113 protein-coding genes and 3 tRNA genes (1 of these 116 only partly in view) are annotated in these 112,863 nt (G+C 60.1%); 83 read left to right on the top strand and 33 right to left on the bottom strand.

The genetic code is table 11. The annotated features are described in order from the left end of the window. The 46 genes from J3P86_RS23920 to bfr all read left to right on the top strand — a co-directional run. Window positions 1-60, top strand: a tRNA-Gly gene (locus J3P86_RS23920); it begins 14 nt to the left of the window's first position. Window positions 61-86: 26 nt separating this feature from the next. Next, a tRNA-Thr gene (locus J3P86_RS23915) sits at window positions 87-162 on the top strand. Between the two features lie 84 nt (window positions 163-246). After that, window positions 247-1,440 carry an elongation factor Tu gene (gene tuf / locus J3P86_RS23910; protein ID WP_003186103.1) on the top strand — a complete coding sequence of 398 codons (1,194 nt, stop codon included), beginning with the start codon at window positions 247-249 and terminating at the stop codon, window positions 1,438-1,440. A 53-nt stretch (window positions 1,441-1,493) separates the two neighbouring features. Beyond that, window positions 1,494-1,569: transfer RNA gene (locus tag J3P86_RS23905), tRNA-Trp, on the top strand. A gap of 45 nt (window positions 1,570-1,614) precedes the next feature. Next, window positions 1,615-1,983, top strand: coding sequence for a preprotein translocase subunit SecE (gene secE, locus J3P86_RS23900; protein WP_024776457.1), 369 nt, complete (start codon window positions 1,615-1,617; stop codon window positions 1,981-1,983). 9 nt (window positions 1,984-1,992) lie between these two features. Beyond that, the gene (gene nusG / locus J3P86_RS23895) at window positions 1,993-2,526 is read left to right on the top strand and encodes a transcription termination/antitermination protein NusG (RefSeq protein ID WP_010443972.1); all 534 of its coding nucleotides are present in this window, start codon (window positions 1,993-1,995) and stop codon (window positions 2,524-2,526) included. Between the two features lie 117 nt (window positions 2,527-2,643). After that, on the top strand, window positions 2,644-3,075 hold the full coding sequence (gene rplK, locus J3P86_RS23890; RefSeq protein ID WP_003176435.1) for a 50S ribosomal protein L11: 432 nt from the start codon (window positions 2,644-2,646) through the stop codon (window positions 3,073-3,075). Continuing rightward, complete coding sequence (rplA, locus tag J3P86_RS23885; RefSeq protein ID WP_030138521.1) at window positions 3,075-3,770, top strand: 50S ribosomal protein L1; 696 nt, start codon at window positions 3,075-3,077, stop codon at window positions 3,768-3,770. Before rplK ends, rplA begins: the two co-directional genes overlap by 1 nt. 197 nt (window positions 3,771-3,967) lie before the next feature. Further along, the gene (rplJ, locus tag J3P86_RS23880) at window positions 3,968-4,468 is read left to right on the top strand and encodes a 50S ribosomal protein L10 (RefSeq protein WP_047230484.1); all 501 of its coding nucleotides are present in this window, start codon (window positions 3,968-3,970) and stop codon (window positions 4,466-4,468) included. Between the two features lie 78 nt (window positions 4,469-4,546). Beyond that, window positions 4,547-4,912, top strand: coding sequence for a 50S ribosomal protein L7/L12 (gene rplL, locus J3P86_RS23875; protein ID WP_053125869.1), 366 nt, complete (start codon window positions 4,547-4,549; stop codon window positions 4,910-4,912). A 220-nt stretch (window positions 4,913-5,132) separates the two neighbouring features. Then, the gene (gene rpoB / locus J3P86_RS23870; RefSeq protein ID WP_434571472.1) at window positions 5,133-9,206 is read left to right on the top strand and encodes a DNA-directed RNA polymerase subunit beta; all 4,074 of its coding nucleotides are present in this window, start codon (window positions 5,133-5,135) and stop codon (window positions 9,204-9,206) included. Window positions 9,207-9,270: 64 nt separating this feature from the next. Continuing rightward, on the top strand, window positions 9,271-13,470 hold the full coding sequence (gene rpoC, locus J3P86_RS23865) for a DNA-directed RNA polymerase subunit beta' (protein ID WP_305498443.1): 4,200 nt from the start codon (window positions 9,271-9,273) through the stop codon (window positions 13,468-13,470). A gap of 216 nt (window positions 13,471-13,686) precedes the next feature. After that, complete coding sequence (gene rpsL / locus J3P86_RS23860; protein ID WP_003186084.1) at window positions 13,687-14,058, top strand: 30S ribosomal protein S12; 372 nt, start codon at window positions 13,687-13,689, stop codon at window positions 14,056-14,058. Between the two features lie 102 nt (window positions 14,059-14,160). Then, complete coding sequence (gene rpsG / locus J3P86_RS23855; RefSeq protein WP_003186074.1) at window positions 14,161-14,631, top strand: 30S ribosomal protein S7; 471 nt, start codon at window positions 14,161-14,163, stop codon at window positions 14,629-14,631. Between the two features lie 30 nt (window positions 14,632-14,661). After that, window positions 14,662-16,767, top strand: coding sequence for an elongation factor G (gene fusA, locus J3P86_RS23850; RefSeq protein ID WP_053125865.1), 2,106 nt, complete (start codon window positions 14,662-14,664; stop codon window positions 16,765-16,767). A gap of 30 nt (window positions 16,768-16,797) precedes the next feature. Then, entirely contained in the window at window positions 16,798-17,991 is a 1,194-nt protein-coding gene (gene tuf, locus J3P86_RS23845) for an elongation factor Tu (RefSeq protein ID WP_003186071.1), read from the top strand. Between the two features lie 157 nt (window positions 17,992-18,148). After that, window positions 18,149-18,460, top strand: coding sequence for a 30S ribosomal protein S10 (gene rpsJ, locus J3P86_RS23840; protein ID WP_003186070.1), 312 nt, complete (start codon window positions 18,149-18,151; stop codon window positions 18,458-18,460). Window positions 18,461-18,540: 80 nt separating this feature from the next. Next, a complete protein-coding gene (gene rplC, locus J3P86_RS23835) occupies window positions 18,541-19,176 on the top strand; it encodes a 50S ribosomal protein L3 (RefSeq protein ID WP_434698991.1) in 636 nt (211 codons plus the stop codon). A 12-nt stretch (window positions 19,177-19,188) separates the two neighbouring features. Next, complete coding sequence (gene rplD, locus J3P86_RS23830; RefSeq protein ID WP_003186057.1) at window positions 19,189-19,791, top strand: 50S ribosomal protein L4; 603 nt, start codon at window positions 19,189-19,191, stop codon at window positions 19,789-19,791. Then, the gene (gene rplW, locus J3P86_RS23825) at window positions 19,788-20,087 is read left to right on the top strand and encodes a 50S ribosomal protein L23 (protein ID WP_002555488.1); all 300 of its coding nucleotides are present in this window, start codon (window positions 19,788-19,790) and stop codon (window positions 20,085-20,087) included. Before rplD ends, rplW begins: the two co-directional genes overlap by 4 nt. 14 nt (window positions 20,088-20,101) lie before the next feature. After that, entirely contained in the window at window positions 20,102-20,926 is an 825-nt protein-coding gene (gene rplB, locus J3P86_RS23820) for a 50S ribosomal protein L2 (protein ID WP_003186055.1), read from the top strand. A 16-nt stretch (window positions 20,927-20,942) separates the two neighbouring features. Then, window positions 20,943-21,218, top strand: a complete 276-nt coding sequence (gene rpsS, locus J3P86_RS23815) for a 30S ribosomal protein S19 (protein ID WP_002555486.1) — start codon at window positions 20,943-20,945, stop codon at window positions 21,216-21,218. Window positions 21,219-21,229: 11 nt separating this feature from the next. Beyond that, window positions 21,230-21,562 carry a 50S ribosomal protein L22 gene (gene rplV, locus J3P86_RS23810; protein WP_003103908.1) on the top strand — a complete coding sequence of 111 codons (333 nt, stop codon included), beginning with the start codon at window positions 21,230-21,232 and terminating at the stop codon, window positions 21,560-21,562. A 13-nt stretch (window positions 21,563-21,575) separates the two neighbouring features. Beyond that, on the top strand, window positions 21,576-22,262 hold the full coding sequence (gene rpsC / locus J3P86_RS23805) for a 30S ribosomal protein S3 (protein WP_003176422.1): 687 nt from the start codon (window positions 21,576-21,578) through the stop codon (window positions 22,260-22,262). A gap of 12 nt (window positions 22,263-22,274) precedes the next feature. Beyond that, window positions 22,275-22,688 carry a 50S ribosomal protein L16 gene (rplP, locus tag J3P86_RS23800; RefSeq protein ID WP_003186052.1) on the top strand — a complete coding sequence of 138 codons (414 nt, stop codon included), beginning with the start codon at window positions 22,275-22,277 and terminating at the stop codon, window positions 22,686-22,688. Further along, complete coding sequence (rpmC, locus tag J3P86_RS23795) at window positions 22,688-22,879, top strand: 50S ribosomal protein L29 (RefSeq protein WP_002555481.1); 192 nt, start codon at window positions 22,688-22,690, stop codon at window positions 22,877-22,879. Before rplP ends, rpmC begins: the two co-directional genes overlap by 1 nt. Window positions 22,880-22,881: 2 nt before the next feature. Continuing rightward, on the top strand, window positions 22,882-23,148 hold the full coding sequence (gene rpsQ, locus J3P86_RS23790; protein WP_003194644.1) for a 30S ribosomal protein S17: 267 nt from the start codon (window positions 22,882-22,884) through the stop codon (window positions 23,146-23,148). Between the two features lie 23 nt (window positions 23,149-23,171). Beyond that, window positions 23,172-23,540 (top strand): 50S ribosomal protein L14, encoded by a 369-nt coding sequence (gene rplN / locus J3P86_RS23785; protein ID WP_002555479.1) that lies wholly within the window; start codon window positions 23,172-23,174, stop codon window positions 23,538-23,540. 11 nt (window positions 23,541-23,551) lie between these two features. Beyond that, window positions 23,552-23,866: a 50S ribosomal protein L24 gene (gene rplX, locus J3P86_RS23780; RefSeq protein WP_003176416.1), complete on the top strand. Its 315-nt coding sequence runs from the start codon at window positions 23,552-23,554 to the stop codon at window positions 23,864-23,866. A gap of 22 nt (window positions 23,867-23,888) precedes the next feature. Further along, window positions 23,889-24,428, top strand: a complete 540-nt coding sequence (gene rplE / locus J3P86_RS23775; RefSeq protein WP_030140492.1) for a 50S ribosomal protein L5 — start codon at window positions 23,889-23,891, stop codon at window positions 24,426-24,428. A gap of 13 nt (window positions 24,429-24,441) precedes the next feature. Next, window positions 24,442-24,747, top strand: coding sequence for a 30S ribosomal protein S14 (rpsN, locus tag J3P86_RS23770; RefSeq protein ID WP_003186042.1), 306 nt, complete (start codon window positions 24,442-24,444; stop codon window positions 24,745-24,747). A gap of 210 nt (window positions 24,748-24,957) precedes the next feature. Then, window positions 24,958-25,350 carry a 30S ribosomal protein S8 gene (rpsH, locus tag J3P86_RS23765; protein WP_003186040.1) on the top strand — a complete coding sequence of 131 codons (393 nt, stop codon included), beginning with the start codon at window positions 24,958-24,960 and terminating at the stop codon, window positions 25,348-25,350. A gap of 12 nt (window positions 25,351-25,362) precedes the next feature. Next, entirely contained in the window at window positions 25,363-25,896 is a 534-nt protein-coding gene (gene rplF, locus J3P86_RS23760) for a 50S ribosomal protein L6 (RefSeq protein ID WP_003186039.1), read from the top strand. A 10-nt stretch (window positions 25,897-25,906) separates the two neighbouring features. Then, the gene (rplR, locus tag J3P86_RS23755; RefSeq protein ID WP_003186037.1) at window positions 25,907-26,257 is read left to right on the top strand and encodes a 50S ribosomal protein L18; all 351 of its coding nucleotides are present in this window, start codon (window positions 25,907-25,909) and stop codon (window positions 26,255-26,257) included. Window positions 26,258-26,260: 3 nt separating this feature from the next. Continuing rightward, window positions 26,261-26,761 (top strand): 30S ribosomal protein S5, encoded by a 501-nt coding sequence (gene rpsE / locus J3P86_RS23750; protein ID WP_003186035.1) that lies wholly within the window; start codon window positions 26,261-26,263, stop codon window positions 26,759-26,761. Between the two features lie 2 nt (window positions 26,762-26,763). Further along, window positions 26,764-26,940: a 50S ribosomal protein L30 gene (rpmD, locus tag J3P86_RS23745; protein ID WP_003176408.1), complete on the top strand. Its 177-nt coding sequence runs from the start codon at window positions 26,764-26,766 to the stop codon at window positions 26,938-26,940. Between the two features lie 3 nt (window positions 26,941-26,943). Further along, window positions 26,944-27,381, top strand: coding sequence for a 50S ribosomal protein L15 (gene rplO, locus J3P86_RS23740; RefSeq protein WP_003186032.1), 438 nt, complete (start codon window positions 26,944-26,946; stop codon window positions 27,379-27,381). Next, on the top strand, window positions 27,382-28,710 hold the full coding sequence (secY, locus tag J3P86_RS23735; RefSeq protein WP_018612224.1) for a preprotein translocase subunit SecY: 1,329 nt from the start codon (window positions 27,382-27,384) through the stop codon (window positions 28,708-28,710). Window positions 28,711-28,740: 30 nt separating this feature from the next. Continuing rightward, on the top strand, window positions 28,741-28,857 hold the full coding sequence (rpmJ, locus tag J3P86_RS23730) for a 50S ribosomal protein L36 (RefSeq protein ID WP_002555468.1): 117 nt from the start codon (window positions 28,741-28,743) through the stop codon (window positions 28,855-28,857). A gap of 130 nt (window positions 28,858-28,987) precedes the next feature. Continuing rightward, window positions 28,988-29,344 (top strand): 30S ribosomal protein S13, encoded by a 357-nt coding sequence (rpsM, locus tag J3P86_RS23725; protein ID WP_009045849.1) that lies wholly within the window; start codon window positions 28,988-28,990, stop codon window positions 29,342-29,344. Window positions 29,345-29,374: 30 nt separating this feature from the next. After that, a complete protein-coding gene (gene rpsK, locus J3P86_RS23720; protein WP_002555466.1) occupies window positions 29,375-29,764 on the top strand; it encodes a 30S ribosomal protein S11 in 390 nt (129 codons plus the stop codon). 18 nt (window positions 29,765-29,782) lie between these two features. Beyond that, window positions 29,783-30,403 (top strand): 30S ribosomal protein S4, encoded by a 621-nt coding sequence (gene rpsD / locus J3P86_RS23715; protein ID WP_003176404.1) that lies wholly within the window; start codon window positions 29,783-29,785, stop codon window positions 30,401-30,403. A gap of 22 nt (window positions 30,404-30,425) precedes the next feature. Continuing rightward, window positions 30,426-31,427 (top strand): DNA-directed RNA polymerase subunit alpha, encoded by a 1,002-nt coding sequence (locus tag J3P86_RS23710; protein ID WP_003176403.1) that lies wholly within the window; start codon window positions 30,426-30,428, stop codon window positions 31,425-31,427. Window positions 31,428-31,469: 42 nt separating this feature from the next. After that, window positions 31,470-31,856, top strand: coding sequence for a 50S ribosomal protein L17 (gene rplQ, locus J3P86_RS23705; RefSeq protein ID WP_003176402.1), 387 nt, complete (start codon window positions 31,470-31,472; stop codon window positions 31,854-31,856). A 224-nt stretch (window positions 31,857-32,080) separates the two neighbouring features. Beyond that, window positions 32,081-33,529, top strand: a complete 1,449-nt coding sequence (locus J3P86_RS23700; RefSeq protein ID WP_434698990.1) for a catalase — start codon at window positions 32,081-32,083, stop codon at window positions 33,527-33,529. Window positions 33,530-33,687: 158 nt separating this feature from the next. Further along, window positions 33,688-34,152, top strand: coding sequence for a bacterioferritin (bfr, locus tag J3P86_RS23695; protein ID WP_024778335.1), 465 nt, complete (start codon window positions 33,688-33,690; stop codon window positions 34,150-34,152). A 115-nt stretch (window positions 34,153-34,267) separates the two neighbouring features. On the opposite strand, the gene uvrA is transcribed toward bfr, so the two are convergent. Continuing rightward, entirely contained in the window at window positions 34,268-37,102 is a 2,835-nt protein-coding gene (gene uvrA / locus J3P86_RS23690) for an excinuclease ABC subunit UvrA (RefSeq protein WP_434571478.1), read from the bottom strand. Between the two features lie 168 nt (window positions 37,103-37,270). Here uvrA and J3P86_RS23685 point away from each other — a divergent pair, with 168 nt between their 5' ends. Both J3P86_RS23685 and J3P86_RS23680 read left to right on the top strand, forming a co-directional pair. Further along, window positions 37,271-38,668, top strand: a complete 1,398-nt coding sequence (locus tag J3P86_RS23685) for an MFS transporter (RefSeq protein ID WP_305498449.1) — start codon at window positions 37,271-37,273, stop codon at window positions 38,666-38,668. A gap of 9 nt (window positions 38,669-38,677) precedes the next feature. Continuing rightward, window positions 38,678-39,193: a single-stranded DNA-binding protein gene (locus tag J3P86_RS23680; RefSeq protein ID WP_434698989.1), complete on the top strand. Its 516-nt coding sequence runs from the start codon at window positions 38,678-38,680 to the stop codon at window positions 39,191-39,193. 170 nt (window positions 39,194-39,363) lie between these two features. On the opposite strand, the gene J3P86_RS23675 is transcribed toward J3P86_RS23680, so the two are convergent. Next, a complete protein-coding gene (locus J3P86_RS23675; protein WP_434698988.1) occupies window positions 39,364-40,431 on the bottom strand; it encodes a LacI family DNA-binding transcriptional regulator in 1,068 nt (355 codons plus the stop codon). A gap of 212 nt (window positions 40,432-40,643) precedes the next feature. Here J3P86_RS23675 and J3P86_RS23670 point away from each other — a divergent pair, with 212 nt between their 5' ends. Continuing rightward, window positions 40,644-41,960, top strand: coding sequence for an MFS transporter (locus J3P86_RS23670; RefSeq protein WP_434601986.1), 1,317 nt, complete (start codon window positions 40,644-40,646; stop codon window positions 41,958-41,960). Continuing rightward, window positions 41,957-44,344, top strand: coding sequence for a TIM-barrel domain-containing protein (locus tag J3P86_RS23665; RefSeq protein ID WP_434698987.1), 2,388 nt, complete (start codon window positions 41,957-41,959; stop codon window positions 44,342-44,344). The genes J3P86_RS23670 and J3P86_RS23665 overlap by 4 nt, the downstream gene beginning before the upstream one ends. Before the next feature lie 49 nt (window positions 44,345-44,393). Here J3P86_RS23665 and J3P86_RS23660 read toward each other — a convergent pair whose 3' ends face one another. From J3P86_RS23660 to J3P86_RS23640, 5 genes are all read right to left on the bottom strand, one after another. After that, window positions 44,394-45,011 (bottom strand): hypothetical protein, encoded by a 618-nt coding sequence (locus J3P86_RS23660; protein WP_434627791.1) that lies wholly within the window; start codon window positions 45,009-45,011, stop codon window positions 44,394-44,396. Window positions 45,012-45,100: 89 nt separating this feature from the next. Beyond that, a complete protein-coding gene (locus tag J3P86_RS23655; RefSeq protein ID WP_434698986.1) occupies window positions 45,101-45,658 on the bottom strand; it encodes a cysteine hydrolase family protein in 558 nt (185 codons plus the stop codon). Between the two features lie 132 nt (window positions 45,659-45,790). Next, window positions 45,791-48,184, bottom strand: a complete 2,394-nt coding sequence (locus J3P86_RS23650) for a TonB-dependent siderophore receptor (protein ID WP_434700680.1) — start codon at window positions 48,182-48,184, stop codon at window positions 45,791-45,793. Between the two features lie 154 nt (window positions 48,185-48,338). Then, window positions 48,339-49,304 (bottom strand): FecR domain-containing protein, encoded by a 966-nt coding sequence (locus J3P86_RS23645; RefSeq protein WP_434698985.1) that lies wholly within the window; start codon window positions 49,302-49,304, stop codon window positions 48,339-48,341. After that, window positions 49,301-49,810, bottom strand: a complete 510-nt coding sequence (locus J3P86_RS23640; RefSeq protein WP_305498455.1) for a sigma-70 family RNA polymerase sigma factor — start codon at window positions 49,808-49,810, stop codon at window positions 49,301-49,303. The genes J3P86_RS23645 and J3P86_RS23640 overlap by 4 nt, the downstream gene beginning before the upstream one ends. Before the next feature lie 137 nt (window positions 49,811-49,947). Here J3P86_RS23640 and J3P86_RS23635 point away from each other — a divergent pair, with 137 nt between their 5' ends. The 3 genes from J3P86_RS23635 to J3P86_RS23625 all read left to right on the top strand — a co-directional run bounded on the left by J3P86_RS23635 (window position 49,948) and on the right by J3P86_RS23625 (window position 52,988). Continuing rightward, window positions 49,948-50,940: a GlxA family transcriptional regulator gene (locus tag J3P86_RS23635; protein WP_434698984.1), complete on the top strand. Its 993-nt coding sequence runs from the start codon at window positions 49,948-49,950 to the stop codon at window positions 50,938-50,940. Between the two features lie 190 nt (window positions 50,941-51,130). Next, on the top strand, window positions 51,131-52,240 hold the full coding sequence (locus J3P86_RS23630) for a DUF3182 family protein (RefSeq protein ID WP_434672929.1): 1,110 nt from the start codon (window positions 51,131-51,133) through the stop codon (window positions 52,238-52,240). Further along, the gene (locus J3P86_RS23625; protein ID WP_434571500.1) at window positions 52,230-52,988 is read left to right on the top strand and encodes an alpha/beta hydrolase family protein; all 759 of its coding nucleotides are present in this window, start codon (window positions 52,230-52,232) and stop codon (window positions 52,986-52,988) included. The genes J3P86_RS23630 and J3P86_RS23625 overlap by 11 nt, the downstream gene beginning before the upstream one ends. A 149-nt stretch (window positions 52,989-53,137) precedes the next feature. On the opposite strand, the gene J3P86_RS23620 is transcribed toward J3P86_RS23625, so the two are convergent. From J3P86_RS23620 to J3P86_RS23605, 4 genes are read right to left on the bottom strand one after another with little or no spacing between them, the layout of a single operon-like run. Continuing rightward, window positions 53,138-54,139, bottom strand: a complete 1,002-nt coding sequence (locus tag J3P86_RS23620) for a lysylphosphatidylglycerol synthase domain-containing protein (protein WP_434698983.1) — start codon at window positions 54,137-54,139, stop codon at window positions 53,138-53,140. Continuing rightward, on the bottom strand, window positions 54,126-55,424 hold the full coding sequence (clsB, locus tag J3P86_RS23615) for a cardiolipin synthase ClsB (RefSeq protein ID WP_434698982.1): 1,299 nt from the start codon (window positions 55,422-55,424) through the stop codon (window positions 54,126-54,128). The genes J3P86_RS23620 and clsB overlap by 14 nt, the downstream gene beginning before the upstream one ends. Then, on the bottom strand, window positions 55,421-56,233 hold the full coding sequence (locus J3P86_RS23610; protein ID WP_305498461.1) for an endonuclease/exonuclease/phosphatase family protein: 813 nt from the start codon (window positions 56,231-56,233) through the stop codon (window positions 55,421-55,423). The genes clsB and J3P86_RS23610 overlap by 4 nt, the downstream gene beginning before the upstream one ends. Beyond that, window positions 56,230-57,156 carry a DUF72 domain-containing protein gene (locus J3P86_RS23605; protein WP_434655285.1) on the bottom strand — a complete coding sequence of 309 codons (927 nt, stop codon included), beginning with the start codon at window positions 57,154-57,156 and terminating at the stop codon, window positions 56,230-56,232. The genes J3P86_RS23610 and J3P86_RS23605 overlap by 4 nt, the downstream gene beginning before the upstream one ends. Window positions 57,157-57,480: 324 nt before the next feature. Between J3P86_RS23605 and J3P86_RS23600 the strand changes: the two genes are divergently transcribed. Then, window positions 57,481-59,568 carry a mechanosensitive ion channel family protein gene (locus J3P86_RS23600; protein WP_434698981.1) on the top strand — a complete coding sequence of 696 codons (2,088 nt, stop codon included), beginning with the start codon at window positions 57,481-57,483 and terminating at the stop codon, window positions 59,566-59,568. A gap of 112 nt (window positions 59,569-59,680) precedes the next feature. Here the strand turns inward: J3P86_RS23600 and J3P86_RS23595 are convergent, their stop codons facing one another. Beyond that, window positions 59,681-63,994 (bottom strand): DEAD/DEAH box helicase, encoded by a 4,314-nt coding sequence (locus tag J3P86_RS23595; RefSeq protein ID WP_434698980.1) that lies wholly within the window; start codon window positions 63,992-63,994, stop codon window positions 59,681-59,683. A 281-nt stretch (window positions 63,995-64,275) separates the two neighbouring features. Here J3P86_RS23595 and J3P86_RS23590 point away from each other — a divergent pair, with 281 nt between their 5' ends. After that, window positions 64,276-65,160 (top strand): sugar nucleotide-binding protein, encoded by an 885-nt coding sequence (locus tag J3P86_RS23590; RefSeq protein WP_434571510.1) that lies wholly within the window; start codon window positions 64,276-64,278, stop codon window positions 65,158-65,160. Next, on the top strand, window positions 65,153-66,082 hold the full coding sequence (locus J3P86_RS23585; protein ID WP_434698979.1) for an NAD-dependent epimerase/dehydratase family protein: 930 nt from the start codon (window positions 65,153-65,155) through the stop codon (window positions 66,080-66,082). The genes J3P86_RS23590 and J3P86_RS23585 overlap by 8 nt, the downstream gene beginning before the upstream one ends. A gap of 135 nt (window positions 66,083-66,217) precedes the next feature. On the opposite strand, the gene J3P86_RS23580 is transcribed toward J3P86_RS23585, so the two are convergent. From J3P86_RS23580 to J3P86_RS23560, 5 genes are all read right to left on the bottom strand, one after another. Then, a complete protein-coding gene (locus tag J3P86_RS23580) occupies window positions 66,218-66,916 on the bottom strand; it encodes an OmpW/AlkL family protein (protein WP_434571514.1) in 699 nt (232 codons plus the stop codon). A 229-nt stretch (window positions 66,917-67,145) separates the two neighbouring features. Continuing rightward, window positions 67,146-67,664, bottom strand: coding sequence for a DUF3299 domain-containing protein (locus J3P86_RS23575; RefSeq protein WP_434571515.1), 519 nt, complete (start codon window positions 67,662-67,664; stop codon window positions 67,146-67,148). An 11-nt stretch (window positions 67,665-67,675) separates the two neighbouring features. Next, entirely contained in the window at window positions 67,676-68,941 is a 1,266-nt protein-coding gene (locus J3P86_RS23570) for an ABC transporter permease (protein WP_434698978.1), read from the bottom strand. A 1-nt stretch (window position 68,942) separates the two neighbouring features. Beyond that, on the bottom strand, window positions 68,943-69,653 hold the full coding sequence (locus J3P86_RS23565; RefSeq protein WP_434571519.1) for an ABC transporter ATP-binding protein: 711 nt from the start codon (window positions 69,651-69,653) through the stop codon (window positions 68,943-68,945). A gap of 138 nt (window positions 69,654-69,791) precedes the next feature. Beyond that, window positions 69,792-70,376, bottom strand: coding sequence for a DUF2796 domain-containing protein (locus J3P86_RS23560; RefSeq protein ID WP_434627829.1), 585 nt, complete (start codon window positions 70,374-70,376; stop codon window positions 69,792-69,794). Window positions 70,377-70,496: 120 nt separating this feature from the next. Here J3P86_RS23560 and J3P86_RS23555 point away from each other — a divergent pair, with 120 nt between their 5' ends. Next, on the top strand, window positions 70,497-70,844 hold the full coding sequence (locus J3P86_RS23555; RefSeq protein WP_434627832.1) for a hypothetical protein: 348 nt from the start codon (window positions 70,497-70,499) through the stop codon (window positions 70,842-70,844). Here J3P86_RS23555 and trxA read toward each other — a convergent pair. The 3 genes from trxA to J3P86_RS23540 form a co-directional block, all read right to left on the bottom strand. Further along, window positions 70,838-71,710, bottom strand: coding sequence for a thioredoxin (gene trxA, locus J3P86_RS23550; RefSeq protein WP_434601972.1), 873 nt, complete (start codon window positions 71,708-71,710; stop codon window positions 70,838-70,840). The two genes, J3P86_RS23555 and trxA, sit on opposite strands and share 7 nt — an antisense overlap. Before the next feature lie 188 nt (window positions 71,711-71,898). Next, window positions 71,899-72,555 (bottom strand): class I SAM-dependent methyltransferase, encoded by a 657-nt coding sequence (locus tag J3P86_RS23545; RefSeq protein WP_434698977.1) that lies wholly within the window; start codon window positions 72,553-72,555, stop codon window positions 71,899-71,901. Continuing rightward, window positions 72,552-73,022 (bottom strand): YbaY family lipoprotein, encoded by a 471-nt coding sequence (locus J3P86_RS23540; protein WP_434698976.1) that lies wholly within the window; start codon window positions 73,020-73,022, stop codon window positions 72,552-72,554. The genes J3P86_RS23545 and J3P86_RS23540 overlap by 4 nt, the downstream gene beginning before the upstream one ends. A gap of 127 nt (window positions 73,023-73,149) precedes the next feature. On the opposite strand from J3P86_RS23540, the gene nrdR reads away from it, so the two are divergent. The 12 genes from nrdR (at window position 73,150) to J3P86_RS23480 (ending at window position 81,957) form a co-directional block, all read left to right on the top strand. Further along, window positions 73,150-73,614 carry a transcriptional regulator NrdR gene (nrdR, locus tag J3P86_RS23535; RefSeq protein WP_013694316.1) on the top strand — a complete coding sequence of 155 codons (465 nt, stop codon included), beginning with the start codon at window positions 73,150-73,152 and terminating at the stop codon, window positions 73,612-73,614. After that, window positions 73,611-74,744 carry a bifunctional diaminohydroxyphosphoribosylaminopyrimidine deaminase/5-amino-6-(5-phosphoribosylamino)uracil reductase RibD gene (gene ribD, locus J3P86_RS23530; RefSeq protein ID WP_434601969.1) on the top strand — a complete coding sequence of 378 codons (1,134 nt, stop codon included), beginning with the start codon at window positions 73,611-73,613 and terminating at the stop codon, window positions 74,742-74,744. Before nrdR ends, ribD begins: the two co-directional genes overlap by 4 nt. A 46-nt stretch (window positions 74,745-74,790) precedes the next feature. After that, the gene (locus tag J3P86_RS23525) at window positions 74,791-75,453 is read left to right on the top strand and encodes a riboflavin synthase (protein WP_092204487.1); all 663 of its coding nucleotides are present in this window, start codon (window positions 74,791-74,793) and stop codon (window positions 75,451-75,453) included. Window positions 75,454-75,469: 16 nt separating this feature from the next. Beyond that, window positions 75,470-76,561, top strand: coding sequence for a bifunctional 3,4-dihydroxy-2-butanone-4-phosphate synthase/GTP cyclohydrolase II (gene ribBA / locus J3P86_RS23520; RefSeq protein WP_305498480.1), 1,092 nt, complete (start codon window positions 75,470-75,472; stop codon window positions 76,559-76,561). 243 nt (window positions 76,562-76,804) lie between these two features. Next, the gene (gene ribH / locus J3P86_RS23515) at window positions 76,805-77,281 is read left to right on the top strand and encodes a 6,7-dimethyl-8-ribityllumazine synthase (RefSeq protein ID WP_039594266.1); all 477 of its coding nucleotides are present in this window, start codon (window positions 76,805-76,807) and stop codon (window positions 77,279-77,281) included. Next, the gene (gene nusB / locus J3P86_RS23510; protein ID WP_305498485.1) at window positions 77,278-77,778 is read left to right on the top strand and encodes a transcription antitermination factor NusB; all 501 of its coding nucleotides are present in this window, start codon (window positions 77,278-77,280) and stop codon (window positions 77,776-77,778) included. Before ribH ends, nusB begins: the two co-directional genes overlap by 4 nt. Window positions 77,779-77,796: 18 nt before the next feature. After that, entirely contained in the window at window positions 77,797-78,759 is a 963-nt protein-coding gene (thiL, locus tag J3P86_RS23505) for a thiamine-phosphate kinase (protein ID WP_434698975.1), read from the top strand. Beyond that, window positions 78,756-79,259: a phosphatidylglycerophosphatase A family protein gene (locus J3P86_RS23500; protein WP_030140455.1), complete on the top strand. Its 504-nt coding sequence runs from the start codon at window positions 78,756-78,758 to the stop codon at window positions 79,257-79,259. Before thiL ends, J3P86_RS23500 begins: the two co-directional genes overlap by 4 nt. Before the next feature lie 11 nt (window positions 79,260-79,270). Continuing rightward, entirely contained in the window at window positions 79,271-80,029 is a 759-nt protein-coding gene (locus tag J3P86_RS23495; protein ID WP_434601967.1) for a substrate-binding periplasmic protein, read from the top strand. 109 nt (window positions 80,030-80,138) lie between these two features. Further along, complete coding sequence (ribA, locus tag J3P86_RS23490; RefSeq protein WP_305498489.1) at window positions 80,139-80,756, top strand: GTP cyclohydrolase II; 618 nt, start codon at window positions 80,139-80,141, stop codon at window positions 80,754-80,756. After that, window positions 80,753-81,172, top strand: a complete 420-nt coding sequence (locus J3P86_RS23485) for an MFS transporter (protein WP_434698974.1) — start codon at window positions 80,753-80,755, stop codon at window positions 81,170-81,172. Before ribA ends, J3P86_RS23485 begins: the two co-directional genes overlap by 4 nt. Continuing rightward, window positions 81,172-81,957, top strand: coding sequence for a cobalamin-binding protein (locus J3P86_RS23480; protein WP_434698973.1), 786 nt, complete (start codon window positions 81,172-81,174; stop codon window positions 81,955-81,957). Before J3P86_RS23485 ends, J3P86_RS23480 begins: the two co-directional genes overlap by 1 nt. 137 nt (window positions 81,958-82,094) lie before the next feature. Here J3P86_RS23480 and J3P86_RS23475 read toward each other — a convergent pair whose 3' ends face one another. The 5 genes from J3P86_RS23475 to J3P86_RS23455 form a co-directional block, all read right to left on the bottom strand. Then, window positions 82,095-83,975: a TonB-dependent receptor domain-containing protein gene (locus tag J3P86_RS23475; RefSeq protein WP_434698972.1), complete on the bottom strand. Its 1,881-nt coding sequence runs from the start codon at window positions 83,973-83,975 to the stop codon at window positions 82,095-82,097. Between the two features lie 145 nt (window positions 83,976-84,120). Then, the gene (gene dxs / locus J3P86_RS23470) at window positions 84,121-86,019 is read right to left on the bottom strand and encodes a 1-deoxy-D-xylulose-5-phosphate synthase (RefSeq protein ID WP_434698971.1); all 1,899 of its coding nucleotides are present in this window, start codon (window positions 86,017-86,019) and stop codon (window positions 84,121-84,123) included. Between the two features lie 114 nt (window positions 86,020-86,133). Beyond that, entirely contained in the window at window positions 86,134-87,021 is an 888-nt protein-coding gene (ispA, locus tag J3P86_RS23465; RefSeq protein WP_434698970.1) for a (2E,6E)-farnesyl diphosphate synthase, read from the bottom strand. Next, window positions 87,018-87,260: an exodeoxyribonuclease VII small subunit gene (locus tag J3P86_RS23460; RefSeq protein ID WP_305498501.1), complete on the bottom strand. Its 243-nt coding sequence runs from the start codon at window positions 87,258-87,260 to the stop codon at window positions 87,018-87,020. The genes ispA and J3P86_RS23460 overlap by 4 nt, the downstream gene beginning before the upstream one ends. A gap of 247 nt (window positions 87,261-87,507) precedes the next feature. Then, complete coding sequence (locus J3P86_RS23455) at window positions 87,508-88,644, bottom strand: Fic family protein (protein WP_434698969.1); 1,137 nt, start codon at window positions 88,642-88,644, stop codon at window positions 87,508-87,510. A gap of 269 nt (window positions 88,645-88,913) precedes the next feature. On the opposite strand from J3P86_RS23455, the gene J3P86_RS23450 reads away from it, so the two are divergent. The 13 genes from J3P86_RS23450 (at window position 88,914) to J3P86_RS23390 (ending at window position 105,164) form a co-directional block, all read left to right on the top strand. Then, on the top strand, window positions 88,914-89,702 hold the full coding sequence (locus J3P86_RS23450; protein WP_434571543.1) for a YfaP family protein: 789 nt from the start codon (window positions 88,914-88,916) through the stop codon (window positions 89,700-89,702). Between the two features lie 35 nt (window positions 89,703-89,737). Beyond that, a complete protein-coding gene (locus J3P86_RS23445; protein WP_434698968.1) occupies window positions 89,738-91,447 on the top strand; it encodes a DUF2138 domain-containing protein in 1,710 nt (569 codons plus the stop codon). Further along, a complete protein-coding gene (locus J3P86_RS23440) occupies window positions 91,432-92,091 on the top strand; it encodes a DUF1175 domain-containing protein (protein ID WP_434698967.1) in 660 nt (219 codons plus the stop codon). Before J3P86_RS23445 ends, J3P86_RS23440 begins: the two co-directional genes overlap by 16 nt. Beyond that, window positions 92,088-96,656 carry an alpha-2-macroglobulin family protein gene (locus J3P86_RS23435; protein WP_434700678.1) on the top strand — a complete coding sequence of 1,523 codons (4,569 nt, stop codon included), beginning with the start codon at window positions 92,088-92,090 and terminating at the stop codon, window positions 96,654-96,656. The genes J3P86_RS23440 and J3P86_RS23435 overlap by 4 nt, the downstream gene beginning before the upstream one ends. 1 nt (window position 96,657) lies before the next feature. Next, window positions 96,658-98,277, top strand: a complete 1,620-nt coding sequence (locus J3P86_RS23430; RefSeq protein ID WP_434698966.1) for a DUF2300 domain-containing protein — start codon at window positions 96,658-96,660, stop codon at window positions 98,275-98,277. 3 nt (window positions 98,278-98,280) lie between these two features. Next, window positions 98,281-99,114: a YfaP family protein gene (locus J3P86_RS23425; RefSeq protein WP_434601950.1), complete on the top strand. Its 834-nt coding sequence runs from the start codon at window positions 98,281-98,283 to the stop codon at window positions 99,112-99,114. 397 nt (window positions 99,115-99,511) lie between these two features. After that, complete coding sequence (locus J3P86_RS23420) at window positions 99,512-100,093, top strand: YjfI family protein (protein WP_434700677.1); 582 nt, start codon at window positions 99,512-99,514, stop codon at window positions 100,091-100,093. Between the two features lie 21 nt (window positions 100,094-100,114). Further along, complete coding sequence (locus J3P86_RS23415; RefSeq protein ID WP_434601949.1) at window positions 100,115-100,813, top strand: PspA/IM30 family protein; 699 nt, start codon at window positions 100,115-100,117, stop codon at window positions 100,811-100,813. A gap of 332 nt (window positions 100,814-101,145) precedes the next feature. Further along, complete coding sequence (locus J3P86_RS23410) at window positions 101,146-102,180, top strand: ion channel (protein ID WP_434571554.1); 1,035 nt, start codon at window positions 101,146-101,148, stop codon at window positions 102,178-102,180. Continuing rightward, on the top strand, window positions 102,167-102,829 hold the full coding sequence (locus J3P86_RS23405; protein ID WP_434627888.1) for a DUF2491 family protein: 663 nt from the start codon (window positions 102,167-102,169) through the stop codon (window positions 102,827-102,829). Before J3P86_RS23410 ends, J3P86_RS23405 begins: the two co-directional genes overlap by 14 nt. Before the next feature lie 15 nt (window positions 102,830-102,844). Beyond that, a complete protein-coding gene (locus J3P86_RS23400) occupies window positions 102,845-103,273 on the top strand; it encodes a DUF350 domain-containing protein (RefSeq protein ID WP_434571556.1) in 429 nt (142 codons plus the stop codon). A gap of 19 nt (window positions 103,274-103,292) precedes the next feature. Then, the gene (locus J3P86_RS23395) at window positions 103,293-103,994 is read left to right on the top strand and encodes a DUF1190 domain-containing protein (RefSeq protein ID WP_434571557.1); all 702 of its coding nucleotides are present in this window, start codon (window positions 103,293-103,295) and stop codon (window positions 103,992-103,994) included. Window positions 103,995-104,006: 12 nt separating this feature from the next. Continuing rightward, on the top strand, window positions 104,007-105,164 hold the full coding sequence (locus tag J3P86_RS23390) for a glutathionylspermidine synthase family protein (protein WP_434627892.1): 1,158 nt from the start codon (window positions 104,007-104,009) through the stop codon (window positions 105,162-105,164). Between the two features lie 61 nt (window positions 105,165-105,225). Here J3P86_RS23390 and J3P86_RS23385 read toward each other — a convergent pair whose 3' ends face one another. The 6 genes from J3P86_RS23385 to J3P86_RS23360 all read right to left on the bottom strand — a co-directional run bounded on the left by J3P86_RS23385 (window position 105,226) and on the right by J3P86_RS23360 (window position 111,056). Then, a complete protein-coding gene (locus J3P86_RS23385; protein ID WP_434627895.1) occupies window positions 105,226-106,158 on the bottom strand; it encodes a phosphatidate cytidylyltransferase in 933 nt (310 codons plus the stop codon). Between the two features lies 1 nt (window position 106,159). After that, the gene (locus tag J3P86_RS23380; RefSeq protein WP_305498533.1) at window positions 106,160-106,780 is read right to left on the bottom strand and encodes a lysophospholipid acyltransferase family protein; all 621 of its coding nucleotides are present in this window, start codon (window positions 106,778-106,780) and stop codon (window positions 106,160-106,162) included. Between the two features lie 86 nt (window positions 106,781-106,866). Further along, entirely contained in the window at window positions 106,867-107,331 is a 465-nt protein-coding gene (locus J3P86_RS23375) for a hypothetical protein (RefSeq protein WP_434700676.1), read from the bottom strand. Continuing rightward, the gene (locus J3P86_RS23370) at window positions 107,328-108,665 is read right to left on the bottom strand and encodes a phosphatase PAP2/dual specificity phosphatase family protein (protein WP_434627899.1); all 1,338 of its coding nucleotides are present in this window, start codon (window positions 108,663-108,665) and stop codon (window positions 107,328-107,330) included. The genes J3P86_RS23375 and J3P86_RS23370 overlap by 4 nt, the downstream gene beginning before the upstream one ends. Continuing rightward, the gene (locus J3P86_RS23365) at window positions 108,665-110,422 is read right to left on the bottom strand and encodes a bifunctional alpha/beta hydrolase/class I SAM-dependent methyltransferase (RefSeq protein ID WP_434601943.1); all 1,758 of its coding nucleotides are present in this window, start codon (window positions 110,420-110,422) and stop codon (window positions 108,665-108,667) included. Before J3P86_RS23365 ends, J3P86_RS23370 begins: the two co-directional genes overlap by 1 nt. Window positions 110,423-110,432: 10 nt before the next feature. Continuing rightward, window positions 110,433-111,056, bottom strand: coding sequence for a CDP-alcohol phosphatidyltransferase family protein (locus tag J3P86_RS23360; protein WP_434571567.1), 624 nt, complete (start codon window positions 111,054-111,056; stop codon window positions 110,433-110,435). Window positions 111,057-111,214: 158 nt separating this feature from the next. Here J3P86_RS23360 and J3P86_RS23355 point away from each other — a divergent pair, with 158 nt between their 5' ends. Further along, window positions 111,215-111,673, top strand: a complete 459-nt coding sequence (locus J3P86_RS23355; RefSeq protein ID WP_434698965.1) for a GNAT family N-acetyltransferase — start codon at window positions 111,215-111,217, stop codon at window positions 111,671-111,673. Window positions 111,674-111,685: 12 nt separating this feature from the next. Here J3P86_RS23355 and J3P86_RS23350 read toward each other — a convergent pair whose 3' ends face one another. Next, entirely contained in the window at window positions 111,686-111,922 is a 237-nt protein-coding gene (locus J3P86_RS23350) for a hypothetical protein (protein WP_434571568.1), read from the bottom strand. A 326-nt stretch (window positions 111,923-112,248) separates the two neighbouring features. Then, on the bottom strand, window positions 112,249-112,629 hold the full coding sequence (locus tag J3P86_RS23345) for a hypothetical protein (RefSeq protein WP_434698964.1): 381 nt from the start codon (window positions 112,627-112,629) through the stop codon (window positions 112,249-112,251). Window positions 112,630-112,863: the final 234 nt, after the last annotated feature.

Raw genomic sequence — 112,863 nt, 5'->3', positions numbered from 1 at the left:
GTGGTAGAACCTCAGCCTTCCAAGCTGATGATGCGGGTTCGATTCCCGCTACCCGCTCCAAGTTTGCAGGTTGTGCAAAGTGTTTTGCTCTTGTAGCTCAGTTGGTAGAGCACACCCTTGGTAAGGGTGAGGTCAGCGGTTCAAATCCGCTCAAGAGCTCCATATTACAAGGCAGATATGAAAATATCTGCCTTTGTTTTAATGGCTCGTGTGACTCGCTAAATTCTTCTCCTAGGGGTGATTTCGATGGCTAAGGAAAAGTTCGAACGTAATAAGCCGCACGTCAACGTTGGTACCATCGGTCACGTCGACCACGGTAAAACCACGCTGACCGCTGCTCTGACCCGTGTCTGCTCCGAAGTTTTCGGTTCGGCCAAGGTTGACTTCGACAAGATCGACAGCGCCCCGGAAGAAAAAGCTCGTGGTATCACCATCAACACCGCTCACGTTGAATACGATTCGGCCGTGCGTCACTACGCACACGTTGACTGCCCAGGTCACGCCGACTACGTAAAAAACATGATCACCGGTGCTGCTCAGATGGACGGCGCGATCCTGGTTTGCTCGGCCGCCGATGGTCCGATGCCGCAAACCCGTGAGCACATCCTGCTGTCCCGTCAGGTAGGCGTTCCGTACATCGTTGTCTTCCTGAACAAGGCTGACATGGTTGACGACGCTGAGCTGCTGGAACTGGTTGAGATGGAAGTGCGCGACCTGTTGAGCACTTACGACTTCCCAGGTGATGACACTCCAATCATCATCGGTTCGGCTTTGATGGCTCTGAACGGCCAAGACGACAACGAAATGGGCACCACTGCGGTGAAGAAGCTGGTTGAGACTCTGGACAGCTACATCCCAGAGCCTGAGCGTGCTATCGACAAGCCGTTCCTGATGCCAATCGAAGACGTATTCTCGATCTCCGGTCGCGGTACTGTTGTGACTGGTCGTGTTGAGCGTGGCATCGTCCGTATCCAGGAAGAGGTTGAGATCGTCGGTCTGCGCGACACTCAGAAAACTACCTGCACCGGCGTTGAAATGTTCCGCAAGCTGCTCGACGAAGGTCGTGCTGGCGAGAACTGCGGCGTGCTGCTGCGCGGCACCAAGCGTGACGACGTTGAGCGTGGCCAGGTTCTGGTCAAGCCAGGTACTGTCAAGCCGCACACCAAGTTCACCGCAGAAGTTTACGTTCTGAGCAAGGAAGAAGGCGGCCGTCATACTCCGTTCTTCAAAGGCTACCGTCCACAGTTTTACTTCCGTACAACTGACGTGACTGGTAACTGCGAGCTGCCAGAAGGCGTTGAAATGGTAATGCCAGGTGACAACATCCAGATGACTGTCACTCTGATCAAGACCATCGCGATGGAAGACGGTCTGCGTTTCGCTATCCGTGAAGGCGGTCGTACCGTCGGCGCCGGCGTCGTAGCCAAAGTCATCGAGTAAACAGTTGTAATGTCTTTTTCGGGCCGGCATAATGGTCGGCCTGATTTTGTTTTAGGTCAGTAGCTCAATTGGCAGAGCGACGGTCTCCAAAACCGTAGGTTGGGGGTTCGATTCCCTCCTGACCTGCCAGATTCACTTGGTGTGTCTGGCTTTCTTTTCACAGGATCTTCATAGATGACTCCTAAAGCTGAAGCTCAAGGCTCTCGCTTCGATCTGCTCAAGTGGCTAGTGGTAGTCGCTTTGGTGGTTGTTGGCGTTGTTGGCAATCAGTATTTTTCTGCTTCGCCGATCCTGTACCGCGTACTTGCATTACTCGCTATTGCTGCTGTTGCTGCCTTTGTAGGCCTGCAAACAGCCAAGGGCAAGTCTTTCTTTGTACTCGCTAAGGAAGCTCGCACCGAGATTCGTAAAGTCGTATGGCCGACTCGCCAAGAAACCACGCAGACCACATTGATCGTTGTGGCTGTTGTTCTGGTAATGGCGTTGCTGTTGTGGGGGCTTGATTCCCTGCTCGGCTGGCTTGTTTCCTTGATTGTTGGCTAAGGGTGTCCCGTGGCTAAGCGTTGGTACGTTGTGCATGCTTACTCGGGTTACGAGAAGCATGTCATGCGCTCGCTGATAGAGCGCGTAAAGCTGGCTGGCATGGAAGATGGCTTTGGCGAGATTCTGGTCCCCACTGAAGAAGTGGTGGAGATGCGTAACGGCCAGAAGCGCAAAAGTGAACGCAAGTTCTTTCCAGGCTATGTGCTGGTACAGATGGATATGAACGAAGGGACTTGGCACTTGGTCAAGGATACCCCTCGGGTGATGGGCTTCATCGGCGGAACCGCCGATAAGCCTGCGCCGATCACTGACAAAGAGGCAGAAGCAATTCTGCGTCGCGTCGCTGATGGTAGCGACAAACCGAAGCCGAAGACGTTGTTTGAACCAGGTGAAGTTGTACGGGTCACTGATGGTCCATTCGCCGATTTCAACGGTACGGTCGAAGAAGTTAACTACGAAAAGAGCCGGATCCAAGTGGCAGTGCTCATTTTCGGTCGCTCTACTCCGGTAGAGTTGGAGTTCAGTCAGGTCGAAAAGGTCTGATTGAGCAGGCATCCCAACCCCGCAGCCCAAGGCTGTGGGGTTTTGTCGTCACTGGGATAAACGCGCAAGCAACCGGGGAGCCTTTCGAGGCGTTCGAACCCGTAATTGGAGTGCCTCATGGCCAAGAAGATTACCGCTTACATCAAGCTGCAAGTGAAGGCCGCTCAGGCTAACCCAAGCCCACCCGTTGGTCCTGCACTGGGTCAGCACGGCGTGAACATCATGGAATTCTGCAAGGCTTTCAACGCCCGTACCCAGGGCCTTGAGCCGGGTCTGCCGACTCCAGTGATCATCACTGTCTACAGCGACCGTAGCTTCACTTTCGAAACAAAAAGCACCCCTGCTTCGGTTCTGCTGAAGAAGGCTGCAGGTTTGACCAGCGGTTCCGCTCGTCCAAACACCGTTAAGGTTGGCACCGTTACCCGTGCTCAGCTGGAAGAAATCGCGAAAACCAAAAACGCGGATCTGACTGCAGCTGATATGGATGCAGCCGTGCGTACTATCGCCGGTTCTGCTCGTAGCATGGGCCTTAACGTGGAGGGTGTGTAATGGCTAAGCTGACCAAGCGTCAAAAGGCTATCGCCGGCAAAATCGAAGCAGGCAAGGCCTACAACTTTGTAGACGCCGCCGCTCTGCTGGCCGAGCTGTCGACTGTCAAGTTCAGCGAGTCGTTCGACGTTGCTGTAAATCTGGGCGTTGACCCACGTAAATCCGACCAGGTCGTTCGTAGCGCTACCGTGCTGCCACACGGCACTGGCAAGACCGTACGTGTTGCCGTGTTCACCCAGGGCCCTGCAGCTGAAGCTGCTCTGGCTGCTGGCGCTGATCGCGTAGGCATGGACGACTTGGCTGCTGAAATGAAAGGCGGCGACCTGAACTATGACGTCGTGATCGCATCCCCGGATGCCATGCGTGTTGTAGGTCAGTTGGGTCAGATCCTCGGTCCACGTGGCCTGATGCCTAACCCTAAGGTTGGTACCGTGACTCCAGACGTAGCCACCGCGGTTAAAAACGCCAAGGCTGGTCAGGTTCGTTATCGCACCGACAAAAACGGCATCATCCACACTTCCGTTGGCAAGATCGGCTTCGACGCCGTCAAGCTGAAGGAAAACGTTGAAGCCCTGATCGCTGATCTGAAGCGTATCAAGCCAGCTTCTTCGAAAGGTATCTACGTCAAGCGCGTTACCCTGAGCACCACTATGGGCCCAGGTCTGATCATCGATCAGAGCTCGCTCGACGCGTAAGACTCAGGTTGGCGCAAGCGATTGCGCCAATCACATATTGGGGTCCCTGCCTGGCGGGGGCTGTCCAAGACCGTAGGCGACGCAAGTCTTAAACCACAAGCCTACGCAGATGGTGCTCCCGGTTCCTTACCGAATCAGACACCAAAACGACATTCGGTTTCGATCGGATGAAACGGTAACAAGCAGGAGTTAAACCCGTGGCAATTAATCTCGAAGACAAGAAGGCCATCGTCGCTGAAGTCAACGAGGCTGCCAAAGTCGCTCTGTCCGCTGTCGTGGCTGATGCCCGTGGCGTAACAGTAGGCGCAATGACCGGACTCCGTAAAGAGGCCCGTGAAGCTGGCGTTTATGTACGTGTCGTACGTAACACCCTGCTCAAGCGCGCTGTTGCTGACACTGAATACAGTGTTCTCAACGACGTGTTCACCGGCCCGACCCTGATCGCGTTCTCCAAAGATCATCCAGGCGCTGCTGCCCGTTTGTTCAAGGAATTCGCCAAGGGTCAGGACAAGTTCGAGATCAAGGCAGCTGCGTTCGAGGGCAAGTTCCTCGCAGCTAATCAGATCGATGTACTGGCAACACTGCCGACCCGCGACGAAGCCATTTCGCAGTTGATGAGCGTGATTCAAGGCGCCACCAGCAAGCTGGCTCGTACTCTGGCTGCAGTTCGCGAGCAAAAAGAAGCTGCCGCAGCCTAAGGCTGAGCACTTTCTCTCGCGCTTTTTTGTTTATTTCGATGGCCGCGTAGGCCGTCCCCCAATTCAGGAAATACAGTAATGTCTATCTCCCAAGACGATATCCTCAACGCCGTAGCTGAAATGTCGGTTCTGCAGGTTGTTGAGCTGATCAAAGCTTTCGAAGAAAAATTCGGCGTTTCCGCTGCTGCTGCTTCCGCTGGTCCAGCTGCTGCTGCCGCTGTTGTTGAAGAGCAAACCGAATTCAACGTCATGCTGACCGAAGCTGGCGAGAAGAAAGTTAACGTGATCAAGGCAGTACGTGAACTGACCGGTCTGGGCTTGAAAGAAGCCAAGGCTGTAGTTGACGGCGCTCCTGCCATGGTTCTGGAAGCTGTTGCCAAAGACGCAGCTGACAAAGCCAAAGCAGTACTGGAAGAAGCAGGCGCTAAAGTCGAGCTGAAGTAAGCATCGACTTTGCGTCTCCAGCCCGAGCGTTAAGCGACAGGCTGATGGCTGGTGGCTCTTGCCACCGGCCTTTTTCCGTTATTGGCAGCCGACTGGGTCGGTGCTGATCACGCGCTGTAACCACCCGATGTGGTGGCGCAAACCAAGGGGTTTGCACGATTTTCTGGCTGCTCCCGTCGGGAGGGGCCAAACAAGCAGGTGACCAAGCTGGGGAACGCTGATGGCTTACTCATATACTGAGAAAAAACGTATCCGCAAGGACTTTAGCAAGTTGCCGGACGTCATGGATGTGCCGTACCTCCTGGCCATCCAGCTGGATTCGTATCGTGAATTCTTGCAAGCGGGAGCGACTAAAGATCAGTTCCGCGACGTGGGCCTGCATGCGGCCTTCAAATCCGTTTTCCCGATCATCAGCTACTCCGGCAATGCTGCGCTGGAGTACGTCGGTTATCGCCTGGGCGAACCGGCATTTGATGTCAAAGAATGCGTATTGCGCGGTGTGACTTACGCCGTACCTTTGCGGGTAAAAGTGCGCCTGATCATTTTCGACAAAGAATCGTCGAACAAAGCGATCAAGGACATCAAAGAGCAAGAAGTCTACATGGGTGAAATCCCCCTGATGACTGAGAACGGTACCTTCGTAATCAACGGTACCGAGCGTGTAATCGTTTCCCAGCTGCACCGTTCTCCGGGCGTGTTCTTCGACCACGACCGTGGCAAGACGCACAGCTCCGGCAAACTGCTCTACTCCGCGCGCATCATTCCTTACCGCGGTTCGTGGCTGGACTTCGAGTTCGACCCGAAAGACTGCGTATTCGTGCGTATCGACCGTCGTCGCAAGCTGCCTGCATCGGTATTGCTGCGCGCGCTCGGCTATACCACCGAGGAAGTGCTGGACGCGTTCTACACCACCAACGTCTTCCATGTGCAGGGTGAAAACCTGAGCCTGGAGCTGGTGCCTCAGCGCCTGCGCGGTGAAATCGCCGTCCTGGATATCCAGGATGACAAGGGCAAGGTTATTGTCGAGCAAGGTCGTCGTATCACCGCTCGCCACATCAACCAGCTGGAAAAAGCCGGGATCAAAGAGCTGCAGGTGCCGATGGACTACGTCCTGGGTCGCACCACCGCCAAGGTCATCGTGCATCCGGCCACTGGCGAGATCATTGCCGAGTGCAATACCGAGCTGACCACCGAGATCCTGGCGAAAATCGCCAAGGCTCAGGTTGTTCGCATCGAGACTCTGTACACCAACGATATCGACTGCGGTCCGTTCATCTCCGATACGCTGAAGATCGACTCCACCGGCAACCAACTGGAAGCCCTGGTCGAGATCTATCGCATGATGCGTCCTGGCGAGCCGCCAACCAAGGATGCCGCCGAGACCCTGTTCAACAACCTGTTCTTCAGCCCTGAGCGCTATGACCTGTCTGCGGTCGGCCGGATGAAGTTCAACCGTCGTATCGGTCGTACCGAGATTGAAGGTTCGGGCGTGCTGAACAAGGACGACATCGTTGCGGTGCTCAAGACCCTGGTCGACATCCGTAACGGCAAAGGCATCGTCGATGACATCGACCACCTGGGTAACCGTCGTGTCCGCTGCGTAGGCGAGATGGCCGAGAACCAGTTCCGTGTTGGCCTGGTGCGTGTCGAGCGCGCGGTCAAGGAACGTCTGTCGATGGCTGAAAGCGAAGGCCTGATGCCGCAAGACCTGATCAACGCCAAGCCAGTGGCTGCGGCGGTGAAGGAGTTCTTCGGTTCGAGCCAGCTGTCGCAGTTCATGGACCAGAACAACCCGCTGTCCGAGATCACCCACAAGCGTCGTGTCTCCGCACTCGGCCCAGGCGGTCTGACTCGTGAGCGTGCAGGCTTCGAGGTTCGTGACGTACACCCGACTCACTACGGTCGCGTATGCCCGATCGAAACGCCGGAAGGTCCGAACATCGGTCTGATCAACTCCCTGGCTGCCTATGCGCGCACCAACCAGTACGGTTTCCTTGAGAGCCCGTACCGTGTGGTGAAAGACGCCCTGGTTACCGACGAGATCGTATTCCTGTCCGCCATCGAAGAAGCTGATCATGTGATCGCCCAGGCTTCGGCCACGATGAACGACAAGAAAGTCCTGACCGACGAGCTGGTAGCTGTTCGTCACTTGAACGAGTTCACCGTCAAGGCGCCGGAAGACGTCACCCTGATGGACGTATCGCCCAAGCAGGTAGTTTCGGTTGCTGCGTCGCTGATCCCGTTCCTCGAGCACGACGACGCCAACCGTGCGTTGATGGGTTCGAACATGCAGCGTCAAGCTGTACCGACCCTGCGTGCCGACAAGCCGCTGGTAGGTACCGGCATGGAGCGCAACGTTGCCCGTGACTCCGGCGTTTGCGTCGTGGCTCGTCGTGGTGGCGTGATCGACTCCGTCGATGCCAGCCGTATCGTGGTTCGTGTTGCCGATGACGAAGTTGAAACTGGCGAAGCCGGTGTCGACATTTACAACCTGACCAAGTACACCCGCTCCAACCAGAACACCTGCATCAACCAGCGTCCGCTGGTGAGCAAGGGTGATCGGGTTCAGCGCAGCGACATCATGGCCGACGGCCCGTCCACCGACATGGGTGAACTGGCACTGGGTCAGAACATGCGCATCGCGTTCATGGCATGGAACGGCTTCAACTTCGAAGACTCCATCTGCCTGTCCGAGCGTGTGGTTCAGGAAGACCGCTTCACCACGATCCACATTCAGGAACTGACCTGTGTGGCCCGTGACACCAAGCTTGGCCCGGAAGAAATCACTGCGGACATCCCGAACGTGGGTGAGGCTGCACTGAACAAGCTGGACGAAGCCGGTATCGTTTACGTAGGTGCCGAAGTAGGCGCAGGCGACATCCTGGTCGGCAAGGTCACTCCGAAAGGCGAGACCCAACTGACTCCGGAAGAGAAACTGCTGCGTGCCATCTTCGGTGAAAAAGCCAGCGACGTGAAAGACACCTCCCTGCGTGTGCCTACCGGCACCAAGGGTACCGTCATCGACGTACAGGTCTTCACCCGTGACGGTGTCGAGCGTGATGCTCGTGCGTTGTCCATCGAGAAGACTCAGCTCGACGAGATCCGCAAGGATCTGAACGAAGAGTTCCGTATCGTTGAAGGCGCGACTTTCGAACGTCTGCGTTCCGCTCTGGTAGGCCACAAGGCCGAAGGCGGCGCAGGCCTGAAGAAAGGTCAGGAAATCACCGACGAAGTTCTCGACGGTCTTGAGCATGGTCAGTGGTTCAAACTGCGCATGGCTGAAGACGCTCTGAACGAGCAGCTCGAGAAGGCCCAGGCCTACATCGTTGATCGCCGCCGTCTGCTGGACGACAAGTTCGAAGACAAGAAGCGCAAACTGCAGCAGGGCGATGACCTGGCTCCAGGCGTGCTGAAGATCGTCAAGGTTTACCTGGCAATCCGTCGTCGTATCCAGCCGGGCGACAAGATGGCCGGTCGTCACGGTAACAAAGGTGTGGTCTCCGTGATCATGCCGGTTGAAGACATGCCGCACGATGCCAATGGCACCCCGGTCGATGTGGTCCTCAACCCGCTGGGCGTACCTTCGCGTATGAACGTCGGTCAGATCCTCGAAACCCACCTGGGCCTTGCGGCCAAAGGTCTGGGCGAGAAGATCAACCGCATGATCGAAGAGCAGCGCAAGGTCGCCGACCTGCGTAAGTTCCTGCACGAGATCTACAACGAGATCGGCGGGCGCAACGAAGAGCTGGACACTTTCTCCGACCAGGAAATCCTGGACCTGGCGAAGAACCTGCGCGGCGGCGTTCCAATGGCTACCCCGGTGTTCGACGGTGCCAAGGAAAGCGAAATCAAGGCCATGCTGAAACTGGCAGACCTGCCGGAAAGCGGCCAGATGCAGCTGTTCGACGGCCGTACCGGCAACAAGTTCGAGCGTCCGGTTACCGTTGGCTACATGTACATGCTGAAGCTGAACCACTTGGTAGACGACAAGATGCACGCTCGTTCTACCGGTTCTTACAGCCTGGTTACCCAGCAGCCGCTGGGTGGTAAGGCGCAGTTCGGTGGTCAGCGTTTCGGGGAGATGGAGGTCTGGGCACTGGAAGCGTACGGTGCTGCTTACACTCTGCAAGAAATGCTCACAGTGAAGTCGGACGATGTGAACGGCCGGACCAAGATGTACAAGAACATCGTGGACGGCGATCACCGTATGGAGCCGGGCATGCCCGAGTCCTTCAACGTGTTGATCAAGGAAATTCGTTCCCTCGGCATCGATATCGATCTGGAAACCGAATAACACGTGACGCGAATCGAGAGCGGGGCTGTCTTGCCCGCTCTCTGCTCCGCCAGGAGGAAAGGCCTTGAAAGACCTACTGAATTTGCTGAAAAACCAGGGTCAAGTCGAAGAGTTCGACGCCATCCGTATTGGATTGGCCTCGCCTGAGATGATCCGTTCGTGGTCGTTCGGTGAAGTTAAAAAGCCGGAAACCATCAACTACCGTACGTTCAAACCCGAGCGTGACGGCCTGTTCTGCGCCAAGATCTTTGGCCCGGTAAAGGATTACGAGTGCCTGTGCGGTAAGTACAAGCGCTTGAAGCATCGCGGCGTGATCTGCGAGAAGTGCGGCGTTGAAGTTGCGCTGGCAAAAGTTCGTCGTGAGCGCATGGCGCACATCGAGCTGGCTTCGCCGGTTGCCCACATCTGGTTCCTGAAATCGCTGCCGTCCCGTATCGGCTTGCTGATGGACATGACCCTGCGTGATATCGAGCGCGTTCTCTACTTCGAGAGCTATGTCGTTATCGATCCAGGCATGACCACCCTTGAAAAAGGTCAGCTGCTCAACGACGAGCAGTACTTCGAAGCGCTGGAAGAGTTCGGCGACGATTTCGATGCCCGCATGGGTGCCGAAGCTGTCCGCGAGCTTCTGCACGCTATCGACCTGGAGCACGAGATTGGTCGTCTGCGCGAAGAGATTCCGCAAACCAACTCCGAAACCAAGATCAAGAAGCTGTCCAAGCGTCTGAAGTTGATGGAAGCCTTCCAGGGTTCCGGCAACCTGCCAGAGTGGATGGTGCTGACCGTTCTGCCGGTTCTGCCGCCAGATCTGCGTCCACTGGTCCCGCTGGATGGCGGTCGTTTCGCGACTTCCGACCTCAACGATCTGTATCGTCGAGTGATCAACCGTAACAACCGCTTGAAGCGCCTGCTCGATCTGTCCGCTCCGGACATCATCGTGCGCAACGAAAAGCGTATGTTGCAGGAAGCGGTCGATGCACTGCTCGACAACGGTCGTCGTGGTCGCGCTATCACCGGTTCGAACAAGCGTCCTCTGAAATCCCTGGCTGACATGATCAAGGGTAAGCAAGGTCGTTTCCGCCAGAACTTGCTCGGTAAGCGTGTTGACTACTCGGGTCGTTCGGTAATTACCGTAGGTCCGACCCTGCGTCTGCACCAGTGCGGTCTGCCTAAGAAAATGGCACTGGAACTGTTCAAGCCGTTCATTTTCGGCAAGCTGGAAATGCGTGGTCTCGCTACCACCATCAAAGCCGCCAAGAAAATGGTCGAGCGCGAGCTGCCAGAGGTCTGGGACGTTCTTGCCGAAGTGATTCGCGAACACCCGGTGCTGCTCAACCGTGCACCGACCCTTCACCGTCTGGGTATCCAGGCGTTTGAACCGGTACTGATCGAAGGCAAGGCTATCCAGCTGCACCCTCTGGTCTGTGCTGCGTACAACGCCGACTTCGACGGCGACCAGATGGCCGTGCACGTACCGCTGACGCTGGAAGCCCAGCTCGAAGCGCGTGCGTTGATGATGTCGACCAACAACATCCTGTCGCCAGCCAACGGTGAGCCAATCATCGTTCCGTCGCAGGACGTTGTATTGGGTCTGTACTACATGACTCGTGAAGCGATCAACGCCAAGGGCGAAGGTCGTGTTTTCGCGGACCTGCAGGAAGTTGACCGGGTGTTCCGTGCTGGCGAAGCCGCACTGCACGCCAAGGTGAAGGTGCGGATCAACGAGACCGTTAACGATCGTGATGGTGGCAGCGTCAAGAACACTCGCATCGTCGACACCACTGTTGGCCGTGCGCTGTTGTTCCAGGTTGTTCCACCTGGTCTGTCGTTTGACGTCGTCAACCTGCCGATGAAGAAAAAGGCGATCTCCAAGCTGATCAACCAGTGCTACCGCGTGGTTGGTCTGAAAGAGACCGTGATCTTCGCTGACCAGCTGATGTACACCGGTTTTGCCTATTCGACCATCTCCGGCGTTTCCATCGGTGTTAACGACTTCGTTATCCCTGATGAAAAAGCCCGCATCATCGGTGCTGCCACCGAGGAAGTGAAAGAGATCGAGAGCCAGTACGCGTCCGGCCTGGTAACCCAGGGCGAGAAGTACAACAAGGTAATCGACCTCTGGTCGAAGGCGAACGACGAAGTATCCAAGGCGATGATGGCCAACCTCTCGAAAGAGAAGGTCATCGACCGCCACGGCAACGAAGTCGATCAGGAATCGTTCAACTCGATGTACATGATGGCCGACTCGGGCGCACGGGGTTCTGCTGCGCAGATCCGTCAGCTCGCCGGTATGCGTGGCCTGATGGCCAAGCCGGACGGCTCCATCATCGAGACGCCGATTACCGCGAATTTCCGTGAAGGTTTGAGCGTACTTCAGTACTTCATCTCCACTCACGGTGCTCGTAAGGGTCTTGCGGATACCGCGTTGAAAACCGCGAACTCCGGTTACCTGACTCGTCGTCTGGTAGACGTGGCGCAGGATCTGGTTGTGACCGAGATCGATTGCGGCACCGAACACGGCCTGGTCATGACGCCGCACATTGAAGGCGGTGACGTTGTCGAGCCGCTGGGTGAGCGTGTATTGGGTCGTGTCATTGCCCGTGACGTGTTCAAGCCGGGTACCGAGGACGTCATCGTTCCTGCGGGCACCCTGGTTGACGAGAAGTGGGTCGAGTTCATCGAGCTCAACAGCATCGACGAAGTGATCGTACGTTCGCCGATCAGCTGCGAAACCCGCTACGGCATCTGCGCCAAGTGCTACGGCCGCGATCTGGCTCGTGGTCACCAGGTGAACATCGGTGAAGCGGTCGGCGTTATTGCTGCCCAGTCCATCGGTGAGCCGGGTACCCAGCTGACCATGCGTACGTTCCACATCGGTGGTGCGGCAAGCCGGACCTCCGCGGCCGACAGCGTTCAGGTGAAGAATGGCGGTACTGTCCGTCTGCACAACCTGAAGCACGTTGAGCGTGTCGACGGTCACCTGGTGGCTGTGTCCCGTTCCGGTGAGCTGGCGATTGCCGACGACTTCGGTCGTGAGCGCGAGCGCTACAAGCTGCCGTACGGTGCGGTGATTTCGGTGAAGGAAGGCGACAAGGTCGACGCTGGCGCTATCGTGGCCAAGTGGGATCCGCACACTCACCCGATCGTTACCGAAATGAAAGGTACCGTGACCTACGTGGGCATGGAAGAAGGCATCACCATCAAGCGTCAGACTGACGAATTGACCGGTATGACCAACATTGAAGTACTCGACGCCAAAGATCGTCCAGCTGCCGGCAAGGACATCCGTCCAGCCGTGAAGATGGTCGACGACAACGGTAAGGATCTGTTGCTGCCAGGCACTGACGTAATCGCTCAGTACTTCCTGCCAGCCAACGCCTTGGTCGGTGTGGCGGACGGCGCGCGGATCGCGATCGGTGATGTTATCGCTCGTATTCCGCAAGAAACTTCGAAAACCCGTGACATCACTGGTGGTCTGCCGCGTGTTGCCGACCTGTTCGAAGCCCGTCGTCCGAAAGAAGCCTCGATTCTGGCTGAAGTCAGCGGCACCATCGCGTTCGGTAAAGAGACCAAGGGCAAGCGCCGTCTGGTCATCACCCCGAACGACGGTAGCGATCCGTACGAAGAACTGATTCCGAAGTGGCGTCACCTGAACGTCTTCGAAGGCGAACAGGTAAACCGCGGCGAAGTTATCTCCGACGGTCCGAGCGATCCACACGACATCCTGCGTCTGCTGGGTGTGAGTGCGCTGGCCAAGTACATCGTGAACGAGATCCAGGACGTTTATCGTCTGCAAGGCGTGAAGATCAACGACAAGCACATCGAGACCATCCTGCGTCAGATGCTGCGTAAAGTTGAGATCTCCGAGTCCGGCGATTCCAGCTTCATCAAGGGCGACCAGATGGAACTGACTCACGTACTGGTGGAGAACGAGCGCCTGGCGAACGAGGACAAGTTCCTTGCCAAGTTCACTCGCGTACTGCTGGGTATCACCAAGGCGTCGTTGTCCACCGAATCGTTCATCTCGGCGGCTTCCTTCCAGGAAACCACGCGGGTACTGACCGAAGCGGCGGTAACCGGCAAGCGCGACTACCTGCGCGGCCTGAAAGAAAACGTGGTCGTGGGTCGTCTGATCCCGGCCGGTACCGGCTTGGCCTACCACAGCGAGCGCAAGCGCCGCCGTGAAGCAGACAAGCCGTTGCGCGTAAGCGCCAGTGAAGTGGAAGCTGCACTGACCGAAGCACTGAACTCGAGCGGTAACTGAGTTCTGCGCTGATTGAGTGCCTGGCCCTGGTCGCCCCGTTCGGCGGATCGAGACAAATTGTCGAGATCCGGCGAGCGGGGAGGTCGGGGCCTTGCCTTGACTGGGGACAAGATCCTCTTTAGACTCTTGATCCCCTAAATTTGGCGGGAATTCGTTCCTGCCATTTTGCTTTTCTTGTAAGACAATAGCGTCGCAAGACAACAGTGGAGCTAGTAGATGGCAACTATCAACCAGCTGGTACGTCAGCCGCGTAAGCGTATCGTCGAGAAATCCGACGTGCCTGCGCTGCAGAACTGCCCGCAACGTCGTGGCGTATGCACCCGTGTGTATACCACCACGCCGAAAAAACCTAACTCGGCACTGCGTAAAGTATGCCGTGTGCGCCTGACCAACGGTTTCGAGGTTTCCTCGTACATCGGCGGTGAAGGCCACAACCTGCAAGAGCACAGCGTGGTACTGATCCGCGGCGGTCGTGTAAAAGACTTGCCAGGTGTTCGTTACCACACCGTCCGCGGTTCTTTGGATACTTCCGGCGTCAAAGGTCGTAACCAGGGTCGTTCGAAGTACGGTACCAAGCGTCCGAAGTAATCGGTCGTTTTGCAGTTTTTCATTTTTATTGAGTCGATAAGAGTAAGGTCGGGCAAGCGTGAGCTGTCCCGGGCTAACCTGAAGACCGCTTGAGGGCTTATCATGCCAAGACGTCGCGTAGCAGCCAAACGTGAGATTCTGGACGATCCGAAATACGGAAGCCAGATCCTCGCCAAGTTCATGAACCACGTTATGGAGAGCGGCAAGAAAGCCGTTGCCGAGCGTATTGTTTATGGCGCACTGGACAAAGTTAAGGAACGCAAGAACAGCGATCCCCTGGAAATCTTCGAGAAAGCTCTCGACGCCATCGCTCCGCTGGTCGAAGTGAAGTCGCGCCGTGTAGGCGGTGCTACTTACCAGGTTCCGGTCGAAGTTCGTCCTTCCCGTCGTAACGCCCTGGCAATGCGCTGGCTGGTAGACTTCGCCCGCAAGCGCGGCGAGAAGTCCATGGCTCTGCGTTTGGCTGGTGAACTGTTGGACGCTGCTGAAGGTAAAGGTGCTGCAGTTAAGAAGCGTGAAGACGTGCACCGTATGGCTGAAGCCAACAAGGCTTTCTCGCACTACCGCTTCTAATTTTAGCGTCACTCAATTTGCGAGGGCTTTATGGCTCGTACTACACCGATTAATCGCTACCGTAACATCGGTATCGTTGCTCACGTGGATGCTGGTAAGACCACCACCACCGAGCGCGTCCTTTTTTACACCGGCAAAAGTCACAAAATGGGCGAGGTGCATGACGGCGCCGCGACCACAGACTGGATGGTGCAGGAGCAGGAGCGTGGTATTACCATTACTTCTGCTGCTATCACCGCCTTCTGGAAAGGTTCCGAGAAGCAGTACCCGCACGAGCATCGCTTCAACGTAATCGATACCCCGGGCCACGTAGACTTCACCATTGAAGTTGAACGTTCCCTGCGTGTACTCGACGGCGCGGTCGTTGTGTTCTGCGGTACTTCGGGTGTTGAGCCTCAGTCGGAAACCGTATGGCGTCAGGCCAACAAATACGGCGTTCCACGTCTTGTTTACGTAAACAAGATGGACCGTGCTGGTGCCAACTTCCTGCGCGTGATCGCTCAGATCAAGCAGCGTCTGGGTCACACTCCGGTGCCGATCCAGTTGGCTATCGGTTCCGAAGACAACTTCCAGGGTCAGATCGATCTGATCAACATGCAAGCTGTCTACTGGAACGATTCCGACAAGGGCATGGTTCCTGTTCGCAAGGACATTCCTGCTGAATTGCTGGAAGAAGCCGAGAAGTGGCGCGGCAACATGGTCGAGGCTGCGGCCGAAGCCAACGAAGAGCTGATGAACAAGTACCTCGAGGGTGAAGAACTCACCAACGAGGAAATCAAGGCCGCTCTGCGTCAGCGTACTATCGCTGGTGAGATCGTTCTGGCTGTTTGTGGTTCTTCCTTCAAGAACAAGGGTGTTCCCCTGGTTCTCGACGCCGTTATCGATTTCCTGCCTGCTCCAACCGACATTCCCGCTATCAAGGGTTCCAACCCGGATAACGAGGAAGAGGAAATGGAGCGTCACGCAAGTGACGACGAGCCGTTCGCGGCTTTGGCATTCAAGATCGCTACCGACCCATTCGTGGGTACCTTGACCTTTGTTCGGGTTTACTCGGGCGTGTTGGCCTCCGGCGACGGCGTGATCAACTCGGTCAAAGGCAAGAAAGAGCGTGTGGGTCGTATGGTGCAGATGCACGCAAACGCCCGTGAAGAAATCAAGGAAGTACGCGCTGGTGACATCGCGGCCTTGATCGGCATGAAGGACGTCACCACTGGCGAAACCTTGTGCAACGCTGACAAGCCAATCATCCTGGTTCGCATGGACTTCCCGGAGCCGGTTATTTCGGTTGCCGTTGAGCCCAAGACCAAGGATGACCAGGAAAAAATGGGTATCGCTCTGGGCAAACTTGCTCAGGAAGACCCGTCTTTCCGCGTCAAGACTGATGAAGAGACTGGTCAGACGATCATCTCCGGCATGGGCGAGCTGCACCTGGACATCCTGGTTGACCGGATGCGCCGTGAGTTCAACGTCGAAGCCAACATCGGCAAGCCTCAGGTTTCCTATCGTGAGCGCATCACGAAGAACTGTGAAATCGAAGGCAAGTTCGTTCGCCAATCCGGCGGTCGTGGCCAGTTCGGTCACTGCTGGATCCGTTTTGCACCGGCTGACGAAGGTCAGGAAGGTCTGCAATTCGTGAACGAAGTCGTAGGTGGTGTTGTTCCTAAGGAATACATCCCGGCGATCCAGAAGGGTATCGAAGAGCAGATGAAGAACGGCGTTGTTGCCGGCTATCCGCTGATCGGCCTGAAGGCAACAGTGTTTGATGGTTCTTACCACGACGTCGACTCCAACGAGATGGCGTTCAAGGTGGCTGCTTCCATGGCAACCAAGCAACTGGCCCAGAAGGGCGGTGGTGAGTTGCTCGAGCCGATCATGGCAGTAGAAGTCGTTACGCCTGAAGACTACATGGGTGATGTCATGGGCGACCTTAACCGTCGTCGTGGCATGATTCTGGGTATGGAAGATACGGTTTCCGGCAAGGTTATCCGCGCCGAGGTTCCGTTGGGTGAAATGTTCGGTTACGCGACCGACGTTCGTTCCATGTCTCAGGGTCGCGCAAGCTACTCTATGGAATTCAAAAAATACAATACAGCTCCGTCGCATATCGTCGAGACTGTTACTAAAAAGCAAGGCTGATTCAGCCCTTTAGGCAAGGAGTTAATTGTCGTGGCTAAAGAAAAATTTGATCGTTCCCTACCGCACGTCAACGTTGGCACCATTGGTCACGTTGACCACGGTAAAACCACTCTGACCGCTGCTCTGACTCGCGTCTGCTCCGAAGTTTTCGGTTCGGCCGTTGTTGCTTTCGACAAAATCGACAGCGCTCCGGAAGAAAAGGCTCGTGGTATCACCATCAACACCGCGCACGTTGAGTACAACTCTTCGATTCGTCACTACGCTCACGTTGACTGCCCAGGTCACGCTGACTATGTGAAGAACATGATCACCGGTGCTGCCCAGATGGACGGCGCGATCCTGGTTTGCTCGGCCGCCGATGGTCCGATGCCACAAACCCGTGAGCACATCCTGCTGTCCCGTCAGGTAGGCGTTCCGTACATCGTTGTCTTCCTGAACAAGGCTGACATGGTTGACGACGCTGAGCTGCTGGAACTGGTTGAGATGGAAGTGCGCGATCTGCTGAGCACTTACGACTTCCCAGGTGATGACACCCCAATCATCATCGGTTCGGCTCTGATGGCTCTGAACGGCCAGGACGACAACGAAATGGGTACCACCGCTGTGAAGCGTCTGGTAGAAACTCTGGACAGCTACATCCCAGAGCCAGTTCGTGTTATCGACAAGCCGTTCCTGATGCCTATCGAAGACGTATTCTCGATCTCCGGTCGCGGTACTGTTGTGACTGGTCGTATCGAGCGCGGTATCGTCAAGGTTCAGGATCCGCTGGAAATCGTAGGTCTGCGTGACACCACCGTCACCACCTGCACCGGTGTTGAAATGTTCCGTAAGCTGCTCGACGAAGGTCGTGCTGGCGAGAACTGCGGCGTTCTGCTGCGTGGTACCAAGCGTGACGACGTTGAGCGTGGCCAGGTTCTGGTTAAGCCGGGTTCGGTCAAGCCGCACACCAAGTTCGAAGCTGAAGTGTACGTTCTGAGCAAAGAAGAAGGCGGTCGTCACACTCCGTTCTTCAAAGGCTACCGTCCACAGTTCTACTTCCGGACCACTGACGTGACCGGTAACTGCGAGCTGCCGGAAGGCGTTGAAATGGTAATGCCAGGCGATAACATCAAAATGGTTGTCACCCTGATCAAAACCATCGCAATGGAAGACGGTCTGCGTTTCGCTATCCGTGAAGGCGGTCGTACCGTCGGCGCTGGCGTCGTAGCCAAAATCATCGAGTAAGACTCTCTTGTAGAGTTGACTCGGTGAGTTGAAAAGCCCCCGCTTAGCGGGGGCTTTTTTATTGGGTTGACACCTATCGGGGGCGTCTATAGAATTGCGCCTCCTTTTAACGGGCGTATTGCGCCCGGTGGGAATAGCAGCCGGAGTCTGAAATCCAATGCAAAATCAGCAAATCCGTATCAGGTTGAAGGCTTTTGACCATCGCCTGATCGACCAATCCACCCAGGAAATCGTGGAAACCGCGAAACGTACTGGTGCTCAAGTGCGTGGTCCAATTCCACTGCCTACCCGTAAAGAGCGGTTCACCGTTCTGGTCTCCCCGCACGTCAACAAAGACGCGCGTGACCAGTACGAGATCCGTACTCATAAGCGCGTTCTGGACATCGTCCAGCCAACGGATAAAACCGTTGATGCTCTTATGAAGCTCGATCTTGCGGCCGGTGTGGAAGTGCAGATCAGCCTCGGCTAAGACTCGGTCTTAGTCGTGTAACGCTCTGAAATGGGCGGCCATAGCGGGTGAAAGCCCCGTACACTCATGAGGTTTACAACATGACTATTGGTGTAGTCGGTCGTAAATGCGGTATGACCCGTATTTTCACCGAAGAAGGTGTCTCCATTCCGGTCACGGTCATTGAGATCGAGCCGAATCGCGTCACCCAGTTCAAAACTGAAGAGATCGATGGCTATCGTGCAGTGCAAGTCACTGTCGGCGAGCGTCGTGCTTCGCGTGTAACAGCTGCTCAAGCTGGCCACTTCGCCAAGGCGAACGTTGCCGCTGGTCGTACCGTAATGGAATTCCGCCTTGAAGAAGGCGATTACCAGGCCGGCGATCTGATCAACGCTGAAATCTTCGCCGCTGGCCAACTGGTTGATGTAACCGGTCAGTCCAAGGGTAAAGGCTTCCAGGGTACGATCAAGCGTTGGAACTTCCGCGGGCAAGATAACACCCACGGTAACTCCGTATCCCACCGCGTTCCAGGCTCTATCGGCCAGTGCCAGACTCCTGGTCGTGTATTCAAGGGCAAAAAAATGTCCGGTCATATGGGCGCCGAGCGCGTGACCGTGCAGTCCCTCGAAGTAGTGCGCGTGGACGCTGAACGCAATCTGTTGTTGGTCAAGGGCGCTGTTCCTGGCGCTACTGGCGGCAACTTGGTTGTACGTCCAGCAGCCAAGGCTCGCGGTTAAGGGGAAGCTGACATGCAATTAAATGTAAATGACGCTCAAGCGATCGAAGTTTCCGAACTGACATTTGGCGGCGAATTCAACGAGACGCTGGTTCACCAAGCAGTCGTGGCCTACATGGCCGGCGGCCGTCAAGGTAGCAAGCAGCAAAAGACCCGTTCCGACGTTTCTGGTGGCGGTAAGCGCCCATGGCGTCAGAAAGGTACTGGCCGTGCTCGTGCCGGTACTATCCGTAGCCCAATCTGGCGTGGCGGCGGTACCACTTTCGCAGCTCGTCCTCAGGATCACTCCCAGAAGCTGAACAAGAAGATGTATCGCGCAGCAATGCGTTCCATCCTTGCTGAGCTGGTGCGTACTGATCGTCTGGTCGTGGTTCAGGACTTCGCTGTTGAAGCACCGAAAACCAAAGATCTGCTGAACAAGCTGAATGGCATGGGCCTGACTGACGTCCTGATCGTGTCTGACGCTGTTGATCAGAACCTGTACCTGGCTGCTCGCAACCTGCCACACGTCGATGTCCGTGACGTGCAGGGTTCCGATCCGGTCAGTCTGATCGCATACGACAAGGTGTTGATCACCGTGTCGGCCGTGAAGAAATTCGAGGAGCTGCTGGGATGAACCAGGAACGCGTATTTAAAGTTCTGCTTGGCCCGCACGTTTCCGAGAAGGCTACGGTTCTGGCAGACAAGAAAGGCCAGTTCGTTTTCAAGGTTGCAACCGATGCAACCAAGCTGGAAATCAAGAAGGCCGTCGAAAGCCTGTTCAGCGTGAAAGTAGAGCGCGTTACTACCCTGAACGTTCTGGGTAAGAGCAAGCGCACTGCTCGCGGTCTGGGCAAGCGTAATGACTGGAAGAAGGCAGTTATCTCCCTTCAGCCAGGCCAAGATCTCGATTTCAGCAGCAGTGCTGAGTAAGGAAGGGGTGCATCATGGCAATCGTTAAATGCAAACCGACTTCCCCTGGCCGCCGTTTTGTGGTCAAGGTGGTCAACCAGGAGCTGCATAAAGGCGCTCCTCACGCACCGCTGCTCGAGAAAAAATCGAAGTCTGGTGGTCGTAACAACAATGGCCGTATTACCACTCGTCACATTGGTGGTGGTCATAAGCAGCATTATCGTCTGGTCGACTTCCGTCGCAACGACAAGGATGGCATCGCTGCCACCGTCGAGCGTATCGAATACGATCCAAACCGTACTGCTCACATCGCTCTGCTGCTGTACGCAGATGGCGAGCGTCGCTACATCATCGCCCCTAAAGGCGTGAGTGCTGGCGACCAGCTGATCGCAGGTGCTCTGGCACCGATCAAGCCGGGCAACGCTCTGCAACTGCGCAACATTCCAGTTGGTAGCACCGTACACGGCATCGAATTGAAGCCAGGTAAAGGCGCGCAAATCGCTCGTTCCGCTGGTGCTTCGGCTCAGCTGATCGCTCGTGAAGGTGTCTACGTGACCCTGCGTCTGCGTTCTGGTGAGATGCGTAAAGTCCTGGCTGAATGCCGTGCGACCCTGGGCGAAGTCTCGAACTCCGAGCACAGCCTGCGTTCGTTGGGTAAAGCTGGTGCCAAGCGCTGGCGTGGCGTTCGCCCAACCGTTCGTGGTGTTGCCATGAACCCGGTTGACCACCCACATGGTGGTGGTGAAGGTCGTACCTCTGGTGGTCGTCATCCGGTATCGCCATGGGGCTTCCCGACTAAGGGCGCGAAGACTCGTGGTAATAAGCGTACCGACAAAATGATCGTCCGTCGTCGCAAGTAAATAGAGGGATACGACAGTGCCACGTTCTCTGAAAAAAGGTCCTTTTATTGATCTTCACCTACTGAAGAAGATCGAAGTGGCGGCGGAAAAGAACGATCGCAAACCAGTTAAGACCTGGTCGCGTCGTTCGATGATCCTGCCACAGATGGTCGGTCTGACCATCGCTGTACACAACGGTCGCCAGCACGTCCCAGTTCTCGTGAACGAAGACATGGTCGGCCACAAACTGGGCGAGTTCGCCGGTACCCGCACATATCGTGGGCACGTGGCTGACAAGAAAGCCAAGCGTTAAGGGGTAAGGAAATGGAAGTAGCCGCTAAGTTGTCGGGCGCTCGAATCTCCGCCCAGAAAGCCCGCTTGGTCGCCGACCAGATCCGCGGGAAGAAGGTGGGCGAAGCGCTCAACCTGTTGGCTTTCAGCAGTAAGAAAGCCGCCGAGATCATGAAAAAAGTGCTGGAGTCGGCCGTAGCCAACGCCGAGCATAACGAAGGCGCAGACGTTGATGACCTGAAGGTCAGCACCGTTTTCGTCAACGAAGGGCGTTCGCTGAAGCGCATCATGCCACGTGCCAAAGGCCGTGCTGATCGCATCGTCAAGCGGTCTTGCCATATCACTGTCAAGGTTGCTGACAAGTAACGGAGTCGAAGAGATGGGTCAGAAAGTACATCCCATTGGCATTCGCCTGGGAATCGTCAAGGAGCACACCTCCGTCTGGTACGCAGACGGTCGGACTTATGCGGACTACTTGTTCGCTGATCTGAAGGTGCGTGAGTATCTCCAAGACAAACTAAAAAGCGCGTCCGTCAGCCGTATCGATATCCATCGTCCGGCTCAGACTGCACGTATCACCATCCACACCGCTCGTCCAGGTATCGTTATCGGGAAGAAAGGTGAAGATGTTGAGAAACTGCGTCAGGACCTGACCAAGCAAATGGGTGTGCCTGTGCACATCAATATCGAAGAGATCCGCAAGCCGGAGCTCGACGGTATGCTGGTTGCGCAGAGCGTAGCTCAGCAGCTGGAGCGTCGCGTAATGTTCCGTCGCGCTATGAAGCGCGCTGTACAGAACGCCATGCGCATTGGTGCCAAAGGCATCAAAATCCAAGTGAGCGGTCGTCTCGGCGGTGCTGAAATCGCACGTACTGAATGGTATCGCGAAGGTCGTGTGCCATTGCACACCCTGCGTGCCGACATCGACTATGCCAACTACGAAGCTCACACCACTTACGGTGTGATCGGTGTAAAGGTTTGGATCTTCAAAGGCGAAGTAATTGGTGGTCGCCAAGAAGAACTGAAACCACAAGCACCAGCGCCTCGTAAAAAAGCTGCTAAGTAAGGGGTACGCCAAATGTTGCAACCAAAGCGTACGAAGTTCCGCAAGCAGATGACCGGTCACAACCGTGGCCTGGCATTGCGCGGTAGCAAAGTCAGCTTCGGCGAGTTCGCGCTGAAGTCTGTTGCTCGTGGTCGTCTCACCGCTCGTCAGATCGAGTCAGCGCGTCGTGCTCTGACCCGTCACGTAAAACGTGGCGGCAAGATCTGGATCCGTGTATTCCCGGACAAGCCTGTCACCAAGAAGCCACTCGAAGTTCGGATGGGTAAAGGTAAGGGTAACGTGGAGTACTGGGTTGCCCAGATTCAGCCAGGCAAAGTCCTGTATGAAATCGAGGGTGTTTCTGAAGAGCTGGCGCGTGAGGCTTTCGCCCTGGCTGCTGCAAAGCTGCCGCTCGCCACCTCCTTTGTTAAACGGACGGTGATGTGATGAAAGCGAATGAACTTCGTGAAAAATCAGCACAGCAGCTGAACGAGCAACTGCTCGGCCTGCTGCGCGACCAGTTCAATCTGCGTATGCAGAAGGCAACTGGCCAGTTGGGGCAGTCTCATCTGCTCTCGCAAGTTAAGCGTGACATCGCTCGCGTGAAAACTGTGCTCAACCAGCAGGCAGGTAAGTAATCATGGCTGAAGCCGAAAAAACTGTCCGTACGCTGACTGGCCGTGTTGTCAGCGACAAGATGGACAAAACCATCACCGTTCTGATCGAGCGTCGCGTTAAGCACCCGATCTACGGTAAATACGTTAAGCGTTCGACTAAGCTGCACGCGCACGACGAAACCAATCAGTGCCACATCGGCGACAAAGTCACTATTCGTGAAACTCGTCCGATGGCCAAGACCAAGTCTTGGGCGCTGGTTGATGTTCTCGAACGCGCTGTGGAAGTCTAAGGGCTAGGGGTCGGAGAAATTATATGATTCAGACTCAATCCATGCTCGATGTGGCCGATAACAGCGGCGCTCGCCGTGTTATGTGCATCAAGGTGCTGGGTGGCTCCCATCGTCGTTACGCTGGTATCGGTGACATCATCAAAGTTACCGTCAAGGAAGCAATTCCTCGCGGTAAGGTGAAGAAAGGTCAAGTGATGACTGCTGTTGTAGTCCGCACTCGCCATGGTGTTCGTCGTGCTGACGGCTCCATCATCCGCTTTGATGGCAACGCTGCTGTTCTGCTGAACAACAAGCAAGAGCCAATCGGCACCCGTATCTTTGGGCCAGTGACCCGTGAACTTCGTACTGAGAAGTTCATGAAGATCGTCTCGCTCGCCCCAGAAGTGCTGTAAGGAGATCCGACATGCAAAAGATTCGTCGTGACGACGAGATCATCGTGATCGCCGGCAAAGACAAAGGTAAGCGCGGTAAGGTGCTTAAGGTTCTCGCTAACAACCGTCTGGTTATTGGCGGTCTGAACCTGGTCAAGCGTCATACCAAGCCTAACCCGATGTCGGGCGTGCAGGGCGGTATCGTCGAAAAAGAAGCTCCACTGGATGCTTCTAACGTCGCCATTTTCAACGGCGAAACCAACAAGGCTGACCGCGTTGGTTTCAAAGTAGAAGACGGCAAGAAAATTCGTGTCTTCAAGTCGACCCAAAAAGCGGTTGATGCTTGAACACTGCTAGGTAGATGAGACCATGGCACGACTAAAAGAGATTTACCGGAAGGAAATCGCACCGAAGCTTAAGGAAGAACTTAAGCTTTCGAACGTGATGGAAGTTCCGCGCGTTACCAAAATCACCCTGAACATGGGTCTGGGCGAAGCGATCGGCGACAAAAAAGTCATCGAGCACGCTGTAGCTGACCTGGAAAAGATCACCGGTCAGAAAGTCGTTGTGACTTACGCTCGGAAATCCATCGCTGGCTTCAAAGTCCGTGAAGGTTGGCCGATCGGCGTCAAGGTGACCCTGCGCCGTGAGCGTATGTACGAGTTCCTGGATCGTCTGCTGTCGATCTCCCTGCCTCGGGTTCGCGACTTCCGCGGCCTGAATGCCAAGTCCTTCGATGGTCGTGGCAACTACAGCATGGGCGTGAAAGAGCAGATCATCTTCCCGGAAATCGATTACGACAAGATCGACGCTCTCCGCGGTCTGGACATTACCCTGACCACCACTGCTCGGACGGATGAAGAAGGTCGCGCACTGCTGCGTGCTTTCAAATTCCCGTTCCGCAACTGATTGGAGTAGGACAATGGCCAAGAAGAGCATGAAGAACCGTGAGCTGAAGCGTCAGCTCACCGTTGCCAAGTACGCCACCAAGCGTGCAGCGCTGAAAGCTATCATCGTTGATCTGAACGCAAGTCCAGAAGCGCGTTGGGAAGCTACCGTAGCACTGCAGAAGCAGCCACGTGACGCCAGCGCTTCGCGCATGCGTAACCGCTGCCGCCTGACTGGTCGTCCGCACGGCGTGTACCGCAAGTTCGGCCTCGGCCGTAACATGCTGCGTCAAGCTGCAATGCGTGGTGACGTTCCAGGTCTGGTCAAGGCCAGCTGGTAAGCACTGTCAAAGTCGCGGCGGTCGGTATCGCAAGATCCTGACCGCCGGTGACCTTGAACTTGAATCAAGCCCCTTTTGGGGCTTGATTCATTTGTGGGGTGTGTCTAGAATACCCGGCTCGCCTGAGCCCGTGTTTTTATTGCACGGATGCGCTCGGCGACACGTACTAGCCGAAAGGCTAATTTTTTGTGTATTAGGAGCGTCTAGCCCATGAGTATGCAGGACCCGTTAGCGGACATGCTAACTCGTATCCGTAATGCCCAGATGGCTGAAAAGTCCGTCGTAAGCATGCCATCTTCTACGTTGAAGGTAGCTGTTGCCAAAGTCCTGAAGGACGAAGGTTACATTGCGGGTTATCAGATCAGCAGCGAAATCAAGCCTCTGCTGTCCATCGAGCTTAAGTACTTCGAAGGCCGTCCGGTCATCGAGGAAGTGAAGCGCGTTAGCCGTCCAGGCCTGCGTCAGTACAAGTCCGTCGATGATCTGCCAAAAGTTCGTGGCGGTCTCGGTGTGTCTATCGTCTCCACCAACAAAGGTGTGATGACGGATCGTGCTGCGCGCGCTGCCGGTGTCGGCGGCGAAGTTCTTTGCACTGTGTTCTAAGGGGGGATAAGCATGTCACGCGTCGCTAAGAACCCCGTTAAGCTGCCAGCCGGTGTCGAAGTCAAATTCGCAGGCCAACAGCTTTCGGTGAAGGGTGCCAAGGGCACTCTGCAACTGAACATCCATTCGTCCGTTGAGATCGTTGAAGAAGCTGGTGAGCTGCGTTTCGCTGCTCGCAATGGCGATCAACAGACTCGCGCAATGGCTGGTACCACTCGTGCGTTGGTAAACAACATGGTCCAAGGCGTAAGCCAAGGCTTCGAGCGCAAGCTCCAGCTGGTCGGTGTTGGTTACAAAGCGCAAGCAAAAGGCACAGTGCTGAACCTGGCTCTTGGCTTCTCGCACCCAGTGGATTATGAACTGCCGGAAGGCATCACCGCTGAGACTCCTAGCCAGACCGATATCCTGATCAAGGGCATCGACAAGCAGCTGGTAGGTCAAGTGGCCGCCGAGATCCGCGACTTCCGTCCACCAGAGCCGTACAAAGGCAAAGGTGTGCGCTACGCGGACGAAGTCGTCCGTCGTAAAGAAGCCAAGAAGAAGTAGGGCATAGCAAATGACCGACAAAAAAGTTACTCGACTGCGTCGCGCTCGCAAAGCACGCCTGAAAATGCACGAACTCGAAGTCGTGCGTCTCTGCGTGTTCCGCTCGTCGCAGCACATCTACGCCCAGGTCATTTCGGCCGACGGCAACAAAGTCCTGGCAAGTGCCTCGACTTTGGATAAAGAACTGCGTGATGGCGCCACTGGCAACATCGACGCGGCCACTAAGGTTGGCCAGCTGGTCGCTACGCGTGCTAAAGCCGCTGGCGTCTCGCAGGTGGCTTTCGACCGCTCTGGCTTCAAGTACCACGGCCGCGTCAAGGCGCTGGCTGATGCTGCTCGTGAAGCTGGGCTGGAGTTCTAAGTTATGTCAAATAACGACCAAAAGCGCGACGAAGGCTACATCGAGAAGCTGGTTCAAGTTAACCGCGTAGCCAAAACCGTTAAAGGCGGCCGTATCTTCACTTTCACCGCGTTGACCGTGGTAGGTGATGGTAAAGGGCGTGTTGGCTTCGGCCGTGGCAAGTCGCGTGAAGTGCCTGCTGCGATCCAGAAGGCAATGGAAGCTGCTCGCCGCAACATGATCCAGGTTGATCTGAACGGCACCACCCTGCAGTACGCAATGAAGTCTGCCCATGGCGCTTCGAAGGTGTACATGCAGCCTGCTTCTGAAGGTACCGGTATCATCGCTGGCGGCGCTATGCGTGCTGTCCTCGAAGTTGCTGGCGTTCAGAACGTTCTGGCCAAGTGCTACGGCTCGACTAACCCGGTAAACGTGGTTCACGCCACCTTCAAGGGTTTGAAAGCAATGCAGTCTCCTGAATCCATTGCCGCCAAGCGTGGCAAAAGCGTCAAGGAGATCTTCTGATCATGGCTACCGTAAAAGTTACGCTGATCAAAAGCATGACCGGCCGCATCCCTAACCACAAACTGTGCGTTAAGGGTCTGGGTCTGCGTCGCATCGGTCACACTGTAGAAGTCCAGGATACTCCCGAGAATCGCGGGATGATCAACAAGGCTTACTACATGCTGCGTGTCGAGGGTTAATCGATGAAACTCAATGATCTGAGTCCAGCGCCGGGTTCCCGTCGCGAAAAGCATCGTCCGGGCCGTGGTATCGGTAGTGGTTTGGGCAAGACCGGTGGCCGTGGCCACAAGGGTCAGACCTCTCGCTCCGGTGGCACCATTGCTCCAGGCTTTGAAGGCGGTCAACAGCCGCTGCATCGTCGCCTGCCGAAGTTCGGTTTCGTTTCCCTGAAAGCCATGGACCGCGCAGAAGTGCGTCTGTCCGAGCTGGCCAAAGTGGATGGCGATATCGTCACCGTGCAGTCCCTGAAGGATGCCAACGTGATCAACCAGAACGTACAGCGTGTGAAAATCATGCTGTCGGGCGAAGTTGCTCGTGCTGTCACCATCGGAAAGGGAATCGGCGCCACCAAAGGTGCGCGTGCGGCTATCGAAGCAGCTGGCGGCAAGTTCGAGGAATAAATGGCTAAGCAAGGTGCTCTCTCTGCGCTCGGCAAAGGCGGTATGTCTGAACTCTGGGCTCGTCTGCGTTTTCTGTTCCTGGCGATTATCGTCTACCGAATAGGCGCACACATCCCGGTTCCAGGTATCAACCCGGACCGACTCGCGGACCTGTTTCGACAGAATGAGGGGACCATTCTTAGCTTGTTCAACATGTTTTCCGGCGGCGCGCTGGAGCGGATGAGCATCTTTGCACTGGGGATCATGCCGTACATTTCGGCATCGATCATCATGCAGCTGATGTCCGCTGTCAGCCCGCAGCTGGAGCAGTTGAAGAAGGAAGGTGAAGCTGGCCGTCGCAAGATCAGCCAGTACACCCGCTACCTCACTGTCGTCCTCGCTCTCGTCCAGGCTGTTGGCATGTCCATCGGTCTGGCGGGGCAGGGCGTAGCGTTCACTGGTGACTTTGGCTTCCATTTCGTCGCGGTAACCACTTTTGTGGCGGGTGCGATGTTCATGATGTGGCTGGGTGAGCAGATTACTGAGCGTGGTGTTGGCAACGGTATCTCGATGTTGATCTTCGCAGGTATCGTCGCCGGTCTTCCGAGAGCGATCGGGCAGTCTTTCGAGTCTGCGCGTCAGGGTGATATCAACATCTTCGCCCTGGTTGCCATCGGTTTGCTGGCAGTAGCGATTATCGGTTTCGTGGTGTTCATTGAGCGTGGCCAGCGTCGTATCGCTGTTCACTACGCCAAGCGTCAGCAGGGCCGCAAGGTTTTTGCTGCGCAGACCAGCCACTTGCCGTTGAAGGTGAACATGGCCGGCGTTATCCCGGCCATTTTCGCGAGCAGCATCTTGCTGTTCCCGGCTTCGTTGGGTGCCTGGTTCGGCCAGTCTGAAGGTATGGGCTGGTTGCAGGACATCTCGCAGTCGATCGCTCCTGGTCAGCCGTTGAATATTCTGCTGTTTAGTGCAGGGATTATTTTCTTCTGCTTCTTCTATACGGCGTTGATGTTCAATCCGAAAGACGTAGCGGAAAACCTGAAGAAGTCCGGTGCCTTTATTCCGGGTATCCGTCCGGGCGAGCAGTCGGCGCGCTACATTGATGGCGTTCTGACGCGTTTGACCTTGTTCGGTGCTCTTTACATGACGGCCGTGTGCTTGCTTCCCCAGTTCCTGGTGGTTGCGGCAAACGTTCCGTTCTACCTTGGCGGGACCTCGTTGCTGATCGTGGTCGTGGTTGTGATGGACTTCATGTCCCAAGTACAATCGCACCTCGTTTCGCACCAGTACGAATCCCTGATGAAGAAAGCCAACCTGAAGGGCTACGGCAGCGGCATGTTGCGCTGAGTAGCGTCCATAAGGTTCGAGGAGTTGGTGATGAAAGTTCGTGCATCGGTGAAAAAGCTGTGCCGTAACTGCAAGATTATTCGCCGCGAAGGTGTTGTTCGGGTAATTTGCAGCGCGGAACCGCGTCACAAACAGCGCCAAGGCTGAGTGTGATTGTGCTTTAAGCCCGGCAGCTAGTGCGCTGCCGGGTTGATTATTTGTTATTACAGCGATATTATCTCGCGCCCTATTTCTTGGCTTCCGGGGCGTAGGTAGCTGTCAATTGGAGTCCCACTGAATGGCCCGTATTGCAGGCGTCAACATTCCAGATAACAAGCATACTGTTATCTCGCTGACCTACATCTATGGTGTTGGTCGCACTACTGCACAGAAAATTTGTGCAGAGACTGGGGTCAACCCAGCAGCAAAGATCAAGGATCTGAGCGACGAGCAAATTGAACAGCTGCGTGGCGAAGTGGCGAAGTTCACCACTGAAGGTGACCTGCGTCGCGAAATCAACATGAAAATCAAGCGCTTGATGGACCTCGGTTGCTATCGCGGTCTGCGTCATCGTCGTGGTCTGCCAGTACGCGGTCAGCGTACCAAGACCAACGCGCGTACCCGTAAAGGTCCGCGTAAGCCGATCCGCAAGTAATCGCCCCAGCGAATCGACAGGAATTTAATCATGGCAAAACCTGCTGCTCGTCCTCGTAAAAAAGTTAAAAAGACAGTGGTTGATGGCATCGCCCACATCCATGCATCTTTTAACAACACCATCGTGACCATTACCGACCGTCAAGGTAACGCTCTTTCCTGGGCTACCTCCGGTGGTTCGGGTTTCCGCGGTTCCCGCAAGTCCACTCCGTTCGCTGCTCAAGTAGCTGCTGAGCGTGCTGGTCAAGCTGCGCTGGAATACGGCCTGAAAAACCTCGACGTCAACGTCAAAGGTCCAGGTCCAGGTCGTGAATCCGCAGTCCGCGCTTTGAACGGCTGTGGCTACAAGATCGCCAGCATCACCGACGTGACGCCAATCCCGCACAACGGGTGCCGTCCGCCGAAGAAGCGCCGCGTGTAATCCAGGAGATTGTAAAGAATGGCTCGTTACATTGGTCCAAAATGCAAACTCGCTCGTCGCGAAGGCACCGATCTCTTCCTGAAGAGCGGCGTGCGCGCGATCGAATCGAAGTGCAACATTGAAGCAGCACCTGGTATCCACGGCCAACGCCGCGGTCGCCAGTCCGATTACGGCACCCAACTGCGTGAAAAGCAGAAGGTCCGTCGTATCTACGGCGTTCTCGAGCGTCAATTCAGCGGCTACTACAAAGAAGCTGCTGGCAAGAAAGGCGCAACCGGCGAAAACCTGTTGCAGCTGCTCGAATGCCGTCTGGACAACGTTGTATACCGTATGGGTTTCGGTTCTACTCGTGCCGAATCCCGTCAGCTGGTATCGCACAAGTCGATCAGCGTTAACGGCCAGACCGTGAACGTTCCGTCCTACCAGGTTCGTGCTGGTGACGTGGTTGCTGTTCGCGAGAAAGCAAAAAACCAACTTCGCATTGTCCAAGCTCTCGATCTGTGTGCCCAACGTGGCCGCGTAGAATGGGTAGAAGTAGACACTGAGAAGAAGTCGGGCGTTTTCAAGAACGTTCCTGCTCGCAGTGATCTGTCCGCCGACATCAACGAAAGCCTGATTGTCGAGCTCTACTCCAAGTAAGGGCTAGAAAATAGGTGCATCCATGCAGATTTCGGTAAATGAGTTCCTGACACCCCGCCATATTGATGTGCAGGTTGTCAGTCCAACCCGCGCCAAGATCACACTCGAGCCTCTCGAGCGTGGTTTCGGCCACACCCTGGGCAACGCGCTGCGCCGCATCCTGTTGTCCTCAATGCCCGGCTGTGCAGTAGTCGAGGCCGAGATTGACGGTGTGCTCCACGAGTACAGCGCCATCGAAGGTGTACAGGAAGACGTAATTGAAATCCTGTTGAACCTTAAAGGTCTGGCTATCAAGCTGCACGGTCGTGACGAAGTTACGCTGACCTTGTCGAAGAAGGGTTCGGGGGTGGTTACCGCTGCCGATATTCAGCTGGATCATGATGTCGAGATCGTTAACCCCGATCACGTAATCGCTAACCTGGCGTCTAACGGCGCCCTGAACATGAAGCTCACCGTAGCTCGTGGTCGTGGTTATGAACCGGCAGACTCGCGTCAGAGCGATGAAGACGAAAGCCGCAGCATCGGTCGCTTGCAGCTTGACTCTTCGTTCAGCCCGGTTCGCCGTATCGCATACGTGGTGGAAAACGCCCGTGTCGAACAGCGTACCAACCTGGACAAGCTGGTTATTGATCTGGAAACCAACGGTACCCTGGATCCTGAAGAGGCTATCCGCCGCGCTGCAACCATCCTGCAACAGCAGTTGGCTGCGTTCGTCGACCTCAAGGGTGACAGTGAGCCAGTGGTTATCGAGCAGGAAGACGAGATCGATCCGATCCTGCTTCGCCCGGTTGACGATCTGGAACTGACTGTACGTTCGGCTAACTGCCTTAAGGCGGAAAACATCTACTACATCGGTGACCTGATTCAGCGTACCGAAGTAGAGCTGTTGAAGACTCCGAACCTTGGCAAGAAATCCTTGACTGAAATCAAGGACGTTCTGGCCTCCCGCGGTCTGTCCCTCGGCATGCGCCTCGACAACTGGCCGCCTGCAAGTCTTAAGAAGGACGACAAGGCGACTGCCTGATCGTCGTAATCACCGAACGTTGTGTTTGGTAAGGAATGAACCATGCGTCATCGTAAAAGTGGTCGTCACCTGAGCCGCACCAGCTCGCACCGCAAGGCCATGTTCCAAAACATGGCGGTGTCGCTGTTCGAGCACGAGCTGATCAAAACTACACTGCCGAAAGCCAAAGAACTGCGCCGCGTTGCCGAGCCGCTGATCACTCTGGCCAAGACAGACAGCCTGGCTAACCGCCGTCTGGCTTTCGACCGTACTCGTTCGAAAGCTATCGTTGGTAAGCTCTTCAACGACCTGGGCAAGCGTTACGCTACCCGTGAGGGTGGCTACCTGCGCATCCTCAAGTGCGGTTTCCGCGCTGGCGACAACGCGCCTATGGCGTACGTCGAGTTGGTTGATCGTGCTACTGCCGGCGAAGCTGTAAGCGCCGAGTAAGACGACAGTCTGCAACGAAGAACCGGGCCTAGTGCCCGGTTTTTTGTGCTCGATGGAAAAGTGCGTTAGCCGTTTCGCCTGGCCTGGCTATTGGCAATCTTGCTTATTAGATAATGACTATCGAAGCCCATGATTTAATGAATTTGGATACTGTCACTAACATGATCAATACTCCTCACCAGCCGATTAGCCGGCAGTCCGAACCGACCTAGGAAGATTTGAGCATGAGCCAGACCAAAACGCTTACGACCGCCAGTGGCGCTCCTGTCGCCGATAACCAGAACTCTCGCTCCGCCGGTCCACGTGGCCCGCTGCTGCTCGACGATTTCCACCTGATCGAGAAGCTTGCTCATTTCAATCGCGAAAACATTCCAGAGCGTCGTGTGCATGCCAAGGGCTCAGGCGCTTACGGTACCTTCACCGTAACTCGCGACATCACTCAATACACCAGCGCCAAGTTGTTCGAGTCGGTTGGCAAGCAGACGCCGACTTTCCTGCGCTTCTCTACCGTGGGTGGCGAGCGCGGCTCCGCCGATACCGAGCGCGATCCACGCGGTTTTGCCCTGAAGTTCTACACCGAAGAAGGTAACTGGGACATCGTCGGCAACAACACACCGGTGTTTTTCATCCGCGACCCACTGAAGTTTCCAGACTTCATTCACACCCAGAAGCGCCTGCCACAAAGCAACCTCAAAAGTGCCCAGATGATGTGGGACTTCTGGTCGCACTCGCCCGAAGCGTTGCACCAGGTCACCATTCTGTTCTCTGACCGGGGGATTCCTGACGGCTATCGTCACATGCACGGTTTCGGCAGTCACACCTACAGCCTGATCAATGCTCTGGGTGAGCGTCACTGGGTGAAATGGCACTACAAGACCAAGCAAGGCATCAAGAACCTCGCGCCGGCCGAAGCTGCACGCCTGGCGGGCACCGATCCGGATTATGCCCAGCGCGACCTGTTCAAGGCGATCGAGCGCGGTGACTTCCCGAAATGGAGCGTCTGCATCCAGATCATGACCGAGGCACAGGCCGCGGCCCATTACGAAAACCCGTTCGATGTGACCAAGACCTGGTCGCAGAAAGAGTTTCCGCTGATCGAAGTCGGCGAGCTGGAGCTCAACCGCAACCCGCTGAACTACTTCGCCGAAGTGGAGCAAGCGGCATTCGGGCCTAGCAACATGGTGCCGGGTGTGGGTCTCTCGCCTGATCGCATGCTGCAGGGTCGTGTGTTTGCCTATGCCGATGCACACCGCTACCGCGTAGGTACCAACCATCAGCAGTTGCCGGTGAACGCGCCGCGCAGCCCGGTCAATACCTACCAGCGCGACGGCGCCATGGCGTTCGGCAGCAATGGCGGCGCAGCTCCGAACTATGAGCCGAACAGCTTCGTGGAGGCGCCGAAGCAGGCGCCGCGTTATGCGGAGCCGGCGCTGGCCCTCAGCGGTGCGGCGGATCGGTATGATCATCGCGAGGATACCGACTACTACAGCCATGCCGGTGCGCTGTTCCGCTTGATGAACGATGAGCAGAAAGCGCTGTTGATCAGCAATATCGCCGGTGCTATGGCGGGGGTCTCGGCGGATGTTGTCGATCGCCAGTTGCAGCATTTCTTCAAGGCAGACGCTGCTTATGGAGAAGGTATCGCAAAAGCTTTGGGCGTACAGCTTAACTAAGTCTAAACGAGAAGCAGAACCGCCCTCATTTGGGCGGTTTTTGCGTTATTTACCCTGCTTTTCTCGGATTTTCTTCACTTTTATTGCGATAGGCGAGTGACCTTGCAGTCAGCTTGGTTCAAACTAGGGCCTTTCAAAGCTTGTGGAGATGTAGGGCGATGCAAGGTCACCCAGACGTAATCGATTACCTCAACACGTTGCTGACAGGCGAACTGGCAGCCCGTGATCAATATTTCATCCACTCGCGGATGTACGAGGATTGGGGTTTTACCGAGCTCTACGAACGTATCAACCACGAGATGGAAGAAGAAGCGCAGCACGCCGATGCGTTGATGCGCCGGATCCTGATGCTCGAAGGCACGCCACGCATGCGCCCGGACGACCTTGACATCGGTACCACCGTACCTGACATGCTCGCCGCCGACCTGCGTCTGGAATACAAAGTCCGCGCGGCGCTGTGCAAAGGCATCGAGCTGTGCGAACAGCACAACGACTACGTCACTCGCGAGATCCTGCGGGTGCAGCTCAACGATACTGAAGAAGACCACACTTACTGGCTTGAAAAGCAGTTGGGTCTGATCAAGTTGATCGGGCTGGAGAATTACCTGCAATCGCAGTTCTGATTGCTGCGGAAGGGAACGCAGATCGTCCCAAGATGCATTCCCACGCGGAGCGTGGGAACGATCAAAAAAGCCCCTGCATCGATGAGATGACAGGGGCTTTTTCATGCCCGGTGCTTCAGTCCCGATCACGCTCCAGCAACGGCTTGAGGTAATAGCCGGTGTGAGACTGCTTCATTTCCGCCACTTGCTCCGGCGTACCTACGGCGATGATCTGGCCGCCCTTGGAGCCGCCTTCCGGCCCGAGGTCTACCAGCCAGTCAGCCGTCTTGATCACATCCAGGTTGTGCTCGATGACCACAACGGTGTTGCCGTGGTCGCGAAGGCGATGCAATACATCGAGCAATTGCTGGATATCGGCGAAGTGCAGGCCTGTGGTCGGCTCGTCGAGGATATACAGGGTCTTGCCGGTATCGCGCTTGGACAGTTCACGGGACAGCTTGACCCGCTGCGCCTCGCCGCCGGACAAGGTCGTCGCCGACTGCCCGAGCTTGATGTACGAAAGCCCTACATCCATCAATGTCTGGAGCTTGCGCGCCAATGCCGGTACTGCGTCGAAGAACGCTCGGGCCTCCTCGATCGTCATTTCGAGGGTTTCGTGGATGTTCTTGCCCTTGTACTTGATCTCCAGCGTTTCACGGTTATAGCGCTTGCTCTTGCACACGTCGCACGGCACATAGATGTCGGGCAGGAAATGCATCTCCACCTTGATCAGGCCATCGCCCTGGCAGGCTTCGCAGCGCCCGCCCTTGACGTTGAACGAGAAGCGGCCCGGGCCGTAGCCCCGCGAGCGTGATTCCGGTACGCCGGCGAACAGTTCGCGGATCGGCGTGAACAACCCTGTATAGGTCGCCGGGTTGGAGCGCGGCGTCCGGCCGATCGGGCTCTGGTCGATGTCGACAACTTTATCCAGATGCTCCAGGCCCTTGATGCTGTCGTGCGCGGCGGCTTCCAGGGTGGTGGCACCGTTCAGCGCGGTGGCACTGAGGGGAAACAGCGTGTTGTTGATCAGCGTCGACTTGCCGGAGCCGGAAACACCGGTAACGCAGGTCAGCAGGCCGATCGGGATTTCCAGGTCGACGTTGCGCAGGTTGTTGCCGCGTGCGCCCTTGAGGGTCAACGACAGCTTTTTATTGCGTGGGGTACGCTTGGCCGGCACCTTGATCTTCACCCGGCCCGACAGGTATTTGCCGGTCAGCGAGTCGGGGTGCGCCATGACTTCGGCGGCGGTGCCCTGGGCGACGATGTGTCCGCCGTGCACCCCCGCGCCCGGGCCGATATCCACGACGTAATCGGCGAGGCGAATCGCGTCTTCATCGTGCTCGACCACGATCACCGTATTGCCGATGTCGCGCAGGTGTTTCAGCGTGCCGAGCAACCGGTCGTTGTCCCGCTGGTGCAAGCCAATGGACGGTTCGTCGAGGATGTACATGACACCCACGAGCCCGGCACCGATCTGGCTGGCCAGACGGATACGCTGGGCCTCACCGCCGGACAGGGTATCCGCGCTGCGGTCGAGGGTCAGGTAGTCCAGGCCGACGTTCACCAGGAACTGCAAGCGCTCGCGGATCTCCTTGAGGATCTTGTCGGCGATTTCGCCACGACGGCCGGTGAGCTTCAAGCCACCGAAATAGTCAGTGGCATCGCCGATCGGCAGGCTGGTCACCGCCGGCAGGGTTTTCTCACCCACCCACACGTGCCGCGCCTCCCGGCGCAAACGGGTGCCGCGGCAGTCCGGGCAGGGCTGGGTGCTGAGGAACTTGGCAAGTTCTTCGCGCACGCTGGCCGATTCGGTCTCGCGGTAGCGCCGTTCCAGGTTAGGCACGATGCCTTCGAACGGGTGGGAGCGCTTGACGATATCACCACGGTCGTTCAGGTATTTGAAATCGACGTTCTGCGTGCCGCTGCCATGCAGGATGAATTTCTGCTGGTCCGCGGGCAGCTCGTTGAATGGTTTGTCCAGGCTGAACTTGTAATGGGCCGCCAGCGACCCGAGCATTTGGAAGTAATAGACGTTGCGCCTGTCCCAGCCACGAATCGCGCCTTCGGCCAGGGTCAGCTCGCCGTTGACCAGCCGCTTGGTGTCGAAGAACTGCTTGACCCCCAGGCCGTCGCAGGTAGGGCAGGCGCCGGCCGGGTTGTTGAAGGAAAACAGCTTGGGTTCCAGCTCGCTGATGGCGTGGCCGCAGATCGGGCAGGCGAAGCGTGCCGAGAAGATAATCTCTTCACCGGGTTCGTCGTCCATCGGCGCCACCAGGGCGATGCCGTCGGCCAGCTTCAGTGCGGTCTCGAAGGATTCGGCCAGGCGCTGCTGCAGGTCGGCGCGGACCTTGAAGCGGTCTACCACCACATCGATCGAGTGCTTCTTCTGTTTATCCAGCTTCGGCAGCTCGTCGAGCTCGCACAGCTTGCCGTTGACCCGGGCGCGTACGAAGCCCTGGGCGCGCAATTCTTCGAAGACCATCAGGTGTTCACCCTTGCGCTCGCGAATCACCGGTGCGAGCAGCATCAGCTTGCTGCCTTCCGGCTGGGCGAGCACCAGGTCGACCATCTGGCTGACGGTCTGGGCTTCCAGTGGGGTGTCGTGATCAGGGCAGCGGGGGATACCGACTCGCGCATACAGCAAGCGCAGGTAGTCGTAGATCTCGGTAATGGTGCCGACCGTCGACCGCGGGTTATGGGACGTCGACTTCTGTTCGATGGAGATCGCTGGCGACAGGCCTTCGATGGTATCGACGTCGGGTTTTTCCATCATCGACAGGAACTGCCGGGCGTAGGCCGACAGCGATTCGACATAGCGGCGCTGGCCTTCGGCGTACAAGGTGTCGAAGGCCAGGGATGATTTGCCGGATCCGGACAGGCCGGTGATGACGATCAGCTTGTCCCGAGGCAGGGTCAGGTCGATGTTCTTCAGGTTGTGGGTACGGGCCCCACGAATCAGGATCTTGTCCAAAGTGGCCTCGCTCGGCGGGCGTCGAAAACGTAGGAGTATACGGGCAAATACTGGATGGATGCACACTATTGCAAGCCATACATGAAGACTGCGCGGCAAACGGTCGCCATATACCCCCTCAATCGATGGGACTGGTAGAATCCCCGCCGGTTCACACGAGGTTTTTCCATGCAAGATCCCCACAGCGAACGCATGAGTAGCGGCGAGACCCGCGCGGCAGGCGGTCTGGCCCTGGTGTTCGCCTTCCGCATGCTCGGCATGTTCATGGTGTTGCCGGTACTGGCGACCTATGGCATGGACCTGGCGGGCGCGACCCCGGCCCTCATCGGGCTCGCCATCGGCGCCTACGGCCTGACCCAGGCGATTTTCCAGATTCCCTTCGGGATCATTTCCGACCGGATCGGCCGGCGCCCGGTGATTTACCTGGGGCTCATCGTGTTCGCCCTCGGCAGCGTGCTGGCGGCGAATGCCGATTCGATCTGGGGCGTGATCGCCGGACGGATCCTACAAGGAGCGGGCGCCATTTCCGCTGCCGTCATGGCGTTGCTGTCGGACCTGACCCGCGAGCAACATCGCACGAAAGCCATGGCGATGATCGGCATGACGATTGGTCTGTCGTTCGCCGTCGCCATGGTTGTAGGACCGTTGTTGACCCGTGCCTTTGGGTTGTCGGGGTTGTTCCTGGCGACCGGTGCCATGGCACTGGTGGGCATCCTCATCGTCGCGTTGATCGTGCCGCGCTCCACCGGGCCGTTGCAGCACCGTGAATCCGGGGTGGCCCGCCAGGCGCTGGTGCCGACGCTAAAGCATCCTGACCTGCTGCGCCTGGACCTGGGCATCTTCGTGCTGCATGCCATGTTGATGTCCAGCTTCGTGGCCTTGCCGCTGGCGCTGGTGGAAAAGGCCGGCCTGCCCAAGGAGCAGCACTGGTGGGTCTATCTGACGGCACTGGTCATTTCGTTCTTCGCCATGATTCCGTTCATTATCTATGGCGAGAAGCGACGCAAAATGAAACGAGTTTTGCTCGGCGCCGTCGTGACGCTCATGCTCACTGAGCTATTCTTCTGGCAGTTCGGCGACAGCTTGCGCGCCCTGGTGATTGGCACGGTGGTGTTCTTCACCGCGTTCAACCTGTTGGAGGCGTCACTGCCGTCGCTGATCAGCAAGGTGTCACCGGCGGGCGGCAAGGGCACGGCGATGGGGGTTTATTCAACCAGCCAGTTCCTCGGTTCGGCATTGGGCGGGATCCTCGGCGGCTGGCTGTTCCAGCATGGCGGTTTGTCGGTTGTGTTCCTGGGATGTGCCGCGCTGGCTGCACTTTGGCTGGTTTTTGCTGTTACCATGCGCGAACCTCCGTATGTGACGAGCCTGCGCTTGCCGTTGTCGCCCGAAGCCATCCGCGAAGCAGGCCTGGCCGAGCGCCTCAGGGCCGTCGTTGGAGTAACCGATGCAGTGGTGGTCGCCGACGAGGCGGCCGTTTATATCAAACTGGACACCGAATTATTGGATCGTGCGACGCTTGAGCGCCTGGTGAACAACCCGGCCCCGGCAGCGTGCGAAGCCTAGGAGAACGTTATGGCCCGTGGGGTTAACAAAGTCATATTGGTCGGTACTTGCGGCCAGGATCCAGAAGTTCGCTACCTGCCTAACGGCAACGCCGTGACTAACCTGAGCCTGGCGACCAGCGAACAATGGACCGACAAGCAGACCGGCCAGAAGGTCGAGAAGACCGAATGGCACCGCGTGTCGATGTTCGGCAAAGTGGCGGAGATTGCCGGCGAATACCTGCGCAAGGGTTCGCAGGTCTACATCGAAGGCAAGCTGCAGACCCGCGAGTGGGAAAAAGACGGCATCAAGCGTTACACCACCGAAATCGTGGTCGACATGCAAGGCACCATGCAGTTGCTCGGTGGCCGTCCGCAAGGTGACCAGCAGCAGGGTGGCAACAACTACCAGCAAGCGGCCCCGCGTCAGCAGGCGCCTCGTCCGCAGTCGGCGCCACAGCCACAGCGCGAGCGCCCAGCTCCGCAACAGGCCGCACCGCAACCGGCTCCGGATTTCGACAGCTTTGATGACGATATTCCGTTCTGATCCGCAGTGGTTTCATTCGTGAGTCTCCTCATCGAATGAAACCTGAAAGCTCGATAAAGCCCTCTTCGCTGCAAAGCCTGGAGGGTTTTTTTCGCTTTGCGTAAGCCAAGGTGTCCCAAGGATCAATCAAGTGAGATGAGCACGGATTGACGGGTTATGCCGCGAATGGATCAGTCATAGATAATCGTCTGATAGACCGGCGTTTGCTTGGCGCTGTGCTTGATGCGCCGCACCGAACTGCCGGTTATCAGGTGTCCACCGAGAAGAAGATTGCCACAAGGCGATCGCGGTTCGAAAAGCTGCTGTCTCAAGATCCTTATCGCTTCCGCGCCCAGTTCACCGCGGGGCACGTGAAGCGTGGTGAGCGGTATATCGTTGATGTCCGCCAGGTTGAACCCGTCCATGCTCATCACTGAAACATCCTGAGGAACCCTCAAGCCGGCATTCTGCAGCGCTTTAACCGCGCCGGCTGCCATGAAGTCGCCCCCGGCCAGGATGGCAGTCGGTCGGTCGTCGGGTGCGCAGTTTTCCAGGAAGGCCGCTACCCGCGCTTCAGATTCAGCACTGCCGAAACCTTCGGCAACCATCAGGTGTTTTGTTTCGATGAATTCGAGATTTTGCTCCTTCCATGCATCACGAATTCCACGTATCCGCAGATCCATCGTGTACCGCCTGAGACACTGGAGGGTCAGTACATTTCGGTGCCCCATCTGAAACAGATAATTTATCGAATAATGACCGATCAAGAAGTGGTCGGGCGATATCGAGGGCAAGCGCATGCTGCGATCAATGCAGTTGATCAGTACCGTCGGCTTGCTGAGGTCGGCCGCGAGTTGGTGTATGTGCGGATCATCAATACCAATCAGGATCGCCGCACCGGTGTCCTTCTGATTCATCTTCTGTAAAAACAGCAATGCGTCGCTATCAACCTCTTCAAGCTCGCAATAGCGAACTCGAACATCATGTTGCGCGACCGCCTGCGTGATGCCCTGGATAACTTTGTAGTAGAAGATATCCGAGCGTACGTTGAAGGCCCGCGAGGGCGCGAAGATGGTCAGCCCGTTGAGCAGGAAGCGACCATTGGCGAGGCCTTCCATCACGCCCTGCTGACGAGCCGCCGCCAGCACTTTTTCTCTCGTGGCGGGGCGGGTGTTGGATTTGCCAGCAAGCACCCGCGACACCGTCGCGATGGACAGGCCCGTCTGTGCCGCAATTTCAGCAATGCGTAACTTTCCCACCGTGGCTTATCCATTGAGACAATTTATGTAAAAGCTTTCATAGCAGAAAAGGGCCATCAATCCTAGCGTGCTTGGGTTTCTGTCGAGTTGCGTCGGCGGTGGATGTAAATCTATACACGCCTGCTTCTGTACGGATCATGAGCAGTTGCCATAGCGTTCAAGCCTCAAATAAAAACAAAACGCCGGAAAATACGGCGACAGGCGAAGAATTGATGACTATCGATATCGAACGCAATGCTCGACTTTCGGCCAAGCTAAAATTCATCCCGCATCTGCGATGGTGGATGCTTTCCCTGTTTTTGCTCGGCGTCACCGTCAACTATATAACCCGCAATTCACTGGGTATCTTGGCGCCGGAACTGAAAACCACGTTCAGCATGTCGACGGAACAGTACTCGTGGGTCGTCGCCTCGTTTCAACTTGCCTACACAGTTTTCCAACCCGTCTGCGGCTGGCTGATCGATGCGATCGGGCTCAAGCTCGGCTTCGTCATATGCGCCGTCGTATGGTCAGTGATGTGCCTTCTTCATGCCGGGGCAGCGAGTTGGGTACATCTGGCGATTCTGCGTTTTTTCATGGGCGCTTCGGAGGCAGCGGCTACACCCGCCAATGCCAAGGCGATAGGGGACTGGTTTCCCAAAAAAGAACGCCCTATCGCTGCGGGATGGGCGGGGGTTGGTTTTTCTCTGGGGGCGATGCTCGCCCCTCCCATCATCTATCTGGCTCATGTAAGCCTGGGCTGGCAGGGCGCATTCCTGATTTCCGGCGGGATCGGCCTGATATGGGCCGCCGTCTGGGGATGGCTCTACCACGCTCCCACTATTCATCCGCGCTTATCGCCCGATGAGTTGAAGCATATCCAACAAGACGGCGAAAAAATCGGCCAGCAAATGCCTTTTTTCAAAGCGTTGAAAAAGATTGGTCGGGACAAGCGATTTTACGGTATCGCGCTTCCCGCCTTCATGGCAGAGCCGGCATGGGCAGTCATGAGTTTCTGGGTGCCGCTGTATCTGGCCAACGAAAGAGGAATGGACCTCAAGCAAATCGTACTGTTTGCCTGGGTTCCGTTTCTGGCGGCGGATCTGGGCAGTGTCGCCAGCGGTTACCTGTCACGCGCTTACCATCGTTTTTTCAAATGCACCCGTGTGAATTCGATTGTCGCCAGTTCAATCACCGGCGCGTTCCTGATGTTTTCGTTAGCCGTGATGACCCAGGTGGAAGACCCCTATGTAGCGATTGCGCTTATTTCAGTCGGCGGTTTTGGCCACCAGATTATCTCCTGCATGTTAAGTGCACTGGTCGTCGAAACGTTTGATCGGGATGAGCTGGCGACTGTGAACGGAATGCGAGGCTCATGTGCCTGGATTGCCAGCTTCATTTTTTCGCTGATCATCGGTGTCAGCGTGGACAAGATAGGATTCAACCCATTGTTCATTGCGATGGGGCTCTTTGATTTTATAGGTGCGTTTTTCATGATTTTGTTTATCGCCGACAGAGCGTCCAAACCTGAAGCGGTGCGTGCCCAATGAAGTCACTTAAAGTCTGGGAATTACAGGCCCAGGAAAAAGGCTACATCGAGCTTCTGGTCGAGGGCCGACATCTCTTCAGAATTCATATCCTCGAAGACGGTTTGGCGCGTGTACTGCTCATGCGTGCAGGCGCGTTGGCACTGGATCGGACCTGGAGCATCGCGCCCCGGGAGGATGTCGCCTGGGAGGGCCGGGCCCGCGAGTCGTTGGCGGATTTTTCTTTGCCCGCGTACCGGGTCGAAGAATTTCAGGACCGGTTGGTACTCACGACCAGAAAACTCCGCATCACGGTAAATCGTCCGCTGTGGTTGCAATGGGAATACCACGATGGCCAGGACTGGAGGCCGTTGGTTTCGGATCGGCCCACCGGTGCCTATTCGCTTGATGCTCATGGTGAAGGCCTGGAGCATTACCAGCTTCGCGCGCCGGAACATCGCTATTACGGGCTCGGCGAAAAGACCGGCGATTTGAATCGCGCCGGCAAACGCTTTGAAATGCGTAACCTGGATGCAATGGGATATGACGCTGCGAGCACTGACCCGCTGTACAAACATATCCCCTTTGTCATCACGCACCAGGAGCACGCCAGCTTCGGGATGTTCTATGACAACCTGAACACCAGCCTCTTTGATCTGGGGAACGAGCTGGATAATTATCACCGGCCCTACCGTCGGTACAAAGCGGATGCCGGTGACCTCGATTACTGGGTACTTGCAGGCCCGCGCATACTGGATGTGACGAAGGCTTTTGTTCGTCTGACCGGACGCACTCTGTTTCTGCCTAAATGGAGCCTGGGCTACAGCGGCTCGACGATGCACTACACCGATGCCGAAAATGCCCAGGAACAATTGCTGGATTTTCTTGATCTGTGCCGTCGGCACGATATCCCTTGTGACTCTTTTCAACTGTCATCCGGGTACACGTCCATTGGCGAAAAACGTTATGTTTTCAACTGGAACCGTGAAAAGGTCCCAGACCCCAAGGCGCTTGCCCAGGCCTACCGTGATGCCGGCGTCAGGCTGGTTGCCAACATCAAGCCTTGTCTCTTGCAGGACCATCCGCGCTACGCCGAGGTAGCCAGGCGAAAGATGTTCATCGGCGACTCTGAACACGACATGCCAGAGCGCTCTGTCTTCTGGGACGATGAGGGCTCTCATCTGGACTTCACCAACCCGGACGCTGTCAGCTGGTGGCAGTCGAATGTCACAACACAGCTGTTGGAGCTGGGTATTGAATGCACGTGGAACGATAACAATGAGTTCGAGGTGTGGGACGGTGAGGCACGCTGCCACGGCTTCGGGCGCGAAATAGCAATCAAACATATCCGGCCTGTCATGGCATTGCTGATGATGAGAGCGTCTTTAGAGGCACAACAGCGGTTTTCGCCATCGGAACGGCCCTATCTCATCTCACGCTCAGGTTGCGCCGGCATGCAGCGCTACGTTCAGACTTGGAGCGGTGATAACCGAACCAACTGGAAAACCCTCCGCTACAACACCCGCATGGGCCTGGGCATGAGCCTGTCGGGGTTGTACAACGTCGGGCACGATGTAGGTGGGTTCTCGGGTAACAAGCCGGATCCGGAGTTGTTTGTCCGTTGGGTCCAGAATGGTGTGATGCATCCGCGCTTCACCATTCACTCCTGGAACGACGATGGCACCGTCAATGAGCCATGGATGCACCCAACGGTCACCGATGCGGTCCGTGACGCCATCGGGCTCCGATACAGATTGATGCCTTACTTCTATACCTTGCTGTGGCAAGCCAGTAACGAAGATGAGCCCATCTTGCGACCTACGTTTCTTGACCACGAGCATGACCTTGAAACGTTCGAGGAAAACGACGAGTTCCTTCTTGGCCGAGATGTCCTCGTCGCCAGCGTGGTAGAGGAAGGCGCCCGCGAGCGCGAGGTGTGGTTACCCCTGAATGCGACGGGATGGTGCGACTGGCATACCGGTGACTGGTACGAAGGTGGCCAATCCGTTGTTCTGGATGCGCCTTTGGAACGTTTGCCCTTGTTGGTGCGAGGGGGCGCTGCGATACCGATCGGTGAATGCCACAAGCTTAACGATCCCTCTCTTGATCGGCGTCGCGAGCTGGTGATTTTTCCTGCGCCTTCAGGTGCCTCCAGCGGCGTGCTGTTTGAAGATGACGGCATCAGTCATGACTGGAAAAACGGCAACTGCGTTGTCATCAAATGGACCCTTGAATATGGCCTGGACTTCATTGATTTGACGATCGCTAAAACAGGGGACTTTTGTCCGGCGTGGGAGCAGCTTGAGGTGTCCTTGAAGATTACGGATGCGCGAGCCTTGAGAATCAATGGCCGTAGTGGGTGCGCTTTGAAGTTGGCGGATATTCCGGAGCATGGACAACTTCATTGATTCGCTGGCAGGTCTTGCCCTCCCGGTCCAGGAGGGCAAGTCCACCGGCTCACAAGTCCAGATTCAATAACTCCTGCATCCTCTCCCCAATCGACTGCGTCAACCATGTGGCATGGAACTCCATTTCCGCCACCGTGATGTCCACCCAAAACCGAAGCGAAATCGGCTTGCCATCGGCTCCGGTGTAGCCGACATCAAAGTGGTTCACATTGGCGAAAGTGCTCAAGGTGTAGGGCTTGATGTAATGGATGTCGCTATAGGGCACGCATTTCTCGGTGGTTTCCCGGGCAGGACGGCGCTGGGTGAAGGTGAGGCGTTGCTGGCGTTCGTCAAAACAGAAGCCAAGCACCTTGGGCCCGGAGACGAGCCAGTTGATCGTACAGACGGCCGCGAACGCACTGATGAACATGAGCGCGATAATCAGCGGTTCCATAATGATCTGCTTGTGAATCGACGACAGGCCTTCGACCTTGAACAGCATCAGGGTGAACACTGCCAGCCAGTAGGCAGGCAGGGCCAGCAAGATTGCCGCGACGTAGATCATGGTCCCCAGGAATCCCGGCCTGGATACGTCGCTTGAGCAATCCCACGTGGGCGGGTGCCGTGGCGCTGATGTAGCGGTCGGGAAGGGCGATTCGACCAGGCGCGGCGGGCGTCTGCGTTTCATGCGGCTGGCTCTTGGGAAGATATCTGGCCATTCTCGTCGTAACCGCTCACACACGCCTAGTCATTTCCGCTTGCTGTTGATGCCTGCGCCTACGCCTGGCTGCCGCTCAGGAATTGCTCGGTACTCACCACATTCGCATAGGCAAACCCCAGCGCCGACATGAACGCAGCGTGGACATGGGCCGCAGGGACGACGAGGCCGTTGAATTCCAGGTCGCGGCTGGCACAGGCATCATGCACCACCGTGACCTCATAGCCCATGTCAGCGGCAGCGCGGGTAATGCCGTCGATGCACATGTGGCTCATGCTACCGACCACCACCAACCGCTCGATGCCGTGGCGTTCAAGGACAGCTTGCAGCTCGGTTTCGCGAAACGAATTGACGAAGTGCTTGAGCACGACCGGTTCATCGGCGCGGTTGAGTACCTTGGGATGCAACTGCGCACCTTCAGAGCCGGGCGTAAAAAATGGCGCTTCGTCGGAGGTGAATTCGTGACGGATGTGCACGACCTGGTTTCCGGCCTGGCGAAACGCCTCGATCAACCTGGCGGCGTTATCGGCGGCGGTCTCTGCACCGACCAAAGGCCATTTTCCCTGGGGGAAGTAGTCGTTCTGGATATCTACGACGATGAGCGCTTGCTTGGACATGGGGGCTTCCTCGTTTAACTCAGGATGTGGCGCCAGTATTGGCGTTTGTCCGGGTTTCGAGGATTGGCCGCAACGACAATAAGCGGGGGAAAACTGACAATGCGGCAATGGCGCTGCATTGTCAGGCTCGGTTCACCAGTTATACGTCAGGCTTGTCGTCATGGTTCGACCATCGCCGTAGTAGCAGTCCCAGTTGCTGGTACAGCGTGCCACGTACTTCTTGTCGTCGAGGTTTTCCACGTTCATGTCGACTTTCACACCCTTGAGGCCGAGTGGCGATTGGCCGAGGTCGTAGGACAGGCGAGCGTCATAAACAGTAAAGGACGGCACGTCGAAGGAGGGCGCGGTGGCTGTGCCCGGGTATTCGGTTCCGGGACTGCTGCGCACATAACGAACACCGAGCCCGGCGCCAAATCCGGCCAGCGGAGTGCTGCCCAGGAACGTGTAGTTGACCCAGGCGGAGGCGGTCAGCGGCGAGATGCCGGCCAAATGGTTGCCTTGGCGGCCATCATTATCCTTGGTGTATTCAATATCGTTGCGCGAGACCGAAGCGATGACGTCCAGTGACTTGTTCAGGCTGGCCTTGCCTTCCAGTTCGATACCCGTCGAGCGCACGGCACCGGTCTGGCCGTTGAAGCCCGGATTGTCCAGGTCGGTGGTCAGCATGTTCTCCTGGTCCAGTTGATAAACGGATAACTGCACAAAACTCTGCTGTCCTGGCGGCTGGAACTTGAGGCCTATCTCATACTGCTTGCCGGTGGTGGCCTCGAACGGTTTGCCGGACACATCACGGCCGCTCACCGGCTGGAATGACTCGGCATAGCTGATGAACGGAGCCAGGCCGTTGTCGAACAGGTATACCAGGCCGGCGCGCCCGGTGAAGGCACTGTCGCGGACGTTGCTGTGGGCGCCGCTGACCGGTTCCTTGTTGTCCACTTCGGTCCAGTCATAGCGGCCACCCAGCACCAGCACCCATTGGTCGAGCTTGATCTGGTCCTGCATGTACAGGCCGGTCTGGGTGATGGTGTTGTCCCATCGGTACAGATTGCCGAAATTGAGAGGTTGGCCATGGACCGGGTTGAAGATGTCGATGATCGGCGGGTTGTAGTCGTACAGCCCTTTGAATTTTGAGTTGAACCGGTAGTAGTCCAGGCCGGTGATCAGGGTGTGTTTCAGGGGGCCGCTGTCAAATTCGGCCTGGGCGATATTGTCCACACCGAAGACCTTGTTGGTCTGCGACCAGTCGACGCCGTAGCGGGTCATGTAGCGTTTGTCGTCGGCGCCGGTGACGGGGTTGTTGACGAAGCGATAGCCATGCAGCGGGGCGGTGTAATGGTCGTCCACCACGGCATAACGAGCGTTCTGCTTCAAGGTCCAGACATCGTTCAGGCGATGGCTCAGCTCATAGCCCAGGGCATATTGGTTGCGCTTGTAGTCATTCACGCCGGGCTCGCCCAGGAAAAGGTCCCGCGAAATCCTGCCGTTGGGGTTGTTGAATACCGTCCCCAGGGCGGGCAATCCCTGTGCTTCCGGAACCGCGTCATCGCGTTGGTACTGAGCGAACAGGGTCAGGCTGGTGTCTTCGTTAGGTAGCCAGGTCAGGCTCGGCGCGAGGAACTGGCGTTTCTGCTGGGCATAGTCAATGCTCGAATTGCTGTCGTTGACCAGCCCGGTCAAGCGATACAGCAGCGTGCCTTGTTCATCCAGGGGCCCGCCGATATCCACGCCGACACCCATCTGGTCGTAGCTGCCCGCCTTCAACACCACTTCGTGGACGGGTTCGAGGGTTGGCCGCTTGCTGACCATGTTGACGATGCCGCCAGGCTGGTTCTGACCGTACAGCACCGAGGCCGGTCCTTTGAGCACTTCAATGCGCTCCAGCGAGTACGGTTCGATCTGCAGCGCGCCGCCTGTGCTGCCCCCGCCGTATGGCAAGTGCAGGCCGTCCAGATACAAAGGGACTGGGGATATGCCGCGAGATGTCGGCTCGTCGAAAATTTTCACCCGATCGGAGAAGCCGCCGCCAGTGATGCCAGGTGTGTAGCGCAAAGCTTGGGTGACGGTCTGGGCGCCTCGGGCCTTGATCTCGTCAGCCGTGACCACGTTGATGGTTTGCGGCACCTCCACCAGGGCGCTGTCGCTCTTGCTGCCCGTGGCGCTGCGCGTGGCGACGATGCCATCGACGGGGCCCCAGGGGTTTTCGCCAACGTTGCGGGCACCGATCAGTGTGGCGTCCAGTTGCAAGGTTGCGCTGTCGGGTGCTAGTTGCAGAGACCAGGCGTTGCCGCTGTTGACGGCCTGCAAGCCCGAGCCCGCCAATAGACGCTGCAGCGCCCCGGGAATGTTGAATTGCCCGTGCAGCCCCGGCGTGCTCTTGCCGGTGGTCAGTTGCGCGTCCACCGACAGCAACACACCGGCTGTCCTGGCGAATTGGTTCAACGCCTGGTCGAGCTGGCCCGCGGCGATATCGTACTGGCGAACATCATCGATGTTGGCGGGCTCAGCCTGGGCTGTTGCGCAGAACATTGGCGTTGCAGCCAGGGCACCGAGGAACAAACCGTTGCGCAAGAAATGGAGAGGGGCTTGGACGGGCACTGCGATACTCCCTGGCGATAGCAATTGAAGGGTTTCAGAGCTATCCCGTATCAACAGGAAAAACCGACAATGCCCGGCGAAAAAATCACGTGAGACGCTTTACCGTGACCCAATAACGCGTTGCCTGGTGGACACGCACGGGCAGCGAGCGGGCCAGCGCCGCCAGGATGGCGTCGGTGTCGGCCAGAGGAAATACACCGGTGATGAGCAACGGTGCGGCGGCCGGATCGCAGCGCAGGATGCCGGGCCGGTAGCGGCTCAGTTGCGACAGAAACTGACCCAGCGGCTGGCGCTCGGCGATCAGGTGGCCCTCGCTCCAGGCGCCGGCGTTTGGGTCAGTGGCGGTGACGACACCGAGTCGGTCCTGGTCGAACCAGAGGCTCTGGCCTTCCACCAGCCTTTGGGCCGCTGCGGCGATAGGCCGTACTTCCAGCAATCCCGTGTAAAGGTCGACCCGGATGCCTTGCTGGGCCTCGGCCACGCAGAAGCGCGTGCCCAGCGCCTGTATCTCGCCTGCCCCGGTCTGCACGATCAACGGCCGCTGGAGGTACTCGGGGTTGTGCCCGGTCTCCAGCAGGATGGCCCCCTTGATCAAACGAATGCGTCGATGACTGGCAGAAAAACGCACGTCCACGGCACTGTCGGTATCCAGGTCCAGGCGCGTGCCGTCCTCCAGCGTCAGCCGACGGATTTCGCCGACCGCCGTGTGTTGATCGGCCAATGCGCCGCGCCAGGGTTTCTGGCTGTGCAGCGAATAACCGGTTGCGCCAGTGACCAGCATCAGCGAAAGCAACTTGAGCATGTCTCGCCGCGAGCGCTGCGGCGCATCCTTGAGCACGGCCTGAGCGCAGTCGCGCGGGACGCGCCCCAAGGTCTGCTGCAGATCCTGCAAGCGCTGCCAGGCCCTGGCATGTTCGGCATCGGCGCGCTGCCACAGGACAAACGCCCGCTGTTGAGCGTCAGTCATCTCGCCGCCCCAATGCAGCATCAGCCACTCGCTCGCCTGTTCGACGACGGCCGGGGAAACCGGACGCTCGGCGCGGCGATTCATTCTTCGTAGACCGTCTGGTAGCAGGCCAGGATGGCGCGGGTCATGTATTTTTGTACGGAGCTGACGGTGACTTGCAGGCGTTCGGCAATTTGCGCATAGCCCAGGCCTTCGAATTGCGACAGCAGGAAGGCCGTCCGCACATTGCCTGGCATGCGGTCGAGCATCGCGTCGATTTTCTGAAGCGTTTCGAGAATGATTGCTCGTGTCTCCAGGCAAGGCGTCTGGGGTTCGGGCAAATGAGCGATACTTTCCAGGTAGGCCCGTTCGATTCGCTGTCGACGCCACTGATCGATCACCAGGTTGCGGGCGATCTGGGTCAGGTAACTGCGACCCTCCACTACCCCGGGAATACGTCCGGAAACCAGCAGGCGCAGGAATGTGTCTTGCGCGATGTCCGCCGCGTGGTCATGGTTGCCCAGCTTTCGACGCAACCAGGCGTGCAGCCAGCCGTGATGATCGCGGTAGAGTTCGTGCAGTTGAGCGTTGCCATTGGAAGTTGCTGACATGACGGGCTCGTCGGGAAGGTGTTAATGATAGGTATTATCATTACACTTTCATTTGGGCTTTGAAAGCCGACCGGTGGAAGTCTGGTGCGTAGCAGGGATTTGCAACGATTGGTTGAAAAAAATACTGGGAAACTGACATGGCGCAGGAAAGGGCATTCGTCGAACTCGGCGTGCTGATCTACCCCGGCGCGCAAATGGCCGCGGTGCATGGTTTGACCGATCTGTTTGCCGTGGCGGATGGCATTGCGGCGGAGCATGCCAGTGTGCAGCTGCCGCGGCTACGCGTGAGCCACTGGCAAACGGCGGGCGGAGAAATGCCGTCGCGGGTGTTTGCCAGTGATACCGGTCCGCACGCGCCACTGGTCGCCTTGTTGATCCCACCGTCCATTGCCGGCTTCAATGAAGCTGTCGCAACACCGACGCTGATGGATTGGCTCCGGGCGCAACACGCTAGCGGCACGGTACTGGGCGGGGTTTGCGTCGGCTCCATCCTGCTGGCCGAAAGCGGTTTGCTGGATGGGCGTAGTGCCACGACCCACTGGACCTCGGCCAAGAGCTTTGCGGCACGTTATCCGAAGATCAAGCTCAACGCCGATAAACCCATTGTCGACGACGGCGACCTGATCACCACCGCCGGGCTCATGGCCTGGTCGGAGCTCGGGCTGCGGCTGGTGGACCGCTTGCTCGGCCCCGGCATTGCCACACGCACCGCGCAGTTTCTGGTGATCGAGCACAGCGACAGCGCGAGCCAGTGCGGCAGTAATTTCGCGCCGATCCTCGGGCATGGCGATGGAGCGATTCTGAAAGTGCAGCACTGGTTGCAACGCAGCGGCGCGGTGGATGTTTCCCTTGGCACGATGGCCGAACAGGCCGGGCTGGAAGAGCGCACGTTCTTGCGCCGGTTTCGCGCGGCTACCGGCCTCAAGCCCACCGAATACTGTCAACACCTGCGGGTCGGCAAGGCCCGGGAAATGCTGGAGTACACCAACGGTACCATCGACCACATTGCCTGGACCGTCGGTTATCAGGATCCGGGCGCCTTTCGAGCGACGTTCAAGAAAATCACCGGGCTGGCGCCGAGTGATTACCGGGCAAGGTTCGGGGTGAACCCGAGTGCTGCCAAAAGCTGACACAGCGCCTCTGTGGCTTCGTGCAAATTGCCGGACATCCGCCTCCAGTCGTGCAGAATGAAACAGGCCCGGTGCCACATCATCCGCTCATCTCCCCGTTTCCTTGACCGTTCGTCCCCCGCCGTGCCGTTGGCCTGATCTCTGCAATCCTTATAGCTACGGCTATTTAGCGCAGTTGAAAGGACAACGCATGACCCAGATCCATCGTGACAAATGTGTAGTGGCCCACTCGGTCAATCCCCAGGCACCCCTGCATGAAGTCGAGACCAATCGGGCGCTGGCGCGCTGGCTGGCGAATATCCTTGGCCTGGAGTTCGGCGGCAGTTACGACAGCCAGCAACACGCCGGGCGGGATCTGTACCTGTTGCCTACGCAAACCCTGATCGGTCCCGAGGCTGCGTTGCGCCTGGGCGTCAAGGGACCGGACGATCTTTGGGGCGGTTACGTCGACCACGATTTCATCTGCACCAAGGCGATTGCCCATGGTCTGTTGAATAAGGATGCGGTCGCGCCGAAGGGCTGGTCACCGCTGTTCGCCAAGCTGACCCGGGGCGTTGTGCTCGATGGCATCAGCGTGTTTTCGCTCAAGGATGCGCGCCAGGCCGCCGAGCACTTGCTCTACGCCGGGCCGATTCGCTTCAAGCCAATCCATGCTTGCGCCGGACGTGGCCAGCGAGTCATCCGGAGCATCGGGCAATTCGATGAGATCGTCGCGGCTCCAGACGCCCAGGCGTTGTTCAGCGAGGGAATCGTGCTGGAACAGAATCTCAGTGAGGTCAAGACCCAGAGCGTCGGCCAAAGCTTTATCAACGGCAAGGTCTTGAGCTACTGCGGCGTGCAGCACCTGACCCACGACAACGAAGGGGAAGAGGTCTACGGCGGCTCCGACCTGCTGGTGGCGCAAGGGGGCTACATCGAGCTTCTCGGCCTGGAATTGCCGGACGATGTGCGCGAAGCGGTCCGGCTGGCGCAGGTATTCGATGACGCCGCCAACCAGGCTTTCCCCACGTTCTTTGCTTCGCGGCGCAACTACGACATTGCCCAAGGGACGGATACCGGGGGCCAGCCTCGCGGTGGCGTGCTGGAGCAGTCCTGGCGAATGGGCGGCGCCAGCAGCGCTGAACTGGCTGCCTTGCAGGTGTTCGTCGAGGACCCATCGATCCGCGCGGTTCGGGTGTCCTCAGTCGAAACCTACACCGACCAACCGCTGCCGCCCGGCGCCACGGAGGTTTATCGCGGCGCTGCGGAAAATGGTGATTTCCTACTCAAATACGTAACGGTTCAATCCTATGACGGCTAGAAGCGAAACCATCCAGATTGCGATTGATGATGAACACATGAATGGAACCTTCCTCAGCCCCAAGTCGAAGGTCCCCGGTGTGTTGTTCGTACACGGTTGGGGCGGCAGCCAGGAGCGAGATCTCGAGCGGGCCAAAGGCATTGCCGGCCTGGGCTGCGTGTGCCTGACCTTCGACTTGCGCGGCCACACCGGTGGTGCCGGGATTCCACTGTCGCGGGTCACGCGCGAGGACAACCTGCGGGACTTGCTGGCGGCCTATGACCGGTTGCTCGCCCACCCGGCCCTGGACACCTCGGCGATCGCGGTGGTCGGTACCAGCTACGGTGGTTACCTGGCCTCGATCCTTACCTCATTGCGACCGGTGCGCTGGCTGGCCCTGCGGGTGCCGGCGCTGTACCGCGACGAGCAGTGGCACACGCCCAAGCGCGACCTCGACAAGGCTGACTTGCTCGATTACCGCAGCACCCTGGTGCACGCCGATACCAACCGGGCCTTGCACGCCTGCGCGCAATTCACCGGCGATGTGTTGCTGGTGGAGTCGGAGACGGACGATCATGTGCCCCACGCCACGATCATGAGCTACCGGGCCGCCTGCCAGCAGACTCACTCGTTGACTCATCGGATCATCGATGGCGCCGACCATTCCCTGAGTGACCCCGTGTCACAGCAGGCCTACACCTCGATCCTGGTGAGCTGGATCACGGAGATGGTGGTGGGCGAGCGGTTGAGCATCATTCAGGAGCGGTAGACAGCTGGTGTCCTGGCGGGCCTCTTCGCGAGCAGGCTCGCTCCCACAAGGACTCGCAGAAAGTCTGAGCCCGGGTTCACACAGGTCTCTTGTGGGAGCGAGCCTGCTCCGGGCGGCGATCCGACGAAGGCGCCATGCCAGGCGCCGCATCACTTGAGCCCAGGCTTGACCCGCAACGCCTTGGCCTTCGCCTCGATCACCAGATACATCACCACGGTAATCAGCAATGGCAGGATGAAGTAGATCGCCCGGTAGGCAATCAGTCCCGCGATCAGGCTGCCTCGCGACACTTCATGCTGCAGCAGCGCGACGAACACCGCTTCCAGCACTCCGAGCCCCGCGGGGATATGGGTAATCACCCCGGCGATGCTGCTGATCAATAACACCCCCAGCACCACGGGATAGTCCAGTTTGCTCGGCAGCAAGGTAAAGATCACCGCCGCCATCAGCGACCAGTTCAGCGCGCCCAGTGCCAATTGCAGGACGGCCATGCGCAGGGACGGCAGATTGATTTCCATACCGCGAATCGTCCAGGCCCGGCGCCTGGAGAAACGGCAGGCCGCCAGGTAACCGCCACTGGCCAGCAACAGCAGCACGCCGACGCCTTGCAGCGCGTTGCTGCTCAGTTTCCAACCCGGCGGCATGGTCACCAGGCCGCTGCTGAACACTACGCCGGCCAGGGTCATGTAGCCGAACCAGTTGGTGGCCAGGCTCAGGCCGAGGATCTTGGCGATGTTGCCAGTGCTGACGCCGAGCCGCGAATACAGCCGATAGCGCATGGCGATGCCGCCGACCCAGGCACTGAGATTCAGGTTGAAGGCGTAACTGATCACTCCCACCGGCAGGATCTGCCGCCAGCCGAGTTTCTGCCGGATGTAGGTGCGACCGATCAAGTCGAAGCAGGCGTAGGTGATGAAACTGGTGATCGTCAGCGCGGCGGCGATCAGCAGCGTGCGCAGCTTGAAATCCGCCAGGGTGGCGAATACTTCGGACCAGTCGATGCGGCGCGCCAACGCGGTGAACAGCACAATCAGCAGCAGGAAAAAAGCCAGCGTCAGCGGGCGTTTCCAGCGGCTCCAGCGCGACTTGGGCTTGGCCTGTTCCGGCGCCTGGGCGTCTCCCGGCGCGGTCTGCGCTTCAGAGTGGTTCATGGGGTTCGCTCCGGACCGCCGTCGGCGGTGAAAAAGGTTTCAGACGCGGTTTATGGGCCGGCAGCCATCCGGCCCAGGCCGGGAAGTGACGCAGGAAGTGGAACACCATGAAACCGATGGTCATGCGCCAGAGCAGCCCGCGCGGTGCGTGGTTCTCGGGCATGATGGTGCAATGGGTGCGGCTCAAGTGATCGAGGCGCTCGAACAGCTCGCGGTTGAACGCACGGTCGCGGATCAGCACGTTGGCTTCCAGGTTCAGGGACAGGCTCAACGGGTCGAGGTTGCTCGAGCCGACGGTACTCCAGTCCTCATCCACCAGGGCGACCTTGCCGTGCAGCGGCCGCTCGCAATATTCATAGATCGTCACGCCGGCCTTGAGCAGATAGTCGTAGAGCATCCGCGCGGCAAGCTTGGCGATCATCATGTCCGGTTGCCCCTGCAGGATCAGCCGCACCTCCACGCCACGCCGGGCGGCGTTGCGGATCTCGCGCAGCAACCGGTAGCCGGGGAAGAAATAGGCATTGGCGATCACTACCCGCCGCTGGGCGCTGCGCAGCACTTGCAGGTAGACCTCCTCGATGTCGGTCTGGTGCTCATGGTTGTCGCGATAGACCAGGCGCACCTGGCCGTCATGATCATTGAACGCCAATTCGGTGCGACGGCTGCGGCGGCGTTGCCACCAGTATTTGGCCCGGCCCGGCCGCCCGGTCTGGAGCAGCGCAAAATGATGGATATCCACCACCGCCGGGCCCTTGATCTCCACGGAGTAATCCTGCTTGGCCTCGGGACCGAAGTCGCCCAGGTGGTCGGCGGAGAAATTGATCCCGCCGATAAACGCGATCACACCGTCCACCACGACGATCTTGCGGTGCAGGCGGCGGAACCAGTTGGTGCGGATGCCCAGGTGCCTCGGAGCCGGGTCGAACATCTGCAGGCGCACCCCGGCCTCGCTCAACGACGCGAGAAACTCGGTGGTCAGTTCGCCACAACCGAAACCGTCGAGATTGACGGTAATACGCACTCCACGCTTGGCCGCATCCACCAGCAGGTCGCGCAGTTCAAAGCCGACCTTGTCCTCGAACAGAATGAAAGTCTCCAGGAGAATTTCTTCCTGGGCACGGCGAATTGCCTCGAAAACCCGTGGGAAATATTCCTCGCCATTTTCCAGCAGCGTGACACGGTTGTTGCCGTGCCAGCCGTATTCGATATCGTTCAGCGCCGGGTTGCTCTCGGTCGGCGGGACCTCGATCTTTTCCACCGTTGCCTTGTTCATCGTCGCGCTCATAATTCGATCTCCACCGACAGCGGTGCGTGGTCGGAAAGGTGCGACCAGGGACGTACATTCAATACTTTGGCGTGATGGGCCTTGAGGTTGCGCACGTAGATGCGGTCCAGGCGCAGGATCGGCAGGCGTGCCGGAAAGCTGCGGGCCGGCTTGCCCCATTGTTCGGCGAAGACTTCCCGCAGGCCGCAGGGGGCGAGCAGGTCATTGGCCTTGCCGCGCCAATCGTTGAAGTCACCGGCGACAATCACTGGCGCTTCAGGCGGCAGCTCACTTAGGCGCTGGCAAAGCAGTTTCAGTTGCTCGACGCGATGACCTTCGCGCAACCCCAGGTGCACACAGATCGCATGCACGTCCTGGCCTTCGCCACCCGGCAGACGCAGCACGCTGTGGAGCATGCCGCGGCTCTCGTGGCCGCTGATGGAGACGTCGAGGTTCTCGTGGCGAATGATCTGGAATTTCGACAGCAACGCGTTGCCATGGTCGCCCGCCGGGTACACCGCGTTGCGCCCATAGGCGAACTGCGGCCAGAGGGTGTCAGCGAGAAACTCGTATTGCGGGATGCTTGGCCAGTTGCTGTAGCGCTGGGGGTGGTGCTCGTGGGTGCCATGCACTTCTTGCAGGAACACCACGTCGGCGGAAACGCTGCGCACGGCTTCGCGCAGTTCCGGCAGGATGAAACGCCGGTTCAGGGCGGTGAACCCCTTGTGTGTATTGACCGTCAGGACGGTGAAGCGGCTGACCCGTTCGAAATCCCGCAACGATTGCTGGGTCGGGTCACGGGTGGCTTCGCTGGATTCTGGCGTAGTCATGGCAATACCCCTTCGGCCGGGCGCACGCCGGGAGCGGTGGCGAGATGCTTGTCCAGGTCGAAGCGCTCCAGCAGGTGGCGCGCGTCATACGGCGCGCGGACTTTGATGTCGTTGTCGAAATAGCAGAACACTTCCCGGCTCTTGCGCGCCCGGGGTTTCTTTTTCGGATCGATCAGGTGGGCGTCACTCGGCTGAGTGCCGTGGCTCCAGGCTTCGATCCGATCGCCCCAGCGCTTCAGCGCCTCGTCGGTATAGCCGCTGGCGTATAGCTCTTCGGCGCCGTGCAGGCGCAGATAGACGAAATCGCTGGTGACGTCCTCGCGATACGGCCATTTTCCAGCGGTATCCGCCACCACCAGGGCGACGTCGTAACGTTTGAGCAGGGCGACGAAGCGTGGATCGATAAAGCTCTCATGACGGATTTCGACGGCATGGCGCAGCGCACGCTTCTTGTCGGTCGTTGTGCTGGCATGGCCGTCCAGGCGTGGTTCATGCTCGCGTGCCAGCGCGGCGGCGGCTTCGGTGTCGTGGGGCAATTGCTTGAGAAATTCTTCGAAGAGCTCGGGGTCGAATTTGAAGCTCGGCGGAAACTGCCAGAGGATAGCCCCGAGTTTTTCCTTGAGTTCCAGCACCCCGGAGGCGAAGAAGTTCGCCAGCGGCTTGTGGATGTCCCGCAGGCGCTTGATGTGAGTGATGAACCTTGGCGCCTTGACGCTGAAGACGAAGTCGTCCGGCGTCTCGGCGTACCACTGGGCATACCGTTCGGGACGTTGCAGGGCGTAGAACGATCCATTGATTTCGATGCTGTTGACCGCGCGAGAGGCGAATTGCAGTTCCCGCTTCTGAGCCAGCCCCTTGGGGTAGAAATCCCCCCGCCAAGGCGTGTAGCGCCAACCGGAAATGCCAATGTGGATCGCCGTCATGTATCCCTCCCGTGCCAATGACCTCGTACCGCCTGTGTCTTTTGATGACCGCCGCGCGGGCTGGAAAGTTTCGGTGGTCTTACCGACGGAAAGGTGGCGAGCCGTTGTGGCGAGGGGATTTATCCCCGCTGGCCTGCGCAGCAGGCCCAACAAGGACGGGTGCAATCATCCTGAAACAATCGAGGCGCCAGATTTTAAAGCTGCTGCGCAACCCAGCGGGGATAAATCCCCTCACCACAAGGGCGTGCATTGACCTTTCTGGCGAACTTGCCGGCTGATTCTTGATCAGTTCCTTACTTGTCCCGTGTAAAGGAGCCCCGCGTTTTGTCTCGATTGAGCACCGTATTGCTGTTGGTCCTGCTGACGCTGACCGGCACCAGCGCCTACGGGACCGCTGCTGTCCCTGGCGCCTCCAATCCCAGTGAGGCCCCGGCCGAGCCCGAACCGCTGGTGCAGGGCGGTTTGCTGGGCGCGATCAGTTCGAGCATCGATGACGTCCAGGACAAGCTCGACCTTAACCAGAGCCTGGTGGACGCCTGGCGCCTGCGGGCGGACCGGGCGGCGGACGAAGTCGATCGCCTGGTGGACCAGACGTCCCGTTCCACATGGCGCGTGGCGGGGGATTTCCTGCTGCTCTCGGGCGTATGGCTGGGGACGTTTGCGCTGATATGGACCGCCGCGCGATTGCTGGTGCGCCGCTTGCGCCGGCGCCGCTGGCTACGCACCCGCCAGCGGGTGCTGGACGTGCTCGGCTATGTGCTGCCCTATACCTTGCCGGCTGTGGCCTGTCTGCCGCTCACCCTTTACGTCAGCCACTTCCTGCAAGTCTCGGTCGGTCGCGCCCTGGCGCTGTGTTTCGCCTACGCCACCAGCAGCGGTATTTTTTCCACGTCGGTGCTGCTCTGCGTGATCGTGATGTTCAACGCCGGGCACAAACGGCGAGCGGTGGCGATGCTTCGTCGTTTCACCCCGCGGCCGTTGTTCCTGATCGGCTTTCTGGCCGCCCTCAGCGATGCACTGACCAGCCCGCAGATCGCCCGGCAACTGGGCGGCAATATCACCAGCAGCGTTGCGGTGTTCACCGGGCTGTCGGCGTCGATGATCTTTGGCTGGCTGGTGATCCATATGCGCCGGCCGGTGGCCCACCTGATCCGCAACCGACCGTTGGCCCAGCGCTTGAAACAGCCGGCGTTGCAGGAGTCCTTGCGGATTTTTTCCGGTCTCTGGTACTGGCCGATCCTGCTGATGGTGCTGGTGTCGGCGGTGAGCCTGATCGGCGTCGGCGAAGACAACCAGAAAGCCCTGCGTTGCGCCCTGTTCACCACCATCCTGTTGATCGCGATGGTGTTCCTCAGCACCATATTCCAACACGTCTTCAAGTCGCCCAAGGCCGAAGCCATCCAGCGTAACAGCGCCTACAAGGGACGACTGTTGAGCTTGCTGCACGCCTTGGTGCGCATCGTCATGGCGGTGGCGTTCATTGAAATCCTCGGGCGGATCTGGGGGATTTCCCTGTTCGAATTCGCTTCGCGCAACGCCGTGGGCCGGGCGATCAGTGACTCCTTGAGCCGCATCGGCCTGATCTTCCTGATGACCTGGCTGACCTGGGTGGTGCTCGACACGGCGATCCAGGAGGCTCTCAAGCCGCCGCTCAACAAGCGCGGCGCCCGCCAACCCAGCACGCGAGTCAAGACCATCCTGCCGCTGCTGCGCAACGCCGCCAAGATCATCCTGGTGGTGATCTGCGCGATCACCACCATGGCCAACCTGGGCATCAACGTCGCGCCGTTGCTGGCCGGTGCCGGGGTGGTGGGGCTGGCGATCGGTTTCGGTTCGCAGCAACTGGTACAGGACGTGATCACCGGGTTGTTCATCATCATTGAAGACACGCTGTCCATCGGTGACTGGGTGGTACTCAGCTCGGGCCACGCAGGCACTGTCGAAGGCCTGACCATCCGCACCCTGCGTCTGCGCGACGGCAAGGGGTTTGTGCATTCGGTGCCGTTTGGGCAGATCAAGGCCGTGACCAACCAGTCCCGGCAATTCGCCTTTGCGTTTTTCTCGGTGCAGTTCACCTACGACACCGATGTGGACCGTGCCATTGAATTGATCCGCGAGGCTGGCGATTCGATTTCCGAAGACCCGTTCCTCAAGTTCAACCTGCAAGGGCCGCTGGATGTGTTCGGCGTGGACAAGATGGACCTCAACGGGCTGGTGCTCACCGCCCAGTTCCGCACTGTGTCAGGCGGGCAATATGCGGTGAGCCGGGCGTTCAACCAGCGGCTCAAGAATCTTGTGGATAACGAGCCGTCGGTGCATTTTGCGCAGACTTATCCACAGCAGGTGGTGATGCCGAAGCGGTTGGCCGAGGAGCCGAAGGCAGGGAATGAACAGCCTGATCAAGCTCAATGATGTGGTAAAGCGGAGTGCCTCTTCGCGAGCAGGCTCGCTCCCACATTGGATTTGCGGTGAATGGTCAACCTGTGGGAGCGAGCCTGCTCGCGAAGGGGCCGCCCAGACACCCTCAACTTTTCTGGATGAGCTTGCTCCTGGCCTCAGCCATCCCTTGAGCATCCAGCTCCACCCAGAACTGCGGCTTGCCGGCAATCAGCGCCGCCACCGGCAACCCATCGCGATATACCAGTCGATTACTCGCCAGCGCCGGCACTTTCGCTCCCGGCAGCAAGGTCCCGGCGAGGTTCAGCGGATCCACCCCACACACCGCGATCAGGCTGCCATCGCTGGGACGGCGCCGCGTTTCGCGCAGCAGGGGAATGGCTTCGGGCAAGGCAAATTGCTCGCCGGCCAGCCCGCTGACAAACCGCCCGCCGCGAATCTCGCCGCGTGCCTCCAGGCGATGGAAAGTGCGCAGTAACTCGCGCCAGCTCGGTAGCCAATCGGCCTCGCGCTCCAGCAGACGCCAGAACACCACGCCGTAACGGCGCAGCAGGGTCATGGCGATGTGTTCCAAGGTCTCGGGCGCAGTCGGCGCCGGGCGGTTACCCGGTTGCGCAGCAGGCGAACTGCGGCGCAACAAGGCCCAGCGCCCGGCGTCGTCCATGCCGCCGACAAACGCTCCACGCCCGCGCCGGCTGCTGCGGGCCTGGCGCTTGCTGGCGGGAGTGATCAAGGCTCGCAGCCCGGCGAAGCTGTCGGCGTTCACCAGCCCGGCGCCCACCAGTTCCTGCAAGGCGCTTTCCAGTTCGCTGCGCAGCAGATGGGCTTCGTGCAGCAACTCATCGAAAAACAATGCGCCGTGCTCGCTGAGGGCCTGGTGGACTTTTTGCGTCCTCGGCGACAACTCGTCGAGCGGCGTCTGCTCGGCTAGGCTGCTCCAGAGCCCGACCTGGCGGCGCGGCAGCAAGACGATCGGCGTGCTGCGCAAGGCGCTGGCGGACAGCTTCTGGCGGGCGCTCAGGCGCGTCCAGACAAACTTGCCGCTGCGACACAGTTCGTCGAGCCAGCTCGCTGAATAATCCTTGATCCGCGCCGGCAACAGGTCGCTGTCCCAGGCCGAGGCGGCCGCCGGATAACCTTCGAACTGGCTGACGATCGATGGCAATACGGCGTTGCCCCGGCCTTGGGCGGATGGCGACAGGTGCTGCCAGTCGAAGAGGAATCGCATGAAATCCTGCAGCGTCACCGGCTCGATTTCCCGGCGCAGGCGCTTGACGGTGTAGCGGTGGATCCGCGCCAGCAGGTGCCGCTCGCACCATTCTTCCTGCCCGGTGCCCGGCGTAAACCGACCGCGCAGCACATACCCTTGTTGCTCCAGTTGGGCCAGGGCCTGGGTCGCTTGCGCGGGTGACAACCCCAGCGGATAGGCGATCGCCGTCAGCGGCTGCGGGCCGAAGGCGCTGAGTCGCGCCCGCAGCACCTCGACCACGGCGTCGTCGCTGTCCCACTGCTCATCAAACCCCGGCAGTGGCGTCAGCGGCGGCTGCCATCGGGCCTGTGGATAAATTGCTTGCAGGCACGTCAGCCGTTCCAGCGGTACCCACAAACCACGCTCCTCGCTGATCCGCACATGGCTGGCGCGACCGCGCTCGGCCAGGGTCCGCAAGCCCTCCAGCCACGACGGCTCGGCGTCGGCTTCGCTGTCGGCGATGCACGCCAGGCTCATCAGCGCTTCATGGATTTCATCGATATTGCTCGGCGTCGGCCAGGCCTCTTCCCGCACCGCCTGAATGGCTTCGGCGTCCAGCGCGCCGAGGTCATCGGTGGATTGCGGATCGCTCCAGCGGCGATTGATCACCGCTTGGGTGCGGCGTTCTTCCAGGGGCGCGTCGTCGAGAAAGGTGTAGGGCCGGGCACTGAGAATTTCCGCCGCCAGGGGCGAGGGCGCCGGCAGGTCGCGGCTGACCAGGCGGATCTCGCCCGCTTCCATGCGTCGCAACAGGGCCAGCCAGCCTTCGCTGTCCATGGCTTCGTGCAGGCAATCGTCGAGAGTCTGTTCCACCAGCGGATGGTCGGGAATCTCTCGCTCGCCGGCGAGATTTTCCAGGCACGCGATCTGGTCGGGAAAAACGCTGGCGATCAGGTCTTCGCTCTTCATGCGCTGGATCTGCGGCGCGACCTTGCGCCCACCGGCGTAACGCGGCAACGCCAGGGCCACGCCGGCGTTCCAGCGCCAGCGCACCCCGAACAACGGCGCATCCAGCACCGCCTGGATCAGGATCTGTTCGGCGCTGTGGCTGTTGAGGTAACGCCAGACCTCGTCCAGCTCGAAGCTGTGGCTGGTGGATAACGAGAGCACGATGGCGTCTTCGCTGGCGGCGGCCTGCAATTCGAAATTGAAGGTACGGCAGAAACGCTTGCGCAGGGCCAGGCCCCAGGCGCGGTTGATGCGGCTGCCGAACGGCGTGTGGATGATCAGTTGCGTACCGCCGGATTCGTCGAAAAAGCGCTCCATCAGCAGCGTGTCCTGGGACGGCAGGGCGCCGAAGGCCAGGCGCGCCGGAGCGAGGTAATCGAGCAGTTGCTCGGCGCTGGCGAGGTTCAGTTGCAGGGTCCCGGTCAGCCAGTCGAGGGCCGGTTGCAGATTGCCCGGTGTGGCGCCGAGCAGTTCATCCAGGCGGGCTTGGAGGCGGGCCACGGCCTCGGACAGCTCGGCGCTGCGCCCTGGGGCTTCGCCGAGCCAGAACGGGATGGTCGGCGGTTGACCCTGGGCGTCCTCGACCCGCACGCGGCCACTTTCGACGCGGATGATCCGGTACGAGGTATTGCCCAACTGGAACACGTCGCCGGCAATGCTCTCGACCGCGAAATCTTCGTTGACGCTGCCGATGTTCAGGCCCTGGGGTTCGAGCAGCACGCTGTAGTCGGCATTGTCCGGAATCGTGCCGCCGCTGGTCACGGCGGTGAGCTTGCTGCCTCGGCGCCCGCGCAAGGTCCGACTGACCGCGTCGCGATGCAGGTACGCGCTGCGCACACCCTGGCGGCCATTGACGCCCTCGGCGAGCATCTGCAACAGCGCCTGGTAGTGATTTTCGTCGAGTTCGGCGTAGGGCGAGGCACGGCGGAACATCTCCAGCAGCGCCTGTTCGTGCCATTCCTGGCAACTGACCTCGGCGACGATCTGCTGCGCCAGCACATCCAGCGGCGCCTCGGGGATGTGCAGGATGTCCAGCTCGCCACGGCGCACGCAGTCGAGCAGGGCGACGCACTCGATCAGGTCGTCGCGAGTGGTGGCGAACAGACGCCCCTTTGGCGTGCCGCCGACCTGGTGGCCGGAGCGTCCGACCCTTTGCAGGAACGCCGAGATCGAACGGGGCGAGGCGATCTGGCAGACCAGGTCGACATCGCCGATGTCGATGCCCAGCTCCAGGGACGCGGTGGCGATCAATACCTGCAGTTCGCCGCGCTTGAGGCGTTGTTCGGCGTCGAGGCGAAATTCCTTGGCCAGGCTGCCGTGATGGGCCGCCACCGCCTCCTTGCCCAGGCGCTCGCTCAAATGCCGGCTCAGGCGCTCGGCCAGGCGCCGGGTATTGACGAACACCAGCGTGGTCCGGTGTTGCCGGGCCAGTTCGGCGAGCCGGTTGTAGACCAGTTCCCAGACATCGTTGGCCATCACCGCCGAAAGCGGCACGGGCGGCACTTCGATGTCCAGGTCCCGTGGGCGGGCGTGGCCGATGTCGACGATTTCACAGGTGCGTCCCTGGCCGACGAGAAAGCGCGACACCGCTTCGATGGGTTTTTGCGTGGCGGACAGTCCGATGCGCACCAGCGGTTCGGCGCACAGCGCTTGCAGTCGCTCCAGGCTCAAGGCCAGGTGGCTGCCGCGTTTGCTCGCGGCGATGGCGTGGATTTCATCAATGATCACCGTGCGCGTGCTGGCGAGCATCTGCCGGCCGGAATCGGAACCGAGCAGCACGTAGAGCGATTCGGGCGTGGTCACCAGGATGTGCGGCGCGGTCTTGCGCATCGCCGTGCGATCTTTTTGCGGTGTGTCGCCGGTGCGCACCGCCGTGGTGATGGGCAACGGCGGCAAGCCCATTCGTTGCAACTGCTCGGTGATGCCGGCCAGGGGATTTTGCAGATTGATGCGGATATCGTTGCTCAACGCCTTGAGCGGCGAGACGTAGACCACCAGGGTCTGGTCCGGTAGACCGCCTTGCTCCAGGCCGCGATGCACCAGGTCATCGAGCACCGCGAGAAACGCCGTCAAGGTCTTGCCCGAGCCGGTGGGCGCCGCGACCAGCACCGAACGTCGTTGGCTGATCAACGGCCACGCCCGGGCCTGGGCGGCGGTGACCGCCGGGAATGTCTGGCTGAACCAGGCGCGAACGGCGGGGTGAAAGCCTGCCATGGCGTGGTCGGCTGGAAGGGGCAGATTCATGAGGGGCAGTTTAGGCGGGTGGGGTGGGTAGGATGCAAGTACCGTCCGGGATCTCTATTGCCTGGCAGGGCCCCTTCGCGAGCAGGGGATCTCGACTGTGCATGCAATCATGTGGGAGCGAGCTTGCTCGCGATGGCGGCCTCAAGGCCTGCGCAAAGCCACGATCTGCACATTACGGATGACGGTTGCGCACTAAACCCGCAAAATGCAACGATTCCGACCACGCCCACGGGCGTTGTCGACCAAAAATCTTGTGCCAACAGACTGGGCCTGCTGACTTTATGCGAATGCGCCTTATGTTACTGGGCGGCGGAAATGCCCTTGGGCAGGCGCTGATTCGCCTCGGTGCAGAAGAAGACATCGGTTTTCTTGCCCCCCGCCCGCCCGAAGATGGCTGGGATGCCGCGAGCCTGACGCAGTTGCTCGACGACACCCGGCCGGACGCCTTGATCAACCTGGCGTACTACTTCGACTGGTTCCAGGCCGAGACCGTCAGCGAGCAGCGCCTGGCGAGCCAGGAGCGGGCGGTCGAGCGCCTGGCCGAACTGTGCCAGCATCACAACATCGTCCTGGTGCAACCCTCGAGTTACCGTGTATTCGACGGCTCGCGCGCCACCGCCTACAGCGAAAAAGACGAGCCGGTGCCCCTGGGCTTGCGTGGCCAGGCACTGTGGCGCATCGAGCAAAGCGTGCGCGCCACCTGTCCGCAGCATGTGCTGCTGCGTTTTGGCTGGCTGTTGGACGACAGCGCCGATGGCATCCTCGGACGGTTCCTGGCCCGGGCCGAGCAGCCCGAAGAGCTGCTGCTGGCCGACGACCGCCGGGGTAATCCGACACCGGTCGACGATGCGGCGCGGGTAATCATTTCGGTGCTCAAACAACTCGATTGCGCGGCGCCGCTGTGGGGCACGTACCATTACGCCGGACACGAGGCGACGACGCCGCTGGCGCTGGGCCAGGCAATTCTTACCGAAGCCCGCGCCCTGCACCCGCTGGCCATCGAGTCACCCACGCCCCAGGCCCACGCCGCGCGGCCGGACGCCGCCGAAGAACCGCAGCACGCGGTACTGGCCTGCAAGAAAATTCTGCACACTTTCGGGATCAAGCCACGCGCCTGGCGCGCCGCACTCCCGGGCTTACTGGATAGGTTTTATCGCCATGGCTAAAGGCCCTGTTTTAATCACCGGCGGCGCCGGTTTCATCGGTTCGCACTTGACCGACGCGTTGCTCGCCAACGGCCATTCGGTGCGCATTCTCGATGACTTGTCCACCGGCAAGCGCAGCAACCTGCCGCTGGACAACCCGGCAGTCGAACTGATCGAAGGCGACGTCGCCGATGCGGCGCTGGTCGCCCGGGCCATGGCCGGGTGCAGCGCGGTGGCGCACCTGGCGGCGGTGGCCTCGGTGCAAGCCTCGGTGGACGACCCGGTACGTACCCACCAGAGCAATTTCATCGGCACCCTGAATGTCTGCGAGGCCATGCGCCAGGCGGGCGTGAAACGGGTGCTGTTCGCTTCCAGCGCCGCGGTCTATGGCAACAATGGTGAAGGCCAGTCCATCGACGAAGACACCTCCAAGGCGCCGCTTACGCCCTACGCTTCGGACAAGCTGGCGAGCGAGTTCTACCTCGACTTCTACCGGCGCCAGCACGATCTCGAACCGGTGATGTTCCGCTTCTTCAACATCTACGGTCCACGCCAGGATCCGTCCTCGCCGTACTCGGGGGTCATCAGCATTTTCAGCGAGCGGGCCCAGAAAGGCTTGCCGATCAGCGTGTTCGGCGACGGCGAGCAGACCCGGGATTTCGTCTACGTGGAAGACCTGGTACAGGTGCTGGTGCAGGCCATCGAGAAACCTGAAGTGCAAGCGGGCGCGGTGAATGTCGGCTGGAACCAGGCCACCACGCTCAAGCAGATGCTCCAGGCCCTGGCCGACGTGGTCGGGGATTTGCCCGCGATCAGCTACGGCCCGGCGCGCTCCGGCGACATTCGCCATTCGCGGGCTGATAACCGTCGGTTGCTGAAGCGTTTCGACTTGCCGGCGCAAACGCCGATGAGCGTGGGCCTGGCGCGGTTACTCGGGCGCTGAGTTTCACCAGCCAAAAAACTGTGGGAGCGAGCTTGCTCGCGATAGCGGTGGGTCAGTCAACATTATTGCCGACTGATCCACCGTCATCGCGAGCAAGCTCGCTCCCACAGGGGCTTTCGTTCCTTCAGGTTCGGCTCAGAACTTGTAACCCAACCCCACCATGTAGACGAACGGATCCACGTCCACGTCAACCTTGGCCCGCGTTCCGCCGGCCACCGCGTTGTTGTCGACATAGGCGGTGGTGTCGATGTCGATGTAGCGGACCTGGCCGTTGATCATGATGTTGTCCGTCAGCATGTAGTCGGCGCCGACTTGCCACGCCATGCCCCAGCTGTTGCTCGCCCGGAAGTTGCTGAAACCGTTGGCGCTGGCGTCGCTGCCGACGTGTTCGTCATAGATCCAGGTGTAGTTGATGCCGGCGCCGACGTAAGGCTGGAAGGCCGACTTGGCGTCGAGCGGGTAGTAGACCAGGCTCAGGGTCGGCGGCAAGTGCTTGAGTGTGCCGAGCTTGCCGTTGGCCGCGCCCAGGGCGGTGCCTTTGATTTTCACGTCGTGCTCGAATGGCGAGGCCGCCAGCAGCTCGATCCCCCAATTGTCGGTGAGCATGTAGGCGAAGTTCAGGCCCAACTGAGTGTCGCTGCTCATGGTCGCCTTGCCGCCCAGGTCGGCACCGGCCAGCGGGCCACGGTCGACCTTGACGCTGGAACTGTCGGCATCCGGATTGACGGTGATGGCGCCGGCGCGAACGATGATATCGCCGGCGGTATGGGCCTGGGCGAGTGGTGCCGCGAGCGCGAGGGCGACGAGGGAAGCGCTGAGCAGAGACTTTTGCATGGGGGCTCCGGAGAACATTCAAAAAGGATGTCCCATGTTACGAAGCCGCCTGGAGCGGTCTTTTGACTCAGCTCAATGAAAGTGTGATGAGTGGGTCTTGAGGCTTCGCGAGCAGGCTCGCTCCCACAGTGGATCGGCTGTGAACACGAATCTTGTGGCCGACGCTGAACCCTGTGGGAGCGAGCCTGCTCGCGAATGCTATTTCACTGGAAACCATCGGCTACCAGACTCACTCCGGCAGCTCATACACGTAAATCTTCTGCGCCTCCATCTGATACCCGGCATCGGCCAGTTCACTGGTGGATGGCTTGACCTGCATCGGCCCTTCCACCCAGTACGGTTGATAAAGCTCGTCGAGCTTGACCCCGACTTCGCTTTTCACATGCACGATCTGGTTCGACGGCGGGGGCGGCACGTGGATGCAGGCGCCGAAATACGGCACCAGCAGGAAGTCGGTCGTGCGGCCTTCCTCGCTGACCTCCAGCGGCACGATATAACCCGGCAAGCGAATCTGCTGGCCGTCCAGGGCCTTGACCACCGGGGCGTTGGGCATGTCCTGCCGGGCCGCCGGCGCGGATTCGGCGGCCAGGGCGTCGCTCATTTTCGACAGGTCATGCAGGGGCGTCATGTTCGGCACTTCCGGCGGCGCGTCCGGCGGGATCATTTCCGACCAGGCCAGGTCTCTCGGCTCGGCCGCCCACAATGGCAGGCTGACCAGCATCAACAGCGCAAGCAGGGCGCGGGGCATTTTCAACGTCCTCATAAACGGATCGACAGGCCATCGGCCAGCGATTGGCGATAGGCGCGCCAGGCCGGCACGCTGCCCATCAGCAAGGCGGCGACCAGAATGCCAGCCAGCAGCGTCCATTCATACTCGCTCGGCCAGCCCAGCGGCAGATACAGGCCGTAGGCCGACTGCACGTAACCCTGGGCAACGGCGATGCCGATGTACAGCAAGGCCAGCCCGGAGATGACCCCGGCCAGCGCCAGCGCAAAGGCTTCGAGCACCAGCAGCGTCGCGATGTGCCACGGCCGCGCGCCCACCGAGCGCAGGATCGCCATTTCCCGGCGGCGCTCGTTGAGGCTGGTGAGGATTGCCGTGAGCATGCCGATCAAGCCGGTCAGCACCACGAACAGTGAAATCACGAACAAGGCTTTTTCCGCCGTGCCCATCAGGCTCCACAACTCTTGCAGCGCCACACCGGGCAGGATCGCCAGCAGCGGCTCGCCACGGAATTCGTTGATTTCCCGTTGCAGCGCAAACGTGGAAATCTTGCTGTTGAGGCCCAGCATGAAGGCGGTGATCGCCTTGGGCGTAAGGTCCATATTGCGGGCCTGGTCGGCGCTGATACGGCCGTTGCCCTGGGCCGGCACGCCATTTTTCCAGTCGATATGGATCGCCTCCATGCCGCCGAGGCTGATGTGCAGCGTGCGGTCCACTGGCGTGCCGGTGCGCTTGAGAATCCCGACCACGGTGAACGGTTTGTCGTCGTGCTTGACCAGGCTGATGGCCGCCACGCCGTGGGCCAACACCAGCTTTTCGCCGAGTTTGTAATGCAGCGCCTCGGCCACTTCCGCGCCGAGCACCACTTCGAACGGATCGCTGACGAATGCCCGGCCGTCCGCCAGTTCCAGATGCTGCCGGCGACCGTACTGGTAATGCTCGAAGTAGGCCTCGGTGGTGCCCATCACTCGATAACCGCGATGGGAATCGCCAAGGGACATGGGGATCGCCCATTTCACTTTCGGATTGCTGGCGAACTGCTCGAAGCTGTCCCAGCGAATGTTATTGGTGGCGTTGCCGATGCGAAACACCGAGTACAACAGCAGGTTCACCGAACCGGAGCGAGCGCCGACAATCAGGTCGGTGCCGCTGATGGTGCTGGCGAAACTGGCCCGCGCCTCGGTACGCACGCGCTCCACGGCCAGCAGCAGGCAAACGGAAAGGGCAATGGCAAAAGCGGTGAGGATCGCCGTGAAGCGGCGGTTCGCCAGGCTGGCCATGGCTAGACGGAACAAATACATCTCAGACCTCGAGTGGCGTGGCGGCGCGATTGAGATCGGCCAGCGAGAGGTGACGATCGAACAGCGGCGCCAGGCTCTGGTCGTGGCTGACAAACAGCAGGCTCGAACCGGCTTCGCGGCATTCGGCGAAAAGCAGCCGCAGGAAGTTTTCCCGGGCGTCGTAATCCAGCGCCGAGGTCGGCTCGTCGGCAATCACCAGTTCCGGTTGGCCGATCAGCGCGCGGGCGGCGGCGACCCGTTGTTGCTGGCCGATGGACAATGAGTCGGCGCGGCGATCCAGCAGGCTCGAATCGCTCAGCCCGAGGTGAGCCAGCAGCGTGGCGGCGGCTTGATCGACGCTGCCATGGCGTTGCTTCGCCCGTTGCGCGCGTAATGTCGAGAAATGGCAGGGCAGCTCGACGTTTTCGCGCACCGAGAGAAATGGCAGCAGGTTGAACTGCTGGAAAATGTAGCCGGTATGGTCCACGCGAAAGCGGTCGCGGCGGCCGGCGCCCAGTTCGCTGAGTTCCTGACCGAGCAGGCGGATGCTGCCGCGATCCGGTGTCTGCACACCGCCCAGCAGCCCCAGCAACGTGGTCTTGCCGCTGCCGCTGGGGCCCTTGAGAAACAGAGTTTCACCGGCCTCCAGGCGAAACGCCGGGATATCCAGCAAGAGCGGATGCCCGGGCCAGCTGAAGCCCAGGTCGGACAGTTCGATGAGTGCTTGGGTCATGTCGCCGATTTTTCAGGTTAACGGAATACCTGTGGGAGCGAGCCTGCTCGCGAATGCGGTGAGTCAGCCAACATCGTCGTTGAATGTACTGGCGCATTCGCGAGCAGGCTCGCTCCCACATCGGGATTTTGCGGTGGATCAGAATTTCAGTGCAGGGGCCTTTGCCGTCACTTCAACGCCTTGCTGACCGCTCGGGCCGATCAGTTGTACCTGAATTTTCTGGGTGGCCGGGAAGGTTTTGAACAGGGTCGCCAGGTCCAGGTTCTTCAAGGCGCCCGGAGCGGCGCAGGTGAACTGGTAGTGGGCATGGATCTCGCTGTGCTCGTCGTGATGCTCGTCGCCGTCTTCGTCGTGGTCTTCATGGTCCGGCTCATCGCCGAAAAGCGGGCTCTCCAGCTCCTGATGGGCCACGGTGCACTTGGCCGCGGCCGGCAGGTTGAACAGCGCCAGGGGTTTATCCAGCTGCGCCCGCACGGCGGCGACCTTGGCCTTGTCGGCATCGCTGGTGGCGGCGTGTTCGAAGCCGACCAGGTTCATCGCCGGGCTCTCCAGCTCCAGTTCCAGGGTCTGGCCGTCCAGCGCGGCGTTCAGCCGAGCGACGCCGTGTTCATGGGCGCCGAGGCTGCCGTGCTCATGGTCATGGTCGTGATCATGCTCGACGGCCGCGTGAGCGACAGCCAACGGCAGCAGGGCGAACGGCAAAGCGAGAAGCAGACGACGCATGACGAGTCTCCGGAAAGGTTATGTAATCTTATAACGAAAGTGCGCAGAGTTTGACCGTCTGCTTGGCGTCGCGCAAGGCCCATGGGAGCATGCGTAGATGAAATCTTCAGGAGCACGGTGATGTTGCGGATACGCGGAACCGTCGGCGAGTGGCCGGTGGACTTGACGATCGAGATGGATGAAGGCGACTGGGCGCAGCTCGGCGCGCAGCTGCAGGTGGCCAAGTCCGAGGTTGCGACGACACCGTCGGCCAGGCCGGCGAGTCAGGACGATGCCCAATGGCAGATCGCCAAGGAACTGCTGCGCAAGGCCGGGCAATTGACCGGCCCGGACTTGCTGGAGCAGCTGGAAGGCCTGACCGGCAGCGCTTCGTCCGGCAAGCGGCTGTTGGTGCGTCTGCGCCACAGCGCCGAGGTCAAGGTGCTGAGCGGCGGGGATACGCCGCTCTACAGCTGGGTCGGTCAGTAAAGCGCGGCGAACAGCTTGCGGCGATAGGTCGTCACCAGCGGGTGGTCATTGCCCAGCAGCTCGAACACTTGGAGCAAGGTCTTGTGCGGCAGGCCTTCGCTGTAGCTGCGATTGCGGATGAACAGCTTGAGCAGCGCATCGAGGGCGGGTTCGTACTGCTGGCGCGCCAGTTGCTGGATCGCCAGTTGATACACCGCTTCATCATCTTGTGGGTCTTTCGCCAGGCGCGCCTTCAGGTCGGCGGCGTCCGGCAGGTCCTTGGCCAGGCCGAGGAACTGGATCTGCGCCTTGGCACCGGCCAGTGCGGCCTTGTGTTCGTCACTTTTCACGGCATCCAGAACTGTCTGCGCTTCGTCCAGCTCGCCGCGCTCGGTCAGGCAGCGGGCATAGAGGATCAGCGCCTTGGCGTTGCTGTTGTCTTCCACCAGCAGTGCCTTGAGCAGGGCTTCGGCGTCGGCGAAACGACCGTCGTCGAACAGCGCCTGGGCTTGTTCCAGCGGATCGGCGGCGGCTGGCGGCGGCATCTGCACATGGGGTTCGAGCATTGCCCGCACCGCCGATTCCGGCTGGGCACCGGCAAAGCCGTCGACCGGCTGGCCGTCCTTGAACAACACAACGGTGGGCAGGCTGCGAATGCCGAAGCGGGCGACGATGTCCTGCTCGATGTCGCAGTTGACCTTGGCCAGCAGCAGTTCACCCTGGTAGCTCTCGGCGATGCCTTGCAGCATCGGCATCAGCGCCTTGCACGGCGCACACCACTCGGCCCAGAAATCCACCAGCACCGGTTTGTGGAAGGAGTTGGCGATTACCGACTGGTCGAAATCGGCAGTGGTGGCGTCGAAGATGTACGGCGTGTCCTGGGTCATGGGAAGTCTCGTAGAACGCTTGAATGGGGCAACTATACGGCTTGGTGGGGGATGGCTGAAAGTCGGGACTTGCGGCGCCTGATGCACCGCTTTCGCGAGCAGGCTCGCTCCCACAGTGTTTTGTGGTGCCGGCAACTTCTGTTAACTGAACAAAATCCCTTGTGGGAGCGAGCCTGCTCGCGAAGCTTTCAGTCGCGCCGCGCGTGGTACAGGCTCACATGCCGAAACTCCTCCGGCTCGGCCAGGTCCGGCAGAGTCATGGCTTCGAGCATTTCAATACGGCGATACAGCGGATGCTGGAAATCGCGCACCCGGGAGTCCGCCACCAGCGCCTCGCGGCCACGGCTGAGGAACTGGTCGAGCAACGGCAGGTTGGCCCGGTCATAAAGCACATCGGCGACCAGGATCAGGTCGAAGCGATCGGCTTCGGCGAAAAAGTCCGCTGAATAATTCAGCTCTACGCCGTTAAGCGCGGCGTTGGCCCTTGACGCGGCAAGCGCCAACGGATCCAGGTCGCAGGCCACCACTTCGCGCGCCCCGGCCTTGATCGCCGCGATACCCGCCACGCCGGAGCCGGCGCCGAAATCCAGTACCCGCTTGCCCTCGACCCACTGCGGGTGTTCGGCCAGGTAGCGGGCCAGCGCCAGGCCGCTGGCCCAGCAGAAACTCCAGTAAGGCGGTTCGTGGAGGATGCGGCGGGTTTCCTCCGGGCTGAAGGCCCGGTCCATGTTCTCGCCGTCGATCAGCCACAACGCCAGGTCGGTGCCGGATAGCGCACAGGACACCAGGCGCGCATCGCCCAGCAGCTCGACCAAGGCACCTTGCAGGTGCTGCGGTGCCTTCATGGAGCTTTGACGAATTGCAGGACGCCCAGCGCCTGGGTGGTCGGTTGCGTGATGCGTTGTTCCGGCAGATGCAGGATCAGTTGGCCGGACTGGCTGGCGCGGCCGCGCAACTCGACACGGGCGCCGACCGGGAACGCTTCCGGATTGAAGCGCAGGCGAAAGGGCAGCGCCTGGTTGGTGCCGATCAGGCTGGAGCTGGCGAGCAGTTGTTGCGGGCGGTCCTTGTCATCGATCACCAGTAGCGCCAGTTCGACTTCGGCGCCGGCCGGTACGCCTTGCAGGGTGCCGCTCAATTCGCGCTGATGGGCCGGCAGCGGGCCAAGCTCGGTGGCCTGCCGGGCCTTTTCCTGGGCCTGTTTCGGCGCTGGGGCCGGGGCCGGGGCGGGGGCAGCGGGCTTGGGGGCGTCGCTGCTGCACGCCATCAGCAGGCTGAAGAGACTGAGCAAAACGAGCGATCGTAGCGGCATGGGTGGCTCCAGCAAGGTGAATTCCGTGGGTCTTACAATAGGCCCGTCTGTATACCGTAAACCCTATGGCTTGTCTTGCCAGTGGGATGCGCTACCATGGCCCTCCCTTTTTTTGTTGCCTGCCACCATGCACTGTCCCTTCTGCGGTGCCAACGACACCAAAGTCATCGACTCGCGACTGGTCGCCGAGGGCGAACAGGTCCGCCGCCGCCGCGAATGCCTGGCCTGCGGCGAGCGTTTCACGACGTTCGAGACCGCTGAACTGGTGTTGCCGCGCCTGATCAAGACCGACGGCAGCCGCCAGCCGTTCGATGAAGAAAAACTGCGCGCCGGCATGCAGCGCGCCCTGGAAAAACGCCCGGTGAGCGTCGAGCGTCTGGAAGCGGCGCTGGTGCACATCAAGCACAAGCTGCGCGCGACGGGCGAGCGTGAGGTCAAGTCCCTCGTCGTCGGCGAGTTGGTCATGGCCGAGCTGCAAAAGCTCGATGAAGTGGCCTATATCCGCTTCGCCTCGGTGTACCGGCGTTTCCAGGACCTCAACGAGTTCCGCGAGGAAATCGACCGCCTGGCCCGCGAACCGGTGAAAGAATGACCGGCGCGGCGCAGCAGGCCGTCCTCGACGCCCACTACATGGCCCGCGCCCTGGAACTGGCGCGGCGCGGTCACTACAGCACCCACCCCAACCCCCGGGTCGGTTGCGTGATCGTGCGCGACGGGCTGGTGGTCGGCGAAGGCTGGCACATCCGTGCGGGCGAACCCCATGCCGAAGTCCATGCCCTGCGCGCCGCTGCTGACAAGGCCCGGGGCGCGACGGCCTACGTGACCCTCGAACCTTGCAGCCACCATGGGCGCACGCCGCCCTGCGCCGATGCGCTGGTCAATGCCGGCGTGGCGCGGGTGGTCGCGGCAATGCAGGACCCCAATCCGGAAGTCGCCGGGCGCGGCCTGCAGCGTCTCGCCCAGGCCGGCATCGCCACACAAAGCGGCGTGCTCGAAGGCGAAGCGCGCAAGCTCAACGAAGGGTTTCTCAAGCGCATGGAGCACGGCCTGCCGTTCGTGCGGGTCAAGCTTGCCATGAGCCTGGATGGCCGTACCGCCATGGAAAGCGGCGAGAGCCAATGGATTACCGGCCCGGCCGCTCGCTCAGCGGTGCAACGCCTGCGCGCCCAGGCCAGCGTGGTGCTGACCGGCGCCGATACGGTACTGGCGGACAACGCCCGGCTGACCGTGCGTGCCGATGAGCTTGGGCTGGACGCCGAGCAGACCGCGTTGGCCATGAGCCGTCCGGCGCTGCGGGTGCTGGTGGACGGTCGTCTGCGGGTGCCGCTGGATGCGCCGTTCTTCAGAGCGGGCCCGGCGCTTGTCGCTACCTGCATGGCGGTTGAGGAACAGTACGCCAACGGCCCTGAATGCATGATCGTCGCCGGGGAAGATGGCCAGGTCGATCTGCATCGCCTGCTGCTGGAGCTGGCGGCCCGTGGCGTCAATGAAGTGCTGGTGGAAGCCGGCCCGCGCCTGGCGGGTGCTTTCGCCCGGCAGGGGTTGGTCGACGAATTCCAGATTTTCATCGCCGGCAAGTTCCTCGGATCCACGGCGCGGCCATTGCTCGATTGGCCGCTGGCGCAGATGAAAGACGCGCCGCAGCTTCAAATCACCGACATTCGCGCCGTGGGCGATGACTGGCGAGTCATCGCCGTCCCCGCTCCGCAGGCCAGCGTATAATTCCCGGCTTTCGCGCAAGCGACGGTCCGTTCTCGAGGAGGACTCCATGTTTACCGGCATCATCGAATCCATCGGCAGCATCCGTGCACTCACTCCCAAGGGCGGCGATGTGCGGGTCCACGTCGAAACCGGCAAGCTCGACCTGAGCGACGTCAAGCTGGGCGACAGCATCGCCGTGAACGGCGTCTGCCTGACCGCCGTGGAACTGCCGGGCAATGGTTTCCTGGCGGACGTCAGCCGGGAAACCCTCGACTGCACCGCGATGAACGACCTCAAGAGCGGCAGCCCGGTCAACCTGGAAAAAGCCCTGACCCCGACTACCCGCCTGGGTGGGCACCTGGTCAGCGGTCATGTCGATGGCGTCGGTGAAGTGGTGTCGCGTACCGATAACGCCCGGGCCGTGGAGTTTCGTATCCGCGCTCCGAAAGAACTCGCCAAGTACATCGCCCACAAGGGCTCGATCACGGTCGACGGCACCAGCCTGACCGTCAACGCGGTGGATGGTGCCGAATTCCTGCTGACTATCATCCCGCACACGCTGAGCGAAACCATCATGGCCTCGTACCGGCCTGGTCGCCGGGTCAACCTGGAGGTCGACCTGCTGGCCCGTTACCTGGAGCGCCTGCTGCTGGGCGACAAGGCTGCCGAACCTGCGGCCGGTAACATCACTGAAAGCTTTCTGGCCGCCAACGGCTACCTCAAATCCTGACCCAAGGGGGTGCCGCGTGGCGCTCAATAGCATCGAAGAACTGGTTGAAGACATCCGCCAAGGCAAGATGGTCATCCTCATGGATGACGAAGACCGCGAGAACGAAGGCGACCTGATCATGGCCGCCGAATGCTGCAAGGCCGAACACATCAATTTCATGGCCAAGCACGCCCGTGGCCTGATCTGCATGCCGATGACCCGTGAGCGCTGCGAGCTGCTGAAGCTGCCGTTGATGGCGCCACGCAACGGTTCCGGGTTCGGCACCAAGTTCACCGTGTCCATCGAGGCCGCCGAGGGCGTGACCACCGGTATTTCCGCCGCGGACCGGGCGCGTACCGTGCAGGCCGCTGCGGCCGCCGACGCCAGGGCCGAAGACATCGTCAGCCCCGGTCACATCTTCCCGCTGATGGCCCAGGCCGGCGGCACCCTGGCCCGCGCCGGCCACACCGAAGCGGCGTGCGACCTCGCGCGTATGGCCGGTTTCGAGCCCGCCGGCGTCATCTGCGAAGTGATGAACGACGACGGCACCATGTCCCGTCGCGCCGAGCTTGAGGCTTTCGCTGCCGAGCACGACATCAAGATCGGCACCATTGCCGATCTGATCCACTACCGGATGATCCACGAGCGTACCGTTCAGCGGATTGCCGAGCAGCCGCTGGACAGCGAACTGGGCCAGTTCAACCTGGTGACCTACCGCGATTCGGTGGAAGGCGACGTGCACATGGCGCTGACCCTGGGAACCGTGTGCGCCGAAGAACCGACTCTGGTTCGCGTGCACAACATGGACCCACTGCGTGACCTGCTAATGGTCAAGCAGCCGGGCCGCTGGAGCCTGCGCGCGGCCATGGCCGCGGTAGCCGAGGCCGGCAGCGGCGTGGTGCTGTTGCTCGGGCACCCGCTCGATGGCGATGTGCTGCTGGCGCACATTCGCGAAACCACCGAACATCAACCGGTGAAAAAACCGACCACCTACAGCATCGTCGGGGCCGGTTCGCAGATCCTGCGCGACCTGGGCGTACGCAAAATGCGCCTGATGAGCGCACCGATGAAATTTAATGCGATATCCGGTTTCGATCTGGAAGTTGTAGAATACGTGCCCTCCGAATAATGGCCTGCGGATTCCGGCTTGTTGTTCAGGCTTGTTAGAACCATTGTGGCGAGGGGATTTATCCCCGCTGGACTGCGAAGCAGTCCCAAAAAGAGGGGCCGCTGCGCAGCCCAGCGGGGATAAATCCCCTCGCCACAGATGTATGAGCCGATGGCAATCCGGAATCTGCGGCGCTGTATTTGAGACTAATATCACTGAGGAGCACGTATAGAACGTGCTCCGGCTCTTTAAGAGAACTGACGAATGACCCTGAAGACCATCGAAGGTACCTTCATCGCCCCCAAGGGCCGCTACGCGCTGGTAGTCGGCCGTTTCAACAGCTTTGTGGTTGAGAGCCTGGTCGACGGTGCGGTCGATGCCCTGGTTCGCCATGGCGTGAGCGAAGGCGACATCACCATTATCCGTGCCCCTGGCGCCTTCGAAATTCCGCTGGTTGCGCAGAAAGTCGCACAAAAAGGCGAATTTGCGGCGATCATCGCCCTCGGCGCGGTCATTCGTGGCGGTACTCCACACTTCGAATACGTGGCCGGCGAATGCACCAAGGGCCTGGCCCAGGTGTCCATGGAATTCGGCGTACCGGTTGCCTTCGGCGTGCTGACCGTTGATTCCATCGAACAAGCCATCGAACGTTCCGGCACCAAGGCCGGTAACAAAGGTGCCGAAGCTGCCCTGTCCGCCCTGGAAATGGTCAGCCTGCTGGCGCAGTTGGAGGCCAAGTGATTAGCGACGAAAGCGATCGTTTCAATCCGCGCGAGCCGAAACCGGCCGACGCCGGCAAGCCTTCGAAGAGCGTCAAGCGCCGCGAAGCCCGTCAGCTCGCGACCCAGGCCCTGTACCAATGGCACATGGCCAAGCAGTCGCTGAACGAGATCGAAGCGCAGTTTCGCGTCGATAACGACTTCAGCGATGTCGATGGCGCGTATTTCCGCGAGATCCTGCATGGCGTCCCGGCCCACAAGACCGAAATCGATACGGCCCTGGCACCTTGCCTGGACCTGACGATCGATGAATTGGACCCGGTTGAGCTGGCTGTGTTGCGCCTGTCCACCTGGGAACTGATGCAGCGCGTCGACGTACCGTACCGCGTGGTGATCAACGAAGGGATCGAGCTGGCGAAAGTCTTCGGTTCCACCGATGGCCACAAGTTCGTCAACGGCGTACTCGACAAGCTCGCCCCGCGTCTGCGTGAAGCCGAAGTGAAGGCGTTCAAGCGCTGATTGGCGCTTGTAGCGGCTATGGGCGAATTTGAGCTGATCCGTCACTACTTTGCCGCCGCTGCCTGTGCGCAAGGCGGCGAGGGCGTTGCGCTCGGAATCGGCGACGATTGCGCCCTGCTGGCCGTTCCTCCCGGAGAACAGCTCGCGGTATCCACCGACACGCTCGTGGCCGGTGTGCATTTTCCGGACCCTTGCGACCCGTTCCTGCTCGGCCAGCGCTCGCTGGCCGTGGCGGTCAGCGACCTGGCCGCCATGGGCGCCAGTCCTCTCGCCTTTACCCTCGCCCTGACCTTGCCGACGGTGGCCGCCGATTGGCTGCAGGCGTATGCCCGTGGCCTGAACCAGATGGCCCAGGCTTGTGGTGTAGCACTGGTGGGGGGCGATACCACCCACGGGCCGTTGAGCCTGACCATGACCGTGTTCGGCCGCGTGCCGTGCGGCCAGGCGCTGACCCGCAGCGGCGCGCAACCCGGCGATCTGCTTTGCGTCGGTGGTGACCTGGGCAATGCGGCTGGCGCGTTGCCGCTGGTTCTCGGCGAGCGCAGTGCCGAGCCTGCTATCGCCGAGCCGCTGCTGGCTCACTACTGGTCGCCACAACCGCAGATCGGCCTTGGCCTGGCTCTACGGGGCAAGGCCAGCGCGGCAATGGACATTTCCGATGGGTTGTTGGCGGACTGCGGGCATATCGCGCTGGCATCCGGCGTGGCGTTACGGGTTGAACGGGACCGGTTGCCGTTGTCCAACGCTCTGTTGGCGTTTGGCCTGCCGCAGGCACAACATGCCGCCCTGAGTGGCGGCGACGACTATGTGTTGCTGTTCACCCTGCCGCCGGTCCGATTGTCGGCACTTCTCGCCGAAGGCTGGCCGATTCATGTGGTCGGCAGTGTCACGGCGGGGCAGGGCGTCATGCTGGTCGACAGTCTTGGACAGGACATCACCCCGCCAATCCGGGGCTATCAACATTTTCGGGAGACACCGTGACAGATCATCCCAACCAGGTTCCGGCAGAATTCGTTCCGCCCTCGGTCTGGCGCAATCCCTGGCATTTCATGGCGTTTGGCTTCGGTTCGGGCACGTTGCCCAAAGCGCCAGGCACATGGGGCTCGCTGGTTGCGCTACCCTTCATACCGTTGTGGCAGATGTTGCCGGATTGGGGCTACTGGCTGATGCTCGGCATCACCATGCTGTTCGGCTTCTGGCTGTGCGGCAAAGTGGCGGATGATTTGCGGGTGCACGACCATGAAGGCATCGTCTGGGACGAGATGGTCGGCATGTGGATTACCCTGTGGCTGGTACCGGAAGGCTGGTATTGGTTGTTGACGGGTTTCCTGGTGTTCCGCTTCTTCGATATCCTCAAGCCGTGGCCGATCCGCTGGATCGATCGGCATGTACACGGCGGGGTAGGCATCATGCTCGATGACGTATTGGCCGGCGTGTTCGCCTGGCTGGCAATGCAAGGGTTGGTGTGGTGTTTTACCTGAGGGAACCAGGCATGGGCGTAAGCCGCACACTGTTGCTGTTGTTGTGTCTCGGGGCGTTGCTCGGTGTTCGCGTGGCCGAGTCGGCGCCGTTGCCCGGCAAGATCCGCGCGGCCAGCGAGGAGTGGGCCGACTACACCCAGGCGGATGGCCAGGGCATGGCCTGGGATATCCTGCGCGAGGTGTTCGAACCCGAAGGCGTCAAGCTGGAAACCCGCAGCGTGCCTTACACCCGTTCGATCGGCCTGGTGCAGCGTGGCGAAGTCGACGTGCAGGTCGGTGCCTATCGCGACGAATCCGAGGGGGTGCTCTACCCCAATTGGCACTACGACGTCGATCACATCTATGCGTTGGGCCTGGCGTCAAAGCCCTCTCCCACGTTGGCCACGGTGGGTAATTACCGGCTGGTGTGGATGCGCGGGTACGAATACAACAATTATCTGCCGAACATCCGGCGCTTCAATGAAATCCACCGCTCCGTGGGGATCCTGCCGATGCTGGTCCACGACCGTGCCGATTTTTATATCGATGCGTTGATGGAAATCCAGGATGTGCTCGCCAAGGCCGACGACCCCCAGCAGTTCAAGCTCTCTGCGCTGATCAACCTGCCGCTGTACCTGGGCTTTGCCGACACCGAAAACGGACGTGCCTTGCGTGCACTGTTCGACCGGCGCATGGACGTGCTGGTGAAAAGCGGCCAATTGAAGCCGATTTTCGAACGTTGGAAGCAGCCCTATCCCTTCGACGAGAGTGGCAAGCCACCAAAGCCGTGATCAAACTTTTCGATGGTAATGGTTGATAATTCAGCCTAAGCGTCTGTCGGATCGTGCTGTTACAATGCCCGCCTCTGCGAATCTCCAGTACTAGATCAGGAGCACACCGGTGCCTGTCGTTTTTGTTGCCGCTTCCAAGCTGCCAACACCCTTTGCGCAATTCACCATGCATGGTTTTCTCGATGAAGCCACCGGCCGCGAGCACGTCGTGCTCAGCCTGGGTGATTTCGCCGACGGCGCTCCGGTACTCGGTCGCCTGCACTCCGAATGCCTGACGGGCGATGCCTTGTTCAGCCAGCGCTGCGACTGCGGCTCGCAACTCGAAGCGGCCCTGCAGGCCATTGCTCGCGAGGGCCGTGGCGTACTGCTGTACCTGCGCCAGGAAGGCCGCGGCATCGGCCTGTTGAACAAGATCCGTGCCTACGAGCTGCAAGACGGCGGCGCCGATACTGTCGAAGCCAACGAGCGCCTCGGGTTTGCCGCCGACTTGCGTGACTACAGCATTTGCCAACCGATGCTCGAACACCTGGGCATCAAGTCCTTGCGACTGATGACCAACAACCCGCGCAAGGTCAAGGCATTGACCGACATGGGCGTAGTGGTGGCGGAGCGCGTGCCGCTGCATACCGGGCACAACCCGCACAACAAGCTTTACCTGGCAACCAAGGCCAGCAAGCTCGACCACATGATGGGCAACGAGCACCAGGGCGAGGTCGACCGGGCGTGACGCGTGGTCAGGTTCGGCGGCGGCTGGCCGTCAGTTGGTGGCAATACCTGGCGCTGGCGTTGCTGCCGCTGTTCGTGATCAACGCGGTGTTCGGCCAGGGCGAAGCGATTCTGCCGGTATTGGCGATGCCGTTGTTTATCGCCGGCGTGGCGTCGATGTTTGTCAGCCTGCGATTTTTCGGCAGTTATAAAAACGCCTTGGTCGCCACGCAGAAATCCCTCGATACACCGGAAGAACCCCAAGCCTGGATCACTCTCGCGGCTCGGCGTCGCGCAGCGTTTCTGGCGGCAGGCCTGCCGGCGTGGGTTGGTGCGCTGGCGGTGTTTGTCGGGTTGGAAGCTGTACCGCTGATGCTGCTGGCGTTATCCACTGCGGTGCTGTTCTACCTGTATCGCATCCCACGCCAGCTCGGCTGATGCGTCTCTGGCTGGCGGTTCTGTTGCTGGCCGCCAGCGCTTCGACGACGGCGGCCAATCGTGTCGTCAGCCTGGCGCCGTCGCTCTCTGAAATTGTCGTTGAACTAGGCTCCGCCGACCTGCTGGTGGGTGTGCTGGACGGTGGCGATCGTCCACCGGTCCTGAAGGACCTGCCGTCGGTGGGCCGTTATGGCCAGCTGGATATGGAGCGCTTGCTTAGCCTCCAGCCCGATCTGCTCCTGCTCTGGCCCGGCAGTATCGGCCCGGCCCAGCGCGAACAGCTCAAGGGCCTGGGCATTCCGATTTATATCGCCGAGTCCCACAGCCTCGACCAGCTCCTCCACCAAATCGAAGACATCGCCGCCCAGCTCGGCCGCCCGGAGCGGGGCGTGCAACGGGCAGCGCAATTGCGCTTGCGCCTGGAGACGCTGCGCCAACGCTACCGACGGGAGACGCCGTTGCCGGTGTTCTATCAGGTCTGGGATCGGCCGCTGTACACCGTGGGCGGCCGACAGATCATCAGTGATGCGTTGTCAGTGTGCGGCGCGCGCAACGTCTTTGCAGACCTGGACCTGCCGGCGCCGCAAGTGAGCGTGGAGTCGGTATTGCAGCGCCAACCGCAGGTGGTCCTGGCTACGGAGCAGGCGCAGCTTGACGCCTGGAAAGCCTGGCCGGTGGCGCAGGGGCGGTTGTTGCTGGTCAACGATAAAGGTCTGGAGCGGGCCAGCGGGCAGATGATCGAGGCGACGGCGCGGTTGTGTGAGTTGATTGCGCCAGACCGTTAGACCGCGGGGCTCCCAATCGCGAGCAAGCTCGCTCCCACAGGGATTCGTGGCGAACGCTGATGTCATATCCGCCACAGATCACCTGTGGGAGCGAGCTTGCTCGCGATGAGGCCAGGCCGGGCACCATAAATCCTGGATCAGAGGGAAGGCGTCCAGGTCACCCCAAACAACCACGCCCGCCCTTCCTCCCGATACCCATACTGTTCCCCGTCATGGCTATACAGCGCCCGGCTGTAATTCTGGTCCAGCAGGTTATCGACCTTCATCTCAAGCTTCACTTCCCGGCTCAACGCCAAACTGCCGCGCACTCCGAGCAGCGCATAGCCGCCCAGGGCGTTGCGGTTGTTTTCGTCGTCGTAACTGCTGCTCACCGCTTGCCAGCTCGCGCCGAGGCCGAGGCGATCGAATTGCCGGTCCAGGTCCAGGCTCAACGTGCGGCGGGCGCGGCGTGCCAGGGTGTGGCCGCTGTCGCGGTCGCGCGGGTCGATGATCGCCAGGCCGAGGTTGCCCTGCCAGCCGAACAGTTCCTGTCGGTAGGCCATTTCGAAACCGTTGATCCGCGCCGAAGCGACGTTTTGCGGCCGTGAATTGCTGCCGAAGATGATCGCGTCTTCCAGGTTCGTGCGGTACAGGGACGCTTCCAGGCGAGCGCTGTCGCTCAGTTGGCTGCGCCATTGCAATTCGTAGCTTCTGGCCGTCTCGGGTTTCAGGTCCGGGTTGCTGAAGTCCGGGTAGTAAAGATCGTTGAAGGTCGGCGCGCGGAAGCTTTCGCTGTAGGTCAGCAACACGTCGTTGGTTGGGTTGACCGGCAGGGTAAGGGTGCCGCTCCAGCTGTTCTGGCCGCCGAACTGCTGGTTCTGGTCGCGGCGCAGGCCCAGCTCGGTCGAGAACGTTTCGGCCTGGAATCGGTGCTGGATGAATGCCGCACGATTCCAGCGGCTGTCTTCATCGAACGGCGTGGTGCTGTTGACGCGGTCCTGGTACCAGTCGCCGCCGAGGATCAGGCTGTTGCGTTCGTCCAGGGTCACGTCGTTCTGCCAGGTCAGCGAGTCGCGATAAGTGTTGAACACCTCCCGGACATCGCTGAGCTTGTCGTACGTTTTTTCCCGGTTCTCGCTGTGGCCCAGCTCGAGGCGAGATTTCCACGCGTCGTTGATCCGCCCATCGACATAACCGCTGAAACTGCTGACCGCAAATTCACTGTAGGGCTGCTGGGGCAGCGATTCGAAGGTGTTGGGGTCGAAGCGGCCGAACGGGTTGTCGTATTCGCTTTTGCCACGGTTATCCAGCAGGTTCAGGCCAACTTCCAGGTCGTCGCTGGCTGCATGGCTCAGGCTGAGACTGAAGGACTGGTTGCGGTTGGCATCGGCGTCGCGGTCGCTGGCGTAGGACTCATGGGTCCGATTGCTCCCCTCGCTTTCGTCGAGGCTGGCGCCCAGGTTGAAACGGGTCTGCTCGTCGCCACCGGACAGACCGAGGCTGCGCTCCCAGGTCTGATGATTGCCGACGCCCATATGCAGGCGTGGCTGCAGGCCTTGTTGGGCGCCTCGACGGGTGAAAATCTGAATGACCCCGCCCACCGCATCGGCGCCGTAGATCACCGAGCGCGAACCGCGCAGCACTTCCACCCGTTCGATCTGGTTGATATTCAAGCGTTGCAGATTGCTGTCGCCGGAGGTCGCGTTGCCGATGCGCTGGCCGTCCACCAGCACCAGGCTCTGGGCCGACTTGGTGCCGCGAATGTAGATCCCCGGCAGGCTGCCGCGCCCGCCCAGCGGTGCCACCTGTACGCCGGGCACGCGGCTGAGCAGGTCGGTGACACTGGCCGGTTGCAGGCGTTCGATGTCGTCGCGGGTGAAGATTGTGTTGGCGGCGCTGCTGTCATTGCGCGCCTCGACCTGGCGATTGGCGCTGATCAGGATGTCAGGCAGCTTGAGGGCCTGGTCGCGTTCGAAGGTCTCGGCGAGCAGGTTGAAGGTCGGGAGCAGGGCGAGGGCTAGGGTGAGGCGGCGTTTCATTGATGTTCCGTTATGACTGGGTCCACATAAAACCAATGTGGGAGCGAGCTTGCTCGCGATAGCGGAGTGTCAGTCAACTAATGCTCGGCTGATACACCGCTATCGCGAGCAAGCTCGCTCCCACAGGGGCTTGTGTTGGCTGTACTTACAAGCCCAGCAACTGCAACCGCAGCCGCACCGCCGCTTCGATCCCCACCTCGTCCAGCCCGCATTCGGCGAGCATCTGCGCCGGCTTGGCGTGCTCGACGTAGATGTCCGGCAACCCCAGGTGCAGCACCGACTTGAGGATGTTTTCCCGGGCCAGAAACTCGCTGACCGCCGCGCCGGCGCCGCCCATGATGGCGTTCTCCTCGATGGTCACCAGCAGTTCGTGGCTGCCGGCCATCTCGCGCACCAGGGCTTCGTCCAGCGGTTTGACGAAACGCATGTCCACCACGGTGGCGTCGAGTTTTTCGGCGACCTTCAAGGCTTCCGCCAGCTGTACACCAAACACCAGCAGGGCGGTTTGCTTGCCGTGGCGGCGGATCACGCCTTTGCCGATCTCGATCGGCTCCAGGTCGCTTTCGATCGTTGCATTCGGGCCGGTGCCACGCGGGTAGCGCACCGCCGCCGGACCGTTGAACAGGTGGCCGGTGGTGAGCATCTTGCGCAATTCGTTCTCGTCGCTCGGCGTCATCACCAGCATGCCGGGGATGCAGCGCAGGTAGGACAGGTCGAAGCTGCCGGCATGGGTCGGACCGTCTTCGCCCACCAGGCCCGCCCGGTCAATGGCGAACAGCACGTCGAGGTTCTGCACGGCGACGTCATGCACCAGTTGGTCATAGCCGCGTTGCAGGAACGTCGAGTAGATCGCCACCACCGGTTTGGCGCCTTCGCAGGCCATGCCGGCGGCGAGCGTAACGGCATGCTGTTCGGCAATTGCCACGTCGAAATAACGCTGCGGGTAACGTTCGCTGAACGCCACCAGGTCCGAACCTTCCTTCATCGCCGGGGTAATGCCCACCAGGCGCGGGTCGGCGTCGGCCATGTCGCACAGCCATTGGCCGAACACGCCGGAATACTTCGGTCCGCCGGCCTTTTTCGGCGCGGCGGCGGGGGCATCCAGGGGTTCGAGCTTGGTGATCGCGTGATAGCCGATCGGGTCGACTTCCGCCGGAGCGAAGCCTTTGCCTTTCTTGGTGACCACGTGCAGGAACTGCGGCCCCTTGAGATCGCGCATGTTGCGCAGGGTGGCGATCAGCGTCGGCAGATCGTGGCCGTCGATGGGGCCGATGTAGTTCCAGCCCAGCTCTTCGAACAGCGTGCCGGGGACCAGCATGCCCTTGGCATATTCTTCGGTACGGCGGGCGATTTCCCAGGCGCCGGGCAGGCGCGACAAGACCTTCTTGCTGCCTTCGCGCATGCTCGCATAGGTGCGGCTGGAGAGGATCTTCGCCAGGTAGTTGGACAAGCCGCCGACATTGCGCGAGATCGACATGTCGTTGTCGTTGAGGATCACCAGCATGTTGGCGTCGACTTCAGGGGCGTGGTTCAGCGCCTCGAAGGCCATGCCCGCCGTCAACGCACCATCGCCGATCACGGCGATCGCCTTGCGTTCGCTGTTCTGCAGGCGGGCGGCAATGGCCATGCCAAGGGCAGCGCTGATGGAGGTGCTGGAATGACCGACGCCAAAGGTGTCGTACTCGCTCTCGGAACGGCGCGGAAAAGCCGCGATGCCGTTCTTCTGGCGCAGCGTGCCCATGCGGTCGCGGCGGCCGGTGAGGATTTTATGCGGGTAGGCCTGATGGCCAACGTCCCACACCAGGCGATCGTCCGGAGTGTCGAAGACGTAATGCAGGGCGATGGTCAGCTCGATGACGCCCAGGCCAGCGCCGAAATGCCCACCGGTCTGGCCGACCGTGTAGAGCAATTCCAGGCGCAACTCATCGGCCAGGGTTTCCAGCTCGGCTTCACCCAGCCGACGCAAGCCGTCCGGCGTGTTGGCGCGGTCCAGCAAGGGCGTGGACGGGCGTGTGCGGGGAATCTCTTGGAACGTCGTGGGCATCAGGCGAATCGTTATAGGTATAAAAGAGGCGGCAGTTTACCTTATGCATCGCAAGCTGCCCACGCGTTGGCCGGAACTTGGCCGATACGCACTTGTAATTGGGTTGACCGTGTATCAGCTGCGTCGTTCGACGATATAACGCGCCAGCTCGCGCAACGGTTCGGCGGCCGCGTCAAAGGGTCGCAGCGCGTCCAGGGCCTGGTCGCGCAGCTCCAGCGCGTAGGCCTTGGCGGCCTCGAGTCCGAGCAGGGCCGGGTAGGTCGGCTTGTCACGGGCGATATCGGCGCCCTGGCGTTTGCCGAGAGTCTGGGTATCGCTTTCGACGTCGAGGATGTCGTCCTGCACCTGGAAGGCCAGGCCGATGGCCCGGGCGTAGGTCTGCAAGGCTTGCAGCTGTTCAGGCGTGGCCCGGCCGCTGGCCAGGGCGCCGAGCCGGACGCTGGCTTCGATCAGCGCGCCGGTCTTGTGCCGATGCATGTATTCCAGGGCGTCCTGGTCGAGTTTCAAGCCCACCGAACCGAGGTCGATGGCCTGGCCGCCGACCATGCCAGCCGGGCCTGCCGCTTGTGCCAGGGCGCTGATCATGTCCAGGCGAACCTCTGCCGGGCAATTGCTAAGGGCCGGGTCCAGCAGGGCGCTGAAAGCCAGGCTTTGCAAACCGTCGCCCGCGAGGATCGCGCAGGCTTCGTCGAATTTCTTGTGCGTGGTCGGCTGGCCGCGACGCAGGTCGTCATCGTCCATGGCCGGCAAGTCGTCGTGCACCAGCGAATAGGCGTGGATCAGTTCCACCGCGCAGGCCGCGCCGTTGGCCTGCTCGGCAGCGCCGCCAAGGGCTTCGCACGCGGCATAGGCGAGCAACGGACGCACGCGCTTGCCGCCGTTCATCACGCTATAGCGCATGGCTTCGTACAGCCGCGTCAGTTCAGCGCTCGGGGCGGCGAACAAGCTGTCCAGCGCGGCATTGACCCGGGCCTGACTGCTGGCCTGATACGCGCCGATCATTCAGGCTGTTCCGCGTCGAACGGTTCTTCGGTCAGCTCGCCGTCGCGTTCCAGCAGCAGTTGCACTTTCTGCTCGGCCTGGGCCAGCGCCGCCTGGCAGTCGCGAGTCAAGCCGATACCCTGCTCGAAAGCGGTTAGCGAGTCTTCCAGCGACAGTTCGCCGTTCTCCAGGCGTTCGACCAGCGCTTGCAGGTCGGCCAGAGATTGTTCGAAATCCAGTGCAGCTTTCTTGCGGGCCATGGCGGCTATTCCGGTTGACTGTTAAACCGGCGCGACACTAGCAGACATGGGGGTTTGGGGCAAATCAGGGTGGCCAGACTGCAGCCATTATCTGAAAGGAGTTAAACCTGTGGCGAGGGGATTCATCCCCGCTGGGTTGCGAAGCGACCCCTGAGCCAGGCACCTCGGTGCGTCAGGCAAATTGCCTGAATTTTTTTGGGGCTGCTTCGCAACCCAACGGGGATGAATCCCCTCGCCACAAGACGATCTATCCAGCGGGATAATTGATGCGATAACGGGTGCTGCGTCCCCCGCCGGGCATCCGCTCCAGGCAGCCCTTCTCCAACAGCTCCGTCAGGTGTCGCGTGGCCGTTGCCTTGGAGACCTTGGCCACGGCTTGGTACTGAGCTGCGCTGATGCCCTGCTCGAACCCCTTTTCACCACCGTCGAGCAATCGGTCCAGCGCTTTGATCTGTTCCGGTGAGAGCGCCGAGTCGCGATGGACTTGCCAGAAACGCGTCTTGCCCAGAACACTTTCGATATTGGTCATTGCCTTCTGCAGGCTGCGCAAAAGCGTTTGCAGGAACCAGGTCAACCAGTCGGTGATATCCAGCGTGGCCCTCTGGCTGTTTTCCAGAATTCGGTAATAACCGACGCGATCATCCAGAATGCTCACCGACATCGCGTGGAAACGGATCGCCTGGGCCTCGCCCTGGGCCAGTGCAAGATCGGTCAGGGTGCGGGTCAGGCGGCCATTGCCATCGTCGAATGGGTGCAGGGTGACAAACCAGAAATGAGCGATGCCGGCACGTAGCAGCGGATCGATGCTGGACTGATGACGGCTGGCTTCGAACCAGTCGATGAACTGTTGCAATTGTTGCTCAAGTCCATTTCGAGGCGGCGCTTCGAAATGCACGGTAGGCCGCTCCAGCCTTCCCGAAAGCACTTGCATCGGTTCGTCACCGCGCAGTGCACCTACGCGGATCCGTCGATGGGCAAGGTCGCTGGTTTGATCAGGAAATAACCACTCATGCCATTCCAGCAAGCGTTCGACAGTCAAGGGCTGGTTGAAATGCCGAGTCGCATCCAACAGCAGCTTCGCCAAGCCTTCGCTGCGCTGAGTGACCGAAGTGTCATCGGCGTGTTCCAGGCCCAGGCGGCGGGCCAGGGACGAGCGCACCGAGCCGACATTCAACTGTTCTCCTTCGATAGCTGAAGAGGACACGATGTTTTGCAACAAGGCATCAAGTTCGTTCTGCACGCTGATTGACGCCGTGACCGCGCCCGTCATGCCCAGCAACCGACCTTGCGCCTTTACGCATTCCCTTAGCGCCGGCGCCAATGCTTCAGCTTGCCAGTGAAAGTCGGGCCATTCGGCCTGCTGCCAGATCCAATGAGCTGCCATGAGTCTGTCCGAAAGTGAGTGAGCCGAATAATAGCGCTATTCGGCTCATTTAGTGAGCCGAATAAAGTCCCTATTCGGCTCACGCTATCCTCAGTCCGTGATTTCGCACACAGAATCGCGCGTTCCCCGATTGTGAAAAATCCGTCAAATGGCTACTCTTCGCGCCATCTACGGCCCCTTGTAACGGGGCCTTCAGACGTAATCCGAATAATGACAAACAGCGCCCGGGGAAGGGCGCCGGGTTGCGTTGTGCATGGCAGGAGGCATACGTGCGTTTTCTTTTTTTATCGATCGTGCTGCTCGGTGCGCCGTTGGCGTGGGCCGGGCCTTCGGCCGAGTTGTCGGAGCCGGTCGGTGGCTGGCGTTATAGCGGCTTGCTCGATCGCACGGAAAACCCTCAGGTCGCCTATCCGACACCGCCCATTGACCGAGGCATCCAGCGCAATCGCACGATGATCGAAGGTCGGATCAAGGACATGGGCACGGCGCGCCAGCCCCACAGCCTGGCAGTCAACGGCAACCCGTTGAACCTCTATACCGACGACGAGGGGCGTTTTGCCCGGCCGTATGCCTTTGGCGCCGGCTCCAACAGCGTCGAGGTGCGCAGCTCCGAAGGACAGTCCCTCAAGCGCGTGCAGTTTTATGAAGCCAACAACCTGCGCACCCCGGCGCAAATTCGCGTGGTGCTGGGCTGGGACGACCCCAAGGCCGAACTCGACCTGCATATCGTCACACCCGATGGCCAGCATGCATTCTTCGGCCAGCCGGCGCTGAGCAATGGCGGCGGCCTCGACCCGGACGGCGTCGATGGCCCCGGCCCCGAGATGTTCACCATGACCGCGCCGATGCACGGTACCTACCTGGTCTACGTGAACTATTGGGGCAACTACGGCAGCGGCGGCTACAACTTCGATGAAACGAGCAACCAGAACGAGGTGATCACCTCGCAGATCAACCTGGTGCTCAACGAAAACACCGTCGATGAAAAACGCGAGACCTTTGTCGTGCCCCTGCGCGCCATTGGCGATCTGTTGCTGGTCAAGACTTTCAATTACTAAGTATCCGCTCCACGGATGAACAGGCCCTTGTGAATATGAGCGACAACACTGCTTCCCCGACCACGCCGACCCCTGTCGCCAAACCAGTGCGCCGCTGGCCGGCGATACTGATCGGGCTATGCCTGGTGACCGGCGTGGCCGCCGGGTTGGGCTGGTTCATGACCAAGCCCAAGGCGCCGCCCACGGAGCTGGCGTTGGAAAAGCTCGGCGTGAGCCGTCCCGACGGTCTGCTCGAGGCGCACTCCTTGAGCCAATTGCCCAAGGACCTGCTGGCCGTGCCGTTCCTCAAGGCCACGCTCACCGAGGATTTCGTCTTCTATTACGAGGCCCACGCCGACCGCCTCGGCCTGATCGGCAGCCTGCGCCGGATCATCTACGAGCATGACCTCAAGCTGCAGGACAGCCTGATCGAGCAGCTTTTCGACCAGCCAGCCGACGTCGCGCTGTGGCGCGGTGCGGACGGCCGACTCAAGGATTTCCTGCTGGTGATGGACCGTGGCGGATTGGCGAAGGTGCTGGAGCCGTTGGCGAAAGTCGCCCTGGACGACACCCAGTTGAGCAAGCTCGGCGACCTGAAGGTGGGCGGCGATGAAGTCGCGCTCTATCAACTGAGTTATAACGCCAGCAAATCCCTGGTTTTCGCGTCCCATGGCGACAAGCTGGTGGTGCTGTCCAACCCGACCAAGCTCTACGACCAGGGCAGTGGCCCTACCGACGAACCGGGCATGATCTCGACCCAGGCCCTCGAAGCGTTGCTGGCCGGTGAGAAACTCTTCCCGGAAGCCTTCGGCCTGCCGCCCAAGGCGCCGCAGGTCAAGCAGCGCATCTCGGTCAACGCCAGCGTGCTCGCCATGGGTTACCAGCGTTTCATTCCGAACTTCGCCGGCTTGCGTTTCGACATGGACGACAAGGGCTGGCACAGCTTCCTGGCCATGGACGAATTGGAGAACCAGCCGGACTTGGATTTCAAGCCCATCTGGCAAGCCATGCCGATGGGCGCCAGCGCCTGCGTAGCCTTGCCCCTGGCCGCCGAGCAGCAGAAGCCCCTGCTGGTGAAACTCGGCGCCGACGAAAAAGCCGCCCAGGCCATGGTTGATCACGTGGCGGGTGCGGCGGGCCTGTGCTGGTACGCCGAGTCGCGCCTGTACACCCCGCTGCTGGTGGCAAGCCTGAACGAAGACGACGGCAAGCTCGACGCCGACCTGGGCAAGCTGTTCGGTTCGATGGTGGGCGCCTATGAAAACAATGTCGCCGAACATGCGTTCCCGGTTGTAGAGAAGCAGCAAGGCGCGATGCACCAATGGCAACGCCAGGTCAGCTCCAACTTCGGCCCCTACCTGGCCAAGGACGCTGAGCAGCCCGAGTCGATCACCGGCAAGGCGTTCATGCGGGTCAGCCTGGCGCGCCACGGTTCGACCCTGCTGTTCTCCCTTGACGACAAACTGGTCGACAAGGCCCTCGGCACCCTCGACAAACGCTTCCCGCCCATGGCCGATGTAGTGCCCAAGGACCAATTGATGCCGGTCTACTTTGGCCCGGACTCCATGGCGCAACTGATGCAGCGCGAAACCCTCGACAGCCTGCCCCAGGACATGGAACCGGTGTTCTATAACGCCGCGCAAACCTACCTGATTCCGAAACTGCGCACCCTCGGCGGCTACGGCAAATATGCGCTGACCTTGCCTGCAGGCAGCGAGCCGGACGGCCATTGGCAATGGTTGCCGCTGGAATGGAAAGCGCTGTGACAGGACTGATCCGCATTCCCGGATTGGTGCTGCTGCTGGCATTGCTGCTCGGCGCGCGGGCGTTCGCCGATGAGGCGCCGCCGCTGGATGGGCAACAATCCCAGGTATTTCGGGCCTGGTTCGTGCGCATCGCCCAGGAGCAACTGAGCAAAGGCCCGAGCCCGCGTTGGTACCAGCAGGACTGCGCCGGACTGGTGCGTTTCGCTGCCAACGAAGCGCTGAAAGTCCATGACCAGAAATGGTTGCGCAGCAATGGCCTGTCCAACCGCTACCTGCCGCCGGAGCTGCCGCTGAGCGATGCGCAACGGCGCCTCGCCCAGCAATGGCAACAGGGCGGCGGCAAGGTCGGGCCCTATGTCAACGCGATCAAGCTGATCCAGTTCAACAGCCGTCTGGTGGGCCGCGATGTCACCCAGGCCCGGCCCGGCGACCTGATGTTCTTCGACCAGGGCGACGACCAGCACCTGATGATCTGGATGGGCCGCTACATCGCCTATCACACCGGCACTACCACCCCCACTGACAACGGCATGCGTTCCGCAAGCCTGCAACAACTCATGAACTGGAAGGACACCCGATGGATACCCGACGCAGCCAACCCCAACTTCATCGGCGTCTATCGACTCAACTTTCTCACCCAATGACCGGTGCCCGCATGCTGCGCTTGTGTTCGAAACTGCCCCTGCTGTTTGCCCTGTTGCTGGCACCTCTCGTGAATGCCGAAGACACCGTGGAGCCCAGCGGCTACACGCCGGTGTCCGGTGAAAGCTTCTTCCTGCTAGCCGACAGCAGTTTCGCCAGCGACGAGCAGGCGATGGTCCGTCTCGAAGCGCCGGGTCGCGACTACCGCCGGTTCCGCATGGAGCCCTACGGCGGCGCCGATATCCGCGTCTATCGCATCGAAAAGCCACTGGAGTTCCTCAAGCGCCAGAAGAACCTGCATCGCGTGGTCAGCGACGGCCAGTTCAAGGGCGAAGGCTTGTCCAATACCCTCGCGTACCTGTGGGACAACTGGTATCGCAAGTCCCGCCGGGTGATGCAGCGGGCGTTCTCCTACGAGTCCCGCCAGCAAGTCACTGAAGAAGTGCCGGAGCTGAAGGTCGGCAATGCCCTGATCGCGCCGACCCCGTACGACGCTCCAGCGCAATTCGCCTTGATCCCCGGCTTGCCGGTGGTCAGCCAGTTCCGCTATCCGCTGTGGCAGGCCAAACCGATCCAGCCACCGGCCGGCGTCGACCTGGCCGGTTCGTCCAGCGACTTTGTCAGCGTCGCGCCGGGCAATGTCTACGTGCCGCTGGGCCAGTTGAAGCCGGGCCTGTACCTGGTGGAAGCGCTGATCGGCAAGTACCGGGCGACGACGATGGTCTTTGTCTCCAACACCGTGGCCGTGAGCAAGATTGCCGGCGACGAATTGCTGGTCTGGGCCGCGCGCAAGCATGAGGGCCGTTCGGTGCCCAAGGTCAACGTGCTGTGGACCGACGGCCTGGGCGTGATGAGCAGCGGTGCCACCGATGAAGACGGCCTGCTGCGCCTCAAGCACGTCAGCCCGGAGCGTTCGTTCGTCATTGGCGAGGACGAAGAGGGCGGGGTGTTCGTCTCGGAAAACTTTTACTACGACAGCGAAATCTACGACACCAAGCTTTACGCGTTCACTGACCGGCCGCTGTACCGGCCGGGGGATTGGGTGTCACTGAAGATCGTTGGCCGGGAGTTCAAGAACGCCCGCGACTCGGTGCAACCGACCGCCGCCGACGTCAACGTCAGCGTGCTGGACGCGACCGGCACTGCGCTGCAAACCCTGGCCCTGAAACTCGACTCCAAGGCCGGCACCCAGGGCCGTTTCCAATTGCCGGAAAATGCCGTGGCCGGTGGTTATGAGTTGCGCTTCAGCTACAAGGATCAGCTCTACAGCAGCGCCTTTCGCGTGGCTGAATACGTCAAGCCGCATTTCGAAATCGCCCTGAACCTCGCCAAGCAGGATTACCGCACCGGCGAGCCGGTCAAGGGCAATCTGGTGTTGCTGTACCCGGACGGCAAGCCCGTGGCGGACGCCAAGGTCAGCCTGAGTCTGCGCGCCCAGCAACTGTCGATGGTAGATAACGAGCTGCAATACCTGGGGCAATTCCCGGTGGAGCTGACCAGCAGCGAAGTGACCACCGACGCCAAGGGCAACGCGGTCCTCGACCTGCCGGCCGCCGACAAGCCAAGCCGCTACACACTTACTGTATTCGCCAGCGATGGCGCGGCCTATCGGGTCAAGACCAGCAAGGAAATCCTCATCGATCGTGGCGCGGCGAATTTCCGCCTGGGCGCTCCCCAGCGGTTCAGCGCCGTCGGCCAGAAAGTGTCGTTCAGCTACGCCAACGAAGGCGGCAACGAGCAGGCCAAGGCCGTGACCCCGGGCAGCTACGCCTGGGTACGCCTGGAAGACCAGAGCACCGGCGAAGGCAAGCTGGCGGCCAAGGACAAGGGTTTCAGCCTGTCCTTCGAGCGTCCTGGCACCTACAACCTGACGCTCAAGGACGACCACGGCCGGGTCATTGGCGCGGTCGCGCATGCGGTAACCGGTGAAGGTATCAAGGCCGTGCCGGGCACGGTCGAGATCGTCTTCGACAAGCCTGAATACAAGACCAGTGACGAAGCCCTGGCCTTGATCACTTTCCCGGAACCGGTCAGCGACGCGCTGCTGTCCCTGGAGCGGGACAAGGTCGAGGCTACCGCGCTACTGACCAAGGGCGCCGACTGGCTGAAGATGGAAAAGCTCAGCGACACCCAATACCGCGCGCGCATTGCCGTGAAAGACAACTTTGCGCCGAACCTGACCTTCTCGGTGCTGTACACCAAGGGCGGCCAGTACAGCTTCCAGAACGCCGGCATCAAGGTGGTTGCGCCGCAGATCGACGTGGCCATCACCACCGATAAAGCCACGTATCGCCCGGGCGACACCGTAACCGTGGACTTGGGCACCCAGTTCGCCGGCAAGGCGATCCCGGCGCACCTGACCGTCAGCGTCGTCGATGAAATGGTCTATGCCCTGCAACCGGAAGTGGCGCCCACCATCGACCAGTTCTTCTATCACCCACGCCGCAACAACGTGCGCACCAGCGCCAGCCTGTCATTCATCAGCTACGACGTGGCGCTGCCGGGCAGCCCTGGCGCACCGGGCAAGGCCAACCGCAGCGAGCGTGGCGTCAAGGTGCTGGAACGGCCGCGTCGCGAAGACGTCGACACCGCCGCATGGCAACCGGAGCTGGTCACCGACGCCAACGGCAAGGCCCGCTTTACCTTCAAGATGCCGGACTCCCTGACCCGCTGGCGCATCACCGCCAAGGCAATCGCTGACGACGGCCAGGTGGGGCAGAAGAAGCAGTTCATCGCCTCGGAAAAACCGCTGTACCTGAAGTGGAGCGGCCCGACCCGCTTCCGCGTGGGCGACAAGCCGCAACTGGGCCTGTTCGTCTTCAGCCAGTCGGAAAAACCGCTCAAGGCCGAACTGTTGATCCGCTACGCCGGCGCCGAACAGCGTGTGGTCGCGGACCTGAAAAATGGCATCAACTACGTCGCGCTGCCGACCATGGAGCTGAGCAACGGCGACTTGACCGTGCAGTTGCAACTCAATGGCGAAACCCAGGACGCCCTGGCCATGCACCTCAATGCCAGCGGCAACGGTTGGCAAGTCACCCAGAGCCAGCGCCTCGACGTCATGAGTGACGCCACGCCACTGAACCTGCCGGCCGACGCCAGTGACATTCGCCTGCGCCTGGATGACAGCCCGCAAGCGCTGTTCCGTTCGGCCCTGGACGACCTGTTGAGCTACCCGTACGGCGGCGTCGAACAGACCGCCAGCCGCTTGTTGCCGTTGAGTATTGCCTACCCGTCCCTGGCGTCGAACCCGCAGATCCGCGACCGCTTGCGTTTGATCATGCAGAACAGTCGCTTGCGCCTGGTGCAGATGGCCGGCCCGTCGGCGAGCTTCACCTGGTGGGGCCAGGATGGCGAGCCGGATGCATTCCTCACCGCCTACGCTTATTACGCCGACTGGCACGCCAGCAAGGCCCTGGACCTGAACCTGCCGCCGGAACACTGGCAGCGAGTGCTGGAGGTCTATGCCAAGCAGGCCGGTGAGACGCCATTGCTGCAACGTGCCCTGATCCTGTCGTTCGCCAAACAGATGCAACTGCCGGTGAACACCTTGATCAGCGGTCTGATGGACGACCTGGCGAAGGCCAGCGAAGACAGCACCGAGAGCGTGCTGGACAGTGGCGAGGACAGCCTCGTCATGTACGCGCCGGATTCAGCCCTCGGCCTGGCCAGCGCCCGTGTCCTGACGGCATCGCTGGCCAAGCAGGTAAAAGTGCCAATGCCGGCGGCCTTCAGTCGCCAGGCAGACGCCGCGCAACAGCAGTTGGAACTCAGCTCCCAGCCGTTCGTCGAGGCCTTGCTCTTGTCGATGCAGAGCTTCGATCAGGCGCGCGCCGCCGCGTTGCTGCAGCGCGTGTTGCCACAGCAATCCACGCTGGAACGTGCCCTGGCCCTGACTTGGTTGCAGCGCAGTATCGAACAGGCACCGGCGGCCACAACCCTGGAACCGGCCGAAGGCTGGGCAGCCAAGCAGGGCGCGACCGGTGAAACCTACTGGCAGTGGCAGGGCGCGCAGCTACCAACGATGCTGACCCTGACCAGTGCCCAGGCGCGTCCGGTGCAGGCGTCATTGAGCTTCCAGAGCCAGCAAGCGCCAATTGCGCCGATGGCCGTGTCCATCACCCGCCGCCTGTCGCGCCTCGTCCCGGGCGACGAAGCGTTTACCTTCAAGCTCGAAGCCGTCGGCAACAAGCCGTTGTCCAGCGACAGCCTCTATCTGGATGAAGTGATCATCAACAGCAAGGCCTCGACGCCGCTGCGCTACGGCATGCTCGAAGTGCCGCTGCCGCCGGGCGCTGATGTGGAGCGCACCACGTGGGGCATCCAGTTGCTGGGCAAGGCCGACAGCGAACCGACGTCCCTGGAAAAGGCCCGTTTCGAGCCGGGCCAGATGGCTTACGCGGTCCCGGTGGATGCCCTTAGTGGCGAACTGCGCCTGCGGCACCTGGTGCGTTTCTCCCAGAAGGGCCAGTTCACCCTGCCGCCGGTGCGTTTCACCCAGGTGTATGCGCCGCAAAACCAGGCTCGCGAACAGAAACCGGCGCTCGGTCAGGTGACGGTCAACTGACATGCGCAGGCCTTGGGGCTGGTGGCTGTTGTGCTTGATTCCTGCGCTGGCGACAGCGCAGGAGGAGCCCTTGCGCCTGGCTTTCGACGGTCAGCTGCTGCGAGTGAGCCAGACCCAGGTGCTGGACCGCCAGCCGTTGCCGGACGCGTTGACGGCACCGTTGGGCAGCCTGTGGAAGCTCTTCGTCTACGCCTGGCTGGTGGACACCGATGCTCGCGAGCCGGTCTATGAGTGTCGCGGCGAATCGAAAGAAGAAGTCTATTGCTGCACTGCCGGGCAGAGCATCGGCCGTGATCAGGCGCTGGTGAAGTCCTGCGGCTTGTACTTCGAACCGCAACGGCTCGGGCTTTCGGCGCCGGACTGGCGAGATTACTGGCAAGCGCGCCGGGCGCCGAACTGGTTGCTGGACTTGCCGACCTTGCAGCCGCAAACCCAGGTACCCGTTGCAGAACTGCTCAAGGCGCTGGCCACGTTGCCGGCCCAGGATCAGGCCCGGCAGGTATTACTCGACGTGGTACTCGGCGCTGCGGATGGGCGATTGGTCGGTCAATTGGGTGGTCGCCTGCGGGTCAAGACCTGGAGCTGGCTGGGTGACCGGGGCCCAGCGTCGCGCCAGGGCGGTTTCGCCGGTTGGCTGGCCGATGGCACGCCCGTCTGGGCCGGTGGGCGCGGTACCAGCCAGCAGGTGCTGAAGAAGTATGGCGATGGCTTGGCCACGGCATTGCCGTCGCGCTGGCCGGCGGAAACCGGGCGTTGCGTGGAAGTAGGCCTGTTTGCCCGTTATCCGTTGCAGCGGGTCATGGCTGGCGACCGTCCTGCCACGCCGGGTCAGCTGCGCGGCGATTACCGTGTCGAGTTCATCAATGGCAACCAATTGGATATCCACAGCGACGGCGAGCTGTTCCTGCTGCCTGGCAAGCTGGTCGCACGACTGGATCGGGAAGAATACGTCGCCCGGGTCCTGCAACGCGAAGCCAAGGCCGAACCGGTCGAAGCGGCCAAGGCATTGGCCGTGGCGATTCGCACCTACCTGCTGCAAAACGCCGGGCGCAATGGTGATTGCCTGAGCATCGATGACAGCAGTCACCGCCAGCGCGTCGCCCCGCGTCCGGCGGCGCCTGAAACCCGCGCGATTGCCGCGTGGACCACTGATCTGGTCCTGGCCGGCACTGACGTCACTTACCACTCCGATCAACCGGGCCCGGACAAATTGTCCTGGGCCCAAGCCGTTGAACAAGCCAACGGCGGCCAACGCTACGACGCCATCCTGCTGCATGCGTATCCGCGTGCCAGCCTCAGCCGCTGGGACAACCCGGTAGCGTCCTGCGAAGCGTTGCCCGCGGCCCAGGACTGGTTGCTGAAGCAGCGCCGTGGCTGGCGTCAGCGCCTGGAAAGCGAAGTGGGCTACAACGAAATCAGCGCTTTCGCGGTCTGCCGCGTCGCCTTCGGCCGGCCGTATGTCGACCGCGAGCGCCAGCGCATCTACGTACGTGGCGTGCTGTCGCTGCAAGACCGCCTCGACCTCACACATGAATACCTGCACCTGGCCTTTGAGGCTCACCCCAACGGCCAGGACGAAACCTATATCGAAGGGCTCGCCCGTCACCTCTTGCTGGAATAGACCATGACACTCCGTTATCCACAGGTCTTGTTGTTGCTTTGTGCCTTGACCGCGTTGCCACCGGCCATGGCTGCCGACCCCATCAAGCTCGACACTCCCGTCGGCGGCTGGCGCAGCGGTGCGCCGGGGGGCGAGGGCGAAAGCTTCAGCCAGACCGTCAACTACCCGGCCTCGTCGGTCAATACGCCCCCGGGCCAGGCCGACACCGCGCGCATCAGCGGCCAGATCAAAGGCGCGCCCAAGGACAGCAATGCACCAGGACAATTGATCGTCAACGGCGTAAGCCTGCCGCTGAAAACAGATGAAGAAGGCCGTTTCGACCGACCGTTCTCATTCCCCAATGGCAGCAACAGCGTTGAAGTGCGCAGCGCCGATGGTCAGCAGCGCCACCGCACGCAGTTCCTCAACACCACCGGCGGCGCCACCCCGGCCAAGCTGCGGGTCCTGCTGACTTGGGATAGCGACGGCACCGACCTCGACCTGCACCTGGTGACGCCCGATGGCGCCCACATCTGGTACGGCGACCGCGCCGTCGCCAACGGCGCCGCGCTCGACGTCGACGTCACCACCGGCTACGGCCCGGAAATCTTCGCCATGCCCGCGCCGATCAAAGGCCAGTACCTGGTATACGTGAATTATTACGGCGGCGGCTACCGCAGTGACGAGGATGAGGAGGGCGACGGCGAGCAGGTGGAGCAGGCGCAACAGGCCCTGACCACGGCGCAGGTAACGGTGATTACTGAAGAGGGCACACCGAGCGAGAAAATGGAAACGTTTGTGGTGCCGATGCGGGCGGTCGGGGAGCTGACATTGATCAAGAGCTTCAGCTATCCGTGAGGGAATAGAAGGGGGGGGCTGCCGCGCAGCCCAGCGGGAGCAAGGGATCCTGGGGTGAATGCCGATTTGTGAACGCTCGGAAACCCTGTGGGAGCGAGCCTGCTCGCGAAGACGGTGGCATATTCAACATCAATGCAAGCTGACCCACCGATTCGCGAGCAGGCTCGCTCCCACAGGTGGCATCAGTGTATTTTTGACAAATAAAAATCTCACGCGTGAGCTATTGTGGGGTTTGCAAAGTATCTGTAGTGTTTCTCACGCGTGAGTTTTTCACAGTGGGGTCAATGCCATGCCAACCAGCTCTCCAGCAGATCCACCTGACGGCTCTGTGACCGAGTCAGTGAGCCGCACGGAAGATCGCGCCAAGCCCTCGGCGAAAAAACCGTCGAGCTTCTACATGAAGCAGATGCGCGCGGGCCTGAGTGCCGCAGGCTATGTAAAACACGAGACTTGGGTGCTTCCCGAAAATCGAGGCCTGCTCAAGCAAATGGAGAAACAGCTACGCCAACCGATTCTGGCTGGCTCATTCATGTCGGAGAATTACATGAGCGCAGGTAATAACTGGAACATCGACCGTCTCTACAGCGCCCTTCAGGCCCTGGACGAAGTGGTCGCGAACGACATCACCCTGAGCCTCGTCCAAGGCTCCGAATCCAGCATCAAGCTGGAAATGAATGAATTCGGCGGCTTGCCGATCTACATCGCCGTGGTCGGCGATCAGGTCATCGTCGACACCGTCCTGGTGGATGTCGAGTCGATCAACGACGTAGCGGCCTTCAACGACGCCGTGTTGCGCAGCCGGGAAATGTTTCCGCTGTCGTCCATCGGCATCGAGACCATGCCCAACGGCCAGGTCGTCTACAACATGTTCGGTGCGTTGAGCTCCGACTCCAGCCTGACCAACATCGTCACCGAGGTGAAAACCCTCGTTGACAATGTGCAGCGTGCCAGCGAAGCCTTCGAACGCTTCTTCATTTAATTCGCCAACAGGAACTATCCAATGACTCAGTCCATCTGGAGCAAATTGTTCACCGCGCTGCGAGGCGGTGCCAATGAAGTCGGCGAATCGATCGTCGATCAACAGGCCCTGCGCATCCTCGACCAGGAAATTCGCGACGCCGACACCGCGCTGGCCAACGCCAAGCGCGAGCTGGTCACGATCATGGCCAAGCACAAGCTGGCGACCGATCGCGTCGGCGAATACAACGCCAAGATCAAGGACCTGGAAGCCAAGGCCCTGGCCGCGATCCAGGCCAACCGCGAGGATCTGGCACTGGAGGTGGCCGAAGCCATTTCGACCCTGACCAACGAACTGGACGCCGAGCAAAAGCACGCAACCGAATTCGGCGGTTACGCGGAAAACATGCGCAAGGACATCACCAAGGCCGAAAGCCGCATCAAGAGCCTGCGTCAGCAAGTGGACATGGCCAAGGCCCGGGAAAGCGTGCAGAAGGCCCAGGTCAGTGCTTCGATTGCCAGCGGCGGCGCCAATGGCAAGCTGGAAACAGCGGTCGGTACACTCAATCGCCTGCAAGCCAAGCAACAGCAGCGGGCCGCTGAACTGCAAGCCCAGGACGAACTGGCCGAGGCTTCGACCGGCTCCGACCTGGAGCGCAAGCTGCGTGACGCCGGCATCACGCCGAACGAAGGCAGCGCCAACGCGATCCTGGAACGCTTGAAGAAAAAATCGGCTGAATAAGTCGTGCAGTTGCGCCTATCAACCTGGGCGCACTGAACCTGTGGCGAGGGGATTTATCCCCGCTGGGCTGCGAAGCAGCCCTAAACCTGACGCCTCGGTGTGTCTATCAGTTAGCGTTCACTACTTTGGGGGCGCTTCGCGCCCCAGCGGGGATAAATCCCCTCGCCACAGGTTTTGTGCTCGGCCTGCCTGCTCGTCGGATTTATTGTCACCAAGGTACTTCTATCCAGGCCGCACAACAGGTTTAATGCTGTCCGGCCACTACGCTCGAGCACCCAACTGCCCGAGCGATTATCCCGCCAGGAACGAAGCCCCACGGAGTCAGGGACGAAATGTCGATTTTCCTTCTGTTGCGCGCGTACGCTTCGTCGTTCTTCCATCGATTCGGCTGGGCCGGCCTGGCCATTGCGCTGGGCGTGCACCTGTCCACGGCCTGGATCGGCCTGGTATTGCTGGGCGAGCAGCACCTTATCGCCGCCGCCACGTTCACCTACTTCTATCTCACCACCACGCTCACCGTCGGCTATGGCGATCTCGCGCCGCAGACTGCGGCGGGACGGGTGTTCGTGGCTACCTGGGTGATGCTCGGGGGCATTGCGCTGCTGACGGCAGCCATCGGCAAAACCACCAGCAGCGTCATCGATGTATGGAGAAAAGGCATGAAAGGCAAAGGCGATTTCACCGGCCAGGTCGGCCACACGGTTCTCATCGGGTGGGAGGGCGCCTCCAGCGAGCGGGTCATTGAATTATTGCTGCAGGACGAAACGTCCAATGACAACCTGATCGTCATCTGCGATTGCGATCTCGAAGAAAACCCCATGCCCGGCAAGGCCTCGTTCATCAAGGGCGACAGCCTGTCCTCGGTCGCCCTGTTGCAGCGCGCCGGCGTACCCGGCGCCGAGCGCGTGCTGGTGCGAACCCATTCCGACGACCTGACGCTGGCCACGGTGCTGGCGGTCAATCGGCTGGGGCCCGTCGGGCATGTGGTCGCCCACTTCAATGACAGCGAAATTGCCGCCCTCGCCAGCGCCTATGCGCCGAGCCTGGAATGCACCTCCAGCATGGCCATCGAAATGCTCGTGCGGGCCTCCCAGGACCCGGGCTCGTCAGTGGTCATCAATGAATTGCTCTGTGTCGGCGAAGGCGCCACCCAATACCTGATGAAATTGCCCGATGCGTTTGAAGCGACGTTCGGCGACCTCTACGGCCGAATGAAAGAGCAGCACAACGCTACGCTGATCGGCTACCGCGCCAAGGGTGCCCGACACCCATCGATCAATCCGCCTGGCACCACGCGCATCGCGGGTGGAGAACTCTTCTACATCGCGTCCGCGCGGCTCAAGGAAATTGCCCATGGGGTGGTTTAAACAGTTGATGGGGCTTGAGGCCCCGAACGCGAACAAGACAGCCAGCCATGACTCGCCCGTCAGCGGTCCGCTGGGCCTGGCCTCCGGCAAGCAGGTCATGTTCGATGCCACGCTCAAGTTGTTGCTCGACGGCAACAGCACCGTGGTCATCCCCGGCTCCCAACAGATCTGGAGCCTGGGCATCGTCGACCTCGGGCAGTCGAACTGGCTGTCGCGCTGCTACATGAACGACGAAGACTACTGGCTGCAAGTTCACACCAGCGGCGACGTCGCCGGGCAGGTCGAGTCGGTGATCCTGTTCAATTACCTCAGCTACGTCACGATCAACAGCGAAGCGGAGTTGCGTCGGCTGGCTGGCCCGGAAAGCCTGATCGGCCTGCCGACCTACACCCACGACGGTGTCGAATACACCCGTGAATGGGGCTCCGAAGCTGGCCAGACAGAGCTGGTGGCGTTGAGCGAGCGCGTGAGCAATCCGCAAGAATCCTACAGCGTCGAGCACCGCTCGATGCTGTACGCCCGCGAAACCGGCCTGACCGATCGCCGGGAATTCCTGCTGTTCTCTGTCGAAGAGGACGCCGAAGGCACCGTCAGCCTGAGCACTTCGCTGGGTATTTCGCTGTACACCACTGACCTGAACACTCTTTGAATAAGGAAGAATTCCATGCTTGAAGCGCTCTCCATTTCCCTGAACAAGGCTGCCGTGTTCGGCTTCGTCCTGTACATCCTCGGCGCGGCCGTGCTGTTCGCGCTGTTTCAGTTCATCTACATCCATGTCACGCCGCACAAAGAGTTCGAGCTGATCCGCTCGGGCAACGTGGCCGCGGCGATCGCCCTGAGCGGTGCCCTGGTTGGTTTCGCCATTCCTGCGAGTAACGTGATCGCCTACTCGATCAGCCTGCTGGATTTCGTTGTCTGGGCGGTGATCGCCGCAGCCGTCCAGTTGCTGGCCTTCCTGGTGACCAGCCTGGTGCTCAAGGGCGCCTCCGCGCGTATCAAGAATGGTGAGATCGCCGCCGGTATTTACATCGCCGCCGTGGCCATCAGCGTCGGCATGCTGAACGCCGCGTGCATGACGCCTTCCACGAACTGATTGCGCCACGGAGATCCCGATGAAACGAAGCAAGTACGTCCAGCTTTCGCTGGCTGCGTCGGTCGCCCTGGCGATATCCGGTTGCGGGCCAACGGAAAAAACCTACAAGTTGCAAAAGAAGTACAACTTCCAGTCCGTCCAGCAATGTGTCGATGAAAAGCTGCCAGTGGACATTTGCGCCGACGCCTACATGACCGCCATGGCCGAGCATCGTCGCATCGCGCCGACGTACGCCAGCCAGGCCGATTGCGATGCCGACTTCGTCCCCGATTGGTGCCAGCAGGACTCGTCCGGCCAGTTCATTCCCAAGCTGGGCGGTTTCGAGCTGAGCGCCGATGGCGAAGTCACCCAATCCCAGGTCGACGCCGCCAGGGCCCAATTGCCCGCTTCGGAAGCGAACGTCGGTGGTTCAGGCTTCGGCAACCTGCTGACGGGCATGCTGATCGGCAACATGTTGAGCAGCAACCGCAACAGCTATTACTCCGAGCCGGTCTACCGTTACCGCGATGATCGCGGCAGCTTCGGGTCCTCGACCCTCAGCCAGCGTGTCTCCAGGGGCTCGACTTTTACCAAGTCCAACCAGGCACGGTACGGCAGCTACACCGACACCATCAAGACCAGCAAGCCGATGTCCGTTGCTTCCTCCACGTCTCGCGGTGGTTTCGGCAGCAGTTCCAGCGCCCGCAGCGGTTGGGGCGGATCGAGCAGCTCCGGCGGTTGAGGAACCAGCACCATGAAGAAGATCCAGTGCGCAGAACGTCCTGACTGGAAGCAGACGGCCGAGCAGCTCGGCTTTCTGTTCCACACCATCGACGACGAGCCCTATTGGGACGAAAGCGCGTACTACCAGTTCAGCCTCAAGCAGATCGAGGATGACCTGGAAGACCCGACGACCGAGATCCATGAGATGTGCATGGACCTTGTGGCCCGCGTGGTCCAGAGCGAAGAATTGCTGGAGCGCCTGAGCATTCCCGCGCCGTTCTTCGACCTGGTTCGCACTTCATGGCTTGAAGGCCACCCGCACCTGTACGGGCGTATGGATTTCTCCTACAACGGCAGCGGCCCCGCCAAGCTGCTGGAGCTCAACTACGACACGCCGACCAGCCTCTACGAGGCGGCGGCGTTCCAGTGGGGCTGGCTGGAGCAATGCATCGAGCGCGGCGTGCTGCCGGCCCATGCCGACCAGTTCAACAGCATCGATACCAAGCTGCACCAGGCCTTTGCCCAGTTGCAGCTCAAGGAACCGTTTTATTTCGCCTCGATGAAAGGTTCGGTGGAAGACAAGGGCACCACGGACTACTTGCGCCTGATTGCGGAAAAAGTCGGCATCGAATCGCGGCACATCGATATCGAAGACATTGGCCTCAACAGTGACGGGCGTTTCGTCGACCTGGAGGAGCGCTGGATTCCACACCTGTTCAAGCTGCACGCCTGGGAGTTCATCTTCCACGAGCCGTTTGGCGCTGCGATTGCCCAATGCGATACGCAGTTTTTCGAGCCGGCCTGGAAGTCGATCATCTCCAACAAGGGCATTCTGCCGCTGCTGTGGGAATTCAACAAAGGCCACCCGAACCTGCTCGCGGCCCACCTGGATACCGACACGAGCAAAGCCGTGCCCAAGGGCTGGGTGCGCAAGCCGTTCTTTTCCCGGGAAGGCGCCAATATCGAGTTGCAGACTGCTGACGGCTTGATCGTCAAGGAAGATGGCCCTTATACCGACGCACCGTTCATCCTCCAGGAATTCGCGCCATTGCCACGCTTTGGCGACAGCTACACCCTGATCGGCTCTTGGGTCATCGGCGACCAGGCGGCCGGCATCGGCGTGCGCGAAGACGACAGCCTGATCACCAAGGATTCCAGCCGGTTCCTGCCGCATCTGATTCTCGACTGATTACCTGCACCCCTATGGGAGCGAGCTTGCTCGCCACGGGGTGCGCAGTATGTCAGTTGTCTCAAGTCCACCAGTACCGAACCAGATGAAAGAAGATTGGTGCGGCGAAGCACACCGAATCCAAGCGGTCGAGCATGCCGCCGTGGCCTTCGATCATGTGCCCCCAATCCTTGACGCCTCGGTCGCGCTTGATCGCCGACATGACGATGCCGCCAGCAAACCCCAGCAGGTTGATCAGCAAGGCAATGAGGAACGACTGCCATGGATTGAACGGGGTGATCCACCACAACGCGCCGCCAATCAGCGAGGCCAGGAAAATGCCACCGACAAAGCCTTCGACGGTTTTCGACGGTGACAGGTTCGGCGCGATCTTGTGCTTGCCGAACAACTTGCCGCACACGTACTGCAACACATCCGACAGTTGCACCACGATTACCAGATAGGCGATCAAGAGCAGGTTGCGCCCTTCGAAACCGGCAATGTCCAAGGTCAGCAACGCCGGTACAAAGGAGATGCAGAACACCGCGATCATCAAGCCCCACTGGACTTTGGAGGCGCGTTCCAGGAAGTGCGTGCTGTCGCCGCCAAGGGACGCGAGGATCGGCAGCAGCAGGAACACGTACACCGGAATGAAGATCGAAAACAGCCCGTACCAGTCGTAATAGATCAGCAAGTATTGCAGCGGCAGCGCCAGGTAGAACGCCGCCACCAAGGCTGGGTAATCGCTGCGCCGGGTGGGCGTCAGCGTGAGAAATTCCCGCAGCGCGTAGAACGACACGGCGTAGAACAACAGGATCACCGCCGCGTTGCCCAGCCAGAACGCGATGCCGATCACCAGCACCATGATCCACCAGGCATTGATCCGCGCATTGAGGTTCTCGATGACCGAGTTCGGTGCGCCTTTGGTCCGCAGCTTGAGTATGAAACCGACCAGCGAAGCCAGCAGCAGAATCGCGCCGATCCCGCTAAACAACATCAGGGTATATCGATCCATGTCAGACGTGCTCCGGGGCCAGCGCCAGCAGTGCGGCGCGGCTGCGTTCAAGGAATTGCTCTTTGCTTTCGCCTTCTTCGATGCACAGCGGCGCGCCGAAACTGGTGGTGCACAGCAGCGGTAAGGGCAATACGCGGCCCTTGGGCATGACGCGGTTGAGGTTGGCGATCCACACCGGGATCACCTCGACCCCGGGGTGGCTTTTCATCAGGTGGTAGATCCCGCTCTTGAACGGCAGCAGGCCTTCATCCGGGTTACGCGTGCCCTCGGGGAAGATGATCAGCGAGTCGCCGTTCTCCAGCGCATCGAGCATTGGCTGCAATGGGCTGTAGGAAGGGTCCTTGCGCTCGCGATCCACCAGCACGCCGTTGAACACCCGGTTGATGATGTAGCGGCGCATCGGGCTGGTTTGCCAATAGTCGGCGCCAGCGACGGGCCGAGTCAGTTTGCGCAGCGCCGGCGGTAGCGAGGCCCAGAGCAGCACGAAGTCGCCGTGGCTGCTGTGGTTGGCGAAATAGATCCGCTGCACCGGCGTGGGCGCGCAGCCGAGCCACAGGCTGCGAGCACCGGTGACCATCCGCGCGGCGGAGGTGATGAGGTTGGCGACCACGGGTTCGAACATGAGGATTCCTTGTCCTGAAAGCTTTGGTTTTATGCGACTTCTATAGCTGACAAACCATCGCCACAAAAGCCATTCACCTGCTGTTTTTAAACACCCAGACCCGAGTAAACCAGCCAGGGGCTCGCCAATACGAAGCTCACCGTCAACAGCGCTTGCGTCGCCACCAGCCAGGCTTGGCGGCGAAGCAGGCGCATGGAACCGTGGCTGCGCTCGGGCCATGACCGCCCGCCACGCTCGACCGGTTGCAGGCCGAGGTTGGCGAGGGCGGCGTCCAGCGCCTGGGTGCGTTCGGTAAGCGGCTTGTCGGCATCCGCGACGATCTGAAACAGATCGGCATCAAAGGCCACGCGAAACGCCAGATATTTTTCCTGCAGGCCGAGGACGAACACGCCGAAGCTCAGCAACAGCAGCCACGGATCGACGCTACCGACCAGCCATTGGCCCAGGCCGATCAGCGCCGCGAGCAAGGTCAGTCCGGTGGAGAGCTGGTCAAGCGAATGACCGCGGCGCAGCAGGCTCGCCACGGTGTGCAGTTCCATGTCACTGCTCATGACCATGCCCCGAATCCCTTGGATAGTTGCTCCAAGGCCTGGCGATGGGCTGGGTGCAACACGATACCCGGCCGGGCTTGGCGAATCTGGGCGATGGCCGCGTCGACACTGTCGGCGCGACCGCTGTCCAGCAACCATGCCGCCGCGGCGGTGGCACTGCGCGAATAACCCAGTGCGCAGCAGACCAGGACCGGCCCGTGCTGACGCAGTTGCTCAATCATCTGCGCCGCGTTCAGGCACTGCTCGGCGGTCGGTGCCGTCAGGTCGAGCACCGGCAAGCTGCGATAGGCGATTGCGGTGCTGTCCATCGACAACTCGGCGCAGAGGTCGAGCACGCCAGTAAACGGGCTGCTTTTAAGCGACGCCGACGTAGGAATCCGCCCGAGCCAGACGTCATCCGCCACCTGATCCGGCTGCGGATGCTTGCGCGTCCACACGCGGGAATTGATCCACGCCGCGGCCAGATAGGGCGCCAGTAACCAGCGCACCGCCGGGCTCAGCCGGCCATCTTCACGCTTCTGGAAGCCACTGGCGCCAAACGCCAGGTAATTCAACGCCACCATGAGCACCGCGACCGCCGGCCAGATCAGCCAGAGCCACGCGCCGCCGAAGGCGAACGCCAACGTGAAGAACACTGCGGCGCCCACGCCATAACGCAAGGCCAGTCGCAGGCGCGCCGGGTCGCGCGTCAGGCGTGCACTTCGCAGTGGACTCGGTCGGTCCAACGGCCACAGCCAGACGCACAACCAACCGGCCAACGCACCGGTGGGGACATCGACAAAATGGTGTTGGTAAGTGGTCAGTACCGACACGCCAATCAAGGCGAACCAGCCGTGCATCAACCAGCGCCAGAAGCCTTGCAGGTGACGTTGATAGCAGACCCAGAGCACCACCAGCAGCGCGATGTGCAGGGACGGCGCCTGGTTGAATGGCTTGTCGAAGCCGGCCAGCACGTCGAACATCCAGCCGAACACCCCGTCCATTTCCGGCCGCGGAAAGGTGAACGTCAGCGGCCAGAGCAGGAAGCAACTGACGGCTATCACCTGAGCCGTGAGCAGGCGCAGGGCGTGGCGCTTGAGTTCGTCGCGGCTGTTGGGCAGCAGCAGGGACAGGCCGTACAACAAGTCGATCGACCAGTACGGCACGATGGTCCAGGCCAGGAACGGCATGTGGCTTTCCCAAGCGAACACCAGCGTGCCGACATCGTCACGCTGGGACGTTACCCAGGTGGCGAAGCCGTAGGTGCTGAAGAACAGCGGTGCCAGCAACAGCAGCCAGAGCACCGCCGGTTTCAGCAGCGCGGGTTCGCGGACCGGAGCAATGACCGCGCTCATTACTGGACTCGCTGAGCCAGCGAAACGCTGAAGATGCCCCACTCATCGACCCGCAGGGTGATCTTGCGGAAACCCGCCGCCTCAACCAGTTGGTCCATTTCCGCTTGAGTGCGCCGACGCATCACCCAGGCCTGGCCAGCGCGGTGGCTGGTCAGGGCGCGCGCGATCAATTCCAGCTGCGGGTGCCACGGCTGGCCGGTGTAGACCAGGAAACCACCTGGCTCGACCGCTTCGGCCAGGCCGGCCAGAGAGCCCGCGACCATCTGGTTATCGGCGAACAACTCATACAGGCCCGACACCACGGCGAGGGTCGGCTTGGGTTCCAGGGCGGCGAGATCCTGACGGTCGAAGGCATCGCCTTTGACGAATCGAGCGATATCGCCCAAACCTTTTTCAACGATCAGCGCACTGCCGTCGCGCACGTTGATGTCGCTGTAGTCGCGCAGCAGGATCGACTCCGGCAACGGGCTGACGCCTTGCAGCGCCTCGAGAATGTAACGGCCGTGTCCGGCGGCGATGTCGACGATGCGCACTTCGCGGTCCTGCTCGCGCAATTTGCCCATCGCCAGGCGCAGCAATTCTTCGACGTGCAACTTGCGTTGGCGAATGCCACGCCAGCCGATGGAGTTCAGGTAGTTCTGGTCGATCATCTTGCCCAGCGCAGACGTGCCGGTGGGCCGGTTGCGATAGACGTAATCCAGGGTACTGCCGGAGTCGAATCCGGTGTCGAAGCCCAGCTTTACCCCGGCGGACAACTTGCTGCCAAAACGCATGCTGGCGCGGGTCATGCGCCAGTAAAGATCGCGCAACGAGTTGTGGGGCAACGGCGTGGCCAGGGTTTCGGCTTCGGCGCAGGTCACGCCCAGGCGATCGGCGTCCAGCAGGGAAGGGCGCTCCAGCGGTCGGGCAAAATTTTGCAGGATAAAACGTCGGGCACTGGCAATCGCCGGGGCGCGATTTTTCTCGCCGAGGGTGTCGTGGAAGAAACCCGGCAGGATGTGTTTTTCCTTGTGCAGGCTGCCCAGCCGCTCGAAGAACTGCTCCTGGGGTTTGCGATGCACCACAAAGTCCGAACCGGAGATCAACAGCTGCGTCGGCACCTGGATTGCCTGCGCGTCGGCGACAACCCGATCGGCGGCTTCGTACAGGCCCAGTAGCACATTCACCGAAATGGCCTTGGTGATCAGCGGATCGCTGTCGTAGGACGCCACCCGCTCCGGGTCATGACTGAGGAACTTCGCCTTGACGTAGCTGTTGACGAAAAAGTTGCCACGGAACTTGCGCATCAATGCCAGGCCCGGACGGGCAAACGGCACGTAGAGCTTGACCTTGAAGGCCGGCGACGCCAGCACCAGCGAGCGAATGCGCGGTGCGTAATCGTGGACCCAGGTGGATGCGATCACTGCACCGACGCTTTGCGCCACCACGGCGATGTTCTGTTCATCGATCTGGTGCGTTGCGCCGATGTGGTCACAAAAGGTCTGCACATCCCGCGCGCTGGTGGCAAAACTCGGGCTGTCGCCGCGTTCGCCAGGCGACTGGCCGTGGCCGCGTGCGTCCCAGGCGAAAAACTCGAACCCGGGCAGATCCAGCTCATCCACCAGATGCGCGATGCGCCCGGAGTGTTCATGGCCGCGGTGAAACAACAACACAGCCTGACGGGGTTCACCCGTCGCGGCCTCGACAGCCGGCCAGTGCCGGTAGAACAACTCCACGCCATCGTGGGTGGTGAACGTCAGTTCCTGGGCTTCGCGCATTGCAACTTCCTTATGCTGAGGGAGCGTTTTCCGACACCTGACTCAGGCCATGACGGACCCGATTGACCAAGGTATAAACCAGCAGGGCGGCAACCACCGCCATCACACCATCAACCCACAGCGCCCCGAGCCAACCCAGGGCAATACCGGTCGCGAGCACGCCGAACACAAAGGCGCGATCACTCTTGCCCATCGGCCCGTCATAACGCCGCGAAGCCCCGACCATCGCCCCCAGCACGCCGGCGTATTCGCTGAACAACGCCAACAGCGTGACCAACAACACGAGCAACAGGCTGGTATCGGCAAACAAGGCAAAAGGCAGGATCAAGGCAGCGTCGGCGATGATATCGCATAGCTCATTGAGGTACGCGCCCAGATTCGATTGCTGACCAAACTCCCGCGCCAGCATGCCATCCACCGCGTTCAAGGCCATGCGCAGGAACATCCACACAGGTACCAGGATAAAAACCCACGGATGACTGGCGAACCACGCAATTACCGCCCCCACCAACACCGACACAGCACCCGCCAGAAGCGTGACCTGGTTGGCGGTGACACCCTTGTTGTAAAGACGTTGGACGGTGGGGCGAAGCAAATTCTGAAAGGCGGGTTTGAGTTGATAAATGGAAGGCATTTGAAATGGGATCTCGGCCGGATTCGGGGCAGGGCTTGTGCAGATGCGAGATTACGATAGGTTGAGGCGTTGCAGGTGGGTATTTACTGGGAATGCGCGCGGGTAGGCATCTGCGCGGGTGTTTGCGCTGGAAAACCGACTACAAAAGGACTGCTGAAATGCTGCGATTGGATTGGCTCATCAACCACATGAATAAATGCAACCTGATGGCCAAGTGGCTTTATCGAGAGTTCAACTACGAATTTGCGCAGCAGTCGCTCGCCAGTTGGCAGGAAGAGTTTGCAGCGGGGCAACGCGATGGCCGCTGGAAATGCCTGATCGCCCTGGAACACGACCAGTTGTTGGGCGGCGCCTCGCTGGCGGGAGACGATCTACCTGAGCGCCCCGACCTCGGCCCTTGGCTTGCTTGCGTCTTCACCAGCCCGAATGCCCGCCGCAGGGGGCTCGCGGCGCAGTTGATCGACGGCATCTGTAGCCATGCGAAAGAGGCAGGCTATACCACCTTGTTCCTGCACACCCACAGCCAACGGGACTATTACGCCAGGCAGGGCTGGGAAGTGCTGGAGCGCTTCGAGGCTTGGGGCAAAGAGCAATGGCTCATGGGACGGTGTTTATGATTTTTATAAGCGCTAGCCCCCAGCACGCAGCGGCCCGCCGACCGGGACGTACTCGACCGGGGCATCCCCGGACAACGTTTCGATGGGGTCTTCGGTGTAGCCGAAGCCTTCCTCCTTCAGATTGATCGAATGCACGCTGTGCTCACGGGCGGTGTGGTCGGTGAGTTTGGTGAACAGGCGGTGATCGGCGGGTTGGGTGAAGCGATCGCCGGGGTGGAGTTGGGCGAAGGTCAGGGTGGGGTGGTTCATGACGGGGCGCTCCGAGTGATACGTGGTCTCTCTGGGATTGAGGGGCGCGTTGGGATTGGGTTCCGTTTTTGCACAATCGAACGCGATGATCGGTTGGAGTGGGCATCTGGATTTAGGCGCTCCCTTGTGGGAGCGAGCTTGCTCGCGATGGCGGTGTATGAGCTGGAGTCAATTCAACTGATCTGGCGCTGGTGCCAATAAGCGCACTTCTATAAGTGTGCGGTAGTTATATCTTGCGAAATCGGTTTTGCAACTATAAGTACAGGGCAATGACTAAAGCTGCTCCAAGCTTCCGAGTGGCTCGGGGTGAGGGGTAGGCAAAATTTTTATAAGTGGACGGGATATAGGTTCAAGCCTTTGAAACTCAAATATATGAATCGGGGTGGGTTTGAAGGGCAGCCAATCAAATCAATCATAACTTTTGTTCCGTTTATATCAATTATGGCTGTTCCATCCTCCGTAATTGAGATCAGCTGAGCATTAAGGTTGATCACGTCCTTTTTCATTGATAAAGAATAAGATTCATTAGCGTCTTTGGCATTTTCGCCATACACGAACTCATCTTTAATCTCTAGTTCGACTTCCCATTTCTCTCCTGCTGCGGGTATCCCGTCCTTCCAAGTAGCCGCTCCAGTACCAATAGCTGTCGAAAAGGTAACATGCAAATGGCTGACGGTTTTCCTTACCGAATTTATTTTTACTTTCATTTGTTATCTTTCCTAGAGGAACTCGGACTACGTGTTGTCAACGTTCATTGCCGTTCCTTTCAAGTTGTATTTTTATGTTATGGGGCTGCCTGCCTAAAATACTCACCAACACGCGGTCCTAGCTACTCTGCGTCCAAGATTTTTCTATATTTTTTGAAAACGGCCTCAGCGTGATCGCTGCCTGAGATAAGGTTTTCGTAAAATAATTCGTCAATAGCCCATTCAGGAAAAACC

This window comes from Pseudomonas sp. D1-1, assembly GCF_051132225.1.
Lineage (GTDB): Bacteria > Pseudomonadota > Gammaproteobacteria > Pseudomonadales > Pseudomonadaceae > Aquipseudomonas.
This window is presented reverse-complemented; position numbering and strand designations above follow the sequence as displayed.

Excerpts from the sequence above, each read along its gene's own strand:
- tuf (WP_003186103.1), top strand. The coding sequence starts at position 247 with ATGGCTAAGGAAAAGTTCGAACGTAATAAGCCGCACGTCAACGTTGGT.
- secE (WP_024776457.1), top strand. The coding sequence starts at position 1,615 with ATGACTCCTAAAGCTGAAGCTCAAGGCTCTCGCTTCGATCTGCTCAAG.
- rplK (WP_003176435.1), top strand. The coding sequence starts at position 2,644 with ATGGCCAAGAAGATTACCGCTTACATCAAGCTGCAAGTGAAGGCCGCT.
- rplA (WP_030138521.1), top strand. The coding sequence starts at position 3,075 with ATGGCTAAGCTGACCAAGCGTCAAAAGGCTATCGCCGGCAAAATCGAA.
- rplL (WP_053125869.1), top strand. The coding sequence starts at position 4,547 with ATGTCTATCTCCCAAGACGATATCCTCAACGCCGTAGCTGAAATGTCG.
- rpoB (WP_434571472.1), top strand. The coding sequence starts at position 5,133 with ATGGCTTACTCATATACTGAGAAAAAACGTATCCGCAAGGACTTTAGC.
- rpsL (WP_003186084.1), top strand. The coding sequence starts at position 13,687 with ATGGCAACTATCAACCAGCTGGTACGTCAGCCGCGTAAGCGTATCGTC.
- rpsG (WP_003186074.1), top strand. The coding sequence starts at position 14,161 with ATGCCAAGACGTCGCGTAGCAGCCAAACGTGAGATTCTGGACGATCCG.
- fusA (WP_053125865.1), top strand. The coding sequence starts at position 14,662 with ATGGCTCGTACTACACCGATTAATCGCTACCGTAACATCGGTATCGTT.
- rpsJ (WP_003186070.1), top strand. The coding sequence starts at position 18,149 with ATGCAAAATCAGCAAATCCGTATCAGGTTGAAGGCTTTTGACCATCGC.
- rplC (WP_434698991.1), top strand. The coding sequence starts at position 18,541 with ATGACTATTGGTGTAGTCGGTCGTAAATGCGGTATGACCCGTATTTTC.
- rplD (WP_003186057.1), top strand. The coding sequence starts at position 19,189 with ATGCAATTAAATGTAAATGACGCTCAAGCGATCGAAGTTTCCGAACTG.
- rplW (WP_002555488.1), top strand. The coding sequence starts at position 19,788 with ATGAACCAGGAACGCGTATTTAAAGTTCTGCTTGGCCCGCACGTTTCC.
- rplB (WP_003186055.1), top strand. The coding sequence starts at position 20,102 with ATGGCAATCGTTAAATGCAAACCGACTTCCCCTGGCCGCCGTTTTGTG.
- rplV (WP_003103908.1), top strand. The coding sequence starts at position 21,230 with ATGGAAGTAGCCGCTAAGTTGTCGGGCGCTCGAATCTCCGCCCAGAAA.
- rpsC (WP_003176422.1), top strand. The coding sequence starts at position 21,576 with ATGGGTCAGAAAGTACATCCCATTGGCATTCGCCTGGGAATCGTCAAG.
- rplP (WP_003186052.1), top strand. The coding sequence starts at position 22,275 with ATGTTGCAACCAAAGCGTACGAAGTTCCGCAAGCAGATGACCGGTCAC.
- rpmC (WP_002555481.1), top strand. The coding sequence starts at position 22,688 with ATGAAAGCGAATGAACTTCGTGAAAAATCAGCACAGCAGCTGAACGAG.
- rpsQ (WP_003194644.1), top strand. The coding sequence starts at position 22,882 with ATGGCTGAAGCCGAAAAAACTGTCCGTACGCTGACTGGCCGTGTTGTC.
- rplN (WP_002555479.1), top strand. The coding sequence starts at position 23,172 with ATGATTCAGACTCAATCCATGCTCGATGTGGCCGATAACAGCGGCGCT.
- rplX (WP_003176416.1), top strand. The coding sequence starts at position 23,552 with ATGCAAAAGATTCGTCGTGACGACGAGATCATCGTGATCGCCGGCAAA.
- rplE (WP_030140492.1), top strand. The coding sequence starts at position 23,889 with ATGGCACGACTAAAAGAGATTTACCGGAAGGAAATCGCACCGAAGCTT.
- rpsN (WP_003186042.1), top strand. The coding sequence starts at position 24,442 with ATGGCCAAGAAGAGCATGAAGAACCGTGAGCTGAAGCGTCAGCTCACC.
- rpsH (WP_003186040.1), top strand. The coding sequence starts at position 24,958 with ATGAGTATGCAGGACCCGTTAGCGGACATGCTAACTCGTATCCGTAAT.
- rplF (WP_003186039.1), top strand. The coding sequence starts at position 25,363 with ATGTCACGCGTCGCTAAGAACCCCGTTAAGCTGCCAGCCGGTGTCGAA.
- rplR (WP_003186037.1), top strand. The coding sequence starts at position 25,907 with ATGACCGACAAAAAAGTTACTCGACTGCGTCGCGCTCGCAAAGCACGC.
- rpsE (WP_003186035.1), top strand. The coding sequence starts at position 26,261 with ATGTCAAATAACGACCAAAAGCGCGACGAAGGCTACATCGAGAAGCTG.
- rpmD (WP_003176408.1), top strand. The coding sequence starts at position 26,764 with ATGGCTACCGTAAAAGTTACGCTGATCAAAAGCATGACCGGCCGCATC.
- rplO (WP_003186032.1), top strand. The coding sequence starts at position 26,944 with ATGAAACTCAATGATCTGAGTCCAGCGCCGGGTTCCCGTCGCGAAAAG.
- secY (WP_018612224.1), top strand. The coding sequence starts at position 27,382 with ATGGCTAAGCAAGGTGCTCTCTCTGCGCTCGGCAAAGGCGGTATGTCT.
- rpmJ (WP_002555468.1), top strand. The coding sequence starts at position 28,741 with ATGAAAGTTCGTGCATCGGTGAAAAAGCTGTGCCGTAACTGCAAGATT.
- rpsM (WP_009045849.1), top strand. The coding sequence starts at position 28,988 with ATGGCCCGTATTGCAGGCGTCAACATTCCAGATAACAAGCATACTGTT.
- rpsK (WP_002555466.1), top strand. The coding sequence starts at position 29,375 with ATGGCAAAACCTGCTGCTCGTCCTCGTAAAAAAGTTAAAAAGACAGTG.
- rpsD (WP_003176404.1), top strand. The coding sequence starts at position 29,783 with ATGGCTCGTTACATTGGTCCAAAATGCAAACTCGCTCGTCGCGAAGGC.
- J3P86_RS23710 (WP_003176403.1), top strand. The coding sequence starts at position 30,426 with ATGCAGATTTCGGTAAATGAGTTCCTGACACCCCGCCATATTGATGTG.
- rplQ (WP_003176402.1), top strand. The coding sequence starts at position 31,470 with ATGCGTCATCGTAAAAGTGGTCGTCACCTGAGCCGCACCAGCTCGCAC.
- J3P86_RS23700 (WP_434698990.1), top strand. The coding sequence starts at position 32,081 with ATGAGCCAGACCAAAACGCTTACGACCGCCAGTGGCGCTCCTGTCGCC.
- bfr (WP_024778335.1), top strand. The coding sequence starts at position 33,688 with ATGCAAGGTCACCCAGACGTAATCGATTACCTCAACACGTTGCTGACA.
- J3P86_RS23685 (WP_305498449.1), top strand. The coding sequence starts at position 37,271 with ATGCAAGATCCCCACAGCGAACGCATGAGTAGCGGCGAGACCCGCGCG.
- J3P86_RS23680 (WP_434698989.1), top strand. The coding sequence starts at position 38,678 with ATGGCCCGTGGGGTTAACAAAGTCATATTGGTCGGTACTTGCGGCCAG.
- J3P86_RS23670 (WP_434601986.1), top strand. The coding sequence starts at position 40,644 with ATGACTATCGATATCGAACGCAATGCTCGACTTTCGGCCAAGCTAAAA.
- J3P86_RS23665 (WP_434698987.1), top strand. The coding sequence starts at position 41,957 with ATGAAGTCACTTAAAGTCTGGGAATTACAGGCCCAGGAAAAAGGCTAC.
- J3P86_RS23660 (WP_434627791.1), bottom strand. The coding sequence starts at position 45,011 with ATGAAACGCAGACGCCCGCCGCGCCTGGTCGAATCGCCCTTCCCGACC.
- J3P86_RS23655 (WP_434698986.1), bottom strand. The coding sequence starts at position 45,658 with ATGTCCAAGCAAGCGCTCATCGTCGTAGATATCCAGAACGACTACTTC.
- J3P86_RS23650 (WP_434700680.1), bottom strand. The coding sequence starts at position 48,184 with ATGTTCTGCGCAACAGCCCAGGCTGAGCCCGCCAACATCGATGATGTT.
- J3P86_RS23645 (WP_434698985.1), bottom strand. The coding sequence starts at position 49,304 with ATGAATCGCCGCGCCGAGCGTCCGGTTTCCCCGGCCGTCGTCGAACAG.
- J3P86_RS23640 (WP_305498455.1), bottom strand. The coding sequence starts at position 49,810 with ATGTCAGCAACTTCCAATGGCAACGCTCAACTGCACGAACTCTACCGC.
- J3P86_RS23635 (WP_434698984.1), top strand. The coding sequence starts at position 49,948 with ATGGCGCAGGAAAGGGCATTCGTCGAACTCGGCGTGCTGATCTACCCC.
- J3P86_RS23630 (WP_434672929.1), top strand. The coding sequence starts at position 51,131 with ATGACCCAGATCCATCGTGACAAATGTGTAGTGGCCCACTCGGTCAAT.
- J3P86_RS23625 (WP_434571500.1), top strand. The coding sequence starts at position 52,230 with ATGACGGCTAGAAGCGAAACCATCCAGATTGCGATTGATGATGAACAC.
- J3P86_RS23620 (WP_434698983.1), bottom strand. The coding sequence starts at position 54,139 with ATGAACCACTCTGAAGCGCAGACCGCGCCGGGAGACGCCCAGGCGCCG.
- clsB (WP_434698982.1), bottom strand. The coding sequence starts at position 55,424 with ATGAGCGCGACGATGAACAAGGCAACGGTGGAAAAGATCGAGGTCCCG.
- J3P86_RS23610 (WP_305498461.1), bottom strand. The coding sequence starts at position 56,233 with ATGACTACGCCAGAATCCAGCGAAGCCACCCGTGACCCGACCCAGCAA.
- J3P86_RS23605 (WP_434655285.1), bottom strand. The coding sequence starts at position 57,156 with ATGACGGCGATCCACATTGGCATTTCCGGTTGGCGCTACACGCCTTGG.
- J3P86_RS23595 (WP_434698980.1), bottom strand. The coding sequence starts at position 63,994 with ATGAATCTGCCCCTTCCAGCCGACCACGCCATGGCAGGCTTTCACCCC.
- J3P86_RS23590 (WP_434571510.1), top strand. The coding sequence starts at position 64,276 with ATGCGAATGCGCCTTATGTTACTGGGCGGCGGAAATGCCCTTGGGCAG.
- J3P86_RS23585 (WP_434698979.1), top strand. The coding sequence starts at position 65,153 with ATGGCTAAAGGCCCTGTTTTAATCACCGGCGGCGCCGGTTTCATCGGT.
- J3P86_RS23580 (WP_434571514.1), bottom strand. The coding sequence starts at position 66,916 with ATGCAAAAGTCTCTGCTCAGCGCTTCCCTCGTCGCCCTCGCGCTCGCG.
- J3P86_RS23575 (WP_434571515.1), bottom strand. The coding sequence starts at position 67,664 with ATGCCCCGCGCCCTGCTTGCGCTGTTGATGCTGGTCAGCCTGCCATTG.
- J3P86_RS23570 (WP_434698978.1), bottom strand. The coding sequence starts at position 68,941 with ATGTATTTGTTCCGTCTAGCCATGGCCAGCCTGGCGAACCGCCGCTTC.
- J3P86_RS23565 (WP_434571519.1), bottom strand. The coding sequence starts at position 69,653 with ATGACCCAAGCACTCATCGAACTGTCCGACCTGGGCTTCAGCTGGCCC.
- J3P86_RS23560 (WP_434627829.1), bottom strand. The coding sequence starts at position 70,376 with ATGCGTCGTCTGCTTCTCGCTTTGCCGTTCGCCCTGCTGCCGTTGGCT.
- J3P86_RS23555 (WP_434627832.1), top strand. The coding sequence starts at position 70,497 with ATGTTGCGGATACGCGGAACCGTCGGCGAGTGGCCGGTGGACTTGACG.
- trxA (WP_434601972.1), bottom strand. The coding sequence starts at position 71,710 with ATGACCCAGGACACGCCGTACATCTTCGACGCCACCACTGCCGATTTC.
- J3P86_RS23545 (WP_434698977.1), bottom strand. The coding sequence starts at position 72,555 with ATGAAGGCACCGCAGCACCTGCAAGGTGCCTTGGTCGAGCTGCTGGGC.
- J3P86_RS23540 (WP_434698976.1), bottom strand. The coding sequence starts at position 73,022 with ATGCCGCTACGATCGCTCGTTTTGCTCAGTCTCTTCAGCCTGCTGATG.
- nrdR (WP_013694316.1), top strand. The coding sequence starts at position 73,150 with ATGCACTGTCCCTTCTGCGGTGCCAACGACACCAAAGTCATCGACTCG.
- ribD (WP_434601969.1), top strand. The coding sequence starts at position 73,611 with ATGACCGGCGCGGCGCAGCAGGCCGTCCTCGACGCCCACTACATGGCC.
- J3P86_RS23525 (WP_092204487.1), top strand. The coding sequence starts at position 74,791 with ATGTTTACCGGCATCATCGAATCCATCGGCAGCATCCGTGCACTCACT.
- ribH (WP_039594266.1), top strand. The coding sequence starts at position 76,805 with ATGACCCTGAAGACCATCGAAGGTACCTTCATCGCCCCCAAGGGCCGC.
- thiL (WP_434698975.1), top strand. The coding sequence starts at position 77,797 with ATGGGCGAATTTGAGCTGATCCGTCACTACTTTGCCGCCGCTGCCTGT.
- J3P86_RS23495 (WP_434601967.1), top strand. The coding sequence starts at position 79,271 with ATGGGCGTAAGCCGCACACTGTTGCTGTTGTTGTGTCTCGGGGCGTTG.
- J3P86_RS23480 (WP_434698973.1), top strand. The coding sequence starts at position 81,172 with ATGCGTCTCTGGCTGGCGGTTCTGTTGCTGGCCGCCAGCGCTTCGACG.
- J3P86_RS23475 (WP_434698972.1), bottom strand. The coding sequence starts at position 83,975 with ATGAAACGCCGCCTCACCCTAGCCCTCGCCCTGCTCCCGACCTTCAAC.
- dxs (WP_434698971.1), bottom strand. The coding sequence starts at position 86,019 with ATGCCCACGACGTTCCAAGAGATTCCCCGCACACGCCCGTCCACGCCC.
- ispA (WP_434698970.1), bottom strand. The coding sequence starts at position 87,021 with ATGATCGGCGCGTATCAGGCCAGCAGTCAGGCCCGGGTCAATGCCGCG.
- J3P86_RS23460 (WP_305498501.1), bottom strand. The coding sequence starts at position 87,260 with ATGGCCCGCAAGAAAGCTGCACTGGATTTCGAACAATCTCTGGCCGAC.
- J3P86_RS23455 (WP_434698969.1), bottom strand. The coding sequence starts at position 88,644 with ATGGCAGCTCATTGGATCTGGCAGCAGGCCGAATGGCCCGACTTTCAC.
- J3P86_RS23445 (WP_434698968.1), top strand. The coding sequence starts at position 89,738 with ATGAGCGACAACACTGCTTCCCCGACCACGCCGACCCCTGTCGCCAAA.
- J3P86_RS23440 (WP_434698967.1), top strand. The coding sequence starts at position 91,432 with ATGGAAAGCGCTGTGACAGGACTGATCCGCATTCCCGGATTGGTGCTG.
- J3P86_RS23435 (WP_434700678.1), top strand. The coding sequence starts at position 92,088 with ATGACCGGTGCCCGCATGCTGCGCTTGTGTTCGAAACTGCCCCTGCTG.
- J3P86_RS23430 (WP_434698966.1), top strand. The coding sequence starts at position 96,658 with ATGCGCAGGCCTTGGGGCTGGTGGCTGTTGTGCTTGATTCCTGCGCTG.
- J3P86_RS23425 (WP_434601950.1), top strand. The coding sequence starts at position 98,281 with ATGACACTCCGTTATCCACAGGTCTTGTTGTTGCTTTGTGCCTTGACC.
- J3P86_RS23420 (WP_434700677.1), top strand. The coding sequence starts at position 99,512 with ATGAAGCAGATGCGCGCGGGCCTGAGTGCCGCAGGCTATGTAAAACAC.
- J3P86_RS23415 (WP_434601949.1), top strand. The coding sequence starts at position 100,115 with ATGACTCAGTCCATCTGGAGCAAATTGTTCACCGCGCTGCGAGGCGGT.
- J3P86_RS23410 (WP_434571554.1), top strand. The coding sequence starts at position 101,146 with ATGTCGATTTTCCTTCTGTTGCGCGCGTACGCTTCGTCGTTCTTCCAT.
- J3P86_RS23405 (WP_434627888.1), top strand. The coding sequence starts at position 102,167 with ATGGGGTGGTTTAAACAGTTGATGGGGCTTGAGGCCCCGAACGCGAAC.
- J3P86_RS23400 (WP_434571556.1), top strand. The coding sequence starts at position 102,845 with ATGCTTGAAGCGCTCTCCATTTCCCTGAACAAGGCTGCCGTGTTCGGC.
- J3P86_RS23395 (WP_434571557.1), top strand. The coding sequence starts at position 103,293 with ATGAAACGAAGCAAGTACGTCCAGCTTTCGCTGGCTGCGTCGGTCGCC.
- J3P86_RS23390 (WP_434627892.1), top strand. The coding sequence starts at position 104,007 with ATGAAGAAGATCCAGTGCGCAGAACGTCCTGACTGGAAGCAGACGGCC.
- J3P86_RS23385 (WP_434627895.1), bottom strand. The coding sequence starts at position 106,158 with ATGGATCGATATACCCTGATGTTGTTTAGCGGGATCGGCGCGATTCTG.
- J3P86_RS23380 (WP_305498533.1), bottom strand. The coding sequence starts at position 106,780 with ATGTTCGAACCCGTGGTCGCCAACCTCATCACCTCCGCCGCGCGGATG.
- J3P86_RS23375 (WP_434700676.1), bottom strand. The coding sequence starts at position 107,331 with ATGAGCAGTGACATGGAACTGCACACCGTGGCGAGCCTGCTGCGCCGC.
- J3P86_RS23370 (WP_434627899.1), bottom strand. The coding sequence starts at position 108,665 with ATGAGCGCGGTCATTGCTCCGGTCCGCGAACCCGCGCTGCTGAAACCG.
- J3P86_RS23365 (WP_434601943.1), bottom strand. The coding sequence starts at position 110,422 with ATGCGCGAAGCCCAGGAACTGACGTTCACCACCCACGATGGCGTGGAG.
- J3P86_RS23360 (WP_434571567.1), bottom strand. The coding sequence starts at position 111,056 with ATGCCTTCCATTTATCAACTCAAACCCGCCTTTCAGAATTTGCTTCGC.
- J3P86_RS23355 (WP_434698965.1), top strand. The coding sequence starts at position 111,215 with ATGCTGCGATTGGATTGGCTCATCAACCACATGAATAAATGCAACCTG.
- J3P86_RS23350 (WP_434571568.1), bottom strand. The coding sequence starts at position 111,922 with ATGAACCACCCCACCCTGACCTTCGCCCAACTCCACCCCGGCGATCGC.
- J3P86_RS23345 (WP_434698964.1), bottom strand. The coding sequence starts at position 112,629 with ATGAAAGTAAAAATAAATTCGGTAAGGAAAACCGTCAGCCATTTGCAT.